This is a genomic window from Pantoea sp. Ep11b, assembly GCF_040783975.1.
GTDB lineage: Bacteria > Pseudomonadota > Gammaproteobacteria > Enterobacterales > Enterobacteriaceae > Pantoea.
Map to the genome: position 1 here is coordinate 1998123 of NZ_CP160631.1, position 115343 is coordinate 2113465.

The following is a 115343-nucleotide window of genomic DNA, read 5'->3' on the forward strand; positions in this document are numbered from 1 at the left end:
GTACAGCGATAGACCCAGGCGGGCGGCACATTCTTCAGCACCCTCTGGCGCTCCCAGGTGAAGTAGCGTGAGAGATCCGGCTGGGTCAGCGAGGTGTACTGGAACTGCACAAAGACGCCGTCCGGCCCCAGCGCGTTGAATACCGCCCGCAGAATGGCTTCACGCAGGTCAGGCGGTAAGGATAACAGCGGCAGGCCGGAGAAGATCGCGTCATATTCGCCGTTCAGATATTCAGCCGAACAGGTGCGCACGGTCATGCGGGGGTCGTCGAGGGCATTCAGCCTGTCCGCCAGGGCGGTGCTGATCTCAAAGGCATCCAGGGTGGCGTCGGGGGCCATCTGCGCCAGTATCTGTCGCGTCAGCACCCCATCGCCCGCGCCGAGTTCGGCGATGCGTAATGTTTCAGACCACTGAACCGACGCGGTCATCGTCCGGCACAGGGTCTCTGATGAGGGCGTAATGCTGCCCATCTTGCGCGGGTTACGAATAAACTGATGCACGAAACTGGCCTTGGTGCGCATCAGGGTCATAGCTGAAGCCAGCATACTCATCTCCGTAATCTGTTCATCCTCACGTTGACCCCGCCACGCCGCACAAGTTTCTCGCGGCATCCGTCTGCAGGGAAAAGTCAGAATATTCCTGAGACACCCCGGAAACGCTTAATCCTTCGGAGCGGTCACAGTTTCGGCCTGAAAGACCTGACACTCTCTTGATGTTGCATCATGTTAATAACAAGTTTCACTATTGTTGCATCAGTCACCTTTCAGGAGAATGACCATGCGTTACGCCGCCCCCGGAGAACAGGGTTCTCTGATTACGCTACAAAAGAATTATGGCAACTTCATTAATGGTGAATTTGTCGCGCCGGTGAAGGGAAACTACTTTACCAATACTTCACCGGTGAATGGATCGGTGGCCGGTGAGTTCCCGCGTTCGGATGCGGCCGATGTGGATAACGCGGTGGCCGCGGCTGCAGCGGCCGCTGATGCCTGGGGTAAAACCTCGCCGCAACAACGCTCGCTGCTGCTGCTGAAAATTGCCGATCGGCTGGAGCAGCATCTGGAAACGATGGCGGTGTATGAAACCTGGGACAACGGTAAACCGGTGCGCGAAACGCTGGCGGCCGATATGCCACTGGCGGTGGATCATTTCCGCTATTTTGCGGGCTGTCTGCGGGCACAGGAGGGCAGTGCCGCCGAGATCGATGAGTTCACGGCGGCCTACCATTTTCATGAGCCGCTGGGCGTCGTCGCGCAGATTATCCCGTGGAACTTCCCGCTGTTAATGGCCGCCTGGAAGCTGGCACCGGCGCTGGGCGCAGGTAACTGCGTGGTGCTGAAACCGGCTGAACAGACGCCGCTGTCGATTACCGTCTTTGTGGACTTGATTAAAGATCTGCTGCCTCCGGGCGTACTGAACGTGGTGCACGGCTTTGGTAAAGAGGCGGGTGAGGCGCTGGCTTCACATCCCGGCATCGCCAAGGTTGCCTTTACCGGTTCTACCGCCACCGGCGGCCATATTCTGGAACTGGCGGCCAAAAGCCTGATCCCGTCGACCGTCGAACTGGGCGGTAAATCCCCTAACATCTTCTTTGAAGATATCATGCAGGCGGAAGAGAGCTTCATCGAGAAAGCCGCAGAGGGGGTAGTGCTGGGCTTCCTGAATCAGGGCGAAGTCTGTACCTGTCCGTCACGCGCGCTGGTGCAGGAGTCTATCTACGAACCCTTTATGGCGGCCGTGATGAAACGGGTAAAAACCATCAAACGGGGCGATCCGCTGGATACCGACACCATGGTCGGCGCGCAGGCCTCGCAGCAGCAGTTTGACAAAATCCTCTCCTATCTGGAGGTGGCGCGTCAGGAGGGAGCGGAAGTGCTGGCTGGCGGCGGCATCGAGAAGCTGGATGACGCGCTCAACAGCGGCTATTACATTCAGCCGACGCTGCTGAAAGGCAACAACAGTATGCGGGTGTTCCAGGAAGAGATCTTCGGACCGGTCATCGGCATCACCACCTTTAAAGATGAAGCGGAAGCGATCGCGATTGCCAACGACTCTATTTATGGTCTGGGTGCCGGCGTCTGGACCCGCGATATTAACCGCGCCTACCGGGTGGGCAGGGCGATCAAAGCGGGGCGCGTCTGGACCAACTGCTATCACCTCTATCCGGCCCATGCTGCCTTTGGTGGCTACAAGAAATCGGGCATCGGGCGTGAAACCCATAAAATGATGCTGGATCACTATCAGCAGACCAAGAATCTGCTGATCAGCTACAGCATCGAACCGCTGGGCTTCTTCTGATTCACAGGCGGAATCTGGCGGTGCCCCTGCGCGCAGCCACAACAGAACCACGCTTCGGCGTGGTTTTTTACGTTAAGAGGTGCTGAAGAGTCAGGAAATATCTGATGACCACGCAACAAAAATGCGCCGATAAAGAACAATTAATCAGTTAGTTGAAAAATTAAACCGACAGATTTACGGTTTCTTTTAGCCTGAAAGCCCTCTCATTTCGCATCCGACATTCTTATTTGCAGTGGTACTGATATAACCCTCTGATATGTCTGGCAATATCTGAAAGCCATCCGCAGTTCTTTCCATCCCAGCCTTACGTCACCTCTGCGCCCACTGCGCCAGCAGTCCATCGAAGAGTACCAGATTTTACATGAGACTTTTTAATGGCCGCTTCGGTTCTGCGCTTTTTTTGCATAAAAACACTTCAGAATATCGGAAGTTTTTAGGAATCGTCTTAGTAGGCAGTTCAAAATCTGATAATATTTGTATTAACTCTATATATTAAATTTTTCTTATTAAAATACCGGGCGGCGTGTGCCGTTGAAATTCCGTAAATCTTCTGTAAACTTATCGATTAAATTTACAATATGAATGTGATTGCAGACTCACGGGCAGGATCTCTCTGGCTCGTGCGGTAGCTATGGATTAACGGATCTATTGTAAATGCATGTATTTAAAGCTATTTATTTAGTTATTCGAGATTTTCCATGCAGGTATATGCTCAACAATAACGCGCTTGCGATTAATGTTTTAATTAAAAGCGGTCGTTAAATAGCCAGGGATGGTATAAGGAAAACTTGGGTTTCCCCCGCCTTCCTGAATCAGACACAAAAAAAACGATCATATTTCTGATTCGATTTTTCGCGCGACTGATTTCCTTCTCGCGCCGTTTTCATCCCCGATGCTGCTTTTTTATACTTAATATTATTTGATCAGTCGGCATTTTTGCTGACCGCAGCCTCCAGGCATTTTGATTCAGGGGTGGCTTTAAGGCTGGTACTAATGGCCTTCTTCACCCGTGATATTTCCCGATTTTCATCACTGACTCCCGGCCTCTGGCCTCTCTTCAAGGTATGAATGGAACACAACATGAAAAAAATGGTGAAGCTTCGTATTGCGTTAGGGCTGATGTTTGTTTTCTCTGTCGCTGGCTGTAAAGCGCCGCCGCAAATGACGGATGACACGCTGGTCACCAGCACCGTGGATGGCGTGGTACTCAGCCATCGCTATGCGGTCAAACCGCCCGCGCAGTTCACACCGGTCAATGAAACCTATCGCGCGCTTTATCCCGCCTCGGTCATGAACCATCCTGGTTATGGCGGCAAAGTGGTGGAGACCCTGAAAAGCGGTGAAAGCTATACGGTGATTGGTCAGGTGGAGAACAACTGGCTGGCGCTGGGTGAAGCGGCCGACACCGCAGCCGACGCGCAACCCGAAACCGCCACCCCGCCAGCGAAAGAGGGCGATAAACCTGCGGCACCGCAGGCTGCCGTCAGGCTGACAGGCTATGTGCCGTTCCGCGCGGTGGTGAAAAGCGAACTCTATGACCAGACCATCAAAGCCGATCAGCCAAAACGTCGCGTTCGCACCAGCAAGAAAAAAACCTGTGTTGCGGTTAACGGCGACAGCACCGCCTGCCAGAACAGCACTAACGGAACCTGGATCATTAACTAATTGCATCGGGCAGGGAGGGCTTCATGACGAGAAATATGTCACTACGGAGTGGGCTGATCGTGTTGCTGGTGTGGCTGCTGTCAGCCTGCAGCAGTAGCAGCAGTCAGCCGCCAGCGACCTACTACAACCTGACGGTGCGGGCGGAGAACCAGCTTAACGGCGGTGCGCCACTGAAAGTCCGGGTTATGCTGCTGAGTTCAGATGCCGGGTTCATGTCAGCCGATTTCTACTCCCTGCAAAACCCGTCTGCCGACGCACAGGGCGGCGCGCAGCTCAATACCCAACAGTTCTTCCTGACCTCAGACCAGCGCAGCAAAACGCTGCGTATCAGGAGCCTGCCCGAGGCGCGCTTTATCGGCATCATGGCTGAATACCAGATGCTGGATGGCAAAATCTGGCGACTCTCGCTGCCGGTTCCCGAAGGCGAGTCACCTTCATTCTGGGCGTTCTGGAAACGTAACGATGGCGAGCTGAATGCGCATATTGTGGCGGGAACGAATGGCCTTCGCGTGGAAAAACAGTGATGCCGATGAACAGAGCGGAAAAAGTCGTCTGGACGGAGGGGATGTTTCTGCGTCCTCACCATTTCCAGCAGTCAGAAAATTATCTCCTCAGCACCCTGCGGGAGTGGGGGCAGTTGCAGCGCGCCTACACCTGGGGTTTTTACGATCTTGAGTTTGATGAGGCGCTGCTGCGTCAGGGCAAACTGGCGCTGAGTGCCGCCAGCGGCTGTCTGCCGGATGGCACCTTCTTTGCCTTCAGCCAGCCACAGCATGGCCCGGCCCCGCTCGATCTGCCTGCGTCGGTTGATCGCAGCAAAGTGGTGCTGGCGATTCCGGCCCGGCGCAACGGCCGTGAGGCCGTGGCGTTTCAGGAGTCGCACGATTCGCTGGCGCGCTACCTGGCCTGGGAAACGGAGGTGGAAGATGACAACGTGCAGGCGGTGGGCAGTGCCACGGTGCAGTTTGGCAAACTTCGCCTGCGCCTGATGCTGGAGCAGGATCTGACCGCCGAGTGGACCGCGATGGGCGTGGCGCAGGTGATCGAAAAACGCAGCGACAACCATATCCGGCTCGACAGCGACTACATTCCGCCGATGCTGACCCTGAACAGCAGCCGTCCGCTGCAGAACATGTTCAACGATCTCCACGGGCTGATCCAGCAGCGCAGCCAGCAGCTGAGTCAGCGCGCGCCAGGCACCGGCCGTTTCAACAGCGCCGATATGGTCGATTTTATGCTGCTGGCGCTGCTTAACCGGCAGCTGGGCCTGCACAGTCATCTTCAGCATCTGCCGCTGCTGCATCCCGAAACACTCTTCAGCCACTGGCTGCAGCTGGCGGCAGAACTGAGTACCTGGACGCCAGCCCGTGCGCCTGAAGGGCTGCCGCTTTACGATCATGACGATCTGAATAGCTGTTTCAGCCGTCTGTCGCTGCTGCTGCGTCAGGGGCTCTCGCAGGTGATGGAAGAGAGTGCTATCCAGCTGCCGCTGACCCAGCGTTCACACGGGCTCAACGTGGCAACCGTGCCGGAAAGCAGCATGGTGCATGAGTTTGGCTTCGTGCTGGCGGTGAAAGCCAGCGTGCCCGCTGACACCCTCATCACCCATTTCCCTGCGCAGATGAAGGTCGCGCCGGTCAGCAAAATCCGCGATCTGGTACAGCTGCAACTGCCGGGTCTGGCGCTACGGTCGATGCCAGGCGCCCCGCCGCAGATCCCCTGGCATTCAGGATATAGCTATTTCGAACTGGATAAGAACAGCGAACTCTGGAAAGAGATGGAGCGCTCGGGCGCTTTTGCGCTGCACCTTGCCGGTGAGTTTCCGGGCCTGAGCATGGAGTTCTGGGCCATCCGTAGTCAGTCAGAATAATAAACCGAGCACGCAGCATGATGCAGGAACAACCCCAGTCACACAGCGATCTTGCGCCGGATACCAGCCACCAGAATGTGCTTGTCGCGGCGGCCAACCCTCTGATTAATGCCATTCCCCAGATCCGTCACTCGCTCTCCCATGAGGATCCGGCGGCACTACGTCAGCAACTGATCGATCAGATCCGTCGCTTCGAGCTGAGCTGCCAGCAGTCCGGCGTGGGCTATGAAGTGATCATCGGCGCACGTTACTGCCTCTGTACCGCACTCGACGAGGCGGCGGCGCTGACACCCTGGGGCAGCCGTGGCGTCTGGACCAGTAACGGTCTGCTGGTAACGTTTCACAACGAAACCTGGGGTGGCGAGAAGTTTTTCCAGCTGCTGGCCAGGCTGTCACAGAACCCCAGACGCCACATCCTGATGCTGGAGCTGATCTACTTCTGCCTGCTGCTGGGATTCGAAGGGCGCTACCGCGTCCTGGACAATGGCCGCTCCCAGCTGGAGACCATTAAGCAGCGTCTGCTGCAGATGATCAAAGGCGTGCGCGGCAGTTATGCGGCGGCGCTGTCACCGCATCCTACCGATCAGCCCGTGCTGCGCAAACTGTGGCGGCCGATGATCCCGCTCTGGGCCTGTGCGGCCGTAGCGGGGCTGGCAGCCTGCCTCTTCTATATCGTCCTGAACTGGCGCCTGGGCGATTACACCTCGCCGGTGCTCGCCCGCATCTATCAGACGGTGCTGCCGGAGGTGAAGATTGGCAATCCTGCGCCGCCACCGCCTGCCACGCTGAACCTGCGGGCCTTCCTGAAACCGGAGATTGATGCCGGGCTGGTGGCCGTGCGCGACGAAGCGGATCGCAGTGTGGTGACGCTGAAAGGGGATGGCCTGTTTGCCTCCGCCGCTACCGAGGTTCGCGGCCGCTATACCGGAGTGATCCAGCGTATCGCGGCGGCGATGAACAACGTCAGCGGCCAGATTCAGGTGATTGGTTACAGCGACAACGTGCCGATCCGCAGCGCCCGCTTTGCCTCTAACTTTGAGCTTTCGCTGGCACGCGCCCGGTCGGTGCAGAGCCTGCTGCAGCAGCAGCTGGCACAGCCGTCACGGGTCAGGGCGGAAGGGCGCGGCGAAAGCAATCCGCTGGTACCGAACACCAGCGCAGAAAATCGCGCACGCAACCGTCGTGTGGAAATCACGCTGCTGGTGGCACCGGATGCAACGCAGGCTGAACTCAACGGCCCGGCAAGAGGGAACTGATCCATGCTGAATATTCTGTTTGCCGTGCTGACCAGCCGCCTGGCGTGGGGCTTTGTCGGCATTACTGCGCTCTCCTTTATTATCTGGGTGATTGGCCCGGTATTCTCGATCGTCGATTCGCGCCCGCTGGAGCCGGAGCAGAACCGCATGATCAGTATCGCGCTGCTCTATCTGGTGTGGGGGCTGGGGCAGGCGATCCCGCGACTCTATAACTTCTGGCTCAATCGCAAGCTGATGTCGAGCCTCGAAACCGGCAAGAGCGATGCGCCGGACGCCGATCGTCAGCGGCTGACCAGCGAAGAGCAGGTGCTGGCAGGGCGCTTCTCGGAGGCCACGGAGATGCTGAAAAAGGCGCACTTCCAGCGTCACAGCAGCAGAGGCCGTCCGTTCTGGGCGCAACGCTTTGGTCGGCAGTATCTCTATCAGCTGCCGTGGTACATGATCATCGGCGCGCCCGGTGCCGGTAAAACCACCGCGCTGGTTAACTCAGGGCTGCAGTTTCCGCTGGCGGATAAGTTCGGCAAATCGGCGCTGCGCGGCATCGGCGGCACCCGCAACTGCGACTGGTGGTTCACTAATGATGCCGTGCTGCTGGATACCGCCGGGCGCTACAGCACCCAGGAGAGTCAGCAGGAGCGGGATGCCAGCGAATGGCACCATTTCCTTGACCTGCTGCGCAAATATCGCGGACGTCAGCCGATCAACGGCGTGATCGTCACCCTGAGTGTCTCCGATCTGCTGAGCCAGTCACCCGAAGCGTTGCGCAACCAGGCGCTGGCGCTGCGTCAGCGCCTGATGGAGTTGCACGATCGTCTCGGTATCCGTTTCCCGGTCTATGTGCTGGTTACCAAGGCTGACCTGCTCAAAGGCTTTCGCAGCTACTTCGCCTCGCTGGATAAAGCCCAGCGCGAGCAGATCTGGGGGTTCACTTTCCCGTGGGCGCAGGCGTCAGCCGCCGATTTTGAGCTTAACAGCCAGTTCCAGCAGGAGTATTCGCTGCTGCAACAGCGGCTCGATGCCGGACTGGCCGATCGGCTGCTGATGGAGAGCGATCCCCAGGCCCGCGCCGAAAGTTACCTCTTCCCGCAGGAGTTCGCGGCGCTGCGGCCGCTGCTGGCCGAGGCGCTCGACACGCTGTTTGCCCGTTCCGATTTCGAAACGCAGTTTGCACCGCGCGGGATCTACTTTGCCAGCGGCACGCAGGAAGGTCTGCCGTTTGATCGGGTCATGGGCGAGCTGAACCGCGCGCTGAATCTGCCGGGTCAGCAGACGGGCGAATCGGGCAGCTGGGATCAGGTCAATAAAGAGTCCCCGATTCCACAAAACAAAGGGCAGAGCTTCTTCCTGAAAGGGGTGCTGGAGGATGTCATTTTCCAGGAGTCCGGGCTGGCTGGCAGTAACCGCTGGTGGGAGTTGCGCAATCGCGCGGGGCTGTGGTCAGGCTATCTTGCCCTGCTGCTGCTGTTACTGGTGGCGGGTGCGCTCTGGCTCACCAGTTACAGCAAGAACAAATCCTATCTGCAGGAGATGGCGGCCAAAACGCCGCAGGTGGAGCAACTGGGCGACCAGCTCCGGCAGCAGGTTAATGGCGATCTCTTTGCGCTGGTGCCTTATCTCAACACGCTGCTGCACCTGCCGGAGAGCGCCGATTTTTCGCTGGACTCACCGCCGCTGACGCGCCGGATGGGGCTGTATCGCGGCACGGAAGTCAGTGATGCGACCCGCGCCCTCTATGAGAAAGCCCTGAAGCAGCTCCTGCTGCCGCAGGTGGCGCAGAACATCACCCGCTGGCTGCGGGCCGATAACGGCAGCGATGCGGACTACAGCTATGAGGCGCTGAAAGCGTATCAGATGCTCTATCAGCCTAAGCACTACGATGGCAGATTCCTGCAGGCCTGGCTGATGCTCAATCTGTCGCGTGAGCTGCCGCAGAACGTGACCCAGCAGCAGGTGAAGCAGCTGGCGTGGCATCTGCAACAGCTGCTGGAGACGCAGATCCACGCCTCACCTTATGCGAAGGATGAGGCCCTGATTAAGCGCGAACAGGCGCTGATCAATCAGATGCCGCTGTCACAGCGCGTCTATGGCCGGCTGAAGCGCCTGTTGCAGCGCAGCGATACGCTGCAGACGGTCACGCTGGCGTCGCTGGGCGGGCCGCAGAGCGAGCTGGTCTTTTCGCGCAAAAGCGGTAAATCGGTGAATGACGGGGTGGCGGGTCTCTATACGCCGGAGGGGTACTGGCAGCATGTGGACAAACAGATAGCGCCGGTCACTCAGGCCCTTTACAAGGACGATCTCTGGGTGCTGGATGGTGCGGCACCTGCACAGAAAAGCGAGCAGACCGATCTGGCCGTGCGCCAGCTCTACGTACAGGACTACATCCGCCAGTGGGAGCAGTTCCTGAGCGATATTCAGCTTAACAGCAGCGCCGACCTCTCGCAGCGCATCAACACGGCACGTCTGCTCTCCGGCAATCACTCGCCGCTGCGCCAGCTGGTGATCAACCTCAGCCGCTTGCTGACGCTGAACCGGGCGCAGCCGGATGAGAAAACCGCTCAGGCTGCAAAGCCTCTGGACAACAGCGCCACCCGCACCCTTGAAGCCCTGTTTAGCTCGTCCGACGCCGCTGCCGCGCGTGGACAGGCCACCAGTCAGACCACGCCGGAGCAGGCGGTGGCCGTGCACTTTGCGCCGGTTATTGAGCTGGCCCAGCCGCTGCAGCAGGGCAGCAAGGTACTGGCGGTGGATGATTTCCTGCACCAGATCGATGATCTGTATCGCTATCTGACAGCGGTCCAGGATGCTGCAAACAGCGGGATGCCACCACCGGCCAGCGATGCCATCAGTCGTCTGCAGGCCAGCGCCGGTCGCCTGCCGGGGTCTCTGCAGAATATGGTTTCCAGCATGGCGGTGGGGGCCAGCAGCGATGCCCAGCGCCGCGACATGGATAACGTCCGCAAGCGCATCACCATGGAAGTGGGCAGTTTCTGCCGCCAGGCGATCGCGGGTCGCTATCCGCTGGTTCGCTCCGCGCGCAGCGAAGTGACACCGGACGATCTGGCCCGGATGTTTGCGCCGGGCAGCGGCATGATGGACAGTTTCTTTCGTGACAACCTGGCCAGCAAAGTGGATACCACCAATGCCGCGTGGCGCTTTACGCCGGGTATCGACGGTAAAAGCCTGCCGGGCGGCGAAGCGCTGCTGCGTCCTTTCCAGCAGGCACAGTCGATTCGGGATGCCTTCTTTGCCAACGGTGCCACCACGCCTGGCTTCCGCGTCACGCTGCGCACCGTCAGAATGGACAATGAGATCCTTAACCTGACGCTGGATGTCGACGGACAGATCCTGCGTTACAGCCACGGGCCGCAGGCGGTGCAGATGGTCAGCTGGCCCGGTCCGGGCGGCACCAGCCAGGTGCGGATGCAGCTTGGCCTCACCAACGGCACCACCTCCACGCTGGTCACCAGCGGTCCCTGGGCGCTCAATCGTTTCTTTGACCGTGCCCGCGTTACCGCCGCCGGAGGGCTGACACGCGACGCCACGTTCAGCGTGGATGGCCATCAGGTCACGCTGTCGTTTACCCCAGGCAGCATTCGTAATCCGTTCCAGCTTCCCGGCTTTAGCTGCCCCTGAAACAGGACCCGAACATGACTCATTACGCTGCACCCTGCTGGTACGGCAAACTGCCCAGCGCGGGTGACTTTGTTAAGCGCCGCTTTCCTGACGTGATCTATCGCCAGTGGTCCAGCTGGTTTCAGGTGGGTCTGCACCACTGGCAGAGCAATCAGGAGAGCGACAACGCGCCCTCGCGCCCGTTTCTCAACGCGCCGGTCTGGAATTTTGTGGTGCCCCCGATGCTGGGCAGCCAGCTGATCCAGATGGGCTGCCTGATCGCCGCACGGGACAGCGTCGGGCGCAACTATCCGCTCTGCGCGCTGCGCTACTTTACGCCTGCAGAATGGTCGCCCGCGCTGCTGGCCCGCTCCGGCGACTGGTATCAGCAGGTGGGGAATACCCTGCTGCGGGTGGTGCAGGGGGGCGGATCGCCGGAACAGCTCGACCAGGCGCTGCTCAGCATTCCTCAGCCGCAACCGCCGCAGGAGGCCAGCGAGTCGTCTGACATTCTCGACGTTATCGGACATGGCGATACCCCTTCGACCCTGAACTGGACGCTGCCGGGCGAGCATTTTGATCCGCAGTTCTACACCAGTTACTGGTGGACCAATCAGAGCGACGGTTTTCCGCTCTATACCCAGGTTCACAGCGGCAACTTCACTGCTCAGCTCTTTTCCCTGCTGTTCGATCCGGCCGGTGGGGCAAAACCCGGCCGGAACGGCCTTTATCCCCCGATGTTTGAATCATGAGGCGACGAGCGTGACGATAAATACAGAAACTTTGCTGGCGCCGATCGGCGATGAAAATCCCGGTGGCGACAACCTGGAATATGATGCCGATTTTCAGGCGATGGAGCAGGCGAGCGCCGGTAAAGCCGAACAGCAGTTTGGTGACACGATCATTCCGGCAGAACCGGCAGACTGGAATAAAGTCGAGAAGCTGGCGATAGCCCTGCTGGGCCGCAGCAAAGATTTGCGGGTAATGCTGACGCTGACCCATGCCTGGACCGAACTGAAGGGATTGCCGGGCTATGCCCAGGGCCTGAAGCTGATTGAACAGGCGCTGCTGCTCTACTGGGAACCGCTGTGGCCCCGGCTGGAAGAGGCGGGCGAAGCGGATCCTTTCTTCCGCATCAATGCGCTGGCGTTGCTGGGCGACAAATCTGCGCTGAGCGCAGCGGTGCGCCAGAGCTGGCTGCTGCGCTATCCCTCTGACGGTATCACGCTGCGCGATGCCGCCGCCCTGTGCGACGGCAGCAAAACCGAAGTCACTGAGTATCCCGGTGGCCTGCCACGTCTGACCGACGAACTGGCGCGCGCGGATCAGCCCGGTATCGGTGCGGTGCTGCAGATCCATGAGCGGCTGCAGACCATCTGCGAAACCGTGGCCGAACGGCTGGGTGAGGCGGCGGTGCCGGAACTGGCGCTGCTGCGCCGACAGATTGCCCTGATCGCCGAACGCTGCCAGGCCACCGACCTCAGCACATTACTGCCCGCAGCCGCGGCGGAACCGCCCGCAGAGACCGCTGCCGCGCCCGCACCGGCGGCGGCGCGTGCGGCCGCTGACTGGCGCAGCGTGCAGATCGGCTCCCGCGCCGATGCGCAGCTGATGCTGGAAAAAGTGAAGCTCTATTTTACCCGGCATGAGCCGAGTCATCCTGCACCGCTGATGATCGACCGCGTTCAGCGCCTGATCGAGCGCGATTTTATGGAGATCATCCGAGATCTCGCGCCGGATGGCGTACATCAGCTCGAAACGCTTTTCGGACGTCGCGACTAAGACGTCAACCTCTCACACAGCAGGACCTGCGCGCCTGCTGTGACACGTTATCCGCGCATCATTGATGGAGAAAACCATGGCAACAAGTAAATCCAGTGGGCAGAAGTTCATTGCCCGCAATCGCGCACCCCGCGTTCAGATTGAATATGACGTGGAAATTTATGGCGCGGAACGCAAAATCCAGCTGCCGTTTGTGATGGGCGTGCTGGCGGACCTGGTCGGGAAACCGCTGGAGCCGCAGCCCGGCATCGACGAGCGTAAGTTTCTGGAGATCGACATCGACAACTTCGATGAGCGCATGAAAGCGCTGAAGCCGCGCGCGGCATTCCAGGTCGACAACACCCTGAACGGCGAAGGCAAGCTGAACATCGATCTCACGTTTGACAGCATGGATGACTTTTCGCCGGATGCGGTGGCCCGCAACGTCGAGCCGCTGAACACGCTGCTGGAAGCACGCACCCAGCTGGCAAACCTGCTGACCTATATGGACGGCAAAAACGGGGCAGAGGAGCTGATTGGCAAGGTTCTGCAGGACCCGACGCTGCTGCAGGCGCTGACGCATCTGCCTAAGCAGAATAACGCCACTGACGATAAGGAGCCGCAGGCATGACGCAGAGTTCACAACAGTCGCAGTCGCAGGACGCGGTCAGCTTCAGCCAGGATGAGTTCAGCGCGCTGCTGAACAAAGAGTTCCGGCCAAAAAGCGATCAGGCGCGCGCGGCGGTCGAAAGCGCGGTGAAAACCCTGGCGCAGCAGGCGCTGGAGAACACCGTCACGGTGTCCAGCGATGCGTATCGCACCATCCAGGCGCTGATTGCCGAGATCGACGAAAAACTCTCTCAGCAGGTCAATCAGATCATTCATCATCCGGAGTTTCAGTCGCTGGAGAGCGCCTGGCGTGGCCTGAGCTACCTGGTCAACAACACCGAAACCGACGAGATGCTGAAAATCCGCTTTATGAGCATCTCCAAGCAGGAACTGGGCCGCAGCCTGAAGCGCTACAAAGGTGCGAGCTGGGATCAAAGCCCGCTGTTCAAGAAGATTTATGAGCAGGAGTATGGTCAGTTCGGTGGCGAGCCGTTTGGCTGCCTGGTCGGCGATTACTACTTCGATCACAGCCCGCAGGATGTCGAGCTGCTGGGTGAGATGGCCCGCATTGGGTCGGCTGCGCACTGTCCGTTCATCACCGGCACGGCGCCCGAAGTCATGCAGATGGAGTCCTGGCAGGAGCTGGCGAACCCGCGCGATCTGACCAAGATCTTCCAGAACACCGAGTACGCCGCCTGGCGCAGCCTGCGTGAGTCGGAAGATGCACGCTATCTGGGCCTGGTGATGCCGCGCTTCCTGGCGCGTCTGCCCTACGGGATCCGCACCAACCCGGTCGACAGCTTCGACTTTGAAGAGCAGACAGACGGCTCCGATCACAGTAACTATGCCTGGAGCAATGCGGCGTACGCGATGGCCGCCAACATTAACCGCTCATTCAAAGAGTATGGCTGGTGTACCGCTATCCGCGGCGTGGAGTCGGGCGGGGCTGTCGAAAATCTGCCGTGTCATACCTTCCCGAGCGATGACGGTGGCGTGGACATGAAGTGTCCGACCGAGATCGCCATCAGCGATCGCCGTGAAGCCGAGCTGGCGAAAAACGGCTTTATGCCGCTGGTGCATCGTAAGAACTCCGACTTCGCCGCCTTTATCGGTGCGCAGTCACTGCAGAAGCCGATGGAGTATCACGACGCCGATGCCACCGCCAATGCCCGTCTGGCCGCGCGCCTGCCTTACCTGTTCGCCTGCTGCCGCTTCGCGCACTACCTGAAGTGCATCGTGCGTGACAAGATCGGCTCCTTCCGCGAGCGCGATGAGATGGAACGCTGGCTGAACGACTGGGTGATGAATTACGTCGATGGCGACCCGGCTAACTCCTCGCAGGAGACCAAGTCACGCAAGCCGCTGGCGGCTGCCGAGGTGAATGTGGAAGAGCAGGAGGATAACCCGGGCTATTACGCCGCGAAGTTCTTCCTGCGTCCGCACTACCAGCTGGAAGGGCTGACCGTTTCGCTGCGTCTGGTCTCCAAACTGCCTTCACTGAAAAATGATAATGCTTAAGGGCTGAACAGGATGCCTGGTGTCCGGGGCGACCGGGCATCACGCAGTCTCTGAATGGATGGCGAGGTGTGAAGCTCTGCACACTGTCATTTGCTGAGCTGTCACCCTAATCTGATTTTAATATGCTAAGCGGGTTTTTCTGTATTCAGCCTGGGTTGTTTCTGTGATGAGAAAGCTTGTAAATGCCGTTCTGTCTTTTCATTCAGGAACGGCGTGGCCACAGATTTATGCGATGGCAGATAAACGTAAACAGATTAATGAATATTTTTACGTATTAGCCTGTTCAGCATAATAACAATGGCTATGCAGGCAGCAATAAAGAGCGATTTACCAGCAAGTAAGCCTGAAGAGCAGGCGTTAACGCTTCCATAACGGGCAACCAGATAGATTGAGCTTACAAGATCAACAATGGCATAAAGAGAGATCAGCGATAAAAGGATTATCAGGAAAACTGAGAAGACCTTTTTCATCTCTATTCCTTCCATGAATATTTAATGTGCCGGACGACTATATAATATTGATCATGGCGCTGTCCATAAAATGGGCACCTTACAAAGCGTAAAACAGTGCGTTATCCGGTTATTGATGTTTTCGCACTATAAATGCATATCTATTTTGTCCGGTTAATGACCGGCAATACGAATTCTGAAATATGGTTTATGACGATATTTCAGAAGCAAGGCAAAGGTAAAATATGGACTGTTTTATTCAGCCCCATGCTTTTCTTTTTGCCATATCCTTGCTTTTTTGAAAGCAATATTCGCAACCAATAAAGAGTGAAAGATAATGGCTATTGATATGTTTATGAAGGTTGACGGAGTCACCGGCGAATCGAAAGATTCAAACCACACCGGCTGGACTGATATCACTTCTTTCTCATGGGGTGCCTCTCAGCCAGGCAACATGTCTGTGGGCGGCGGCGGCGGTGCCGGTAAAGTTAACTTCAACGACCTGCACGTTAACGCGCTGATCGATAAATCCACCACGGCGCTGCTGAAGAACTGCGCCAGCGGTAAGCATCTGGCAAAAGTCGAACTCTCTATCTGTAAAGCAGGTGGTTCTCAGGTTGAGTACGCACGTATTACTCTGGAAGATGTGCTGGTGACCGCTGTGAACTATAACGGTTCCGACAACGGCGATACCCTGGGTATGACTTACTCCTTCCAGGCTTCTAAAGTGAAACAGCAGTACTGGGAGCAGAGTTCTTCCGGTGGCAAAGGCGCAGAGAGCAGCGCGGGCTGGGATATCAAAGGCAATAAAGAAGCGTAATCTGATACGCCCCTGTCAGGGGCGTATCTTGAGTTATCTGAGTAATTATTTTTCGCATACATTTAATTGCAAAAGGAGATTGTGATGACAGTAAAAAATTCTGTTGAGCCAGGTTTTTGTGTGGTCCAGCGGCCGGGAAGATTGACTGAACAAGCTATGTGGCTCTACGGCACTCGCAATATGCCTGCCGCGAATTTTTTTTTGCAATTAAATGCCGATGTTACCTGGGCTAAGCCGGGTCAGATTCTGGTTGTTGCCGATCCTAATGGAAACAATCATCCAGCAGCGATGCAAACGCTGGATGAAGCAAAAAAAAGAACTAACAATAGTGTTACTCATCTGACAGTTGATGAGGCAGATTTCTTCAATCGCCATTATGCTGCAATTGCTGCTATTACTAATTATATGGACAAGTCTTCAGGTATCATAGGTGAAGCAGGTGAGCGTTATTTTAATGAAATCGGCAAAAAACTTACTGCTATAGAAAACGCATACCGTAATCAATATCTGACGTCAGGGACATTATTTGGGCAACAATTTTTTGTTGAGCGCCGAAAATTGTTTGGTGAGCTAGAGGTTTTGTTGAACCGCTTATCTCGGTTGGTATTAAATTTGAAACCCTATGAGAAAATAAAACATGCTTTAAATTTATCTAGCTCCTCTATCATTCATGACTGGCGAACGGCGGGATCTGCGACCATAAGAGGCTATTCCACTTATGTTGATGGTGCAGCTAAAGCAGCAAAATTTATGAAAATGGGCGGCTGGGTATCGGTTGGTTTTGGGGCTTTAAACACAACTAACGAGGTTTATCAGGCCTGTACAGTAGACCGACAGAACGAATGTGCTAAAGTTGCTGTAACTGAGTATGCTAAATTTGCAACCAGCACAGCTGCTAGCATCTATGGAGGCTCTGCAGGAGTTGGTGTTGGGCAAAGTGTGTGTCTTGCGATTGGCGTAGGTACTGGTCCGGTTGGTTTTCTGACCTGCAGTGTGGTTGGAGCGGTGGTTGGTGGATATGTGTCCGGGGAAATTGCAAGCTGGTTTACTGGATTAACGATGGATAGGATTTTATGAGTTGGCCTTGCGTTTTAATTTATGTGTCAGTGATTTCTTTTCTTAGTTCAATACTTCTGCAGGTTATTGCCTATGTCATATTCAGAAAGAATGCTAATAAATTCGAGGAGATAATAGGTGAGTTTCGCAGTAGAAAGCTTGACCTGGATATCAGCACCAATGTCAGCTACTTTTTAAGTGCATCCTTTCATCCTTTAAAGATATCATATTTTGCTCGATTGTATAAAGGAGTGAAGCTGAGTCATAAAAGCAACAAAATGGTTAGTAAGGAATCATACGAGTTTATTCAGTCACTACCGGATAGCGAAATTCTTTGGCTGGTTCGTTTGCATAACCTGAATATAGTTGCTGGAGTTATGATGATTGGTGGCGGGATTGGTTTTATAATCTGGCGTCATTTTTTTAATTGATCGGCATTAAATTATTATTTTCTCAGTTTTGACTTAAAAGATAATTGGTCTTATTAGGCCTAATTTGTGCGCTCTGGATGATTAAGTCGTAATAATTTTATTATGTTGAAAGTATTCATTTTCAGAATGGTAGCTTGATTTTAGATATGATTTTGAGTGTTTCTGAGCGATCTGCTAGCAAAGTTAATTTTGTGGCGTTAAAAAACCACTCTATTTTAAATAGTTGGTTTTTGTGTGAGTGCCAGCAGATGTGAGGATTGAAGTTTTATTTTTTCTTGCATTATCCTCATCTCCTGCAGCGCTGGCAATTACGTTTCCGGCTGTAGGCGCCTTTATGCACCCGCAAATTCTCAGCCACTTGCTGCTGAGTAGTTGTGCGGGAAAATTTCTGCAGACAACGCATTCACTGATGATGCCTTTAATAGTGCTTCAGCCTGGCTGGAGGTAAATCATCTTCCCGTCGACGCATTTATCGATAGAGATAAATGGGTTAGCACTTATCTGAAGATGGACCTGAGCGGTTCGGTGAAAGGAAGTTTTAATATGATGAAATGCACTTTGCTTTCACAAAGTCAGGATGCAAAGTCGCTTTATGAAAAATATAAGAAAAGTCGCAACTAAACCTGAATTTCCAAAATACACAGCCATTTTGTTACAGATTCACCTTCACCATCACCTTGATATGGCTGACGCTGACGTCTCTGTTTGTTTATGTGATGAATTAATGACAACTTATTTTCTGCCCGATAGAACCGCGCTGCCCTGAATATGTCCCGATTAAAACTGTTTACCCATTAATATCTCTGCGCTCCCTATACCCCGCGCCTTTCCCCGAGAGGTGCGCGGTATAGATGCCGAACCGCTAACCGCAGGAATCCGTTATGCGCTTTACGATAATAACGACCAAACCCGGCCAACAGCCGCCGCAGACTCATTGTGACTTCTTTCCGCCCGGCGGTACGATTGGACGCGGCGTGGATAACAATCTGGTGCTGCCGGATGATGACCGGACACTCTCCCGCCTTCAGGCGATTGTGCACATCACCGCAAACGGTGAGTGCCGCCTGACCAACCGTGGCAATGTAACCCGCGTGCTGCTCAACGACATTCCGCTGGAGCGCGGCCGCCAGGTTGAGCTGCAGGATGGGGACATTCTGGGCATTGATGATTACCAGCTGCTGGTCAGCGACCTGAACAGTGCGTCGCAGCCGCAGGTGGAAAGGGCAATTCCGCGTCCTGAGGCGATCCGGCCCGCAACGGTGGCTGATGAGCCACCCGTGGAAAAAGCCGCCACGGCCGCGATTCCGAGTGAAATCTGGGACAGCCTGGCAAAAGAGTTTTCGATCTCAGACGATCTCTCTAAACGCAAACCGGTGCCCGAAAAGCCGGAGGGGAACCCCCTGACCGCGCCAGCCTCGCCGGATCGTAATCCCGAGGATCCGCTGGCCCAGCTGGTGAACGACGCGCCGCTGGACTATGGCCAGCAGCCGAAAAACCGCAGCCTGTTTGATGAAGGCGATGCGCTGTTTGCGCAGCAGGGCATTTTCGACGATCGGACGCCGAGCGCATTGTCGGCTCAGCAGAAAACCGCACAGCAGCCCGACAAACCCGCCGCCGAACTGGACCCGTTAAGCCTGTTCGACGGTGAAAGCAGCACCGATGCGCGTAACCAGGACGATCCCTTGGGTCTGATGATGGGCAACGCGGTGCCGCTGGCTCAGCCAGAACCACCTGCAGCGAAACCGGCGACCCTGCACGCAGCGCCTCAGCCAGCGTCACGGCCTGAAGGGCCTGCTGCACGTACAGCAGAGCAGCCGCCTGACAGCCTGAGCGACATGGAATCGCCATTATTCAGCTTCAGTGAACCTCACAATCCGCCATCTGACGCGGATAATTCTTCTCAGCCCCAGGCGCCGGAGCCGCTGCCGCCGATTGATGAAGAGCGCGCCGTACCGGCGGAGGCTATCAATCCGCAGAACGACTACGGCGGCATTACGCTGCCCACACCCCAGGCGGTGCAGCGCACGCCAGCACCGACGCCAAAAGGGCGGCTGCGTATCGATCCGGTTGCGTCCGGCCACCAGCCTGCCGCTGCGGTGCCGCCGTCGGCGCCAAGCCAGACCAGTGGCGACGCCCTGAAGGGCGAACTGCTGGACGCGCTGCTGGAAGGCATGGGCCTGCGCGATCTGCAGCCGACCCCCCAGTTCGACCGCGAACAGATGCTGCAGTTTGGTCAGATGCTCAGCATGTTCTCGCAGGGCACGGTCGCGCTGCTCTCATCGCGTTCGATCCTGAAGCGTGGGGTCAAGGCCGACATGACGGTGATCCTCGACGACGCCAACAACCCGTTCAAACTGCTGCCGTCGGGCAAAACCGTCCTGATGCAGATGTTCGGCAGCCGGATGCCAGGTTTTATGCCGCCGCGTCAGGCAGTGCGTGATGCGCTGATCGATCTGCAGGCGCACCAGCTGGGGATGATCGCCGGAATCCGCGCCATTATCGCCTCAATGCTGCAATCCTTTAACCCGGAGCAGCTGGAGGAGGAGGCGCGTCAGGCAGGGTCGGTGTCCCGCATCGGGCTGCCGGGCAGCCGTAAAGCGGCGCTGTGGGAGCATTTTGTTCAGCGTTACGGCGAGACGGCGGGTGAGATCGAAGACGATTTCCACACCCTGTTTGGCGAAGCGTTTCTGCACGCCTATGACCTGGAAGTCAATCAATACAAAGACTCACAAACCCACACGGATGACGCATGAATATCACTATTGCCTCGACGTCGAATCAGGGCGATCGCGCCAGTAATCAGGATCAGATCGGTGATGTCATCGGTAAACGTTCCGCCTGCTTTGTGGTGTGCGATGGCGTGGCTGGCTTTCCCGGCGGGGAGATCGCTGCATCGATAGCCCGCAGCAGCCTTCTGCAGGCGTTTGACGGGGATGCGCATCTGGATGCGCAGTCGATTCGCCGTTACGTCAATCACGCGAATCACGCTATCCGGCAGCAGCAAAAGGTCAGTAGCGAACATAGCCGCATGGGCACCACGCTGGTCAGCCTGTTTATCGACCGCGACTACCATCTGGCCTGCTGGGCCCATGCCGGTGACAGCCGCCTCTACCTGTTCCGCCGCGGCTATCTCTATCTCGTGACCACCGACCACAGCCTCGTGCAGCAGATGAAGGATGCCGGACATCGCACCGACGGCATCAACAGCAACCTGCTCTATTTTGCGCTGGGAATGGGCGATGAGCAGCGCGACGCCAGCTACAGCGACGTGGTCGGCATCGAAGATGGCGACGCCTTTTTACTCTGCACGGATGGTTTCTGGCACGGCGTAACACTGGAGCAGATGCAGCAGTCGCTGCACATGGTGAATACGCCCGCAGAGTGGCTGACGCTGATGCAGCAGATCATTAAAAACGACCAGCCGGATGAGGGGCAGCAGGATAATTTCAGTGCGCTGGCCGTCTGGATTGGATCGCCTCAGGACACCACTTTACTGCACTCGCTCTCTGAAGCAGCGCAGTTTTTCCCTCTGCGAGATTGAGAACGCCAACATGAAATATGGATTAGTGGCTCTGGCTGCGTTGCTGCTCAGCACGCAGGTTTATGCTGAAAATTATCGCATCGTCCAGTCCCCGGCACAGAAACTGGATGTCTGGATCGATGATGTCAAAAACAACCAGCTCTCAAGCTGGTGCAACAGCACGGTCAATCTGCGCATCGTCACCCTGGGTGAAAAAGATGCCGGGGTGCTGAAGGCGTTTCTGCCCCGGGTAGCCGGACTGATGGCCTCACAGTGTAAACCGCTGCAGACGCTGCACTGGCAGCTGACGGACGAGCAGGGCGCTGAGATTGCTACAGGCAGTGCCGCCCGCCCTCAGCAGTGGAAAACCGTCGTGACGCCGGCCGCGCCGCAACAGCCAGCTTCCGCTGTGGCTGCTGACCCCTTACTCAACGCGGCTCAGGCCGATACCTCACCCTGGCTGCAGTTCAGCCTGCTGGATGGCTGCCATTTCCGCACCTGGTGGCGACATCCGGCGCAGGGCAGCGCGCTGTTTATCCCGGCGAAGCAGGGGCTGACCTGTGGCGCCGATGGCTGGCTCAGCGGCCACAGCAGCCTGACGCAGCAGGGCAACGGTGCGTCAGCCGCAACCGGCGTCACCTTCCTGCAGGGCTTCCCGGTTTCGGGACTGAGCAATCAGTTACCTACCGCCGAACTGCATATTACGACGGTTAATAGTGAGCGCATGGTGCTGGGCAACGAGAAGTCGCCGGATAGCTGGCTGGTTCTGCCGTTCAGCAACCGCTTCAACGGCTGGCAGGCGACACGGCAGGTGGTGGTGCAGATGCCGGTCAGCGAAGCGGCCGATCAGAGTGAGCTACAGGCGCGTCTGCAGGAAGTCCGCAAGGTCTGGTCACCGTGGCTCAGCGGCGATGCCACGCTGAGCGTGCAGCTGGTGGAAAAACTGCATCCCGAACTGAAAGATCCCGCCGCCGCGGTCTATCGCACCGTTAACTGACGCAAAGGAGTCTGCATGCAATCTCTGCAACATCATCTGGCCACTGCCACGATCGGCGAGACGCTCGCTGAGGTCACGCGTCAGATTCAGGTCACGCCGGCGGATGCCGATCTGCGGGCCGCCTTTGTGCAGCTGCTCTGCCTGGCGGGTAACTGGTCGCGCGCGCAGACGCAACTGCACTCCTGGCTGGCGTTAAGCCCGCAGGCTCAGCCAACGGTTAATCTGCTGCAGCAGGCGATCGCTGGCGAGCGGCAGCGGGAAGCGGTGCTGCGCGGTGAAGCGGAGCCGGTGCTGCCGGGCAGCGCCTGGGCGTGGTGTAACACGCTGCTGGCCGCCCTGCAGGCGGACGCGGCGGGCGAGGCTGCGCGGGGTCAGGCATTGCGGGCCGGGGCGTTCGACCTGGCCGCCGCCAGTCCCGGCACGATCACGCAGCAGGATCAGCCGACCGCCTTCAGCTGGCTGATGGATGGTGACAGCCGCTTCGGGCCGGTGTGTGAAGTCATTAATCAGGGGCGCTACTACTGGCTGCCGTTTGCCGCGATCCGTGAGATGCAGTTTCAGGCACCCGCCAGCGTGACCGATTTGGTCTGGCGGCATACGCGGATAGCGCTGATTGATGGCAGCGAACAGGTCTGCCAGATCCCGGCACGCTATCCACTGCGGGCAGAAACGGAGGAGCATTTCCTGCGGGCCAGCGCCACTGAGTGGCTGCCGCTGGGCGAAGAGAGCGATCAGTTCATCGGTCAGGGACAAAAAATGTGGCTCAGCGATAGCGCGGAGTTTTCACTGCTGAACCTGCAGAAGGCGGTGTTCGATGATGCCGGATCGGCCGATGAGTCATGATTCCGGCGCGCAGAACGATCGCTATGCGCAGCTGCATGGCGGCTTTCGCGCGCGCAAAAAGCGTGATGCGTTAACTGCCCGCGACAAGCTCCAATCCTCCCTGCTGGATCGCCTGACCGACAACGCGCCGGATAAAGAGCAGGAGGCGGACAACAGCATGTTGATCACCCACAGTACGCTGCGCCGTCACGTCCTGCGCGATCTGCAGTGGCTGTTTAACACCATCAACAACGAAGCGCAGCAGGATCTCAGCGGCTTTGACCATGTGCAGCGATCCGTCTGGAACTTCGGTGTGGCACCCCTGGCCGGGCAGAACGTCTCCGACCTCGAATGGCAGGATATGCAGCGCAAAATGACCAACGCCATTCTGCACTTCGAACCACGGATCCTGCCGCAGGGGCTGCAGGTGCGCTGCATCAGCGATCTCGGCTCTCTGAGCCTGCACAACGTGCTGTCGATTGAAATTAAAGGGCAGCTCTGGTGCGTGCCTTATCCACTGGCGTTTCTGTTTCGCACCCAGGTTGATCTGGAGAGCGGCCACTTCGAACTACAGGATGCAGGATAATCATGGACAGCAATCTGCTTGACTACTACAACCGCGAACTGGCCTACCTGCGCGAGATGGGGGCAGAGTTTGCCACGCGCTACCCCAAAGTTGCGGGGCGTCTTGGTATGCACGGGATCGAGGTGGCCGACCCCTACGTCGAACGCCTGATGGAGGGCTTCGCCTTCCTGACGTCGCGCGTGCAGCTGAAGATGGACGCGGAGTTTCCGCGCTTCTCACAGCGCCTGCTGGAGATGATCGCGCCTTCATATCTCTCGCCCACGCCGTCAATGGCGATTGCGCAGCTGACGCCGGACAGCCGCAAAGGGGATATCACCCAGGGCTTTCGCGTGCCGCGCGGCACCATGATGGAGAGCCAGAACCTGAAAAAGACCGGCGTCACCTGCAGTTACACCACTGCGCACGATGTGGTCCTGCATCCGCTGCGGATCAGCGAAGCCACGCTCGGCGGTGTCCCTGGGGATCTCCCTTCTGGCGAACTGAAACTCACCGGCCTGGGCGCGGCCAGCGCGCTGCGCATCCGTATCAGCTGCGACGGGATTTCGGCGCTGAGCCAGCTTAACGTGAACGACCTGATGCTGTTCCTGAGCGGCCCGGACATCCAGGCGCTGAAGCTGCTGGAACTGCTGATGCAGCACCGGGTGGGCATCGTGCTGCAGTCGGTCGAAAAGCGCCCACAGCGTCAGGTTCTGACGGATGAGGCGCTGCAGCAGGAGGGCTTTGCGCCCGAACAGGCGCTGCTGCCTGACGATCTGCGCAACTTCGACGGCTACCGTCTGTTGCAGGAGTACTTTGCATTTCCGGCCCGCTTCCAGTTTATCAGCCTGGGCGAGCTGGCACCGTTCCTGCGCCGCTGCGACAGCGCCACGGCATTCGACATCATCATCCTGCTCGACAAAGCCGACAGCGCCCTCGAAAGCGTGGTGGACAGCTCACATCTGGCGCTGCACTGCACGCCGGTCATCAATCTGTTTCCCAAAACCGCCGAGCGCCTGAAAGTCAGCGACAGCCAGCATGAATATCATCTGGTGGTCGATAACATCCGGCCACTGGATTATGAGGTGCATTCGGTTCAGCGGCTGTTCGCTACCGTCGAGGGTCAGCGTGAAGAGCAGGTCTTTCGCCCGTTCTGGAGCACCTTCAGCGGCGACGAGGGCGACTATGGCGCTTACTTCTCGCTGCGCCGTGAGCAGCGCACCCTCTCAGAGCAGGCACAGCGCGACGGCACCCGCACCGGCTACATCGGTTCAGAAGTCTTCCTGTCGCTGGTGGATGAGCATCATGCGCCGTGGCGCGACGGAGTGCGTTATCTCTCTGCTGAGGTGATGTGTACCAGCCGCGATCTGCCGCTGATGTTACAACAGGATCAGGGTAACTTCGTGATGCCGGACTCGATTCCGGTAGGGGAGCTGAAGCTGTGCAAAGGGCCGACGCCCCCGCGTCCGGCGCTGGCCGAGGGGCTCTCCGCGTGGCGGTTGATCAGCCATCTGCAGATGAACTATCTCAGCCTGATGGACAGCCGCGAAGGTGAGGGCGCGGCGGCGCTGCGCCAGCTGCTGAGCCTCTATGCGAACCTCGCCGACGCGCCGGTCGCCCGTCAGATCGACGGCATCCGCCACTGTACGCTCAGCGCGGTTAACCGCCGCGTGCCGGAACCTGGCCCGGTGGTGTTTGCGCGCGGCGTCAGTATCAGCCTGGAAGTCGATGAGCAGGCGTTTTCCGGTGCCAGCCCGTGGCTGCTCGGCAGCGTGCTGGAGCGGGTCTGCAGCCGTTTAGTGGCGCTGAACAGCTTCACCGAATTTACGCTGAACAGCCAGCAGCGCGGCGAGGTGGGCTACTGGCCGCCGCGCATGGGCCGGAAAGCGCTGATATGAGACACGAAAAGGTCACTCCACTGCCACGGTTTACCCGCCTGCCGGAGGATTTCTGGCAGCAGCTGATGGCCGCGCCCTGGCGCTACGATCTGTTCCAGCTGCTGCGGCGGCTGGATGCGCAGGGCGGACAGCGCTATCCGCTGGGACGGGCACCGCTGCCGAAGTTTGAGGCCGTGCGTATCGGCCAGGCACCCTCGCTGGCGTTTGCGCCCGCCGCCATCGCCAGCGCCGCGCCGCGTGACGAGGCGGGGCGTCACGACCTGTCGATCTACAGTTTTGGTCTGTTTGGCCCCAATGGCCCGCTGCCGACCCATCTGACCGAGTATGTCCACGAACGCATCGTGCATCATCAGGATCACAGCCTCTCGGCGTTCGCTGACCTGTTTCATCATCGCGCCACGCTGCTCTTCTACCGCGCCTGGGCGGATGCGCAGCCGACCGTGTCGCTGGATCGCCCCGACGACCGGCGCTTCCTGAACTACCTCGCCTGCCTGGCGGGGATAGGATTACCGGCCCAGCAGCAGGCCAGCTCGCTGAGCCTTCATGCCCGTCTGATGCTGGTGGGACATCTCAGCCGTCACGGTCATGATGCGGAAGGGCTGGTGCGTATTCTGCGCCACTACTTTGGTGTGCCGGTCAGGCTGACCCAGAACCTGCCGCACTGGCTGACGCTGGATAGCCGCGATCAGGCCCGGCTGGGCGCAGGCCGCCACATGCCCCGTCTGGGCGTCTCGGCGTTTCTCGGCGTGGCGGTGCGCGATGTGCAGCATCGTTTTCGCCTGCACCTGGGGCCGCTCAGCGCCGCGCAGTATGCCCACTTTCTGCCGGATGCCCCCGGTGCGCAGGAGTTGCGCGACTGGGTGCGTCACTACCTCGGCATCGAAATGCAGTGGGATCTCAGCCTGATCCTTGCCGCTGACGACGTGCAGGGCGTGGCGCTGGGCGGCACCGCGCGACTCGGTTACACCAGCTGGCTGGGGCAGACGCCGCAGCCACAGGATCGTGAAGATTTTATGTTTGAGGTTGAGGCCGCCCTGCGCTGACTCAACCGCTTTGCCCTTACACAGCCTGCGTCTTTCATTGAAGAGAGCCCCCTATGTCAGAAATCAGCCGTGCCGTACTGTTCGGCAAACTGGATACGCTGTTATTTACCTCGCTGGAAAGCGCCACCGCCTTTTGCAAACTGCGCGGCAATCCCTATGTTGAACTGGTGCACTGGCTGCATCAGCTGATGCAGCAGCAGGATGGCGATTTACAGCAGGTCATCACACATTTTTCACTGGACGAAAAGGCGCTGACCCAGGATATCGTGGCCGCTCTTGACCGTCTGCCGCGCGGCGCCAGTGCGGTTTCCGACCTCTCCGAGCATATCGACAGCGCCGTCGAGCGGGCGTGGGTTTACGCCTCGCTGAAATATGGCGCAACCCGCATTCGCGGCGGCCATCTGCTGGTCGGCCTCCTCAAAACCTTCAACCTGGCCAGCGTACTGAAAGGCATCTCCGGCCAGTTCAGCCGCGTCAACGCCGATGCCCTGCTGGCGGACTTTGATGCGCTGCTCAGCAGCAGCAAAGAGGCGCAGCAGGCGCTGAGCGCCCCGGCAGAGAGCGCAGGCGTGCCGCCTGCCGCAGGCGGCAGCACCCTGGCGCAGTATGGACAGGATCTGACCGCCCGCGCCCGCGACGGCAAAATCGACCCGGTAGCCGGGCGTGATGACGAGATCCGCCAGATGGTGGATATCCTGATGCGCCGCCGCCAGAACAATCCGCTGCTGACGGGCGAGGCGGGCGTCGGTAAAACCGCGGTGGTCGAGGGCCTCGCGCTGCGTATCGCGGCGGGTGACGTGCCTGCGCCGCTGCGCGACGTGCAGCTCTGGCTGCTGGATATCGGCCTGCTGCAGGCCGGTGCCGGGATGAAAGGGGAGTTTGAGGCGCGGCTGCAGGCGCTGATCAATGAGGTTCAGTCCAGCCCGACGCCGATTGTGCTGTTTGTCGATGAGATCCACACCCTGGTGGGCGCGGGCGGTCAGCAGGGCACCGGCGATGCCGCCAACCTGCTGAAACCGGCCCTGGCGCGCGGCCAGCTGCGTACCATCGGCGCGACCACCAGGGCGGAATATAAGAAGTATATCGAGAAAGATCCGGCGCTGACCCGTCGCTTCCAGACCGTGCAGGTGCAGGAGCCGGATGAAGCCAGGGCGATCCTGATGCTGCGCAGCACCGTCAGCGCGCTGGAGAAGCATCACCAGGTGCTGCTGCTGGATGACGCGGTCACTGCGGCGGTAAAACTGTCGCATCGCTATATTCCGGCGCGCCAGCTGCCCGACAAAGCGGTGGCGCTGCTGGATACCGCCTGCGCCCGTGTCGCGGTCAGCCAGGGCGCACAACCTGCGGCGCTGGAGGATTGCCTGCATCGTCTGGCCGCACTGGAGATTGAAGCGGAGATCGTCGCGCGCGAAATCCGGGTCGGACTGGGCGATGTGACCCGCCAGCAGGCGATGGCAGACGAGCGCCAGACCCTGGAGGCCGAACGGGATGCGCTGGAAAGGCGCTGGCTACAGGAGCGCGAACTGGTTGAGACACTGATTGCGCTGCGCGCCCGCTGCGTCACCGAAGATGACCCGGCGCTGCGCGAACAGCGCGACGCCACGCAGCAGCAGCTCACAGCGCTGCAGGGCGAGGCCCCGTTGCTGTTTGCCGCCGTCGATGCAGGCGTGGTGGCTGCCGTGGTGTCAGACTGGACCGGCATTCCGCTGGGCCGGATGGTGAAGAATGAGATCGACGCCGTGCTGAATCTGGCGGACACCCTGAACCAGCGCGTCATCGGACAGCGCCACGGTCTGGAGCTGATTGCGAAGCGGGTGCGCACCACGCGCGCGCGTCTGGATAATCCCGACAAGCCCGCAGGCGTCTTTATGCTGTGCGGCCCGTCCGGCGTGGGTAAAACCGAGACTGCGCTGGCGCTGGCGGAGTCGCTCTACGGCGGCGAGCAGAACATCATCACCATCAACATGAGTGAATTCCAGGAAGCGCACACCGTGTCCACGCTGAAAGGCGCACCGCCGGGCTACGTCGGCTACGGGGAAGGTGGCGTCCTGACCGAAGCGGTGCGCCGTCGCCCCTACAGCGTGGTGCTGCTGGATGAGATTGAGAAAGCGCATCCCGATGTGCATGAGCTGTTCTTCCAGGTGTTCGACAAAGGCTGGATGGAGGATGGCGAGGGTCGCCACATCGATTTCCGCAACACCATTATCATTCTGACCTCGAACGTCGGCACGCAGTTGATCAGCGCCATGTGTGCCGATCCTGAACTGATGCCCGATCCCGATGCCCTGAGTGCCGCACTGCGTAAGCCGCTGCTGGAGGTCTTCCCGCCTGCGCTGCTGGGCCGTCTGCTGGTGGTGCCCTATTACCCGCTCAGCGATGCGATGCTGGCGGAGATTGTCCGGCTGCAGCTGGCGCGCATCGTGCGGCGTCTGGCCGACAACCACGGCATTGAGGCGCAGATCGACGAGTCTGTGGTCAGCCAGATCGTCCGGCGCTGCACCGAAGTCGAGTCGGGCGGTCGCATGGTTGACGCCATCCTCACCAACACGCTGTTACCGCAGATGAGCCAGATACTGCTAAGCGCCCACGCCCGCGATGAACGCTATCGCCGCGTTGATGTACGCTGTGAGCAGGGCGAATTTGTCTGCCAGTTTGCTGTTTAAAGCCGTTAGCTATCAGAGAGTTTTCGAATATGTCGGAACATGATCAACCCCTGAATGTCCCCAACGCCCTGCCGCTGGGTTACCGCTTCAATGAATTTGAAATCAAAGAGGTCATCGGCGGTGGCGGCTTTGGCATCGTCTATCGCGCCTGGGATCACCAGCTGGAACGCGATATCGCGATTAAAGAGTTTATGCCCGCCTCACTGGCGGTGCGCAGCGATGACCTTAACCTGGTGCTGCGCAGTGAGCGTTTCAGCAAAACCTTTCACGCCGGACTGAACAGCTTTATTCAGGAGGCGCGACTGCTGGCGCGCTTTAATCACCCGAACCTGCTGCATGTGCTGCGTTTCTGGGTGCAGAACGACACCGCCTATATGGGCACCGTGTTCTACAGCGGCACCACGCTCTCCAGCTTCCGAGAGCGCAATCCGCAGTCGGTCAATGAAACCTGGATCCGCCGCCTGCTGCCGCCGCTGCTGGGCGCAATCAAAACCATCCATGAGGCGGGTTATCTGCATCGCGATATCTCGCTGGATAACATCCAGATCCAGAGCAGCGGCGAGCCGATCCTGCTGGATTTCGGATCGGCCCGGAAAACCATCGGCAATCTGTCCGATGAGAGTGAAACCATGCTGCGTCCCGGCTACGCGCCGATTGAACAGTACAGTGACAACGACGAGAGCGAGCAGGGCGCATGGACCGATATCTACGCGCTGGGCGCGGTGCTGCATACCCTGATTACCGGGGCGCCGCCGCCGGTGAGCGTGGTTCGCAGCATCGAAGATAACTATCAGCCGCTGGTGCAGCGCCGTCTGGCGGGCTACTCCACGTCGCTGCTGAGCGCCGTCGATCGCGCGCTGGCGCTGAAACCGGAAGATCGTCCACAGAGCATCGATGGTTTTGCGGCGCTGATGGCGCTGCCGGAACGCGAACCGGAACCGCTGCTGAGCGCCAGAATCAGCGGGCCGGGCACCATGCTGGTGCCTGTCGAAGAGCAGGTGGTCAGCAAACCCGACTCGCCGCTGAAAACATGGCTGGGACACCGGTTTGCGCTGCCGGGCCTGGTTGCCGCGGGTGTGCTGGTGGGCCTCTGTGCAGGGCTGCTGATGTCGGGCGGCCAGCAGGCGACGCCACCGGCGGAAACGGCGCAGAACAACGCGCCTGCCGCCACGGCTACACCGGCCAGCCCTGCGGTTACCGCGCCGCCAACCCAGACGGACGAACCCACAGAGACGGTCGCCAGCACGCCGGTCCAGCGTGCCGAACCCGCCCCTACAGCTACACCGGAGCCGCAACCGGCACCGCCAGCCGCGCCGGTCGCGCAGGTCTATATCCGTCTGCAGCAGGGTGAGCGTGTTCAGGTGAACGGTCAGCCACAGGCGCTGGTGCCGGCGGTAAACGGCTTCGCCACGCTGCAACTGGCACCGGGTAGCTACACCTTCGCCATCAGCGGCCAGAACGGCACCCGCCAGCAGACGCTGACCATCAGCGAAGAAGGCGTCTGGTTGCTCGATCCACACAGTTAAAAGTCAGGGATTACTTATGTTCTCACGCATTACTGCACAGCTGCCGGCGGACGGCCTGCTGTTCCACACGCTCAGGGGCACCGAGACGCTTTCGCGTCCGTTTGTGCTCACCGCCGAGCTGCTCTCCACCGACGCGCGCATCGACCGCCACGCCCTGCTGGGCCAGCCGGTGACCTTCACGCTGCCGGCCGGCGGCCTGATGAGTGCGCTGAACCCACGCTACCTCAACGGTAAAATCACCCGTGTCGCGGTGCGCAGCCAGGAGCTGAGCGGCACCCGTTACGCGCTCTATGAGCTGACGGTGGAGCCGGACCTGTGGCCGATGCAGCGCGACCGCAACCTGCGCATCTTTCAGAGCCAGACGGTGCCGCAGATAGTGCAGACGCTGCTGAAGGAGTACGGCGTGAACGTCGAGACGCGCCTGGCGGGCAGCTACCGGGTGTGGGAGTACTGCGTGCAGTATCAGGAGAGCAGCCTGAATTTCATCAGCCGCCTGATGGAGCTGGAGGGGATGTACTACTTCTTCCGCCACGAGGCGGACAGGCATACGCTGGTGCTGTGCGACGCGCCGGACCAGCATCAGGCGTTTCCGGGCTACGGGACCATCCCCTATCACGTCACCCCGTCGGGCGGCGTAGTGACGGAAGAGGGCATCAGCCAGTGGTCGCTGGCGGAGAGCGTGACGCCGGGCATCTACAGCACCGACGACTACGACTTCCGCAAGCCGAACGCGTGGATGCTGCAGGCGCGGCAGAACCCGGCGTCGCCGGTGCCGGGCTCGGTGGACGTCTACGACTGGCCGGGCCATTTTGTCGACCACAGCCACGGCGAGTCCTACGCGCGCATCCGCCAGCAGGTATGGCAGGCGGAGCATCACCGCGTCAGCGGGTCGGGCACGGCCACCGGCATCGCGCCGGGCTTTACCTTCTCAATACTCAACGCGCCGCACTTCAGCGACAACGGCGAGTATCTGGTGACCTCGGCCACCTATGACTTCGCCGAGAACCCCTACGCCAGCGGCGACGGCGGGGCGAGCCGCCACAACATCGACTTCACGGTGCTGCCGTCATCGGTGACGTGGCGCACGCCGCCGGAGACGCCGTGGCCGAAGACGCACGGCCCGCAGACCGCGAAGGTGGTGGGGCCGAAAGGCGAGTCCATCTGGACCGACCGCTACGGGCGGGTGAAGGTGAAGTTTCACTGGGACCGGCTGGCGAAGGGCGATGACACCAGCTCGTGCTGGGTGCGCGTCTCCAGCGCCTGGGCGGGTCAGGGGTTCGGCGGGGTGCAGATCCCGCGCGTGAACGATGAAGTGGTGGTGGACTTCATCAACGGCGACCCGGATCGTCCGCTGATCATCGGCCGCGTGTACAACGAGGCGAGCATGCCGCCGTGGGCGCTGCCGGCGGCGGCGACGCAGATGGGGTTTTTAAGCCGGTCAAAGGATGGCACGGCGGACACCGCGAATGCGCTGAGGTTTGAGGATAAGGCGGGTGAGGAGCAGGTCTGGCTGCATGCTGAAAAGAACATGGACACGGAGGTGGAAAACAATGAAACCCTCAGTGTTGGCAGCAACCGGACCAAAACCATCGGTGGCAATGAAACCACCGAGGTGAAGAAAAACCGCACTGAAACGGTCGATCAGAATGAAACCATTACCGTTCATCAGAACCGTACTGAGACGGTGGATGGTAATGAAACCATCACCGTGCATAGCAATCGCACCGAAACGGTCGATCAGAATGAGAAAGTGCGGATTGGGCAGAATCAGTCGGTAACGATAAATGGCAATCAGACACTGAAAGTGGATCAGACGAAAACTGAAACGATTGCTCTGGCGTCAATGCTCAATGTTGGCCTGGCGCAGAACACGAATATCGGCGCAGCCTATGTGCTCAATGTCGGCGCTGGCTGGATGACTAATGTCGGCGCAATGCAGATGCACAATGTCGCTATGAAATATTCGCTGAATGCCGGGCGGGATATCGCACTTTCTGCCGGAACAAATGCAGAGTTCAGTGCTGAAGACAAAATCACCCTGGTATGTGGCGAATCGATGATTGTGCTCGAGCAGAACGGCACCATCACCATCAGCGCGAATAAAATCAAGCTGGTTGGTGAGAAGGTGATTGATATCGATGGCACACAGATAGACATCAACTGATTATGGAAAATTTTGCCAATTTAACTGCCTTTCCGGCATTACTCTTTGATTCCTTAGATCAACACGACCATGGCTTTTCAACAGTCGTTGCCCGTCTTAGCTATGATCTGGATATAAAAAGTGGTGAACTGGTTTTCTGTGAGGATCAGGGTGAGCTGGTTGAGCAGGATAGCTATTTCGTTGAGCAGGGCCGGAGCAGTGTTCGATTTGAAAGCGATTTGGCCCCTTATAAACCACGTATGGATGTGGTCATTAATGCGACCGCCTGGGCACCTGAAGATAAGCCGGTAAAAAGTTTTACCGCTGGCGTTCAGTTGGGGGATTTTACCCGTCTCATTAAAATTAATGGACCGCGTGAATGGCGAAAGATGATTGCCACCTGGCAGCTAAGTGAATCTCAACCGATAACATCGCTGGATCTTCGCTACGAATACGCATTGGGAGGATTGTACTCTTTAGAGGGTGAAAAAATTATTGCCTCTCCGGTAAACAGTGTTGGGATGGGATGGTATCCTCCCGAAGTACTGAAAAACCTGAAAGCCCAGCGCCTGACAGCCCCACAGATCGAGTGGCCAACACAGCCAGTACAAAAAATTGATCAACAGTCATCACCTGCGGGTTTTGGCTTTTTTGGCCGAGGCTGGCAAGGAAGGATTGAACTGGCAGGACGTTACGATGAAAAATGGCGAAAAGATCGTCATCCTTTACTGCCGCAGGATTTTAACTTTGCTTACTGGAATGGCGCGCATCCTTTAATGCAATTTCCCTTACCGGAACCCCTCAAAAGTGTACCTGTAACGCTGCGTTATTTTATTTCATCCCGTGAGATTGAGAATCAGCAGATTTATTTGCAGGTACCCGTGGAATCACTTTTTGTATTTATTACCACGGAGAAAGGGGCTGGAGTGGCAAAAGATATGGTCCTTGATACGCTGGTTATCGACCTGGATGAGCGAAAAGTACATTGTAGCTATCGTACTGTAATTTCGGAACTTATGGAGCCGGTCATGACCGAACTGCGTTTCATCAAAGCGGAACAACGCCAGCAACAGCTGGCGCTTGCCGCAAGCCATAATAGTCACTCTGCTTCACGCCAGTTTGTGCCTTTACCACCGAGTCTGTTGGCTAAATTACACCAGGTGAAAACGAATGGCTGAAAATTATGCTGCCCGTAAAGATGGTGCATACAAAGTAGTAGGTATGGCACCTGATCTTTGTTTTACGCCGGGATCGCAATCTCCCGTCCCCTATCCCGTACAGACCACGCTTGGCTCATCTTCATCCACAATCAATTCTGTCAAATTTAATGGGCATCCTGCCTTTGTATTCAATCAAAGTTTTGTGCCCAAAACGATTGGAGATGCAGCAGGAACGAACAAGGGTGTTACCAGCGGAACGGTGGAGGGCAATTGTTGGCCGATTGAACACAGTCCTGATACCAACATAGGCGGTTTCAGAATTATCAGAGTTCAGGATATGTTTTTCATGAATGGCAGTTTCTTGCCAGGCATGCTTGGCATGTCCAAAAGTGAACGATGGAAATACCGTAAACACCTGATTGAATTGGGAAAGTTCAGTAGCGATAAGGATGTTCAGGCTGCAGCAAATCGTCTTGAACTGGATAACACCGCCGTTGAAAAAGCTCGTTTAGCCTCAGTGATTTATGATGGAGGAGAACCATCTGAACCAACCCCCGGTATGCCTGAAGGATGGATTGATATAAGTAATGATCCAGAGGCACTAGGTAAAATAAATTTGAAACCTGAAAATCTTATTGCTGACGGGGCTCCGGGGTTCAGAGCCAGAGTTTATGCGCCGGATCCGGCTGTATTTGGTTATGATATGAAAACATCTGTTGTTTTTCGCGGCACAAGAAAAACGGAGATTGAAGACTGGAAGGAAAATATCAATCAGGGAGTTAACAAAGAATCTAGCTATTATAAACAAGCAGTTATAATAGGTAAGAATTTACCTACAGTTGATAATGTTGATGTGGTCGGTCATTCTCTCGGTGGTGGATTAGCGTCTTCTGCAGCAGAAGCGGGCAATGTTAAAGGATGGACATTTAATGCTGCGGGATTAAACCAGAATACTGTATCACGATATTCCGGTTCATCGGGTTCCGGAGATGCAAAGAATATCGATGCATTCAGAGTGAAAGGAGAGATATTGACTGATGTTCAGGAGATTAATACCGGAAGGTTGCTGGAGTTTGGACTGAAGTATGGGCCTGGGCTGGCTATGTTAAAGGCGTATATTGCAGGAAAGGCGCCTGACTCTGTAGGTATCAGGCACAATCTATCCGGCGGAGAGGGCAATCCTGTCACGTTGCACGGCATGGAGCAAGTGATACATTGTCTTGAGTTAGAAAAGAGCCACGATATAGCAACGATTACAGGAGGAAAAATTTGAACATTCTAAGAAAGATGATTTTTTTGCCTTTTTTATTTTCGTTTTTAACATTACAGGCTTGTGGTGATATGAAAAAGATCCATCCGGAAGAGTATTTCTCAGGCAGTCAGTTACAACTGGCGCAGGCAATTGAAGATGGCAACGTTGATGAGGTAGAAAAGTTATCAACGCAGACTGATCTTAACAAACCAGGCAAGAAGGGCTTAACGCTTTTGTATTATGCCCTCAGTGAAGCTTCAAGTAAGGACGTTAACAGACTCAATGTAATGAGTGCTTTAGTGAAGCATGGTGCTGATCCTGTTCAATACGTTTCTGATATGGGATCGGTGGCAACGAATACAGCGGGATATTCAGACCCTGTTTTCGTCAAAGCATTAATTGAAGGAGGGATGGATAAAAATGTGAAATTTAAAAGCACACCAATAATATTTTATTCAACCAATGAACGGGCTTTTCCAACTTTAAAATATCTTGTAGAGATTGGTGCTGACGTCAATGCCAAAGATGGTCTTGGACAAACCGCAATTTTTGAAGGAATGTATGGTGAGCAATATGATCAGGTTGAATATCTTCTTAATCATGGTGCCGATGCAAATGTTACTAATATCAATAAATTAACGTTTAATCAATTAGTGGATAGGACGATTAATAATACCAATAAAGAAAGCGTGAAAGCCATTGATAAGCTGAAAGAGATAAAAGCGCTGGCACAAGCAAACCGATAGGGTTTCGGAAGAGGCTAAGTGGTATAGGTTAGTTGCACGCAAATCTTCAAACGATTTGCGTGCTAGTTTGGCCTATAGCACGAGGGTCAGACCATAAAAAACAGAGTCCCTGTCACTATTTGTAATAAGTTCTTTGAATCTGCATCTAATCGTTAGAGGTACAGCTTGAGCCTTATCAGGCGCATGGTTTTTTCATTTTATTTGTTAACTCTTCAGGCTTGTAATATGAATGCAATTCATCCGGAAGAATTTTTTTCAGGAAGTCAGTTATAACTGGCTCAGGCAATTGAAGATGGCAACGTTGATAAGGTGGAAAAATTATCAACGCAAACTGATCTCAATAAGCCCGGCGAGAAAGGACTTACGCTTCTGTATTATGCCCTTAGCGAAGCTTCAAATAAAGATGTTAACAGACTTAATGTAATGAGTGCGTTAGTAAAACATGGCGCTAATCCTGTCCAATACGTTGTCGACATGGGATCTGTGGCAACTAATACAGCGGGATACGCAGACCCTGTGTTTTTTAAAGCCTTAATTAAAGGCGGGATGGATAAAAATGCGAGGTTTGAAAGTACGCCGATAATATTTTATGCAACCAATGAAAGATCCTTCCCGACTCTTAAATATCTCGTAGAGATTGGTACTGATGTCAATGCAAAAGATAGCTTAGGTCAAACGGCAATTTTTCAAGGTATGTATGGTCAACAATATGATCAGGTTGAATACCTTCTCAATCATGGCGCAGATGCAAATATTACTGATGTTAATAATGTAACTTTTAATCAGTTTTTGGATAAAACCATCAGTAATACCAATAAAGATAATAAGATGGCAATCGATAAGCTGAAAGATATAAAAGAATTAACCCACAAAAATTAACAGATATTTGGGTCAAATTTAAAAACAGCTTCAGATGGATGCCTGAGTGTGCAATGAATTCAGACTGATGAATCCGGCATGTTTATAATTAGTGACAGGTTCAGATTGCATAACAGCCTGCTTAAACCGCTCTGCTCGCGATTTAACAGGCGCTAAGAAGTGCTGGCTGACGTGTCAGATGCATTGTGATAAATCCTGAGTTATTCACTTTCTGGCATGATAGCGAGATGGTGCGGTACTGGTATCAATCCTCGCACCTGAATAATGTGGGCATTATGATGATTGTTCTGGAATTTTAATTATTGCATGCCTGTATGTTACGATCTCACTCATTGATTTTATGTAAAAAATCCTTTTGACAATATCTGGCTACTTTATCTTTTTTTCTCGCCGCAATGAATAAATCCTTAAGCGGAGCCTGGTGAAACTATTTACCTGAACTGCATCGCATGCCTTATCTGAATAAGCACGCTTAACATAAAAATCCTTCTTTAACCTGTATATTTTCGCACGGAGCTCCAATGGCAACCGGAAACACGATTGGTAAATTACAATATGCGCCTGCGCCACAAGGCCATGTGGCGGCGGGCAGTGCCAACCCGCCGAAAAAGAAAAGCTGGTGGAGCAGTTATGGCGACTGGGTCCATACCGGTCTGGACGTGTTAGGCGCAGTTCCAATTGTTGGCACGGTGGCTGACGGCGCGAACGCGGCAATTTACACCGCAGAAGGCGATTATGGTAACGCAGCACTTTCAGCTGCATCGGCGGCGGCTAACTTTGTACCCGGTGGTGGGGCAGCGTTTAAAGCCGGTAAGCTGGCAGCAAAGGCTGGTAAAGCAGTAGAAGCCGCGAAAGTGGGCAAGGGTATTGCAAAAGAAGGTGCTGAACTGGCAGAAAAAGCAGCCGTCATAGCCGAAACAACCGCCACTAAAGCTGAAGCTAAAGCCGCTAAAAAAGAAGCTGATGAAGTTATCAGCGCGAAGAAAGCGGGCAGCGGAAAAGGAGGCAGTGACAAAGGACATGCGCAGAAAAAGACTGAGCCGTGCAAAATTCCGGCAAGGCCTCTGCCGCAGGTCGAGATGGCGATTGGTAGTCCGGTTAACCCTGTACTGGGTATCAAACTGTTATTCGGTCCTGAAGATAATGATTTTTCTTTTCCAGCCTCGGTTCCCCTTAACTGGCAACGCTACTATTTTTCCGATGAAATCGGCAATGGCTGGCTGGGGCAAGGCTGGTCGTTACCGTTCTCACAGGAAGTCCGTAAGAAAGCGGGGCTGCTGATCCTGATCGATGAACAGGGCCGCGAAATAGAATTCCCTCTGCCCGAACCGGGCCGTCAGCCTCAGCTTCATCGCTATGAGCAACTCTATCTTTCTCAGCCGCAGGCTGATGAATTCCGTATTTCCTCTGCGGATGAAAGTCAGCACTGGCACTTTACACATAAAACTGAATCTGACCGCTGGCTGCTATCCGCCATCAGCGACCGTCACGGCAACCGCCTTAATATTCGTTACAACATCCTGCATCTGCCGGTGCAGATTGAAGACAGCGCCGGACGTCGATTCAATATCGCTTTTTCACGATTTGAGTCGGATGCAGGTATTCCCTTTTACCGTATCACCGGTGTCAGTGTCTGCCACCCCTCAGATCCTCTGAATGCTGAAGTGCTCTGTCAGTACGATTATTCACCACAGGGTGATTTGGTCGCTGTGCGTAACGAACTCAACGAGGTGCTGCGTGAATTCCGTTACCGTAACCACATTATGGTGGCGCATCGTCGCGCGGGCGAAATGGAGTGTTTTTATCACTATGACACCTATGCTCCTGAAGGAAAGGTACTGGCACATCGCGACAGCCTCGGCGGGGAATGGCGTTTTGAATATGGCAGTCAGACTACAACGGTCACTGATGTACTGGGACGCGTGACACGCTATGACTTTGACGACAATAAGGAACTGATTGGCTATCAGGATGCGATGGAAGGGCATATTCGTATCAGACGTAATACCCGCGGTCAGATGACACAACTCACCGACCAGAGCGGCCGGATAACGCGCTACCGATATGATGAACGCGGCAACTGTACGGCCATCATTGAGCCAGATGGTCAGACTACACGTTTTGATTATCACGAACGCTGGAACACGCCGGTTCGTGTGACCAACATGCTGGGCGGAACACGTGAATTTATCTACGACACAGCAGGAAACTTAATCCGTTTTTCGGATGAGATAGGACGCATTACAGAATACAACCATGATGACCGTGGCAATCTGGTCAGGGTACGTGATGCTGCGGCGGGCGTACAAACGTTATGCTGGAACCAGGCCAACTTTCTTATCAGTCATACCGATTGCTCAGGGCGCACATCGACCTTTGACTATGACAAATATGGCTGGATGAAGCAGCAGACGGATGCGGCAGGAAATAATACCCGGTTCTATAACCAATGGAATGGCCTGCCCCAGCGTATTGTGCATGCCGATGGTGGAACGGAAAGCTTTGAGTTTGACCGCTGGAAACGGCTGATTGCCTGGCAGGATCCTCAGGGGCAGGTAACCCGCTGGGCGCTGGCGGCTGACGGCTTGCCGTTAACGCGGACGGATGCCTCTGGTCATAGCATTGGCTATGAGTACGATCTGGCCCGTCGTCTGACCGCACTGATCAATGAAAATGGCGCGCGCTATACATTCCGCTACGATGCCCGGGATAACAGGATAGAGGAGCAGGGCTTTGATGGTTGCAGGACACGTTATGAATATGATGACAGTGGCTGGCTGCTGACACGGATTGAAGAGGGCGATGGAAGTGGGCCGCTCATCCAGTCACGTTATGAGCGGGATGCTGCAGGCAGATTGCTGGAAAAGCTGGTGTCGCGCGGTGGAGGTGCGACATGGCAACGTACCCGCTATCGTTACGATGCACTGGGACGCCTCACGGCAGGTGTCAACCACGGCGGACGCTCTGAACTCGAATGGGATGATGCCGGACAGTTGCTTACTGAACGGACGCTGGTTCGGGGGCACCGTTATGAACTGCGCCACAGCTATGACGAGCTGGGTAACCGGACGCACACCATTTTACCGGATGGCCGGGAACTGAAGCAGTTGTACTACGGCAGCGGACATCGGGTTCAGGTTAACTTGGGTAACCGGGTCATCAGCGAAAGTGAACGTGACGTTCTGCACCGGGAAGTGCGCCGCACCCAGGGCGCAATCACCAGCGAATATGTGCACGATGAGATGGGCCGGCTGATAAGCCAGCGCGCCAGCCGCGGGGCACAATCAGCGGTGGCACGCGAATATGTCTGGCGACGCGACGGCCAGCTGATGCAGATGACGGATAAATACACGGGCGATCATCGCTACGAATATGACGCCCTGGGACGTATGACGCGGGCGCGTGATGAGCGTTTTGCCTTTGATCCGGCGCATAATCTGCTGAGTGATTCTCAGGCGCAGCCCCTGCAGGACAACCGACTCAGGGTTTATGAAGACAAACGCTGGACCTACGATGGCTTTGGTAATGTGACGCGCAAGCAGAGTGGCCGTCACACAGATCAGCAGTTTGTCTGGAATGCTGAACATCAGCTGACCGAATCGGTGAGTACCCGCAACGGAACTGAACAGCGAACCACCTATGGCTATGATGCGTTTGGCCGCCGAAGCTGGAAACGCGATGCTTTTGGTATTACGCGCTTTGTCTGGGAAGGTAATCGCCTGCTGAGTGAAGAGAGAGGCTCACGTTGGCATATCTGGATTTACGAGGATGACAGCTTTGCTCCGCTGGCGCAGATCAGTCTGCAGCAGGGTGAAACGGAGTACGATGCACAGATCCACTGGTTTCATAATGATGTCTCAGGTCTGCCACGCGAGCTGACTGGTGCTGACGGCAGTGTAGTCTGGCGAGCCGTCTATCGTGCCTGGGGTAATACGCTGCGCACAGAGCAGGCAGCAGTGGAAGGTGCAGAGCCGATTTATCAGCCGCTGCGCTATCAGGGCCAGTATTTCGATGCGGAAACAGGTTTGCACTATAACCGTTTTCGCTATTATGATCCGGATGCGGGCAGGTTTGTGAGTCAGGACCCAATAGGGCTTGCTGGTGGGGTTAACCTTTATCAGTATGCGCCGAATCCGCTGAGTTGGGTGGATCCGCTTGGGTTAACTAAATGTGCACCAAATAAGAAAACAACTTATGAAGGTGTTAGTCGTAGGGATGCATTCAGGCAGGCTAAACGTGATGCAGGAATACCTAAGAATCAGCAGCCTTACGAAGTTAGTAGAACTAAATTAGGTGACGGATATGGTGATTATATGAGAGACAAAAATGGGATCCCTATTGAAACTCGACAATACCATTTCAAAGACGGGAATGGTTCGACTGTGGTAATTCAGGAGCATAGTTTAGGACATGCTAAAGCAACACCTTTACATGGTGCTGAACCACATTTTAACGTAAGGCCAGTCGAACCAGTGACTGGGAAAATTTTAGATACCGGTAGTGTTCCTGGAACTCACGGTCATTATAATTTTCCATAAGGAGTTGATATGTGGTTTGAATGTGCTTTACATAAAGAAAAAATAACTCATATGTTTGGTGATGTTTTTGAATTAAAAGACGCCCAATTAAATGGATTCTACTTTCATGAAACATCATCCATCAGATTCTTGTTCAGCATTAAAGGCATCCCTCAAAAACACCCACAGAAATGGGATGGTAATGGATATAATGCGATGAATATTGTTCTGGGTTTTGATGGAGTAAAAAAATTTAATGCTAATTGCTCCAGGGTTAACATTATATGCAATCCGGATATTCATAGCTCTCAAGGTAAATCTACAATTAGCATAAAAAGTGAGGTGGGCTCTATCTTTTGTGAATCGGAGTTTCTGACAATAGAAAATATTAGCCCGTATACTGATATAAGATGGGATTGATTTGGCTTTCAATAGGAATGATATAATTTGATTATTTTGTATAAATATAATATTTAGCGAGGTTAGAGGCTCGCGCCAGCAAGTCTGGATTTACGAGTATGATAGCTTTGCTCCGCTGGCGCAGATCAGTCTGCAGCAGGGCGAGACAGAGCATGATGCACAGATCCATTGGTATCATAATGATGTCTCAGGTCTGCCACGCGAGTTGACTGGTGCTGACGGCAGTCTAATCTGGCGAGACGTCTATCGTGCCTAAGGTAATACGCTGCGCACAGAGCAGGCAGCAGTGGAGGGGGTAGAGCCGATTTATCTGTCGCTGCACTATCAGGGCCAGTATTTCGGTGCGGAAACAAGTTTGCACTATAGCCGTTTTCGCTATTATGATCCGGATGCGGGCAGGTTTGTGAGTCAGGATCCGATAGGGCTGGCGGGGGCTTAAATCTCTACGCGTATGCGCCTAATCCGCTGAACTGGCTTGATCCGCTGGGGTTGACAAAGTGTAGTGCTGGTAAACCACCTTCGGCTTATTCCACCGCCTATAAAATGAAACTTTTTAAAACTTCCTATCCTGGTTTTTCACGTGGCCGACATTTTCAAGAGGCAAACGAATCGCTATTGAAAGCGATGGAGTCTGATAAAGACTTTGCACAAAATATGAAAGGGTTAGGAATAAATCTGGAGCGTACGCCTACTGGGCTGGCACCAAGACAACCTCCGACAGGCTGGACATGGCACCATGAACTTGAAGACGGGTTAATGCGGTTGGTTCCTCGTTCCCAGCACACACCTGGTAGTGAGTTCTGGAAAATATTACATCCTGATGGTTACGGTAGGTACGCCGTGTGGGGGAAATAAAATGATTTTGACTGACGTTATAAATCAGCTGGATAACCTCGATAGCGACGATACAATTTATGCGAAAAAACCCTGGACACCTGACACTGAGGTTGTTATCGCAACTGAACCAGATGATGGTGGCCTGCCGGATCAAGCGGCAAAAATAAATGCAGAGTATTTTATAGAAATATTCCTCGCAAAAGAGTTTTTAGAAGGCTGGCTATCGAGCTTTGATCAGAAACCTTCAATAAAAGATCAGTGCTTACGATTGATCCAGTATGCTGAAAATGATGCCTAACCAATGATAATAGCCGGAAGCGATCCCCGTGATCCTTCCGGCTTTATTTTTAGCCGCTGACCTGAGCCAGCAATGCCAGCGCCTGCTGGCGGGTCTGCTCCATCTCGCGCCGCTGTCGTGCAAGCTGCGCCTGCTCGTGTCTCAGCCGGGTCTCCTCGCGGTTGTCGGGGATCAGCAGCAGACAGCCGTCCAGCACCTTCAGGCTGACGCCGGTTCCCACCTGCCACTGACTTAGGGCAGCAATGTGTTTAACTGCTGTGTGGCGAGTTGTCTATCACAGACCAGCAGTTTGTCTGGAATACTGAACATCAGCTGACCGAATCGGTGAGTACCCGCAACGGAACTGAACAGCGGACCACCTATGGCTATGATGCGTTTGGCCGCCGAAGCTGGAAACGCGATGCTTTTGGTATCACGCGCTTTGTCTGGGAAGGTAATCGCCTGCTGAGTGAAGAGAGAGGCTCACGCCGGCATATCTGGATTTACGAGGATGACAGCTTTGCTCCGCTGGCGCAGATCAGTCTGCAGCAGGGTGAAATGGAGCACGATGCACAGATCCACTGGTTTCATAATGATGTCTCAGGTCTGCCACGCGAGCTGACTGGTGCTGACGGCAGTGTAGTCTGGCGAGCCGTCTATCGTGCCTGGGGTAATACGCTGCGCACAGAGCAGGCAGCAGTGGAGGGTGCAGAGCCGATTTATCAGCCGCTGCGCTATCAGGGCCAGTATTTCGATGCGGAAACAGGTTTGCACTATAACTGTTTTCGCTATTATGATCCGGATGCGGGCAGGTTTGTGAGTCAGGATCCGATAGGGCTTGCTGGTGGGGTTAACCTTTATCAGTATGCGCCGAATCCGCTGACATGGATCGATACGCTGGGCTTGAGTAAGTGCAAAGATAGTTTCGAACAGGCTAGAAACAAAGCGTTAAAATGGCTCGAAGAGAGGGGCTTCAGGGCTGAGAGAGTTAATACCGGAAAATTTGGTGCTACTAAAGGCAAGCCCATAGGAATGACAACTGCTGATGGTAAAACTGGATTTAGAATCGAATATGATGACCGTAGCGGTGCTCATATAAATGTATTCAGCGGGAAAGACAAGGGTGAACATTATCTTTTTGAAGCAACAGAATCATCAGTGAAAAGATTACAAAAGTTATTTAATTTGCCGTCAAAGCCGTGGAGAACAAAATGACTCTAGATGAAGAGGTTTTATTGGATGTGAGTAAGTTGAACCCTAGGCCAATCATTATTAATGAATGGGAGCCAATTGCGGACATTCTATCAAGTTCATTCAATTGGAAAGGTTCAAAAATAGATTGGAATTCATTAGGGTTACACATTGAAAAGCCAGTGGACTTTAAATCATCAAAAGTTGACAAGGAAGTTGAAGAGTTTATTGAAAAAAGTGGTTTGAGTAAACTTATAATTTATGCCAAAAATATTTATTATGTTAATGACTCTTCGCTTGATTTTGCAGTTTCACTTAACATGGAAAATTTTTCGTCTTTTGTGATCTATGCAATCAACAATATCCCTCAGCATCATTATTTTTTCGATGAGAGAGCGAGGTGGTGTTTTGCTATTACTACAGAAGGCTATCTTGATTTAGGTGTTAGAGGTTAGTGATTACACTGGTATTTAATTAATTGCGTGGGATTAGGGTTGTCAGTAATCTCGATAAGCGTATAATACCCAGAGAAAGATAAGCGTTGCATTTTTAATTTGGCACGTAATATTTTGAGTGGGTATTAGGCGCAAATGATACAGGGCAATAAGCTTAGCGTTTATTAGGAAGAAATAATACTTTCACTATCATGACCTGGATGCTGACAAGCTTGCAAGCCAGTATCCATTGGGACTGGCCGGGAGTGCTGACATTAAAAGTTCACTCTGAATCCACTTTCCTCGTTGACCCGATCGGGTTGAGTAAATATCTTTCAAATAATAAAAAAAGCATGAAGGCATTAGTGAAAATAATTTACTCAGGTTAGATGACTGTAATGCATACATACTAATGCACAGCTAGTCTCGGATTGAAATAAAGATTAGTTAACAGTTATCAAATTAAATGTTATAAAAAATATGCCCTTAAAGTTGAGGGTGTCCTGTTAAAATTAAAAGTGGCAAATCAGTGGTTTTTCGATAAGAGTTGCCAAAGGATACGAATTGGAAAGTTTTTTGCAGAATTTTTAATGGCTGATAAAGTCTACGAATAATAATAGCCAGAAGCGTTCTTAACGAACCTTCCGGCTTTTTACCTTCAGCTGCTGACTTAGGGCAGCAATGTCTCTAACTGCTGTGTGGCGAGTTGTCTATCACAGACCAGCAGTTTGTCTGGAATACTGAACATCAGCTGACCGAATCGGTGAGTACCCGCAACGGAACTGAACAGCGGACCACCTATGGCTATGATGCGTTTGGCCGCCGAAGCTGGAAACGCGATGCTTTTCGTATCACGCGCTTCATCCGGGAAGGTAATCGCCTGCTGAGTGAAGAGAGAGGCTCACGTCAGCATATCTGGATTTACGAGGATGACAGCTTTGCTCCGCTGGCGCAGATCAGTCTGCAGCAGGGTGAAATGGAGCACGATGCACAGATCCACTGGTTTCATAATGATGTCTCAGGTCTGCCACGCGAGCTGACTGGTGCTGACGGCAGTGTAGTCTGGCGAGCCGTCTATCGTGCCTGGGGTAATACGCTGCGCACAGAGCAGGCAGCAGTGGAGGGTGCAGAGCCGATTTATCAGCCGCTGCGCTATCAGGGCCAGTATTTCGATGCGGAAACAGGTTTGCACTATAACTGTTTTCGCTATTATGATCCGGATGCGGGCAGGTTTGTGAGCCAGGACCCAATAGGGCTTGCTGGTGGGGTTAACCTTTATCAGTATGCGCCGAATCCGCTGAGCTGGGTGGATCCGCTAGGGTTATCAGCAGCTCATCAAAGACGAATTCAGGCACAAGGCTCCTCTCTTGAAAGTCTGTTTCATGGAGCCAGGAACATCCCCTTACTGCAGAGGATGCTAAAAAATGATGACTGAGTTGAAAGGTAAAGTAAATAAATGTGATATAGCACTCAGAAAAGATGCATTTTAAAAGGCAGAGAAGTTTTATAAGTACTGCCAGTAAATGCGGAGGTGGTGATGCTCCTGTGAGTAAAACATTTATGGTGAAGGACGCTCAGCACGAACGTGTAGATATTGAGATTATTTCTGGGAAAGCATTTTGTGGTAAATATTTTTAATAATTATCTTGAAGGTGAGGATGTGTATTTAGCGCTTGAGTCTTTTTTAAAAGGTTTGTTATAAACTTTGAAAAACCTGTCGATTGCCCATGTTACAACACTAATTTTTCAAATGGAAAGCCGTTTATGGATGGCAATCCAATATTTTCAGCGCGAAAAAGTAATGGCGATATTATAAAGGTTGTTTAGACGAAAATGCTGATTCATTAAGCGAGTATGATAAAGAGGTGAATGGTACTCAAATTCATGTCATAGTTACTAATATTTCTTTTTTAAATTCTATTAAAGAGAAAATTGTTGGCTGGTATGGTAGTTAACTATAGAATTCAGGTTCGCATATGATCGCTGCCAGTGGGAGATGAATGCGTCTGATTAGCTATTTATAAAGATTGCCATAGTGGATGAAAAATTCTGCACCGATGGACAGGTGAGGAACACCTGTAGATTCAGGCGCAGAAGAACATGTATACGCATGTTAAAAATGATGCCAGCCACAGTGCTCTGAACAATCGGACAGTTTCGGTGGGTGCTAATAATGAGACTCGGGTAGAGGGCGATCACACTCTCGTGACTCAGGGAAACAGCAAGACGCTGACAACCGGCAACCGTACTGAACAGGCTTTTGCTTCTAACACAATTGCAGCCGGAGATACTTTACGGATTGAGTGTGGCCTAAGCGCAATAGAGTTAACTAAAGACGGCGCAATTAATTTCATTGGCAAAAATTTTAATATTACCGTAGATAATAATGGTGAGATTAACACTAAGGGTGGGCAGTTACATTCAAATCCTGAAGAAGGAAGTGCTGCAACAATTGCACCGGGTAGCGGACATAAAGATAAAATAAAAAATGAAATTGAAAGCTACTTCTCGTCATCAACAAAAGATAATGAAGGATAAAAATGGCCACCTATACTCTAGGAAGCATCAATTCAATTGCCTGATATATTCAAAGGCAGAACAATGAATCTGTTTACGCTCAGCGAAAATAATGCGAGCGAATTTACATTTGTGGTGTCTCGCGCATCTGCTGTCCATGACGATACTGTGCAAAAAGTGGTTGCGAGAATTATTGATGAGATGAGTGTCACTGTTCCCGCTTTCGTAAATGTAACATCCCAACTGGTCGAGATAGATAATCTACCCGCTGTTGAGCGTTTTTATCATTTTGATAATGACGGTGTTGAGATCTGGCAAAAAAAATCCATTGTTTTACTTGATGATGAGGCCGGGGATAAGAGAATTGTCTGCTATATAGGAACGTGTCCTGGGCGTTTTAGCGATTATTATGCTAAGCAATATCAGGAAATCGTTGGCAGTATTAAGTTTAATTCTCTCGAATCTGGCCTTGAGCCGGAACCTGTAGCCGCTGATGCACCGGGGACTTTCTTTTCTTTCGACAACGATACTAAAGTGCTTATCGCACATGAAACGGTGACATTACTCTATCAGAATGTTGATTTGAAAAGGGCACTGAATGGCAGTTATCTGTTCTTCGACTCAGCGGGTAGCCCGTTACATATCGGCGCCTTAAATAATGAAGAACCACTGCGCTATGCATTATGGACATCACCACATAGAAAAAAATCATCTTTAAGAGATATTCCTGGTGTGGCAAAAGCTTTTAAAGGACCCGCAGATCTCGCCAGCGAACAACAAATCCTTGCGTTTCTTCAGAGACACAAGGATGTATAAATTATGGCTGAATTCAATGCTGCCAGAGATTAGGACGAGATAGCCCATACGGCTTCCAAAGGCTGGATGATCGCTGGTTTAGTAGGTGGTGCAATTCTGGGTGCGGCAGCCGTTGTTGTGACTGGTGGAGCAGCTCTGGTTGCAGTCTCTGCGGCAGCGGCAGCGGCCGGTGCCTGTGCAGCCGGAGGCGTGGGCGAAGTGCTTGGAAGCATGTCATGGGCTCCGCGTCATAATACGGGCAAACTGTTATCCGGCTCGCCGAATGTTTTCACCAACAGCAGAGCAGCGATACGTGCACATTTATCCAAAGGCGACTGCGATGAGCATAGCGGCTCATCGCAACGGGTTGCTGAAGGATCAGATAAGGTTTTTATCAACAATTTTCCTGACGCTCGCATTGGAGACCGTTTAACCTGCAGTGCGGAGATATCTGGCGGTACCAATGTATTTATTGGTGGAGGTAAACTTCAGACTGACGATATCAACCCTGAAATCCCCGGCTGGGTAAACTGGGTAATGATGGGCATCGGTACTGCTGCCGTTGCGGTCCTGGTTTCACCTGCTATTGCGCTGCTAGGCTTAGCCGGCGCAATGGGCGGCGGTTACGCCGGTAATTGGGTCGGTGGCAGACTGTTCGGGGAAGGCTCTGACGGACAAAAATGGTCTATGCTGGCAGGCAGTTTCGTCGGTGGGGCGTTGGGTGGCAAGGGGGGCATGAAGTTTGATAGTTGGCGTGGAGGTCTGAAAAACAGTGAGACTAATGGTGTTCCTGTCAGCAAAGAGAAGTTTGATGAGATAATCGCTATCCCTAAGGGAGAAAAGCCGCTGCCGGAAACCTATTTGCCATCAAAATATATAGAGTCCCATACAAAAGAGTTTTCAGAAGGCGCATCAAGGATTTTTGCTAAACTTGATTATGAGAAATATGGCATCGGAAAACCGGATGAGTGGTCGGCAGAATTTGTAAGTTCTTCAAAAAAAATGAATAAAATAATTACTGAATCTGATGGTGACTTTAACGTTATTTCAGAGAGATTAGGTATTCCTGCGGAACAGTTAGAAAGTGGAAATCTCGTGTGTATTGATTTTATGCCTGGAGAAAAATACATCCAAAGATTCCAAGTGGCAATGAATGGGGCGCAAGGGATACGGATCCTTTATGGCTTGGTGGAGGAAAACTACCGAATGGTGATTGGGAAGCTGTCATATCGACTAAGGGAATGCAAAAGGGTGTCGATTAGGAAGTGTTCGATTTTAAGACTGGAGAAATATATGAGTGACGGAACTTTAATCTTTGTCAGCAAGGGAAACTATGCAGTTTTGCAAACTAATGAAGGATTTGTAGTAAGTGTTTTATTTCCTAATTTTTATAAAAACTCTCATTTTGATGTGAGTAAAGATTTTCTGCTGGATATAGACTCTTTGATAAAAGCAAGGGATTTTGAAGCACTCGATCGGTTAGCTGATGATATCAGGAGGAATTACAATGCTTATAAGCCTAAAGAAGTGGCCCAGGTCAATATGACAGGGAAGGAACTGATAAAGTGAATCGCTCTGAATAAGTGTGCATTGTGATTATTTATTTGTGGTTTTCGCTGCTAAGTACTCATCTTTTCAATAGTATTCAGTTATTGATTGATGAAAGTCAATATCGCAACAGAAAATAATCATGTTATCTTTTTATTGAAGTGGCACAGGAGCGGATAATTGATTTTTCAATAATGTAGATTAGTATCATGACCAGGAAAAAATTATTGAAAAACCCCTGGAATTTTATTCTTTATAGGGTTGATGACGAATCATATCTAATGAAGGTTATGTTCAGTGAAGGTGATTACAAAGTTGATGTCGAAAGATTCTTCATTGTAACTCCATATATTAATTTCCGTTCTATCGATATTGAAATATTAAAAAATCTTTCGAAAAAAATAAAGGAAGATACAGGGCAGTACGTAATAAATGAAGTTAGCAAGGAAGATTTTGAATTAATATAGTTTTAAGGTTTTCTATTTGGTGAATACAAGGTCTGTCTTTGGCTTACTTTATACATTCTGTTTGTAATAAGGTAGGTCCAGTGACTTTTAATCCAAGATCTGCCTTTGCTCTTAAACAAGAAAAGTGCATGTTGGGTTTATAATGAACAAATAAGAATATACTGCTTTAGACTACATTGATGATGCTATCGATATCACTAATCAAAGAGCCTTAGATAAGCCTGATTTTACAGTTTTTCAGGTTGCTCTGAAACAACTTGTTTACTTAAAAAAGACATTAACGGGTGAAGAAAATGATAAAAGTGTCCTGCATAACCGCTGATAGCAGTAACGTGCTTTTTGGCATCTTAACTCCTGCTACAGGGTCGCGAAATACATCAGTCAATGGTCAGGATTTCATTATGTTTGCTTTTAACTGCCGGACACAGCGCCTCGCCTGCGTTGTCCGGCAGCGTCGTATTAAATAACGCCTATCTTTCCATGTTCTGTCATAGCGGAACAGCCGTTTCGCCACTTCCTCCATATCATCAATTTTTCTTTCGAATCTGAAAGTAAAAAAATCCACGCAATTGCGTGGATTTAAACGATTTTCGCTGACCTGACGAGATTCAATGAAACCTTATGAATCCAGCAAGCTTAACTCAGACGTTAAACAGGAAGTTCATCACATCGCCATCTTTGACAATGTATTCTTTCCCTTCTGAACGCATCTTGCCAGCTTCTTTCGCGCCCTGTTCGCCTTTAAAGGCGATAAAGTCTTCAAACGCGATGGTCTGGGCGCGGATAAAGCCCTTCTCGAAGTCGGTATGGATTTTACCGGCAGCCTGTGGTGCCGTCGCGCCGACCGGGATGGTCCATGCACGAACTTCTTTCACGCCTGCGGTGAAGTAGGTCTGCAGGTTCAGCAGGGCGTAACCGGCGCGGATCACGCGGTTCAGGCCTGGCTCTTCCAGTCCCAGCTCAGCCATAAACTCGTCCCGATCTTCATCTTCCAGCTCAGCGATGTCCGACTCAACCGCAGCGCACACCGGCACCACAACCGAACCTTCTGCTTCGGCGATAGCGCGAACCTGATCCAGATAGGGGTTGTTCTCGAAACCATCTTCATTGACGTTGGCAATGTACATGGTCGGCTTCAGCGTCAGGAAGCTCAGGTAGCGGATGGCGGCTTTCTCATCCGCATCCAGGTCCAGCGAACGCAGCATGCCCGCTTCAGAGAGGTGCGGCAGGCACTTCTCCAGCGCAGCCAGTTCGGCCTTCGCATCTTTATCGCCACCTTTGGCTTTCTTCTGCACGCGCTGAATCGCACGTTCACAGGTGTCGAGATCGGAGAGCGCCAGTTCGGTATTGATCACGTCAATATCTTCCGCCGGGTTCACTTTACCTGCGACGTGGATAATGTTGTCGTTCTCAAAGCAGCGAACGACATGGCCAATCGCTTCGGTTTCGCGGATGTTCGTCAGGAACTGGTTGCCCAGGCCTTCGCCTTTCGACGCGCCTTTCACCAGACCGGCGATATCGACAAATTCCATGGTAGTTGGTACCACGCGCTGCGGCTTCACGATCTCAGCGAGCTGATCGAGACGCAGGTCAGGCATTGGCACTACGCCCGTGTTTGGCTCAATGGTGCAGAAGGGGAAGTTAGCCGCTTCGATACCCGCTTTGGTCAGCGCGTTAAACAGAGTGGATTTACCGACGTTCGGCAGGCCCACGATACCGCATTTGAATCCCATGGTTTAATACCCTTTATGACTGGATGGACAGTGCGCCAGAGGGCGAACTGTCGGAGACGAATGGAAAATTTCGCGCATTATACACGGAAACGCGATGATTCGGGCGTTTAAGCCGGTTTGAAGGCGTGCAGCCGGTTCATCGCCTTGATGCGATCCTCTTTCAGCCACAGTTCGGTGCAGCGCGCCGCTTCATCTATGGCATCATCGATCAGCTTCTGCTCGCTGGCTGGCGGCTTGCCCAGCACAAATCCGGTCACCTTGTTGCGGTCGCCAGGATGGCCGATGCCGATGCGCAGGCGGTGAAAATTGTTGTTGTTGCCCAGTTTGCTGATGATGTCTTTCAGGCCGTTATGACCGCCGTGGCCGCCGCCCTGCTTGAACTTTGCCACACCAGGGGGGAGATCGAGTTCGTCGTGCGCCACCAGAATCTCCTCCGGGGCAATACGATAAAAGGTCGCCATGGCCGCGACCGCCTTGCCGCTCAGGTTCATAAAGGTGGTCGGCACCAGCAGGCGCACATCTTCTCCGGCTATCGCCAGGCGGGCGGTGTAGCCATAGAATTTGCTTTCCTCTTTCAGTGACTGATTGTGACGTTCAGCCAGTAAATCCAGATACCAGGCACCCGCGTTGTGACGCGTGGCGGCATATTCAGCACCCGGATTGGCGAGGCCTACAATCAGTTTAATGCTGCTCACAATGATTATCCTGCTGTTATTGCGAAAGGGCGTTAGTTTACTGCGCCACAGCCGAGATGACAAAGCCGAAGCAGTGAAATGGTTCACTGCAGTGATTAATCATTTTCTATCTGAATCAACAGGCTGCCTTCAGGGCCACGCAATCCTTTATGGCTGATGTGTGATCCAGTACGCAACGTTCAGGTCAGCCATTGCCTAAACTTATGACACTTAACATTGTGTGCGGTTCTTAACCTGTATGGATGGAGGTTCAGCATGAAACATCAACACTGCCGTATGGCGGGTAACAGTTTGATGGTACTGGGATTAGTCACGATGGTTCTGGGCGTGGGCGTCTCCATTGCGAACCAGCTGCCTGCCCTGAACATGCCGCAGATCCTGGCGCAGGGTGCCATCCTGAGCATCTTTATTGGCGCACTGCTGTGGCTGGTGGGCGCACGCGTCAGTGGTCGTGAAAAAGTGGAAGATCGCTACTACTGGCTGCGTCATTACGATAAACGCTGCCGTCGGTCACCCAACTCCCACCATTAATTACCAGTAACTGGTAGCGGATGCTGCGCGGTGCGGTTCCGGCCGCTGGCCTTAGCGTAATAGAGCGCCGCGTCCGCCAGTGCCAGTAAATCATCAAATCCCTGCTGCGGATGCGTAACCGTTGCAAAGCCGATGCTGACCGAATAGGCGACAGCGTCGGGCCGTGATGCACAGACCGCCAGGCGAATCGCTTCACACCAGATTTCAGTTTCTCTTGCCGCCGCCGGCAGTATCGCCGCAAACTCCTCACCGCCCATACGGGCAAAGCGTCCTTCAGCCGGTAACAGCGTTCTGACAACCTCGCAGAAATGAATCAAGACTTTATCCCCCTGCTGATGGCCATACTGGTCATTGATGCTTTTAAAATGATCCAGATCGAACAGGATGGCGCTGTAGGGGCGATTCTGTCGCCGGCATCGCATCACAATCTTCTCCGCTTCATTAAACAGAGCGCGGCGGTTCCACACGCTGGTAAGTGGATCATGCAGTGAAGTCTGTTTCAGCGCTATCTGCATCCGCTCATTGACCATGGCCAGAATGGTAAATGCCAGACCAATGACAAACAGAATGGACTCCAGGATGACATAAACCGAAAAGTCTGAACCGCCGATCGCCCCCGGCTTTGAGCTGGGGATCGCGCTATCCAGAAAAAGACGCGCCAGATGAAACAGCAGATGGATCCACAGCAGTAACTGTGCGGGCCAGAAGGTGACTCTCAGGGTCTCGCGGGCCTGCCACATCAGCTGAATCAGTGCCGCGGTATAGAGGATGCAGGCGATGCAGAGTACCACCACCCGTCTGGGCAGACTGTCGTAGAACGCCGGGAAACAGCAGAGAAGCGCCCAGAGCAGGGCACCCAGCAGCCAGTGATGACCGGCTGGTTTACCGCAGAAGTGCCGGAACGCATTCAGCAATGTGCCGTAGGCGAGCATCACCAGAACGTTGCCGAGAGCCACCGGCAGGAAATGCAGACCACTGCTGCGCAGGCTGCTCAGAAACACGGAGAGCAGGGTGAAGATCAGCGACAGGCTGGTAAACCCCAGCACGCGATCGCGCTGCGAACCCAGCCATGCGAACACCATGATAATGCTCAGAAACCCCAGTACATAGAGCTCGCAGACAAACAAAGTATAAATATCGAGGCGCATGGTGATGGGTTTCTGATGAGAAATGGCGCTGCAAATTACCATTTAATGCTACAGGGCAGAAGCGGGGAACACCGGGTTTTATGAAAAGAGTGAGAGGCGTCAAAAAGCGGCGGTTTTAAGGAAATTTATCGCGCGAATATCCGAAAAGGGAGCGCGTTAATCCGGGAGCGGGCAAAAAAAACCGGGCACGGGGCCCGGTTTAACGAAGATTAATGCTCGAACATGGCCGAGATAGACTCTTCGTTGCTGATGCGGCGAATTGCTTCGGCCAGCATACCAGACAGGGTCAGCGTGCGGACGTTCGGCAGGGACCGGATCTCTTCAGAAAGCGGGATGGTATCGCAGACGATCACCTGGTCGAGTACCGACTTACGCAGGTTTTCAACGGCGTTGCCGGAGAAGATCGGGTGCGTGGCGTAGGCAAATACGCGTTTAGCACCACGCTCTTTCAGCGCTTCAGCCGCTTTGCACAGCGTGCCGCCGGTGTCGATCATGTCGTCGACCAGCACGCAGTCGCGGCCAGCAACGTCACCAATGATATGCATCACCTGAGAAACGTTCGCGCGAGGGCGACGTTTATCGATGATGGCCATATCGGTGTCGTTCAGCAGTTTAGCGATAGCACGGGCACGTACTACGCCACCAATATCGGGAGAAACAACAATCGGGTTTTCCAGACCGATCTGCATCATATCTTCCAGCAGGATCGGGCTGCCAAATACGTTATCAACCGGGACGTCGAAGAAGCCCTGGATCTGCTCGGCGTGCAGGTCAACCGTAAGAACACGGTCAACTCCGACGCTGGAAAGGAAGTCTGCCACTACCTTGGCGGTGATAGGTACACGCGCGGAACGCACGCGGCGATCCTGACGGGCATAACCAAAGTAGGGGATGACTGCGGTAATACGACCAGCAGAAGCACGACGCAGCGCGTCGACCATCACAACCAGTTCCATCAGATTATCGTTGGTGGGAGCACAGGTGGACTGGATGATGAAAATATCACCACCGCGTACATTTTCGTTAATCTGTACGCTCACTTCACCATCACTGAAACGACCGACAGCGGCGTCTCCCAGACTGGTGTAAAGGCGGTTGGCAATACGTTGTGCTAGTTCCGGGGTGGCGTTACCAGCAAATAGCTTCATATCAGGCACGAGAAGAACCTCAGGCTTTGCGTCCAGAGAATGAACGGCATGATTGTAACCGGCGCATACAATCATGAGCGTTCACACGGGTGTGTTGATGCGAAAGGTGCAGTGTCCGGAACGTGGTGACACTGTCACGCATTCGCTAATCGCCCTGCAGAGTGCGCTGTAGCGGCGAAACGTTTACGCCCCGGGCTACAAATCCGCGCACCCCCTGCGGGGCAAGCTCCAGCACCTGGCGGGCAGCAGACTCGGTGTCAAATTCAGCAAACACACAAGCGCCTGTGCCAGTCAGGCGTGACGGCGCGTATTCTAGCAGCCAGGAAACAAGCTCATCAACCTCACGAAAACGTTTTCTTACCACTGCTTCACAATCATTGGTGAAGGGTAAGGCTAAAAGCGCCGATAAACTGCGCGATGGTGTATCCCGTGTCAGTTCAGGATCGTTAAACACCTGCGGCGTGCTGATGTGAACGCCGGGGTGGGCGACCAGATACCATTTCTCTTCCGGCGCGGCGGGCTGCAGCTCTTCGCCCACGCCCTGCGCAAAGGCCGCGAAGCCCTGTACGAACACGGGCACATCTGCGCCCAGCGTCACGCCGATCGCCGCCAGCTCATCCGGGGTAAAACCGGTCTGCCACAGATGATTCAGCGCGACCAGTACGGTGGCTGCATCCGAAGAGCCGCCGCCCAGGCCGCCACCCATGGGCAGCTGCTTTTCGATGGCAACCTGCGCGCCCGCGCGTGCAGGCAGGCTGTTTTTCGCCTGCGCCGCCTGTTTCAGCCGCTGCGCGGCACGCACAATCAGGTTATCCGCATCGGCAACGCCGGGTAGCGGTGTTAACAGCGTAATGGCATCGCTGTCATCGACGGTGATCTGCAACCGGTCGCCATAATCGAGAAACTGAAACAGCGTCTGCAGGTTGTGGTAGCCGTCGGGACGACGGCCAGTGATATAGAGAAAAAGATTCAGTTTTGCCGGAGCGGGCCAGTGGGTAATCATTGAACGGTCCAGCCGTCCATACGCAGTTTGATACGCTGGTCACCCTCTTTCAGCTCCAGGCTGGAGGGCAGCGGCGGGGTGACCTTGCTGTCGTAACCGGCGATGGAAACCTGCCAGCTCTGACCGTCGCGGCTGTAGTTCAGGCTGCGCAGCTGATAGTTTTCGTTAAGCTGGTAGTCGGTGGCGTCACCCGGCAGGCCCATCATCCACTGGCGCAGGTTCGCCAGCGGAATGTTCATGCCGGTGAGCTGGGAGATCATCTTCTGCGCATCGTTACTGACGTAGCGTTTGCCCTTGTTGTCGACGATCTGCACCACCGAACCCTGCGCATCCAGCTGCAGTTCGGTGCTGCCGAGCGGGTTAGTCAGCAGAAGGCGATAACGATCGGGCGCGGTCTGCTGCCAGTTGAAGCGGGCGTAGACCTTCTGCCTGTCGGAGAGGTAGGCAAAGGCGCCGCGCGTCTGATAATGCGTGACCTTTGAGACCGCCTGCTGATGCTGTTGCCACTGTGGCGCGGTGACGCTGGGGCCGGGACCTTGCGGTTTGTTGACGCTACAGGCCGCCAGCAGAACGCTGGCAAGGGGCAAAAGGCGCAACAGATTGCGTGGTGAAGTAAGCATCAAGTGGTCATCTCCTCGGACACATTGATTATTCGTAACGGATAACGCTAACCGTCCCGGTTTTAACCGTCAATGCTGTTATGCAGCAAATTGCGGTTGATCAGGTTAATCTTATTACAGTCATAGCCTTTGTATGGCTTTTCTTGATCTGCCGCATCTTGTAGAATGCGCATCACAAAACCCTGACATTATTGGGACATCCCAACCAAAACTACCATGACGCTGCTCGCTCTCGGAATCAACCACAAGACCGCCCCCATTGCTCTGCGCGAACGTGTTTCGTTCGGGCCGGAGACGCTTGAGCAGGCATTAAACAGCCTGTTATCACAGCCAATGGTGCAGAGCGGTGTGGTGCTGTCCACCTGTAACCGGACCGAGCTCTACCTGAGTGTAGAGCAGCAGGCCGATTTACAGGCGCGTCTGGTGAGCTGGTTGTGCAATTATCATCAGCTGAATGAAGAGGATGTGCGCAACAGCCTCTACTGGCATCAGGATAACGAGGCTGTCAGCCACCTGATGCGCGTTGCCAGCGGACTCGATTCACTGGTGCTCGGCGAGCCGCAGATCCTGGGTCAGGTCAAGAAAGCTTTTGCGGACTCCTCACGCGGTCAGGCGCTGAGCAGCGAACTGGAACGCATGTTCCAGAAAACTTTCTCGGTCGCCAAGCGCGTCCGCACGGAAACCGATATCGGGGCCAATGCGGTGTCGGTGGCGTTTGCCGCCTGTACCCTGGCGCGTCAGATTTTCGAATCTCTCTCATCGGTCAACGTATTGCTGGTGGGCGCGGGCGAGACCATTGAGCTGGTGGCGCGTCATCTGCGTGAACATCAGGTCAAAAACCTGATCATCGCCAACCGGACCCGCGAACGCGCCGAAACGCTGGCGTCAGAAGTGGGCGCTGAGGTGATCACGCTGGCAGAGATCGACGCCCGCCTGGCCGAAGCGGACATTATTATCTCCTCCACCTCCAGTCCGTTACCGATTATCGGCAAGGGGATGATGGAGCGCGCCCTGAAAGCGCGACGCAACAAACCGATGCTGCTGGTCGATATTGCCGTACCGCGCGATGTGGAGCCGGAAGTGGGCGACCTGCCCAACGCCTATCTCTACAGCGTGGACGATCTGCAGGCGATCATCGAGCAGAACCTGGCGCAGCGTAAAGCGGCGGCGGTGCAGGCAGAAAACATTGTCGTGCAGGAAAGCAGTGAATTTATGGCATGGCTGCGCTCGCAGGGTGCGGTCAATACCATCCGTGAATACCGCTCTCAGGCGGATGAAATCCGCGCTGAGCTGGAAGGCCGTGCGCTGCAGGCCCTGCAACAGGGCGGCGATCCGCAGAAAATCATGCAGGAACTGGCGCACAAGCTGACCAACCGTTTAATCCATGCCCCAACCAAATCACTTCAGCAGGCCGCCCGCGACGGCGATAATGAACGCCTGCAGATTTTACGCGACAGCCTGGGTCTCGATTAGGCACAACGCTGTCGCCACCTGTTACGGGAATCCCACATTTAAATGAAAACCTCTATAGTTGCCAAACTGGAAGCACTGCAGGAGCGCCACGAAGAAGTGGAAGCGATGCTGGGCGATGCTGGCGTGATCGCCGATCAGGAGCGTTTCCGTGCGCTGTCACGCGAATATGCGCAGCTGACCGACGTGAGCCGTTGTTTCCGCGACTGGCAGCAGGTGCAGGACGATATCGACACCGCGCAGCAGATGCTGGATGACCCGGAAATGCGCGACATGGCGCAGGAAGAGTTACAGGAAGCGCGCGAGAAGAGCGACGCGCTGGCGCAACAGCTGCAGGTTCTGCTGCTGCCGAAAGATCCCGATGATGAGCGCGCCTGTTTCGTGGAAGTGCGCGCCGGAACCGGTGGTGATGAAGCCGCCATTTTTGCCGGCGATCTGTTCCGTATGTACAGCCGCTATGCGGAAGCGCGTCGCTGGCGTGTGGAAATCGTCAGCGCCAATGAAGGCGAGCATGGCGGCTACAAAGAGGTGATTGCCCGTATTACCGGCGACGGGGCCTATGGCCGCATGAAATTTGAGTCGGGCGGACACCGCGTGCAGCGCGTGCCGGAAACCGAATCTCAGGGCCGTATCCACACCTCCGCCTGTACCGTCGCTGTAATGCCAGAGATCCCGGAAGCGGAACTGCCCGAGATTAACGCCGGGGATCTGAAAATCGATACCTTCCGCTCATCCGGTGCGGGCGGTCAGCACGTTAACACCACCGATTCCGCGATCCGTATTACCCACCTGCCAACCGGCATCGTGGTGGAGTGTCAGGATGAACGTTCCCAGCATAAAAACAAAGCCAAAGCGCTGGCGGTGCTGGGTTCGCGTATTCACGCCGCAGAGATGGCCCGTCGTCAGGCTGCCGAAGCCAGCACCCGCCGCAACCTGTTAGGCAGCGGCGACCGTTCCGACCGTATCCGTACCTATAACTTCCCGCAGGGCCGCGTTACCGATCACCGCATCAACCTGACCATCTACCGTCTGGATGAAGTGATGGAAGGTAAGATTGACAGCCTGATTGAGCCGATCGTGCAGGAGTACCAGGCGGATCAGCTGGCGGCGCTGGCTGGTCAGGATTGATGGATATTCGTCACTGGCTGAAACAGGCCGTCGCCACGCTCTGCGGTGGTGACAGCCCTAAGCGTGACGCAGAGATCCTGTTAGGCTTTGTGACCGGTAAGTCCCGCAGCTGGTTAATCGCCTTTGATGAAACGGTGCTCAGCGAAGCGCAGCTCGCGCAGCTGGAGAGCCTGCTGGCGCGTCGTGCACGGGGTGAGCCGGTAGCGCATCTGGTGGGTGAGCGCGAGTTCTGGTCGCTGCCCCTGCGGGTCAATGACGCCACGCTGATCCCGCGTCCCGATACGGAGTTGCTGGTGGAAGAGGCGCTGCGCCATCTGCCCGCAACCCCGGCGACGATTCTGGATATGGGCACCGGTACCGGCGCGATTGCGCTGGCGCTGGCCAGCGAGCGGCCCGACTGTCAGGTAACCGGCGTTGACCGGATCCCGGCCGCGGTTGAGCTGGCAGAGAGCAACGCGCAGCATCTGAGCCTGAGCAATACCCGCTTCCTGCTCAGCCACTGGTTTCAGGCGCTGCCACCGCAGCGGTTTACCCTCATTGTCAGTAACCCCCCCTACATTGACGCCAGCGATGTTCATCTGGAGCAGGGCGATGTGCGATTTGAACCGCGCAGCGCGCTGGTGGCGGAGGAGGCGGGACTGGCGGATCTGCGCACGCTCATTGAACAGGCGCCCGACTGGCTGCTGCCGGGCGGCTGGCTGCTGCTGGAACATGGCTGGCAGCAGGGCGAGGCGGTGGCTGCGCTGATGCGACAGACCGGCTATCACGCCGTTGAAACCCTCCAGGATTACGGCGGCAATCCGCGCGTGACCCTGGGGCAGTTCCCTCCGTCACTGCGCTCTGAAAAGGATTGATAATGGCCGCTTTTTATCCTCTGATTAAAAATCTGCACCTGGCGACGGTGTGGATCACCGTGACGCTGTTCCTGCTGCGTTTTTACTGGCTGCGGCAGGGGTCGGCGATGCTGACCCGCCGCTGGGTGCGCATTCTGCCGCACGCCAATGACACGCTGCTGCTGGTGACCGGCGTCCTGCTGGTGCTGATAACGCACTTCTATCCCTTCACACCGCAAGGAAGCTGGCTGACGGAGAAGCTTTTAGCGGTTATCATCTACATCGCCTTAGGATTTGTGGCATTGAGTCGCCGTCCACGTACTGATCGCACCCGATGGATCGCTTTTCTGATCGCCTTAATCGCCCTGGTGACCATCATTACGCTGGCGCTGACCAAAATGCCGTTATGGGGATAGCATGACCTCGACCGACCAATTAGATTTCAGCCAGACACCGCTGTGTGAAGCGGTGATTGGCGCCACGCTTGCCATCCGGTCCGATTTTCCGGCGCTGTCGGTGGAAGCACAACTTGCGGCATTAGTGGCCGAAGCCCGTGACTACGTCAGCCATACCGAAGATGCCGACCTGCAGCTCGAAAAGCTGCTGGAGCTCTTTTATCGTCAGTGGGGATTTGGCGGTGCCAGCGGCGTCTACAATCTCTCCGATGCACTCTGGATCGACAATGTGCTGAAGACCCGTCAGGGCACGGCGGTCTCACTCGGCGTTATTCTGCTGCATATCGCCGCTGAGCTGGATTTGCCGCTGATGCCGGTGATCTTCCCGACGCAGTTGATTCTGCGCGCCGACTGGATCGATGGCGATAAGTGGATGATTAATCCGTTTAATGGTGAAACGCTCGACCGGCATACGCTGGAAGTGTGGCTCAAGGGCAACATCAGCCCGACAGCGCGCCTGTATGACGACGATCTCGACGAAGCCAAAACCGTCACCGTAATGCGCAAAATGCTCGACACGCTGAAAGCGGCGCTGATGGAAGAGAAGAAGATGGAGCTGGCGCTGAACGTCAGTCAGGTGCTGCTGCGCATCGATCCTGACGATCCCTACGAAATCCGCGATCGCGGTTTGATCTACGCGCAGCTGGAGTGCGAACATATCGCTCTGAATGATTTAAACTACTTCGTTGAGCAGTGTCCTGAAGACCCGGTCAGCGAGATGATCAAAGTTCAGATTCACGCAATCGAACAAAAACAGGTCACGCTGCACTAAGCGGACCCCCAGAAAAGGAAAGGGCATGACACAGAAAGTCGTGAGTATTGGCGAGATCAACGTAGCAAACGATCTGCCATTTGTGCTGTTTGGCGGAATGAACGTGCTGGAGTCGCGCGACCTGGCAATGCGCATCTGCGAACATTACGTCACCGTCACCAGTAAACTCGGTATTCCTTACGTTTTCAAAGCCTCTTTTGACAAGGCGAACCGCTCCTCAATTCACTCTTACCGTGGCCCGGGCCTGGAAGCGGGAATGAAGATTTTCCAGGAGCTGAAGCAGACCTTCGGCGTAAAAATTATCACCGACGTACATGAAGCTGCGCAGGCGCAGCCGGTTTCTGAGGTGGTGGATGTGATCCAGCTGCCTGCCTTCCTGGCGCGTCAGACCGATCTGGTGGAAGCGATGGCGAAGACCGGCGCGGTTATCAACGTCAAGAAGCCGCAGTTTGTCAGCCCTGGCCAGATGGGTAACATTGTGGACAAGTTCGCTGAAGGCGGCAACGAGAAAGTGATCCTGTGCGACCGCGGCAGCAACTTCGGTTACGACAATCTGGTTGTCGATATGCTCGGCTTCAACGTGATGAAGAAAGTCACCAAAAACAGCCCGGTAATTTTCGACGTGACCCACGCGCTGCAGACCCGCGATCCCTTTGGCGCGGCATCAGGCGGTCGTCGCGCGCAGGTGGCTGAGCTGGCGCGTGCCGGTATGGCCGTTGGCATCGCTGGCCTGTTTATCGAAGCGCATCCGGACCCGGACCACGCCTTGTGCGACGGCCCGTCCGCGCTGCCGCTGGATAAGCTGGAGCCGTTCCTGGTGCAGATGAAAGCGATTGACGATCTGGTCAAGAGCTTCGCAGAACTCGATACCAGCAAGTAAGCGTTGCGGTAAAAAAAAGAGCGAGAAATCGCTCTTTTTTTCGTCTGTCGCCGGCTGGCTCTAGAGCATGATGGTCATCAGATAACCGATAAACAGCGCCAGATGCGCGGCGCCGTTCAGCACATTGGTGCGGCCGGTGGAGAAAGAGATCTGACAGAGGATCAGCGACGCCATCATGATCACCATCTGCGGCGGCTCTAGCCCGAAGATAAGCTCCTGCCCGGTCAGCGTCGCGATGATGGTCACCGCCGGAACGGTCAACGAGATGGTCGCCAGCACCGAGCCGAAGAAGAGGTTCATCGCACGCTGCACCTGATTCATCAGCACGGCCTTGATTGCTCCCAGTCCCTCTGGTGAGAGGATCAGCAGCGCCACCAGGAAGCCGGTGAACTGCGCCGGGGCATTCATCTCGGTCAGCAGGTTTTCCAGCGTATTGGCATTCATTTTGGTCACGGTAATGACCGCAATCAGATGAACGATCAGCCAGACGGTGTGCCAGAGGCTGCTGTGTGCGGAAGGCTTGCCATGATGCGGATCGCCGTCATCGCTCTCATCTTCATGCTCGTAAACAAACAGGCTCTGATGGGTTTTGGTCTGGATCAGCAGGAAGACGCCATACATTGCCGCAGAAATGGCGGCAATCAGCAGCGCCTGTGTGATAGAGAAGTTGCCGCCCGGCAGCGCATTGGGAAACACCAGCACTAAGATCGCCAGCGGGAAGATCGCAATCAGATACTGTTTGACCCCCGCCAGATTCACGTACTGCGTCGCAAATTTATTACCGCCCAGCAGCAGCGCGAAGCCTACCAGCCCGCCGGTCACAATCATCACGATTGAATAAAGGGTGTCGCGCATCAGTCCGGGCGCAGCGTCACCGGTCGCCATCAGCGCCGAGATCAGACTCACTTCCAGGATCACCACGGAGAGACTCAGGATCAGGGAGCCATAGGGTTCACCGAGCCGGTGCGCCAGAACGTCTGCATGACGCACCACGCTGAATGCGCTGCTCAGAATGGCAATCAGCGCCACAATGTTGATGCCGACCACGACAGGGAATGACGTGTCAGCACCAAAGAAATAGAGTATTCCCAGCGTGATAAGGGGCAATATCAGCGAGAACTCCTTGTGACGTGTTTTTTCATGTGAAGGCATTCACCATCCTCTCTGGTTAATGATTATCCGGACACAGCGGATGCTGCTGTTAAAAATATAATCAGTTTCAGGGTAGTCCGCAGTTTAACTTTTCACCGCCCCGAACGGGAGAAATTTACTACTTTTTACTTAAGCAGCATAACAGCATAAAGGGGGATTAACCTGATGTTATCTCAATTATTGCGAGGATAATCAGCAGAGAACCACTTTGACTTTCTCAACAATCCGCCATTAAAACCCGCAGAAAACCCGTTCTGATAGTGAGTTGTCCGGGCTAAAGCGCATTTTTCTGCTTAAGTGACGATAAATCGGGGTTTGCAATCTGCCGGGCCTGCGCCAGGCTTAGCAGGAATCCATGACACAGGAGCCGATATGCCTTACTCAAACCGCAGCGAGTTACCCGACAGCGTTCAGCACGTTCTGCCCGCCCACGCTCAGGATATCTATCAGCAGGCCTTTAACAGTGCCTGGGACCAGTACAAAGAGGCGGAGGATCGTCGCGGCGACGACTCACGGGAGGAGGTGGCCCACAAGGTAGCCTGGTCCGCCGTGAAAAAAGAGTATGAAAAAGGGGACGATGATAAGTGGCACCGCAAAACCTAATTGGCCGCTAGCCTCAAAACCGTAAAGGGCCAGGCATATCTGGCCCTTTTTTACGTCTGCGCTATCAGGATTATCTGGTTTTTTTTAACCTGCGACCGGAATCACGCTTGAAACCCCGCGCGGAAATAGATTACTGTCGATTAATGAACGAAACGCAGTGCCGTTTTGGAGATCATGCTACAGGAGCTTTTCGCAGGACGCCGTTGAAGTTGAGGAGGTCGCATTGCTTACCCGGGAATTTCTATTAAAAGCGGATTGTAAAACGTCGTTCGGGGATATTGAAGAGACGCTGCTCTGGAGTTGCGAGCAGCGTGCGGCCTCACTGGCAGCCACCCTGGCCTGTCGTCCCGATCACAGCCCGGTATGGATCTTTGGTTACGGCTCGCTGATGTGGAATCCGATTTTCGAAGCGGATGAAGTAGCCTCCGGCTCACTGGAGGGCTGGCATCGGGCGTTCTGCCTGCGGCTGATTGCTGGTCGCGGCACCGCCGCGCATCCTGGCCGGATGCTGGCGCTGAAGCAGGGCGGACGCACCACGGGCCTGGCGTTCCGGCTGCCGGAAGCGCGGCTGCAGGAAGAGCTGATGCTGCTGTGGAAACGCGAAATGATCACCGGCTGCTATCTGCCAACGTGGTGTGAGCTGCAACTTGATGATGGACGCAGCGTGACGGCGCTGACCTTTATTATGGACCCGCGCCATCCACTTTATGAATCGGACTCCTGCCCGGAGGCGGTTGCGCCCCTGATTGCGGCGGCCAGCGGCCCGCTGGGCACGAATGCGCAGTATCTGTTTGCGCTGGAAGAGGAGCTGAGCCGACGCGGTGTGCAGGAGGAGAGTCTGAGCCGGCTGGCGCAGCAGGTGCGGATGCTGCAGCAGGCCTGGCCGAAGCAGGCCTGAGCAGGGGGGCGCGACAGGGTCGCGCCCTTTTTCGATCCCGCAATCAGTTACCCGGATTAATCAGCCAGGTGCCGGGCTTATCAATCGTCAGGGACTGGGTATGCGTCTGACTGCCATTGCTGACATCGATCCTGTACTGTCCCGCCGCCAGATTCAGCGCCGCGAATCCGCTGCTGCCAGGTTTCACCTCGACCGGCTGCCCGTTCAGCGCCACGCTCTCGCCGCTGGCAAGTTTAAGATAGACAGTGGCCAGCGCCGCTGGCACGGCCGCCGCCTGGGGGGCGGCTGGCGGCGTCTGCGCTGCGGCCGGGCGGCTGTTCACCTGCTCCGGTGCGGCGGCAGGGCGGTTAGCCAGCCAGACAGTGATGCCCACCGCCAGCAACGCGACGGCGGCCAGCGCCAGTAATCCCGGTGACAGCCGGCGCACCGCGCGCGGCGTCACCGGCTCCGCCGATGCAGAGGCCGGATTCATCGCCATTACAACCGGTGCCGTGACCTCAGCGGGCTCTTCAGCCGGCAGTACAGGCGGCTCGCCCGGCACCGGGAAACTGTTTACCACCGCCTCGACATCGCTGACGGGCAGGTCGGTGAGGGCGGCAAAGGCATCAATGGTCTGCGGGCGATCGCCAGGTTTCATCGCCAGCGCACAGTCGATGGCATGCAGCAGCGGCAGGGAGTAGCCCTCGGGCTGGCGCTCTGTCAGCGGCTGATAGTTATCTTCAATGCAGCGCACCACGCTCACCGGCGGAGGGTTGCCGGTAATCAGGCTATGCAGCACCGCGCCCAGGGCGTAGATGTCGGTCCAGGGCCCCTGTTCGACCTCCCCCTCTTCGCTGTACTGCTCAATCGGCGCAAAGCCGGGTTTGAGCATGATCTCCGTTTCATCGGAGAGGTTGCCAATTTCTTTGCGCGCCGAGCCGAAATCGAGCAGCACCGGCAGCTGGTTCTCCTGAATCTGGATATTGTCGAGCGAGATATCGCGATGCAGATAGCCCGCCTGATGGATAGTACTGATGGCACCCAGCAGGGGCGGCAGCAGACGACGGATCCAGGCTTCCGGGATCGACGCCGGGCTGGTGAGCTGCCACTCTTTCAGCGTCATCCCGCTGTAATAGAGCGTGCCCATATAGGCGGTGCCGTTCTGCTCCCAGAAGCGCAGCACATGCAGCAAGCCGGGATGGTTAAAGCGGGCCAGCAGCCGGGCCTCCTGTATAAAACTGTTCAGTCCGGCATTAAACAGCTTCTGGAAACGCTCACCGCGCAGCTCCAGCGTTAAGTCGGCGGCACGGACCGCCAGTGAAACCGGCATATACTCTTTGATGGCAATCGTGCGTTCGAGCTGGTGATCCCAGGCACGATAGACGATGCCAAAGCCGCCGCCGCCGATCACTTCTTTAATCTCAAATTCGTTAAAACGGTATCCGTCAGGCAGGGCATTCGGAACGGTTTTCGGATTATCATTTGCCGACATAGTGAACTCTCTGTACACGGCCTGCTCGCCAGGCTGCGCGGTAATTAATTGATGTTACGCCAGGCACCGATAGCGGGATCGGCCAGATCCGCGTGCAGGGTGTCGATAAGTAACACATTCACTTTTTGCTGTGGCATGAAATAGGGCGCCCACTGGCTGCGCAACGTATCGACTCGTGACTTCACAGCGTCAGCATCCTGCTGCGCAGCATTCTTATCCATTTTGATCAACAGGGCACCGTTGAAGCGCCACACATGTTGCCGGGTATCAAAGGGCAGGACCAGCCAGCTGTCAGCCGCGTCTGCGCGCGTGACGATCATGCGCTGGTTGTTCGCAGCAATGACCTCCAGCTTGCTGTCCGGAATGTTCAGGCTGGCGATGGGATAGCCCTGATAGAAGGTCACGGCCACCGGTGTCGTCTGTTCCGGGGTTGCCAGCATCAGCTCACTTTTACCCTCTGCCCAGCCATCCGGTGAGCACTGCTGCTTACTGACGTCCGGTATAAACAGGGTGCGGGCATTTTCATCCCAGGCAGTACGGAAATGGCAGCCGCTGGGAAGATCAAAATGTTGCAGCGGCGTGCTGTCCGCGGGCCGTGACAGATCGAGCGGCGCGGCGTTGGTGGCACTGGCGCTGGCGGTGGCATCGGCCATCACGATAGGCCGCCAGTTCTGCAGTTTGCTGGCGCTGCCGCTGGCCAGCACGCCGCCTTCTTTGTTGGTCATCTGCCAGGGCAGTTCATCCAGTAAGCCACACTGATTCGCCAGCAGGGTACCGACGCGGGGTAAAAAGGTGGTCAGCACCGATGAATCCTTGCTTTTGCCGGAGACGATGCGCAGGGGCAGCGTCTCTTTACACCAGTCATCAGGCGCTTTGCTCACCACGTTGTCGATATAAACCTCCAGCGCCAGGCTGGGGGAGTAGACGACACGATAATTTTCAGCCTGGGCGTGAAAGGCAATCAGCAGAGTCATGATGCCGGGCAACCACAGTTTCATAAGGATCCTTGGAATCAAAATCGAGGCGGCAGGAAGCGCGCCGAATCAGCCAGTGAATAGAGCAGGGTGGCCTCTTCCGGCTCACCAATCCAGACCGCCAGGGCGCTGAGATTGTCTTTTTTTATACTGCGGCTTACCGCCTGTTCCATCAGAGCCAGCCACTCTTCACAGGCATTGACCATGCGCAGCGCCTGCTCCATCTCACCGCTGGTCAGGTTCAGCCAGAAACCATCGGTGCAGACCAGAAAAGCATCACCATCCTCAAGGGCAATCTCCTGCGAGAAGCTCACTAAGCGAGGCGGCTCAGCGCCGAGCGCATTATAAAGTAAATTACTGTTAATGCCGGTATTTTCATAGCCCGCTTCTTTCAGCTGCTGCGCCAGGCTGTGGTCACGGGTGACCTCATGCAGCACGCCACGCCGAAAGTGATAAACCCGGCTATCACCGGCATGCGCCCACCATGCCCGCTGTTTTTCGCGGTCAATAAACAGGGCCGCCAGCGTGGTGCTCATACGCGAATATTTCGGATTTTTACCCTGTTCCTCATGCAGCGCGACGCGGCAATATTCAATCGCCTGACGGGTGCGTTCCGGCGTAAACGCCTCACACGCCTGCAACTGGCTCAGCAGGGTGTCACGCACCAGTTGCGCTGCTCTCTCACCGCCGGGCAGACCGGCCACGCCATCGCAGACCACGAAACAGGCTTTACGCTCATCCAGCTCGGCGCCTGTGCGATCCTGATTCTCATCACGCAGCCCCTGCTGGCAGCGGCTGGCAAAAACGATCTTCATGCTTCATCCACCCGCGTCTGAGAGTCTTTATACTGATTGACCTCCATGTCATAGGCATGAAGAAAGGCTTCGCCAAACAGCGTGTGGAAATCGTCCTCGATCTCGCCAGCGGTTCGCTGATAATTACGGATAAAATAGTCCCACATTGCCGCCTTTTTAACGGTGGAGAAGGGCAGTTTTGACACCACGCCATCGGCGCGCGCCTGCTCCTCCAGCCGCTGTGGATTAAAGGATTGCAGCATCGCCGCGATAATGGCGCGGATACCGGCAATCATGCCCAGCTGGTGGGCCTGCAAATCGACCAGCGCATCGCGCACCGCCTGTTCCGGCGGCATAAAGCCAGGCATCTGGCTCTGATACATCTGCATCAGTACCGTTTTGCCGGAGGGCAGGATCTTGAACGGGTTATTTGCCTCGTTCAGGATCATCGTCATGTCCGCTTTGACGCCGCGCTTGAGGATGGATCGCGACGAGAGCAGCGCCACGGTGCCCTGCGAGAAGAGGCTTAACATCCGGCCCGTGATGCGCATCTGCTCTTCATCCACCGGCGTGGCGTGGCCGTTGCTTAGCCCCATTCCATCCAGCAGGGCTGCGATGAGTCTGTCCTGGTCTGCAGGCTGCGTCGTCAGCGCCCTGCGCGGCTCACTGGCCTGCGGATCGATCGCCAGCCGGGCGTCGGTGTGGCGTTCATGGCGCGAAGGTGGCGTCTCGCTGACCAGCAGCGACGCCTCGACCTCATGATGTTCGTGGATGCCCAGGGGATTGGCTGGCTCGGCGCTGTCACCGGCAAACAGCGCCAGGGGATCGCTCTGTGTGTCCTGGCAGGCGGGATCACGCACCTCCAGGGCATAGTCGCCTATTCGCAGCGCATCGCCATGTTTCAGCACGACCTGCATCCCGCGCCCCAGCGTCAGGCCGTTGTGTTCCACCGGCGTGACGCTGCCCTGATTGGTCAGGCGGCACTCGCCATCATGGGAGAGGTGAACCAGCGCCTGCAGCCGCGAAATTGCGCGTGTTTCATCCGGCAGCACCAGATCGTTGTCCTGACTGCGGCCAATGGTGCCGCCAGGGGGCTGAAACGCGACGCTTCTGACCGGAACATCCGTAGTGCATTGCACAATGGTAAATTGCATGAGTTATCCCAGATTAGACGGCAAACGCATCCGGCCTCACTCGAACATCGGAGGATAGAGGCCATTACGCCCCGGCTGTGAACCTGCAGCCGGGTTAAACAGTAACGAAAACAGTTGCGCTGTGAGGTTGCCGCTATGCTTGTGGGTCGCATGGGCAAAACCATCACTGCGGTTACTCCACCAGTAGCTCATATGCTGCTGTGGATCGAAACGTTCAGCCACTTCACGCCAGCTCAGCGTACAGGGCAGATCCTGAAAACCAATCACATCCATGATCTCGGACGGCTTCCGCGCGGGCACCATCAGCGGCGGCAGGGCCTGGATCTGCTGTTCCAGTTGCTCACCATTCAGTGGCGTCTGCACCGCCTGCAACAGCGTCGCGCCCAGGTCCTGAAACCAGTCGCCGGAGATGGTCAGCTGGGCAGGATGCCACTGCGCCAGCGAAAAACTGTGCAACGCCAGCAGCGGCCAGGCGCGCCCGACGCGGTCACAGGAGGGCAGTAAGCAGCCCATCTGTATCTGCGGCCGGGTCGCGGTCACCGGCAGAACAAAGTTCCACACCGGCGCGTGAAGAAAGTCCGCGCTGAAGGACCAGGCCTGCTGATGCCAGTGGATCAATCCCTGCTGAAACCAGTGATTCCACGGGCCGATCTGCTGCTCGCTCAGCCGGCGATGCAGAAAGTCACCGGTTGACGGCAGCTTGCCATACCAGCCGGGGGCCGTGTAAACCGCCATATTCACCTCACCATGACCCGTTGTGCGGGTTTGACTGCGGCGCCGGATGCGCGGGCGACACTGCCAGCACCGCTCCGTTCTGACCCGCAATGTTCAGATTTTCAGCCAGCTTGCGCATCATCAGGGCATTATCCCGCGCATAAGGCGACGACTGTATCTGCTGATCCAGCAGCTGGCTCAGATGCCAGTCGAGCTGTTGCAGGTCGCGGGCGCTGACCGTATCGGGCAGGCTTCGCTGTAAATTCTGCAGCAGCCAGGCCCGCAAAAACTCGCCATCATAATTGCGTGGCTGATAGAGCATCTGATAGGCGCGCAGCGCATTACGGCTGTAGGCATTATCGTCACCCGGATCGTTGCGCAGGATGTTTGTAATCTGCTGAGCGACACGGGGCAGCAGCAGAGACTTAAGCGCATTTTGATAAAGCACCCATGCGGCATCGCTGACCTGGCTGCCGCGATATAAGCCGGCCCGCATAGTAAGCGGCGGATTATCGAGAGAAAAACGTTCCGACAGCGGCAGCTTCACCAGGTTATTCAGAAAGGGTAGCAGATCAAAAATATTATCAGCAGGCTGATGAATCACCTGCTGACTCTGTGTGCGGATCGCCGGTATTCGCGCGGCGACCTGCTGCAGATAGTGCTGGTTCTGATAGTAGCTGAGGCTCCAGAGACCCGTGGCAATCAACAGAGCACCCGCCAGCACGCCATAGCCTATCCAGTGGAAGAGCTGATTACGGTACTCCCAGCGGCGGTTGCTGCCCGCCAGACCGCTCTCTTTGAAAATCAGATTGCTGAGCAGGTCACGAATAAAGAAGCTCTGGCCTTTGTTGCCAGGGATCGGGCTGTTGCGGTTCACGCTGTCCCAGGCGGCGATCGAGTGTTCCCCTGCCTGACGGAGTTGCAGTTTGCGGCTCAGTTCCCCCATGACCCGATCAAATGGCAGACCTTCCTGGGTGCCACTGGTGAAGAAGAGGCCACGCGGGCTCCAGGCAACCGCATCCTGATGATCAGAGAAGACGATATCCAGGTATTCGTTCAGCAGCGGACGCAGCGAGGCGAACTCCTGCGGAAAGAGAAAGCACTCAGCACGCTCGTTAAGGTCGCGTTCCTGCGTCATTTGCTCCGCCAGCTGCTCCTGAAGCTGCTGTTCCAGCCGCTGGAACTGCTGACCAAAATGGCGATGCCAGTCATCTTTATGTGGCTTAGCCGGTTCCCGGTTAAAGGTGAATCCCCAGATTGCGTCACGTCGTGCCTTATCAATCGCGCCGAAATAGCTCATGAAGCCTTTAAGCAAATCGGTTTTGGTTACCATCACATACACCGGGAAGTGAATGCCGGTCTGCTGATGCAGTTCCGCCATGCGCTCACGCAGCGCGCTGGCCTGGGCGAAGCGGGCTTCGGCAGAGTCACTCAGCAGGTCGGCCACGCTGATGGTCATGATGACGCCGTTAATCGGCTGGCGGGTACGGTAACGTTTGAGCAGGTTGATGAAGGTGTGCCACTCCGCCGCATCGCGCACGCGCTGGCTCTCCTGCAGCGCATAGCGACCGGCGGTGTCGATCAGGACCGCACTGTCCGTAAACCACCAGTCACAGTTACGGGTGCCGCCGACGCCGCGGATGGCCGTTTTGCCCAGCGTGTCGGTCAGCGGGAAGTCGAGCCCGGCGTTAAACAGCGCGGTCGTCTTGCCGGCACCCGGCGCACCCATGACCAGATACCAGGGCAGCTGATAGAGATAACTGGCGTTGATGCGCGACAGCAGGCTGCCGCTGTGACGACGGCCAAACTGGGTGCGCTTAAGCTGTAACACCGCTTCGCTGAAGCGCTGATTGAGTCGTTCTTCTGTGATCTGACGTTCTGCCGGATCGTCGTTGCCGCTTACTTCGAGCTGCGTCAGCAGGCGGCTGTTGAACCAGGCACGGTAAAGTGACGGAATCAGCTGGAACAGGATCCAGAGAAAGTAGAGAACGCTTACGGTAAGCTGGCGCGGCAGCACCGATTCCAGCGGGCGTGATTCGCCCCATGACCAGAAGGGTCCGAGCATCCAGACCAGGCAGCTCAGCGCCGTGACGCCAATAAAGCTCCACAGCAGACGATGCGTGAGCAGCAAACGAAGAGAAGCGCGCATTTATTGTGCTCCTTGATGATTACTGAGCGTTTCAGGCGCGGCAAACAGGGTGATTTCAACGCGGCGGTTACGTGTACGGTTTTCACTGCTGTCGTTAGGCAGGAGCGGATCGCTGTCGCCACGGCCCTCAGATCGCACCGTATGGCCGTCAGCCAGCTGAAGCTGCAGTAACTGGGTGATAGCGCGGGCCCGGGCAAAAGAAAATTCATAGCTGGAGGCAAAGCGGCTGTTATCCACCGGATGATCGTCGGTAAAGACCGAGACCAGAATGGTGCCTTTCACATCTTTCATGGCCGCGGAGACGCGGGCAATCAGCGCGCGGCCAACCGGGTTGATCACGGTGCCCTGTTCGGCAAAGAGTTTGTCGGCCGGGATGATCACTTTGCTGCCAAAGGCGCCGTCGCTGACTTCGAGCTGTCCGGCGGCAATGACATCGTTCAGGCGCTGGCGCAGATCGAGCAGTGCCTGCGGAGAAGAGGGACGGCGACCTGCAGTGATCTGCGGAAGCGGCATCTGATAGAGCGTGCGCAGCAGCGGTTCGGCAGCGTTGCCGAGTCGCCAGTTGAGGCCGCTGTAGATCAGGCAGCCGATTAGCGCGACCAGCATAGCGCAGGCCCAGAGCGGCACCATCGGGCGGGCGAGGGTGCTGACCAGCGGATGCACCTCCACCAGCGGTGGTTGCGGCGTCTGGCGCTGTGCACGCGTCTCATCAATCAGGATTTTCAGGCGTTTGCGGATGCCTTCGCACTGGATGCGGCCATTTTCACTGCCGCGATAACGGCCTTCATAGCCCAGCAGCAGGCAGTACTGCACTACCTCCAGCAGCCAGAGGTGCTGTTGCGGGCTTTGTGAAATGCGTGAGAGCAGCTGGAAGAATTTTTCGCCGCCCCAGCTTTCGTTGTGAAAGGTGACCAGCATGCCGTTGCCTGACCAGACGCCACGCGTGCCCCAGGGGGTTTGTGCCGCCGCTTCATCCAGCGCGCTACAGATGCAGTAACGTGCGCCGATAATCATTTCAAACGGCAGCCCGGCCTGTTTGCAGCGTTGTTCAAACTGGCGGATTTCATCGATCAGCGACTGGCGCAGCCCTGCAGGGTCGTCATGCGTGGCTGCCTGACGAATCTGCACCACCGCGTTCAGCAGTGGCGCGGCAGCCTGCAGTAAGAGATTCTCATTGCCTGAGGGAGGCGCTTCACGCGCCGGAGATTCCACAGTCATTAATTCGTGATCTTCCAGCCAATGGCAAATCCCTGTACCCGCAGACCGGGACAGTGCTGCGGGCAATATGCGCCGGATTTCATAATCAGTCTAAGATCCAGGTCGCGGTATCGTTCGTCCGACAGGCTTTGCTGGCGCCGCCCACGGCGACACAGACTTGTTTCGCTTTGCGCGGACGGGGGCGATCGCTCTGCAGGGTGGCATCGTAGCGGCTACTTTCCACGCCCGCTTTTAACGGAACATAACCAATTAACGGGCCATCGGCCTGGTCAGCAATCGCCAGCCAGTTGTGTTCGACGTTACCTAATACTTCAAAAGGTTTACCCGTTTCGAGATAGCGGACGACTTTGCCGCCGTAGTCAGGCGAGGTCATGACGGAGGCGCCATAGAGTGCGCGCCAGGTCTGGTTGACCGGTTCGAATTCCGTCGGTGCCGCGACAACGTGTCGATGGACCAGTTTGACGCCGTTAATTTCGCTGGTGACCAGCGTATCATCTGTAACGGGCGGCGGCGGGGCCTTACAGCCTGCCAGGGTAAGCACCGCCAGCAGCGTTAACGCAAGACTCTTTTTCACCATGTTCCTCGTGATCTCATCAAAGTATCTGCATATTGCCAGGCCCGATGCAGGAGACGCTGTTTATCGCGCCGCATCGTGCCGAAATTCTGTAAAAGAAAAAGGTCAGATTACATCAGGATAGTAACGCGATTAGTCTACCTAAGACTTTTGAGAATTCAAACCATTGCACCTGTTGTGAATGCGTGATAGCGGGCACTTTGGCGGCGGGTTTCGGGGTAAGAAAAGCGCCAGCGAATGCGATAGTTAAAGCGAACTGAATGATCGCAGGGACAAACTTGTTCTTAACAGTGTTATGCATTCTGACATGCAATGGATTCAATTGGAAACTATTAAGATTTTCTAATAACTTTCTGGTGAAAAATTTTATCGATTTGAGTTATGAATCTCATAAAAATCAGAATTTACGCGCCTGTTCTGGCCCCCTGTTTTCCAGATAACGGCACGTCTTTTGCTTTAACGGCGTTTTAATGGCGGGGTGAGGTGGATGGGTGAGGCGCGGGCGGGAAGCGCGGTTAAGTGCGCGGAAAGCGCGGCGCATCGTGCAGAAAAGACCCGCCTGATCGCAAAGGAGTCCCGCCTCCCTGCGGATCGGGCTCGCCATCCCTGGCTCGCACGCTGTGCTCTTCAGGCGGGCCTTTCCTGCCCGCTCGGCGACGGTGCGGAGTTTTGCCGGTTGCGAGTTTGGGGGCGTGCGGTTAAGTGAGCGGTGAGCGCGGGAAGCGCGGTGCGTCGTGCCGGAAAGACCCGCCTGATCGCAAAGGAGTCCCGCTTCCCTGCGGATCGGGCTCGCCATCCCTGGCTCGCACGCTGTGCTTTCAGGCGGGCCTTTCCTGCCCGCGTGGCGGCGGTGAGGAGTTTTGCCGGTTGCGGCTTTGGGGGTGTACAGTTTTCGCTTCCGCCCCGATCGCCGGTTACTACATTGCCCGCTTCAGCGGCAGAGGTGCCACCAGCACCTTCACGCCCAGTGCTTCAAACGCTTTTACCTGTGCGGCACTGATGCCGCTGTCGGTGATCAGGTAGTGGATGTTGCTCCAGTCACACGGCATCGCAAACATGGAAACCTTGTCGATTTTGCTGGAGTCCGCGACCACATAAACCGTACTGGCGGAGTTGATCATCGCCATTTTAACCTTGATGTCGGTTTCACTCGGAAAGCTCAGCCCCAGGCGCGGTGAGATGCAGGCCGTGGCCAGAAAGAGTTTTTCGGCCAGCACATTTTCGAAGAAGCTGGCGGCTTTTTCACCGGAGGTGGAAAGCGTCGGGAATTTAAAGGTGCCGCCGGTCAGCAGGATATTGATCCCCGGCTCGCCGCCCAGTTTCAGGGCGATATTGACCGCCGTCGTGACCACAGAGAGGCGGCGGATATGGCTGATGGCATCCGTGATCGCCGTGGTGGTGGTGCCGGAATCAAAAATCACCGTATCACCATTTTCGATATGCTGCGCCGCCAGCCGGCCAATCGCCTCTTTCTCTTCCAGATGCGTCTGCCGCTCCAGCAGCATCGCGCCGGTGTTCTGCTTACCCGTCATCAGCGTTGCACCACCGTGGTAGCGCTGCACAAAGCCCTGTTTTTGCAGCATACGCAGGTCGCTGCGTAACGTCGCTTCGGTCAGCCCGAAGGTTTCCGTCAGCGCCTTGACCGTCACCGTGCCATCTTCACGGATCATCTCCAGGATTTTCTCGCGGCGTTGCTGCATATCAGCGAACTGCTCACTTTTGCTTTTCAATCGAAATGCTCCCTTTTCCAATCATCTGTCGGGTCGGGCAAATAACCTCTACGGAGCTGAGTTTAACGCGCCGTTTTTGCGAATGCGAGATGGCCGGAGAGGGCTTTCATTTTCGAACGAAAATAAAAAACAGTCAGGCTATTGAATCTCTCACGCTTTTCTGATTGCAGGCGGCAGACTTTATTTGCTTACTGGAAGCCAGATCACGTCTTTTCAACCAGATAAGCCGGGCAGGAAAGCAGATGGTTGAAATTTGATCTGCCCCACACAACGTTTCTTTTCGATAGCATATATTTTTGTTCGAAAATGATTGAATCACTGGCGGCAGCAAAAATCTGAGGGAGAGAGTGGGATGAGTGGTGAATATGACGTAAACCTGCGCTACGGCGTGGATACCGCAATGAATCTGGCCGACAAAGTGGCGGTCGTGACCGGCGGGCTGGGCGGCATCGCCATGGCGACGAATGGGATGTTGCTGGAGAAGGGCGCGCGTCTCGCACTGCTCTATCCGCCGTTTGAGGCGGAGAAGGTCGCCAGCCTGCAGGCGGAATTCGACGCCGGGCAGGTGCAGTTTATTTGCTGCGACGTCACCGATCCCGCGTCAGTGGAGGCGGCATTCGAGGCGGTGATTTCCCACTACGGCCGGATCGACATACTGGTGAACTGTGCGGGCTACGTGATGCTGCAGCCGGTCGTAGAGACCGACTTCGCCGAATGGCAGAAGCAGATTGCGGTGAATCTTACCGGCCCGTTTCTCTGTTCGCAGGCGGCGGCGCGGCTGATGATCCGGGCGGGCGCGGGCGGCAAAATCATTAATATCGCCTCGCAGGCGGCCTCTATCGCGATTGATAACCACGTCGCTTACACCTCTGCCAAGGCGGGCCTGCTGGGCATGACCAAAGTGATGGCCAAAGAGTTTGCGCCGCACCGGATCAACGTGAATACCCTGTCGCCTACCGTCGTGCTGACACCGATGGGCGAGAAAGCCTGGCGCGGCGAGAAGGGGGAGCAGATGAAAAAACTGATCCCGCTGGGTCGCTTTGCCTACACCGATGAGATCGCCGCCGCCGTACTGTTTTTCGCCAGCAACGGCAGCGACATGATCACCGGCGCGGATTTAATGATCGATGGTGGCTTTACCATCTGGTAAGGCCGACTCAACACCCGGGAACCCATACCCTGCCATAACGATAAGAGAGAACATCATGAAAAACCGTACCCTGCTGTGTAGTGCCGTGACTGCCTGTCTGCTGTCTCAGGCGGCGTTTGCCGCTGAAAAGGGCACCATTATGATTCTGGTTAACTCCCTCGATAACCCTTATTACGCCTCTGAAGCCAAAGGCGCCAACCTCAAAGCGCAGGAGCTGGGCTACAAAACTACGGTGCTGTCGCACGGCGAAGATGTAAAAAAACAGAGTGAACTGATCGACGCGGCCATCGGTAAGAAAGTGCAGGGTATCGTGCTGGACAACGCCGACTCCACCGCCAGCGTCGCGGCGATTAAAAAGGCGAAAGATGCCGGTATTCCGGTGGTGCTGATCAACCGTGAAATCCCGGTAGATGATGTGGCGCTGGCGCAGATCACCCACAACAACTTCCAGGCAGGCTCTGATGTGGCTAACGTCTTTGTGGAGAAGATGGGTGAAAAGGGTAAGTACGCCGAACTCGCCTGTAACCTGGCAGACAATAACTGTGTAACCCGCTCGAAGTCATTCCACCAGGTGCTGGATCAGTACCCGGACATGCAGAGCGTGGCGCGTCAGGATGCCAAAGGCACCCTGATCGACGGCAAGCGCATCATGGACAGCATCCTGCAGGCGCACCCGGACGTCAAAGGGGTGATCTGCGGCAATGGCCCGGTTGCGCTGGGCGCGATTGCGGCGCTGAAAGCCGCTGGCCGGAATGACGTTATCGTAGTGGGCATCGATGGCAGCAATGATGAGCGCGATGCGGTTAAAGCGGGCACGCTGAAAGCTACGGTTATGCTGCAGGCGCAGGCCATCGCCGCCGAAGGGGTGACCGATCTCGATAATTTCATCCAGAAGGGCGTGAAGCCGGAAAAACAGCGGGTGATGTTCCGCGGCATTCTGATTACCCCGGAAAACGCCAAAGGCGTACAGGACTTCAACTATAAGTCGTAATTAACCGCTGTCGCGCCTGCGCAAGCGGGCGCCAGGGAGAAGAAGATGTCCCGAAGAGTCTGGCTGTCGCTGGTGGTCATGCTGTTAAGCGGCTGCAAAATTGTGTCGCAGCAGGAGCTGGCTGACCTGAAAAACCCCCCCAATCCGAAAATGGCTGACATCGACCAGCTCTGGCAACAGAAGCTGGTGCCGCAGATTCAGGCGGAGGCCCGGCCATTGGCGACGCTGATGACGTCGCTGAAGTCTGCCAAAGATTTTGACACCGCCTGTCAGCAGTATGGCTATCGCAGTCAGGCGGAGAATCCCTGTGTGTTCAGCGTCTCGGTGCAGGGTGACGTGACGGCAATCAACACCACGTCACGCAGCGGAAAGATGACCGTGAAGGATGAATCAGGTGACAGTGTCACTATTCAGACCGGCCCGATCATTCGCGGTACGGCGTTGCGGGATGCTTATCGGGGCGCAAGCTATCAGGATTTCAACGATCAGGTGCTGTTTGGCGACTATGGCAAGGCCATTAATCAGCATGCCTCCGGCCTGATGCAGCAGTTCGCGCCCAAAGTGGGCGACAAGGTAAAGGTCACGGGTGTGTTCAGCAGCTGGGACATTCCGCAGCAGCTGCCGGATATCACGCCGGCCGCGATTACCCGGCAATAAGGAGCGGCAGATGCAGAGTTCTCAACCGCAGCACGCTGATGATGTGATTATCGAAACGCGCAATGTGTCGCGTCTCTATCCCGGCGTCACGGCGCTCGATCAGGTCAATTACCGGGTCTACCGCAACAAAGTGAATGTCCTGATCGGGGAGAACGGCGCGGGTAAATCCACCATGATGAAGATGCTGGCCGGGGTGGAGACGCCCTCGTCCGGCGAGATCCTGCTGGATGGCAGGGTGGTGTCGCTGAACTCCACCCATCAGGCGGAAAAGCACGGGATCAGCATTATTTTTCAGGAGCTGAACCTGTTTCCCAACATGAACGTGATGGACAACATTTTTATCGCCAACGAATTCTTTCAGCGCGGCGTGATCAATGAAAAGTATCAGTACGCGCTGGCGAAGTCGCTGCTGGAGCGGCTGCAGCTGGATGTCGATCCCTATGCACAGCTGGGCGAGCTGGGTATTGGTCATCAGCAGCTGGTAGAGATCGCCCGGGCGCTGTCGAAGGATACCCGGGTGCTGATCATGGATGAGCCTACCAGCGCCCTGAGTCAGTCAGAAGTCAAAGTGCTGTTCAGCGTCATCGACCATCTGAAACGGCGCGGCGTCACCATCATCTACATCTCTCACCGGCTGGAAGAGCTGATGGAGATTGGCGATCACATCACCATTTTTCGCGACGGCCGCTTTATCAGCGAGCGCGAAGTACGCGACGCCAGCGTGCCGTGGATCATCGCCCGGATGGTGGGCGACAAGAAAAAGCAGTTCGACTATCAGCCTGCACCCCAGGGCGAAACGGTGCTGGAGGTCGAGGGCCTGACCGCGCTGCACCAGAACGGGGGCTACAAACTCAACGATGTCACCTTCACGCTGCGCAAGGGGGAGGTGATTGGCATCTATGGCCTGCTGGGGGCCGGACGCACCGAGCTGTTCAAGGGACTGATTGGGCTGATGCCCTGTCAGTCGGGGCAGGTCCGGCTGGCGGGCAGCGATCTGGCAAAGCGCAACTTTCAGCAGCGCCTGAAAAGCGGGCTTGCGCTGGTGCCCGAAGATCGCAAGGGCGAAGGGGTGATTGAGCTGATGTCGATCACCGCCAACATGACGCTTTCCGACTTCAGCCTGCGCGGGTTTCGCCGGGCGCTGGGGCGGCTGCATCCGGGCCGGGAGCAGCAGCGGGTCAGCGAAATGATTGGTCATCTGGCGATCAAGGTCAGCGATCCCGAACTGCCCGTGACGTCGCTGAGCGGCGGTAACCAGCAGAAGGTGGTGCTGGGTAAGGCGCTGATGACCGGGCCACAGGTGGTTCTGCTGGATGAACCGACGCGCGGGATCGACGTCGGCGCGAAAACCGATGTCTATCACCTGATCGGGAATCTGGCGCAGCAGGGACTGGCAGTGATGTTCTCCTCCTCCGAGCTGGATGAGGTGATGGCGCTGGCGGACCGTATTCTGGTCATGGCGGATGGCCGGATTACGGCCGATCTGCCACGAGCAGCAGCGACACGGGAACAGCTGATCGCCGCCTCTACCCCACAGGATTAAGAGCCTGTCTCATGAGGCTATTTTATTTGTCAGTCTGCGCCAGGGCCGTGTTCACCCTCCTCACGTACTGCCTGTACGTCGGGTTGCGGTGCGCGGTGCCTGCCCGGACTGTCTGCAACCACTATGCCTGGTGGGCCAGGCACTACGCTGGCCGGAGAATGTCATGAATCAACAATATCTGCTCTATATGTATCTGCTCAAGGCACGCACCTTTATTGCGTTGCTGATTGTGGTCGCCTTTTTCAGCGTGATGGTGCCGAACTTTCTGACCCCTTCGAACCTGCTGATTATGACGCAGCATGTGGCGATCACCGGCCTGCTGGCGATTGGGATGACGCTGGTGATCCTGACCGGTGGCATCGATCTTTCGGTCGGCGCGGTCGCCGGGATCTGCGGCATGGTCGCGGGTGCGCTGCTGACCAACGGCATTCCGCTGTGGGGCGGCAACACGCTGTTCCTCAACGTGCCCGAGGTGATTCTGGTGGTGGCGATCTTTGGCGTGCTGGTGGGGCTGGTTAACGGCACCGTGATCACCCGACTGGGCGTGGCCCCCTTTATCTGTACGCTGGGCATGATGTATGTGGCGCGTGGCGCGGCCCTGCTGTTCAACGATGGCGGCACCTACGCTAACCTGGTCGGACTGCCGGCGCTGGGCAACACCGGTTTTGCCGTACTGGGCTCCGGTACTCTCCTGGGCGTCTATCTGCCGATCTGGCTGATGCTCGGCTTTCTGCTGCTCGGTCTCTATCTGACGCGCAAAACCCCGCTGGGACGCTATATCTATGCCATCGGCGGCAACGAGTCCGCCGCGCGGCTGGCAGGCGTGCCGATTATCAAGGTGAAGATCTTTGTCTACGCCTTCTCCGGCCTCTGTGCAGGCCTGGTCGGGCTGGTGGTCGCCTCTCAGCTTCAGACCGCGCACCCGATGACCGGCAACATGTTTGAGATGGACGCCATTGGTGCCACCGTTCTGGGCGGCACGGCGCTGGCGGGCGGCCGCGGGCGGGTTTCAGGCTCGATCATTGGTGCGTTCGTTATCGTCTTCCTGGCGGATGGCATGGTGATGATGGGGGTCAGCGACTTCTGGCAGATGGTGATTAAAGGTCTGGTGATCGTGACAGCGGTGGTGATCGACCAGTTCCAGCAGCGTCTGCAAAGCAAAGTGGTGCTGTTGCGTCGCCATGAAAAAAAGCAGCAGGCGGTTTCCCTCACTGATGTCCGTCACAGTTAACAGGAGCGATTATGAGCCACGAACAACCTGAAAAAATCGTCGTGATCACCGGCGCCTGCCGGGGCATCGGAGCCGGCATTGCGGCGCGCTTCGCCCGCGACGGGGCGAAGCTGGTGATGGTCTCGAATGATGACCGGGTCTTCAGCACCGCCGACCAGCTTCAGCAGCACTATGGCAGTGAGATACTGGCCCTGCAGGTCGATGTCACCGATGAAACCGCCGTGCAGCAGCTCTATCAGCAGGCGTTTGCGCGCTTTGGCCGGATCGACGTGTCGATACAGAATGCCGGGGTGATCACTATCGATCGCTTTGACACGATGCCGAAAAGCGATTTCGAGCGCATCCTGGCAGTGAATACCACGGGGGTCTGGCTCTGCTGCCGTGAGGCGGCGAAGTATATGGTGCAGCAGCGCAGCGGCAGCCTGATCAACACCTCCTCCGGCCAGGGGCGGCAGGGCTTTATCTACACGCCGCACTACGCCGCCAGCAAGATGGGTGTGATCGGGATTACCCAGAGTCTGGCGCTGGAGCTGGCACCGTGGAACATCACGGTCAACGCCTTCTGTCCGGGCATCATTGAGAGTGAGATGTGGGACTATAACGATCGCGTCTGGGGCGAGATCCTCAGCAGCGGGGAGAAAACCTATGGCAAAGGGGAGCTGATGGCTGAGTGGGTTAATAACATCCCGCTGAAACGGGCCGGTCAGCCGGAGGATGTCGCCGGGCTGGTCGCATTTCTGGCCTCCGATGACGCACGCTACATCACCGGCCAGACAATCAACGTCGATGGCGGGTTAATCTTCTCCTGATCCGCTGTATCCCCAGCAGGCCTGCCCGTGGGCAGGCTTTTTTTTTGCCAGACTTTTCTGGTATATGCACAAAATGGCGCGGCTGTCCTGCATCACCATCACAATATGTTAAGGTAATAGTCAATGTTTTTGACTTTTTATCGCAGCTACAGACAGATCAATGTGCCGGGTGACATGATACGGAAAACAGGGGTTTACGCTTTTATTGCGCTGTCGCTGACTGCCACGCAGAGCGTCCGCGCGATACAGACTGAAACGCGGGTGTCAGAGACACCCTTCGATGATCCTGCGCGCTACAGTGCGTCGCTGCCGACGCTGGGCAGCGTGAGCGATCAGGATGAAGAGTGGAGTAAAAAGCTGGCCGCCGTTGCCAAAAGTATCGGCGAGGCGAGCAACAACAGCGACAGCGATGTCACGTTTGGCCAGCAGGCGGGCGTCTGGGCGTTCAATCATCTGCGCGATGAAGTGGCCGGGCGGATCGAGAGCGAAGGGCAGTCGCTGCTTTCCCCTTACGGAATGGCGCAGCTGGATCTTAACGTGGACATGGACGGCAACTTCACCGGCACCGGCGGCGATCTCTTCAGCGCCCTGGCCGATGAGAACAGCCTGCTGACCTTCAGCCAGCTGGGTCTGCACGATACCGAGAACGGGCTGGTGGGCAGTGCGGGTCTGGGGCAGCGCTGGGAAGCCGGCAACTGGCTGCTGGGCTACAACGGGTTTGTCGATCGGATCTTCAGCAGTGGTCTGCAGCGGGCCTCGGTGGGAACGGAGGCCTGGAGCGACGCGATGCGGCTTTCGGCTAACTACTATCAGCCGCTTTCCGGCTGGAAAAACCTCAGCAGTTCACAGCAGCAGCGCATGGCGCGCGGCTATGACATTACCAGCCAGAGTTACCTGCCTTTCTATCGCCAGCTGGGCATGTCGGTCAGCTATCAGCAATATCTGGGGGATAATGTCGATCTGTTTAACAGCGGCAACCGCTATCACAATCCTTCCGCCATGTCGTTCGGCCTCTCTTACACGCCGGTGCCGCTGGTGACGCTCTCCGCGACCCACAAAACCAGCAGCGCCGGTGAAAGCCAGGACCAGCTGGGGCTGAAACTTAACTACCGGTTCGGCGTGGCGCTGAGCCGTCAGCTCGACGCCGCGAACGTCGCCGAAGCGCACTCGCTGCGTGGCAGCCGCTACGATACCGTCACCCGCAACACGACGCCGGTGCTCGCCTTCCGCCAGCGTAAAACCCTGTCAGTCTTCCTGGCGACGCCGCCCTGGCAGTTAAGCAGCGGCGAGAGCCTGCCGCTGAAGTTACAGGTGCGCGCCAGCAACGCCATCAAAGCCGTCAGCTGGCAGGGCGACACCCAGGCGCTGAGCCTGACGCCACCGGCGAATAACGCCGATCCGCACGGCTGGAGTGTGATCCTGCCGCAGTGGGATCCGTCGCCGGACGCCAGCAACGAATATCGCCTGTCGGTGACGCTGGAGGACAGTAAGCAGCAGCGGGTCACCTCAAACTGGATCACGCTGAAGGTCGAGCCACCGATGCCGATGGATGCGTCGCCGCAGAGCGATCGCTTTGATTTGATGGCCCCCGCCGGAGCCGCTCTGTAGAGGGTGACGCAGTGCGGAGAGGCGCAAACGTGAGTGAACAGAGAAGGGGCAGCAATGGCGGAAGCGTGCGACCAGCCCGGAGGCACATCCCGCCGGGCAGCTCAGCGGGCGCGGAAAAGCTGCCCGTCTGCGAGGGTCAGTTCACCAGGCTTTTCACAATATGAATGGCTCTGGCGTAAAGCTCCCTCTGACCATTGACGGCGTGGGCTTCCTTATTTTTCAGAAAGGCGATGATATCCCGGATGCCTGCCGTCTGACCTGACTGCAGCAGGCTGGCGACCGCGTGCCCGACGACGGCATGAACATCATCCATATCTACCGGTTTATTGCTGCTCAAAAGAGACTCCAGGGCAACGGTTTTGCTGAACAGCCGCTGAACCGATCCGCCTCGGGCGATTCCGCCCGGTCAGCTCATCAGCCACACTCATGGCAGTGCCCTGAGCAGTTTTTCGCGCAGCATAGCGACCCGGGCCGTCAGTTCACTCAATTCGCTGCAGGCAGTATCCATCACAGAGACCATGTCTGCCGGGACGCCCGCTGCCGTGACTTTGAGCTGATGGCCCTGTTCCGTCAGCGAGACGATCACCCGGCGCTCATCCTTTGCGGTGTCACGCTGGCGGCAGAGAATACCGGCGCTTTCAAGCCGTCTCAGAAGCTGACTGAGTGTGCCGGAATCAAGCCGGACGCGGGCGCCAATTTCTGACACGGTCAGGCCATCTTTTTCCCATAGCACCAGCAGCACCAGATATTGCGGATAGGTCAGTCCCAGCGGCTTCAGCCGTGACTGATAGAGCTTCGTCATCGCGTGTGAGGCGGAATAGAGGGCAAAGCAGAGAAACTGGTCGATGGTTTCTGGTGCCGCACTGGCGGAAGACGTCTCAGCGATCCCCGCGGTTTCATTATTCATATTATTTCTCAGATGAGTCAGGGGCAGAACGGCCAGACTACGGACATTTTCGGTCGTGAAGTCGTGTGCATTTTCCGGATCGGGTCGAAGGTAACAGTCTCTCTTTGCAGAGATGAAACATCAGGCTTTCAGGCGCTGGCGCGGCGGAAAGGAAAGCCCTTAGCGGTAAGCCCGGCTGAAACTGCAGACAGTATTGAGTCAAACTAAATTGATGTCAATCTGACTGGCGGCGATCCCGCGAGGGCCATCTGCAGGGCCGCCTTGCCGCTTCGGTTTGCCTGCCAGATTTCAGCTTTTTACCCAGCCGCTGACGCGGTGCTGCCCTTGTCAAATTACGCGTGCCCGACGGCAGGCGTCGCCGTTCCCGGCGCCGAAAAGTCGTCGCAGTGCACAAATTTAATAAGATGGGCCTGTTAATCCGGCCGCCGCTGCCGATAGAACATTCATCGTTATGAATGCGGTGACCTGCAAGCGGCTGGCTGGCGCATGATGCTCGCCTGCGCATCGGGACGGGTAAGAACCATGATTTCTGACAGCAGAGTGCGTGGAGGGGTAATCATCGTCGGCCACTGAGCAGACAATCTATAAAAAAAACGCCCCGGTTTTTACTGATAACCAAAAGAGAATTCTGACACTTTTCAACACCGGGAATGAACGCATGCGCCTGAAACTTTTCTGGCTCGCAGTGCTGAATATTGCGACCATCATTTTACTCTCCACGCTGTGGGAGTTCGGGCTTGAGGGTTGGCTTTTCAGGCTGCTGGGTCTGAGCTATGACTCGAATTTTGAAACCAGCGAGCGACTGCGGTTTATCCTGACCTCTTCCTCGTTTGCCCTGCTGGCGATGATCATTCCGGCGTTGCTGATCGCCAGTCTGATCCGCAAAACGCTGAATGCGAAAAAAAACGCGCTCAGGCTGGCCGGCACCGATGCCCTGACGGGGGTAATGAACCGCCGATCGTTCAGTGCCCATCTCGCGGCGCTCGACGCCAGCGGCACGCCCTATACCCTGACGCTGCTCGATATCAATGAATTCAAGATTATCAACGATCTTAACGGTCATCTTCAGGGCGATACCACGCTGATCGCGCTGGCTAACCTGTTGACCGCCTTCGCCAGTACGGAGAGCGAGGTGTTTCGCATTGGCGGCGATGAGTTTGCCCTGGTCACGGCTCACTTTACGCCTGAACAGGCGTCGGCGGCTGCCGAAAAGCTGTGCCAGCGCGCGAACGCAATTCGGACCGGTCCGCACACCAGCCTCAGTCTCTCTGTGGGCATTGCCAGCTCAGCCTGCACAGCTCAGGCCGATGTGGTCCGGGCGGCCGATCTGGCGCTCCAGGAGGCCAAGTGCAATAAGCGGTCGCATCTGGCGCAATTCTCACCGGACATGGAGCGACGCTTTCGCCAGCGGGAGAAGATGGAGCAGGAGGTGGTGGCCGCCGTCAGCGGTCACGCCATCGTTCCCTTTCTGCAGCCGCTGGTGTCGCTGCGCACCGGCAACATCACCGGTTTTGAGATCCTGGCGCGCTGGATCACCGCATCGGGTCAGTCGGTTTCTCCCGCTGAGTTTCTGCCTGTGGTCGAGCGGCTGGGGCTGATGGACAGCCTGACCGTGGCGCTGCTGCAGGATGCAGTCAGTGCCACCCGTTCATGGCCCGCCGGACTCTGCCTGTCGCTGAATATTACGCCGGAACAGCTGCTGAGACCGGCGCTGACTGGCTGTCTCTCCCGCATCATGCAGCACGCCGGACCGGTAATGCTGGAACTGGAGATCACGGAACAGAATGTCATGGATATCTCCGACGATGCCCGCCAGGCGATTCGCCTGCTGAAAGAGGACGGCATCGGGGTGGTGCTGGATGATTTCGGCACGGGCTATTCGAATCTTTCCGCACTGCTGGGGCTGGGCATCACCAAGATCAAGATTGACCAGTCGTTCGTCGCGGGCATCGTGAATGGGGTAGAGCAGCGAAAAGTGGTTGAGATGCTGCTGATGCTCTGTCAGGGGCTGAATGTGGTGATCACGGCGGAGGGAATTGAGGATGTGGCCACGCTGCGGTGGCTGAGAAAGCGCGGCTGCGATTACGGACAGGGCTACCTCTTCAGTCGCCCGGTGCCTGCCGGGCAGGCCACCACGCTGCTGGCCTCCGCGAATATGGAGGAGCTGATGCAGGAGTCGGTGGCCGTGAGCTTAGTCAGGTCGCCAGGCGAAAGGCCGCCTGCGGCCTGAACCTGCATCAGGCCGGCCCGGTAATCCGAACCGGCTCTCCGTTTCATATCAGAACTGGTAAATCAGGCCCAGCGCGGTGATGTCGTCGGTTGCCAGACCGAGCGGGTTTTTCTCTTTCAGCAGGTTGATACGGTATTCACCATACACCGACATGTTCTTGTTAAAGTAGTAGGTTGCGCCGACCGCAGTGTATTTAACGATGTCAGCATCGCCGATATTCTCGATCTCTTTGCCTTTCGACGAGACGTAGCCCACCGAAGGACGGAAACCGTTCAGGAACTGATACTGCGCTACCGCTTCAACGTTCTGCGCTTTATTCGCGAAGCCGCCGGTGATCGGCGTGGCGTTCAGGGTTTCCCCGTACATCGCCGCCAGATAAACCTGGTTCGCATCATATTTCACCGAGGTCGCCCAGTGCTGCGCTTTTTCGCCTTCACCGCGTGCGGCCGTGTTCTGCGTGGTGGTGCGATCCAGGCTGGCGAACGCGCCGGCAAAACTCAGGCCGAAATCGAAGTCGTAAGAGGCGGAGAGGGCGAAGCCATCGCCGTTGGAGCGACGGACACCGTCCGTATTGCTGCTGCGATCGTTTTTGCCCTGATACTGCGCGGCCAGATTTAAGCCCTGAACCAGACCAAAGAAGTCGCTGTTACGCCAGGTCAGTACACCGGTCGAGCGGCCAGAGAGGAAGGCATCGGTATAGCCGGAGTCGCCGCCGAAGAATGGCAGCATATCGGTGTAACTCAGCACGTCATAGACCAGGCCGTAGTTGCGACCGTAGTCCAGTGAACCCGCTTCGCCAAACTTCAGGCCCGCATAGCCCAGACGGGTACGGTTGCCGGTCTGCGCGTCACTGCCTTCGGAGTTGCGGAGGCTGTACTGATACTGCCAGAAGCCATAGCCGGTCAGCTGATCGTTGATTTTAGTTTCACCCTTGAAACCCAGGCGGGAATAGGAAGAGGTATCACCGTCATTTTTCACATCGTCAGAAAAGAGATGGGAGACGTTGATCTTGCCAACCAGATCCAGCTTATTGCCATCCTTGTTATAAATCTCTGCCGCCTGGGCGGAGGCGAGACCGAGCAGTAACGGCATCACAGCCGCCAGTAAAGTACGCTTCATCATTTTATTATTACCCTGTCCTGATTCATTATTATTATCCCCTGATAGGGGCGCAACGAAAGTGCCATAAAACCGGAAAATTACAAAGCGCAATATACGTAACAAAATGTGATGTCTATATTCACTGTACAGATAATAGCAAGATAAAGCCGATAGCCTGCAAAGGTAATAATATTTTCTTCTGACTGGTTTTTTTAGTTTACTAATAAAAAGTGATTTAAATTCAATTTCTTGAATTATTTTACGGAATGGATTTTAATCTGGGTTGTCTGTTTTTAAACCACTGAATTCACCAGCCTGATTAAATTTAATTTATGGCAGGGGAATGAAAATTTATGGCTTAAGCTCTAACCATTAGCCTGCGTATTAATTTCTTTTCATCAATTTTTAAATAACGCTTCCTGTCAGAATAATCACGCTGGAAATAGTCCGCATCCATCCGGGTGGAATAATCTGCCGTTGTTTAAAAAAACGCCGTAAAGTGTCTCTTAATTAAACAGCGCGTGCCGCAATAAGCGAAAATGCTTTGTTAAATCTCACCGGATCACGGAGATCGGTCTGCTCAGCGGGTGCGATCGCCGCTGCACCGTTACGAGGCAACGCGCGCCAGAACAGGGCGAAAAATGGGTTTTTTCGGAGGGATAGTTTATCAGCGATCACAAAAGCGATATTTCATCCCGTATTTGCATAATTCCGCTATTTAAAAACCGGCCGTGGCGCTGCGCTAAGATAATTATTCACTATATATGCAAATTAAGTGAATAGTGGTGCTATGTAACTCATTGATATTTCGTTATCACTCCCGTTTTATGCACAAATTCTCTGGCTGGCACGCTAAGTGCAAATTACAGTAGGACAGCATTACAACATCCCTTAACAATTTTAAAACAAAAGCTTTACCAGACCGGTAAGGCCAGGCAGGAGAATGGGTTATGGCACTGCACGTTTCACGTCACGATTTCGACCAATGGATGATGCCGGTTTATGCGCCTGCGACTTTTATACCGGTTCGCGCAGAGGGCTCTACCGTCTGGGATCAGAACGGCAAAGACTACATCGATTTTGCTGGCGGCATTGCGGTCAATGCGTTGGGACATGCGCATCCGGCGTTACAGCAGGCGTTGCAGGAGCAGGCGGCCCGTCTGTGGCATACCGGTAATGGTTACACCAACGAACCCATTCTCCGGCTGGCGAAGCAGTTAATCGATGCCACCTTTGCGGACCGGGTCTTCTTCTGCAACTCCGGCGCAGAAGCGAACGAAGCGGCACTGAAGCTGGCGCGTAAAGTGGCGCACGACCGTGTCGGCCCGCATAAAAGCGGCATCGTGGCGTTTAAAAACGCGTTTCATGGCCGCACCCTGTTCACCGTCTCAGCCGGCGGTCAGCCTGCCTATTCAAAAGATTTTGCCCCGCTGCCGCCCGAGATCCAGCATGCGCCGTTCAACGATCTGGCTGCGGCAGCCGATCTGATCAATGACCATACCTGCGCCGTGATCGTGGAGCCGATTCAGGGTGAGGGTGGCGTACTGCCTGCCGATCCGGCGTTTCTGCGCGGTCTGCGCGAACTCTGCGACAGACATCAGGCTGTACTGATTTTTGATGAGGTGCAGAGCGGGGTCGGCCGCACCGGGTCGCTCTATGCCTATATGCACTATGGTGTCACGCCGGATGTGCTTACCAGCGCCAAAGCGCTGGGCGGGGGCTTCCCGATTGGTGCGATGCTGACACGCCAAGATCTGGCGAACGTCATGGGCGTCGGCACACACGGCACGACCTACGGCGGCAACCCGCTGGCCGGTGCGGTGGCCGGAAAAGTGATGGAGCTGATCAATCAGCCCGAGGTGATGGCGGGCGTCACGCAGCGTCACCAGTGGATTGTCTCGGCGCTGAACGAGATCAATCAGCGCCTGAACCTGTTTAAAGAGGTGCGCGGCCTTGGCCTGCTGATTGGCGCCGTTTTGAGCGATGAGTTCGCCGGTAAAGCGAAAGCGATCAACCTTGCCGCCGCAGAAATGGGCGTGATGGTCCTGATCGCGGGTGCCAACGTCGTACGCTTTGCCCCGGCGCTGAACATCAGCGAGCAGGAAGTGAAGCTGGGCATGGCACGCTTTGCGGAAACCTGTGAGCGTCTGGTGCGGGGATCGGCATCATGATGGTAATCCGTCCGGTTGAACGCGATGACCTGAGCCAGCTGATGGCGCTGGCCGGTAAAACGGGGGGCGGGCTGACCTCGCTGCCCGCCGACAGTGCAACGTTACAGGCGCGTATCGAGCGGTCGCTGCAGACCTGGGAGGGCACGCTGCCGCGTGCAGAGCAGGGCTACGTTTTTGTGCTGGCCGACAGCGAAGATAACCGCGCCATCGGCATCTGCGCCATTGAGGTGGCGGTCGGACTGCAGGATCCCTGGTATAACTTCCGGGTCGGCACTCAGGTTCACGCCTCGAAAGAGCTGAATGTTTACGCGGCGCTGCCCACGCTGTCGCTGAGTAACGATCATACCGGCAGCAGTGAGCTTTGCACACTGTTCCTTGATCCCGACTACCGTGACGGTAAAAACGGTCATCTGCTGTCGAAGTCCCGCTTCCTGTTTATGGCCAGTTTCCGCGAGCGTTTCACCGATCGGGTCGTGGCCGAAATGCGTGGCGTCAGCGATGAGCAGGGTCATTCGCCGTTCTGGGAGAGCGTCGGCAGCCGCTTCTTTTCAATGGAGTTCAGCAAGGCCGATTTCCTGAGCGGCACCGGCCAGAAAGCCTTTATCGCGGAGCTGATGCCGAAGCATCCGCTCTATATCGACTACCTGACACCGGACGCCCAGGCGGTTATCGGACAGGTGCATCCGCAGACCGCGCCTGCCCGGGCAGTACTGGAAGCGGAAGGTTTCCGCTACCTCAACTATGTCGATATCTTCGATGGTGGCCCGACGCTGGAGTGCGATATCGATCATATCCGCGCCGTGCGCAAGAGCCGCCTGCGCCGCGCCGAACGCGGTGAAAACCCGGTGGATGCGCCGCTCTGCCTGGTGGCTAATCAACATTATCATCAGTTCCGCGTGGCGCTGATCGCGGCAAAAGCCGACAGCGACAGCGTATCACTGACGGATGAACAGATGCGGGCGCTGCACTGCCAGCCGGGCGACAGCCTGCGCGTGGTCACGCTCTGCAAAGAGGAGAAAACAGCATGACGCACCTGATTAAGGGAGAGTGGCTGAGCGGCGACGCTGAGCGGATGACGAAAACGGATCCGGTCAGCGGTGAAATGCTGTGGCAGGGCCATGCGGCGTCGGCCGCCCAGGTCAGCGCCGCCTGTGATGCGGCACGCGCCGCTTTTCCGGCCTGGGCCAGACGGCCCCTGGCAGAGCGGCAGGCCATCATCGAACAGTTTGCGGCCCGGCTGGAAGCGAATAAAACTGAAATGGCAGAAATCATCGCCCGCGAAACCGGCAAGCCGCGCTGGGAAGCTCTGACCGAAGTGGGTGCGATGATCAACAAAATCGGCTTTTCAGTAAAGGCGTACCATAGCCGCACCGGTGAGCAGCATGAGGGTGAAAGCTCGCTGCGGCATCGTCCCCACGGCGTGCTGGCAGTGTTCGGTCCCTATAACTTCCCCGGACATCTGCCCAACGGCCATATCGTACCGGCGCTGCTGGCGGGTAACTGCGTGGTGTTTAAACCCAGCGAACTTACGCCGCTGACGGCCGAAAAAACCGCTGAACTCTGGCTGGCCGCGGGCCTGCCTGCGGGCGTGCTGGCGCTGTTACAGGGGGGGCGTGAAACCGGTCAGGCGCTCGCGACCTGCGATCAAATCGACGGCCTCCTGTTTACCGGCAGCGCGCATACCGGCTATCAGCTGCATCGTCAGTTTGCCGGTCAGCCTGAGAAGATGCTGGCGCTGGAGATGGGCGGCAACAACGCCCTGATTGTGGAGGATCCGGCCGATCGGGATGCGGCGGTCAACATTACGCTGCAGTCCGCCTTTATTACCGCCGGGCAGCGCTGCACCTGCGCGCGCCGTCTGCTGGTGAAACGGGGTGCGGCAGGCGACGCCTTCCTGCAACGTCTGGTCGAGGTCGCAGGAAGGCTGCAACCGGCCGCCTGGAACGCCGAGCCGCAGCCGTTTATGGGCAGCGTCATCTCCACCGGCGCGGCAGAGAAGATTATGGCGGAGTGGCAGCGGCGGGTAGCGGCGGGCGGCAAGGTGCTGCTGGCGATGCGCTGGCCGGATCGCCAGCGCGCCATTCTGACGCCGGGCATCATCGACTTAACCGGTGTGCAGGAGATTCCGGATGAAGAGGTCTTTGGGCCACTGCTTGGCGTGATGCGCTATGACACCTTCGACGAGGCGATCGCGCTGGCAAACCAGACCCGTTACGGGCTGTCGTGCGGATTGATCTCCCCTGAGCGTGCGCAGTTTGAACGGCTGCTGCTGGAGGCGCGCGCCGGGATCGTTAACTGGAACAAACCGCTGACCGGAGCCGCCAGTACCGCGCCGTTTGGCGGGGTGGGTGCGTCGGGCAACCATCGTGCCAGCGCCTGGTACGCGGCGGACTACTGCGCCTGGCCGATGGCCTCGCTGGAGACCCCGGATCTGACGCTGCCCGCCACGCTGTCGCCGGGACTGGATTTCTCTTTGCAGGAGACGCCGCATGAAGGCCACTGAAGCCAATTTCGATGGACTGGTGGGCCTGACCCATCACTATGCCGGGCTGTCGTTTGGTAATGAAGCCTCGACCCGCAATCAGCTGCAGCCGTCGAATCCCCGTCTGGCCGCAAAGCAGGGGCTGCTGAAGATGAAGGCGCTGGCCGATATGGGCTTTGTGCAGGGGGTGATCCCGCCGCACGAGCGGCCCAATATCGCGGTGCTGCGTCAGCTTGGGTTTGGCGGCAGCGATGAGCAGGTGCTGGCCGCCGCCGGAAAAAGCGCGCCGGGCCTGCTCTCTGTGGCCAGTTCCGCCTCCGCAATGTGGGTCGCCAATGCGGCGACTGTCTCCCCCTCAGCAGACAGTCTCGATGGCCGGGTTCACCTGACGGTAGCGAACCTCAACAACAAGTTTCACCGTGCGATAGAAGCGCCGGAAACGGCTGCTCTGCTGCGGTCCATTTTCCGCGACGACCGCCATTTCAGCGTGCATGATGCGTTGCCGCAGGTGGCGCTGTTTGGCGATGAAGGGGCGGCGAATCACAACCGGCTGGGCAGCGACTACGGTGAGCGCGGCGTTCAGCTGTTCATCTACGGACGCGACGGCAGCCATGAGGGCAAGGCACCGCAGCGTTATCCGGCCCGGCAGACCCGTGAAGCCAGCGAAGCGGTCGCCCGGCTGCATCAGCTTTCACCCGACAGCGTGCTGTTTGCGCAGCAGAATCCGGCGGTGATCGATCAGGGCGTCTTCCATAACGACGTGATTGCGGTCAGTAACCAGCAGATGCTCTTCTGTCACCAGCACGCCTTTGTGGATCAGCCCGCGCTGCTGGCCCGGCTTCGGGCGTGTGTTCCGGGTTTTGTGGCGCTGGAGGTGCCGGAGAACCGGGTGTCGGTGAAAGAGGCGGTGGAAACCTATCTGTTTAACAGTCAGCTCCTGACCCATCCCGACGGCAGCATGATGCTGGTGCTGCCGGAAGAGTCACGCCAGCATGAGGGCGTCTGGCGCTACCTGTGTGAACAGGTCGAAGGAGATACGCCACTCAGCGCCCTGAAGGTCTTTGACCTGCGGGAAAGCATGTACAACGGCGGTGGCCCGGCCTGCCTGCGACTGCGCGTCGTGCTGACGCCCGAGGAGCGGCAGGCGGTGAATCCGGCGGTGCTGATGAACGATCGGCTTTTCACCACGCTGAATGAGTGGGTGGATCGCCACTATCGCGATCGTCTGACGCAGGCCGACCTGATTGACCCGCAGCTGCTGCGCGAGGGACGCGACGCGCTGGATGAGCTGACGAAGCTGCTAGACTTAGGAAATGTGTATGCATTTCAGCAGTGAAGGCGGTGGCGGCAGCGGCCGCCACCTGCTCATCGCGAACAGGAGGAACGATGCAGGACTTTTTACAGCAGACGCTCTCCGGCGAAGCGCCGCATCAGCGCAGGGGTGAAACGGCGCATCTTCGCTGGCAGTGGTTGTATCACGGCATCCTGATTCTGGAGCCGATCGAACCGGTGAATCAGGCAATGGTGCTCTCCGCCGGTATTCATGGTAACGAGACCGCACCGGTTGAAATCGTCAGCAGGCTGGTTAATGCGCTGCTGCGGGGCGAAAAGCCACTGCGGCAACGCCTGCTGGTGATTCTGGGAAATCCCTCTGCGCTGCGCACCGGTAAACGCTATGTGCGTTATGACATTAACCGGCTCTTTGGCGGGCGCTGGCAGCAGATCGATGACTGCGATGAGGCGCGGCGCGTGCTGCGGCTGGAGCAGACGCTGGAGACGTTCTGGCAGCAGGGCGCGTGTGATGAGACGCGCTGGCATCTTGATATGCACACGGCGATTCGCGGCTCCTGGCACACGCAGTTTGGCGTGATGCCGCACAGCGAACGGCCCTGGCCGCCCGAATTTCTTAGCTGGCTGGCGGCGGCCGGTCTGGAAGCCCTGGTGTTTCACCGCGCGCCAGGCGGCACCTTTACCCATTTCAGCTGCGAGCATTTTGGTGCCGCCAGCTGCACGCTGGAGCTGGGTAAAGCACTGCCGTTCGGTGAAAACGATCTCAGTCAGTTCCGCGCGGCAGAGCAGGCGCTGGCGGCACTGCTTTATGGCGAGCCGATGCCTGCCGTGTCGGCCAGCCCGCGCCACTACCGGGTGGTGCAGCAGATTACCCGCTTAAGCGAACATTTCAGGCTGCACATGTCGCCGGAAACGCTGAACTTCACCGCCTTCCCGCAGGGAACCCTGCTGGCAGAGGATGGCGATAAACGGTACTACGTGCAGCAGGCGCGGGAGTATGTGCTGTTCCCGAATCCCAGCGTGGCTGCCGGACTGCGCGCCGGGCTTATGCTGATAGAGGAGGGCGAACAGACTCAGGCACTGCCGCTCTGAGGCCGGATCGCCCCGGTCGGGTGGATCAGCCTGAAAAAACCGGCAGGAAAGCGGCAGAACCGCTTCCGCTTTCCTGTCAGAACCCTTACACTCCTCCACGATTTCTGCGAAATTCACTGGAAATTCATACTCTTTTTCAATTCCTCACGCCTTTCTTCTTATTCTCTTCATGATTGCCCGATTTTTGTCTTCTATGCTTTCACGGCTTTACTCAGGCTCTGAGTAGTTGACGTTCAGCGTCGTATGCTTGTTTCCGAAGACGCGACAGAGTGCTGTCGTCATTATCATGAAATATAAGGACACTATTATGCGCAAACTGACTTCCCTTTTACTGGCTTCTTCGCTGGCGTTTGGTGCAGCCAGCGCCGTCCATGCTGCTGCTGACAACCTGACTCCACCACCAGCAGGCAGCGAAAAAGCGATGCATAAACCGCCAATGCACCACGGCATGGATCGGATGTTCAGAGGGCTGAAACTGACCGAAGCGCAGCAGACTCAGATGCGCGACATCCTGAAAGAGAGCCGTAAAGAGATGAAACGTCCGTCACTGGACGAGCGTCGTGCGGCCCACAGCATTATCGCGTCTGACAGCTTCGATAAGAGCAAAGCAGAGGCGCAGGCAGAGAAGATGTCTGCTGATGCGAAAGAGCATGCGCTGAAGATGCTGGAAATCCAGAACAAGTTCTATAACGTGCTGACACCGGAGCAGAAGAAACAGTACAACGCTGACTTTGAAAAGCGTCTGACGGAGAAAGGCCCGCGTGAAGGCCAGATGGCACCGTCAGCCGAACCGGCTGAATAAGCCCTGCTAAGCTAACGGTCTGAGACCGCCGGCGCTGTCCACTGAAGGTGAGTGGGCAGCGTCGGCGGTTTTTTTATAGCGGCAGAATAGGGTAGGCACCTGAGAGAATCGGGCGGCAGAGGATTTTATAGCCGTCGTGATCAAAACCGCCTTTGGGCCGCTGCAGTTTTCGCGCTTCCTCCATGCTGTCAACGGAGCCGAGATAGAACCAGTGATCGATAACATGGATCTGGGTCATCTCTTTTCCCTCTTCGACCAGACCCACCGCGCCCTGCCACGGCCAGCAGAAGACCCGCACGTTTTCCAGCGATTCAAGCAGCCGATCCTGATGATCGCTGACCGTCTCTTTGCCGCAGCAGGCTCCGGCGCAGCGGCGCAGTGCTGAACGGAAGCAGCCCCGGCCCGCACTCAGTGTTTCCAGCCCCAGCAGGCCATGACAGAGCTGATACTCATCCGCGAGCTGCTTGAGCCGTTCAATGGCAGCAAAGCGGCTGCGGTAAAGCCCGAACAGATTAGGCGACTGACTGAAATCGAGATCCTTTGCGTAAACCACCTGCGGCTTCGTGTCAGTGATCTGCAACGAGCAGAGCTGCCGGTTCTTGCGTAATCGCTTATTGAACAGCGGCTGCTGGGTCTTGATCATCTGCGCTTCCAGCAGCAGCGCGCCCAGATCGCCGGCGGTCGGGATCCAGCTGACACGCCGCGACTGGCGCAGCATCTTCGCCTCATCAGGGGTGCGGAAATGGGACATGACCCGTGAACGCAGATTCACGCTTTTGCCGATATAGAGCGGCAGCGACTCGCTTTCTCCGTGGAAGGTGTAGACGCCGGGACGATTCGGCAGACCTTCCAGCCATTCACGCAGGTGTTCGGGATATTGATAAATTGCATTCGCATCGGGTTCGGGGCGAAGCATAGCAGCACGTCTGACCAAAATGGACTCCATTTACTGGTTGTCCATACAGCATAACAGCCTGGTGAAATGATCGCCAGTGGTCTGATTACCGTCCGCGGGTCGCCAGCCAGCAGATCAGCGACCCCAGCGTGATCATCGCTACACCCTGCCAGAAGGCCAGCGGCGGAATCAGGCCAAGCCACAGCGATCCCAGCAGCGCCGACAGCACGGGCGTAAAGTAGGAGGCGGTAGCCAGCAGCGTCAGGTTGCCCTGCTGGATGCCGTGATTCCAGGCGGAATAGGCGACGGCGGTAGAGAGCCCGACAAACCCCACCTCCAGCAGCGGGATTGGGGCAAAGGTCATCGGCTGTGGGGGGCTGAGGGCAAACTTCAGCCACAGCGCCAGTGCGGTCAGGACAAAAAAGAGGGTGACGCCGTTCGACCCGCGGGCAAAGCGCCGGGTCAGATTGTTGTAGACCGCCCATGTCAGGGCGGCGACAAAGGCAAGGCTATAGGCGGCGGGATTGCGCAACATATTCTGCCACAGCAGAGAGGGTGAACCGCTGCTGTTGCCCTTCATCACCCAGACGATCCCGAGCAGCGACAGCAGCAGCCCCGGCCAGAGCCAGGGGCGGAATCGCTGCTGATTAAAGGGGATCGCCAGCACGATAGTCAGGCAGGGCCAGAGATAGTTAATCATCCCCAGCTCCAGCGACTGGCTGCGATCGCTGGCCAGACCGATCGCCAGCGCCAGACAGATTTCATAGCCGACAAACAGGGCACCGCCCAGCCATAGATAGATCGGAGGCAGCGCGCCGGGTCGCGGCATGCCCCGGGTCAGACAGAGCAGCAGCGCCGTCGTGGTATAGATCAGTGCCGCGCCGCCGGTAGCACCAAAGGCTTCGCTGACGCTGCGCAGCAGGCCCACAGTGGTGCTCCAGAGCAGAATGGCGACAAGGCCGATAAGAGTGGCGCGCGAAACAGTGGCAGACATGCAGCAATCAACAGGGTCAGTGGGAAAAACCTCCTTTGCCGGAGCAAAGGAGGCGGCGTATTACTTCCAGAAGTCGTCGAATACCGTGATCGGCGGGCGACGTTTGTGCTCGGTTTTCAGATACCAGCCTTCGATGATCCGGGCATTCTCCGGGTCGATGCTTTTACCTTCCAGGTAGTCATCGATCATCTCGTAGGTCACGCCCAGCGCCACCTCGTCCTGCAGGCCGGGACGATCATCTTCCAGGTCAGCAGTGGGTTTCTTCAGGTAGAGATGTTCCGGGCAGCCCAGATGTTTCAGCAGCAGCTTGCCCTGACGCTTGTTCAGGCGGAACAGGGGATTGATGTCGGTGCCGCCATCGCCATACTTGGTGAAGAAGCCGGTGACCGCCTCGGCGGCGTGGTCGGTGCCGACCACCACACCCCGGGTCATGCCCGCGATGCTGTATTGCGCTTTCATCCGCTCACGCGCTTTTTCATTGCCGCGAACGAAATCGGACAGGGTGATGCCCGCCTCTTTCAGGGCGCGCTCGCTGGCCAGCACGGACTCTTTAATGTTGACCACCAGCGAACGGTCGGGCTGGATAAAGGCCAGAGCATCCTGGCAATCCTGCTCATCGGCCTGGACGCCATAGGGCAGACGCACCGCAATAAAGGTGTAGTCGTTGTCGCCGCTCTCCTGGCGCAGTTCCGCGATCGCCGTCTGCGCCAGCTTGCCCGCCAGGGTGGAATCCTGACCGCCGCTGATCCCCAGCACCAGCGTCTTCAGCCCGCTGTGACGTTTCAGATAGGCTTTAAGGAAATCGACGCTGACACGCACTTCCTGGCTGGCGTCGATCGTGGGCTTCACACCCAGTGCTTCAATAATTTCCTGCTGCAGTGACATGAACTTCTCCTCAGGTCAGTGGCCTGTCGGCTCGATGCGAACGTGTTATTAAAGCTAACGTGCCTTGGCGAAAACAACAAGCCAAAGCGGCAACGGATTTTGGCTAATCGTTGCGAAATCAGTGAGTTTTCAGCGGCTGTGACGGTTTTTTTGCCAGCACGCTGAACATCAGGATCGCCATCATAAAGCAGCCAAAAATGGTGGCGCACATGCTCATGACCGAGGTACCGCCGATGCCGGTGATCGGCACGGTGATCGCCCCCAGCGTGAACATCGTTACGCCGATCACGGCGGACGCGCTGCCCGCCCGATGCCCCTGACTCTGCATCGCCAGGGAGGAAGCGGTGGTGGCGATCACCCCGTTGCTGGCGATGGAAAAGAAGAGCGCCACCAGCAGCAGGGGCAGCGGCGCCTGATACAGCGCGGCCAGCAGCAGCAGGCCGGAGGCCACAAAGGCCAGCGTGAGTCCGCCTTTCAGCACCCGATATTCGCCCCAGAGCGGGCAGAGGCGGGCACTGGTCTGGGAGGCAATGATCAGGCCCAGGCCGTTTGCCGCAAAGCAGAAGCTGAATGCCTGCGGCGAGAGGCCATAGAGCTGTTGCAGCACAAAGGGCGAGGCGCCGATATAGGCGAACATGCCGGACATCATAAAGCCCTGGGTCAGGCAGAAGCCCATAAAGGGGCGGTGGGTCACCACCTGACCGAGTGCCGCGTAGGCGGACAGGATCGACCCCTGACTGCGTCGCGCCTCAGGCAGCGTTTCATGCAGTTTCCAGCGCGCCAGCAGGATCAACAGGATGGCAATGCCGCCCAGCACCATAAAGATGCCTCGCCAGTCCAGGATCGTCATCAGCGCGCCGCCGAGCACCGGCGCACCGATCGGGGCCAGGCCATTGACCAGCATCAGCAACGCGAAGAAGCGCGTCAGTTCGTGGCCGCTGTACATATCGCGGGCAATCGCCCTTGAGAGCACCGCGCCGCCTGCGCCCGCTAATCCCTGAAACAGGCGCGCCAGCAGCAGCTGGTGGATATCCTGCGCCAGCGCACAGCCCAGCGAGGCGATAAACAGCAGGCTCAGTGACAGTGTCAGCGGACGCAGACGGCCCGCCTTATCGCTCATCGGGCCAAACAGTAACTGGCCGAATCCCAGCCCCAGCAGACCGGCGGTCAGGCTCAGCTGCGCGGTCGCGGTTTCGGTGTGGAGATCCTGCGCCAGCTGCGGCAGTGCTGGCAGATAGAGGTCGATACAGAGCGGGCCCAGTGCGGCCAGCAGACCAAGTGTGATGGCATAGGTCAGACGGTTTGCGTGTACAGGAGTCATTTATCCTCAGCGTTGTCAGCGATGGCGTGAACAGAAATCGGGCAGGCCAGCAAAGCGGAGGCAGGTTGCAGCCTGCTAAAAGAGAGGCGTGCAGCCGCGCATAAAGGGTCGCTGGCGGCTGCCCCGATGGCCGGGAAGTATACGTGCGCGCTGACAGTAACACAGCCTTCTTTACGGAATCCTGACAGTCAGTGTGCCACGAATTGTTCTTCATAAACTTGATATATCAGCATTTCTGTTCCAGGCTTGTTTCCACATGGACAATCAATGAGGAACAACAAGATGAATAAAGTGATGGGATGTATCGCTGCGGCGCTGACACTGGCTGCACTGTCTGGTTGTACGACTTACGATCGTGCGGAAAGCTACGTGACTAAGCCAGTGGTAAAGGATGTTAAAAAGGGCATGACCCGCGATCAGGTTCGTCAGATCGCCGGTGCGCCATCGACTGAAATCACCATGGTTCACGCGCGTGGCACCTGCCAGACCTACGTTCTGGGCCAGCGTGACGGTAAAGCGCAGACTTACTTCGTCAGCTACAACGATACCGGCCGTGTGATGAACTACGGTTTCCAGAGCTGTGCGGAGTATGACACTGACCCGCAGGCTCAGCAGTAAGCGTCTCACTGAATAGCAAACGGCCCGTCATGATGACGGGCCGTTTTTCGTTGGGGACGCGTTACAATCCGGCCGGACGCGGCACCTCAACATAGTCACCATCGATCTGCCGCTGATAGTAGTGGCCTGCCTGCACGTAAAAGCGTTTGCCATTAAAATCGAGTACCCGCATCTCATTGCTGACCCGCGACTCCTCCGGCGGCTCGACCACCACATATTCATCGCCGTGACGCTGATAATAGCTGCCATTCAGCAGGTAGTAGGTGAGCCCGCCGATCAGCACCGCCGTGGCGGCGTCGGGTAAGAAGCGCAGCGGTCCACCCCAGTGGGGGCCGGGACCGCCCCAGTGCGGGCCGGGTCCGCCATGCCGTCCCCAGCCGCCGGGCGGGCCCCAGTCACCAGGGTGAGCCAGCGCCAGCGCAGGCGTAAGCAGCGTCAGCGTCAGAAACGAGGCGATAACTTTTTTCATCGGGCGTTCTCCTCATAAAACTGGAGGCAGAATTCGCTTTTTCACGGGCAAAGACAAGCAATAAAGCGGCAAATTTTCGCCTCTTTACCACGCTTAACGCTTTCTTAACGGCGTCGCCATTAACGGGGAAGATTATGGAGAAGAGAAGAGAACCTGGCGCGGGCGCGCCAGGTGTAAAGCCATCAGCGGTGCGCCAGTTCCGCGTTGTCGTCGCTTTCCAGTACGCGCTTGTCGGTCAGACCCAGCCAGCGGCTGGTCAGGGAGCCGGCGGTCATGGAGCCATTGACGTTCAGCGCCGTGCGGCCCATATCGATCAGCGGCTCGATGGAGATCAGCAGTGCCACCAGCGTCACCGGCAGGCCCATTGCAGGCAGTACAATCAGGGCCGCAAAGGTGGCGCCGCCGCCGACACCCGCTACGCCCGCTGAACTCAGCGTGACCATGCCGACCAGGGTGGCAATCCACAGCGGGTCAAACGGGTTGATGCCCACCGTCGGCGCGACCATCACCGCCAGCATGGTCGGATAGAGACCGGCACAGCCGTTCTGACCGATAGTGGCACCGAATGAGGCCGAGAAGCTGGCAATCGATTCAGGCACGCCGAGACGACGGGTCTGGGTTTCAACACTCAGCGGAATCGTGGCCGCACTGGAGCGACTGGTAAAGGCGAAGGTGATCACCGGCCATACTTTGCGGAAGAAGCGCAGCGGGTTGATACCGTTGACCGACAGCAGCAGCGCATGGACACCAAACATGATGGCCAGGCCAAGGTAAGAGGCAAGCACAAAGCTGCCCAGCTTGATAATGTCCTGGAGGTTAGAACCGGCGACCACTTTGGTCATCAGCGCCAGCACGCCGTAAGGGGTCAGCTTCATCACTAAACGGACCAGCTTCATAACCCACGACTGCAGGGTGTCGATAGCCACCAGCACACGCTGGCCTTTAACCTCATCATCTTTGAGCAACTGCAGAGCAGCCACACCCAGGAAGGCAGCAAAAATAACGACGCTGATGATCGAGGTTGGATTCGCGCCGGTCAGATCCGCGAACGGATTTTTCGGGATAAAGGAGAGCACCAGCTGTGGCACCGTCAGATCGGCGACTTTACCCACGTAGTTACTCTGGATCGCACTGAGACGCGCCGTTTCCTGCGCACCCTGAACCAGACCTTCCGCGCTCAGCCCAAACAGGCCGGTGACGAAGACGCCCACCAGCGCCGAGATGGCAGTGGTAAACAGCAGAACGCCGATCGTCAGTACGCTGATTTTTCCCAGCGACGAAGCGTTATGCAGACGGGCGACCGCACTGAGGATAGAGACGAACACCAGTGGCATCACGACCATCTGCAGTAGCTGAACATAGCCATTTCCGACGATGTTGAACCAGCTGATTGACGCTTTTACCACTGCGCTGTTTTCGCCGTAGATCAGCTGTAACACCAGGCCGAACAGCACGCCGATCACCAGACCGGTCAGCACCTTTTTCGACAGGCTCCAGTTCTGACGGCTGAAGCGGGAGAGCAATACCAGCAGCACCACGAAGGCCACGATATTAAGCGTAAGAGGAAGGTCCATACTGAAACTCCAGAGTAATGCGGCCTTCCGGGTCAGGAAGGCCGCATAATGTTAATCACGAATTAAGACAGCAGGAATGGTAACAGCAGGCGAAGAGGGTGCCTTATATCCAAATGGTATGGTTTATAACTGAATGGTGTTTTACGCTGATTTATTGCGCATGATGCGCGGAGATTAACCGACCGACGCCATTCTGCAGCGTATCAAACAGCTGGGTCGGCCAGCCGTTTGCACCAAAAGATGGCATCCCCACCGGAAACCAGAGTGCATAGCCCACCAGTCCCAGGCACAGCGCCCGCTCCAGCTGATTTCCTTTCTGACTGCGCAGAATCGGCAGGCGGAAGCGCCAGCGGCAGGGCCACAGCAGCGGCACCCCGGCGGGCGTCAGCATGTCGGCCACGATATGGCTGAGATAGCCCAGCGTCAGCCCCTGCAGCACGTCCGGCGGTATCGGCGACGACTGGGGCAGGTTTATCTGAAAAAGCCACAATCCGGCGGCTACCGCCAGCAGACTATGGGTAAAGCCCCGGTGCCCGAACGCCCGCGCAATCGGATGCGAGAGCCAGCGCAGTCGCTGTCCCAGCAGAGATTTAGGGTGGTCGATGTCAGGCAGCAGACAGGTCAGCAGCGCTGAGGGAACAAGATGCCACCAGTCGGCCTGCGCCAGAACGGGTGTCAGCTCAGCACGCTTTGCGAAAATAGCGCTGGCAATGGCAAAAATGATGTGGCCTTCGCCCGTCATGATAGAACCTGGTTGCAAAGAAAACTGTCGATGCATCCAGTATAGGGATTTGTCCAGTAAATGAGAACATGTGACGCTGTAACGAAGCATGAATATTTTTAACATCGCGGACAGTGATGAAACACTGCCCGCGCAAATGATTAACGCGCCAGCCAGCCGCCATCGACCGCCAGGGTATAGCCGTTAACGTAATCCGAGGCGGAGGAGGCCAGAAACACCACCGGGCCCATCATATCTTCAGGCACGCCCCAGCGGCCCGCCGGAATGCGCCCCAGAATCTCTTCACTGCGCGCCGCATCGTTACGCAGCTGTTCAGTGTTGTCGGTCGCCATGTAACCCGGTGCGATGGCGTTGACATTGATGCCATGCTTCGCCCATTCGTTTGCCATCAGGCGGGTCAGCCCCATCACCGCGCTTTTCGAGGCGGTATAGGAGGGCACGCGGATGCCGCCCTGAAACGACAGCATTGATGCGATATTGATAATCTTGCCGCCGCCCCCCTGCGCGATAAAGCGGCGTGCGGCCTGCTGTGCCAGAAAAAACACGGACTTGCTGTTGATGTTCATCACATCATCCCAGTCCTGTACGCTGAAATTAAGCGCATCTTCGCGGCGGATAATGCCAGCATTGTTCACCAGAATGTCGATCCGGCCTGCGGCGGCGACAGCCTGTTCCACGACCTGCGTGGCCACCTCGCTGCGCACCAGGTCGGCCGTCACCGGCCAGAAACGGCGGCCCAGCGCTTCAACCTGACGCTGCGTTTCATCCGCCGCCGCGCGGTTGACGCCCACAATGTCGCAGCCAGCCTGCGCCAGCCCCCGCGCCATGCCCTGGCCCAGGCCGGTGTTACAGCCGGTCACGATGGCCACTTTACCTGCTAAATCAAAGCTGTTTAGTACCATAGATGATTCTCCTCTGCTCAGCGCAGTGCGCTGATGTTGACGGGGTCCATGTCCTCAAAGACCTGATTCTCGCCCACCATGCCCCAGATGAAGGCGTAACACTGCGTGCCAACTCCGGCATGGATGGACCAGCTGGGTGAGATCACCGCCTGTTCGTTATGCACCAGCAGATGACGGGTCTGCTGCGGCTCTCCCATCATGTGGAAAACCGCGCTCTCCTCAGGCAGATCGAAATAGAAATAGACTTCCATACGGCGTTCATGGGTGTGACAGGGCATGGTGTTCCACAGGCTGCCCTCCTCCAGTCTGGTAAGACCCATAGTGAGCTGGCAGGTGGGCAGGACATCCGGCACGATAAACCTGTGGATGGTACGACGATTAGCGGTCGCGGCAGCGCCCAGTGTGGTGCTGGCCGCCTCAGACAACGTGATCTTTCTGTCCGGGTAAGTGCAGTGCGCGGGCGCGCTGTTGTAATAAAAGCGGGCGGGTCGGGCCGGATCCAGGCTGCGGAACTGCAGAGTGCGCGCGCCTTTGCCGATATAGAGTGCCTCTTCGTGCCCGATCTCCCATATTTTACCGTCAACCTCTGCCTGACCCGGCCCGCCGATATTAATCACGCCCAGCTCGCGGCGTTCGAGGAAATAGCTGACGCCCAGCTGTTTTCCCATCTCATCCCCTATCGTGACCGGCCTGTTCACCGGCATTACGCCACCAATGATGATGCGGTCGATATGGCTGTAGGTCAGGGTGTAATCATCCGCGCTAAATATTTTCTCAATCAGGAACGCACGCCGCAGCGCCCCGGTGTCGAGCTGTCTGGCGTGATCGCTGTGAATGCTTTGTCGAATCTCCATCTCAGGCCTCTCTGCAGGTCAGGGTGTCGATGCCCCGAAGGGGGAACAGGTGCATCTTAGGAAGAGTGAGAAGGTAATTCAATAAAAATGAAACGATGTTTTATTTTTTGAGGCGTGGATCATGAAGCGAGGAGAGCAGGCAAAAAAAAGCCCGCACAGGCGGGCAGATGATTATCCCTGCAGATGGTGCAGGGTCAGTTCGCTGAGGCTCGCCAGCCGCACATCGGCCAGCGCCCAGCGGGGATCGTCGCGATGTTCCGCGGCGGGCACCACGATTGACCGCATACGCGCGGCTTTAGTCGCGATCATGCCGTTAAACGAATCTTCCAGCGTCACGCAGTTGAGCGGATCGATTGCCAGCCGGTCAGCGGCGTTGAGATAAACCTGCGGATGCGGCTTGCTGTATGGCAGGGCTTCAGCTGAAGAGAGCACGTCAAAATAGTGCCGCAGATTAAACATCTCCAGCACCTGCTCCAGCATCCTGAGCGGTGAGGCGGAGGCCAGGCCGATCTTCAGCCCCTGGTCGCGACAGAGCTGCAGGGCCGTCTCCACGCCCGGCAGCAGCGGCCGGGTCTGCGCCACCAGCGTCATGGCGCGCGCAATAATTCGTTCCGTTACTTCCTGCTGCGAAGGCCCCTGCCACGGCAGCGTTTCGTACCACATCCGCACAGTCTGATCGATGCGCAGACCCAGCGTATCGGGCAGTTCTCTGCGACGTGACAGGTCGACATCCAGCGTTGAAAAGATATCCAGTTCGGCCTGATCCCACAGCGGTTCAGAGTCGATCAGTAAGCCATCCATATCAAACAGGGCGGCGAGCACAGGGCGGTGATAGGGCATCGGCATCTCCTTATAAAGTCGGCGTTACCTTAGCATCTTTCGCCGGTGACGCACGCGCTACCCGGTCAGCCACGCTTTTTTTGGGAAATTTCGCCATTGGCAGGTAGACTTACGCCAAACCGGATTCCGGCTAAAGGAGAGAATATGACCTATCAACAGGCTGGCCGCATCGCCATCCTCAAGCGTGTGGCGGGCTGGGTGCTGTTTTTAGTGGCGCTGCTGTCGACCATTATTTCTGTTTTAAGCTTTATGTTTAAGCACAGTGAGAAGCAACCGGGCATCGATGCGGTGATGCTCGATTTTGTGCATGTCATCGTCGATATGCTGCGCTTCAATACGCCGTTCCTGAACGTCTTCTGGCATAACTCGCCGGTGCCGGAATTTAACGGACAGATGAACCTGGGCTTCTGGCTGATCTACATCCTGATTTTTGTCGGGCTGGCGCTGGAGTCCTCCGGTGCGCGGATGGGGCGCCAGGCGCGTCATGTGAAAGAGGGCATTGAGGACCAGATGATTCTGGAGCAGGCCAAAGGCAGCGAAGGGCGCAGCCGCCAGCAGCTGGAAGAGAAGGTGCGCGTTCCCCGTCACACCATCTTCCTGCAGATTTTCCCGCTTTACGTTCTGCCTGTGGTGATTGCGATAGCCGGATATTTTGTGCTGTCGCTGCTGGGCTTTATCTGACTGCGGTTGCCGTCAGGCCGGTTTGGCCTGACGGAGGCTGTACGCCTCTTCTTCCAGCAACTGGTCAATGGCGAACTGCGCGTCGTCAGGCCAGTGCCCGCCAAACACGTTGGCCCGGTTCAGCAGATAGTAGAGCTGGTAGACCGGCAGACGCTGCGAAAAACCGTCCGGCAGCGGCCACACCGCCTGATAGCCCTCGTAAATCTGGCGGGGCAGGTCGGGAAACCAGCTCAGCATGGCCAGGTCACACTCACGGTCGCCCCAGTAGCAGGCGGGATCAAACAGCCAGGGCCCGCTGGCGCTGTTCGCGCAGTTGGCCGGCCAGAGATCGCCATGCAGCAGCGACGGCTGCGGATGATGTGACGCCAGCACCCGCTGAACCGAGGCGATGATCCGTTCGGTGTCACCGTAGTGAAGCCCTTTTTCCGCCGCCAGCTGCAGCTGCCAGCCGATACGCTGCTCGGCAAAGAACACTGACCAGCGCCGCAGCCAGCTGTTGGGCTGCGGCGTCGTCGTAATGTTATTGTCGAAATCGAGGCCAAACTGGGTCTGTTCGCTCCACTGATGAAGATGCGCCAGCTGCTGACCCAGCTGCCAGGCACTCTGCTCATCCAGCGGCTGCGGCCGGATATACTCCATCAGCAGAAAGCTCTCTTCGCGGTGATGTCCCACGCCATAGACCTGCGGCACCCGGACCGTGCCGGTGCGCGCCAGCAACGCCAGCTGATCGGCCTCCCACGTAAAGAGTGAGAGCATCTCGCGGCTGTTACTTTTGACAAAGACGTCGTGATCACCGTAGCGGATATGCCAGGTGGGATGGATATCGCCGCCCGCAAGGGCGTGACGTTGCGTGATTTCGGCGTTGCCTAACTGCTCGCTTAACAGACGACTAATGGCTGACCACATAGGGTTGTCCTCTTTATTCGCTGCGTAAGTACGATGGTATGCCTGAATATTCACCAAAACCGGCGCGATTGCACCCCTTATTCTGCGCCCGGGTCACAAAACATTACTGCGGGGTGTCGTGCAGATAGGCCTCAAGGGTCATCAGGGTCACGTCAGGCTTCTGACCCAGCACACTTTCACCGGCTGCCGTAACCTGCTGTCGCAGATCCTCTTCCGCCAGGGTCGTGACAATGCCATAACTGTTGGTGCCCAGTTCATGAGGATGGCCCTCTTCATCCATCAGCGTGGTGCTGAACCCGGCGGCGGTCATTGCGCTGGTCAGCTCCAGGATGTCACTCAATCCCGACTCCTGATAATGAAAGGTTACGATATAGCGGGTCAGATCACTGTTGCTCATAAGGCACCTCCGGGAAAAGGAAACTGAACTGAGCGTAGACCATGGTGAAAAAACAGGCGAACGGCAGCGGCGAGGGCGCGCATCTGAGATGACGCTCAGCGTAAAGGTCTGTCAGCGGTGCGCCAGGCAGGCTGAAAAATCTTCTGCCGTAACGGCTATCTTTTCGGTCGGGCGGCACTATAATGCGCGACGTTAATCAGATGAGTCCCAATTAACACGGGTTGCCAGGGGCATTATCGGCGTTTTTTGTAAGTTAATAATTTTTTACAAAACTTACCGTAAATTGCATTGAATGGCTGGCAAAACGCTTCAGACTCTCCGTTTTTTAAACAGTCGCTCGGATCATATTTAATGAAAGCCTATAACAAGCTGTCTGCTGTTCTTTTGCTCTCCGCTGGAGCTTTTTGTCATCAGGCACTGGCCGATAACGCCGTCTTCACCTCAATGGATGACCCTTCCACGGCGAAAAAGCCGTTTGAAGGTTCTGCTTCAGCGGGCTATCTGGCGCAAACCGGTAATACCACCAGCTCTTCCCTGACTGCCCAGACCAACATGACCTGGTATCAATCATCGATGGCGTACAGCTTGTGGGGTAACGCAGCCAACACCTCGTCCAACGATGAGCGCTCTTCTGAGACCTACAACATCGGCGGTCGTTCACGTTACAACGTCAGCGCCTATGACTACCTGTTTGGTCAGGCGAGCTGGCTGAGCGACCGTTTCAACGGTTATGACTCACGCGATGTCCTGACCGCCGGTTACGGTCGTCAGATCCTGAACGGCCCGGTGCACTCGCTGCGTGCGGAATTCGGTCCGGGTGTGCGTTATGACGATTACCATGCGGGTGGCCATCAGACCAAAGCGCTGGGCTACGGCGCAGTCAGCTACCAGTGGCAGCTGACCGACACCACCAAATTTATTCAGGGTGTCTCGGTGCTGAGCAGCTTCGGCGAAGATACGACGGTCAACTCCGAAACCGGTCTGCAGGTCGCTATCAACAGCCACTTCGCGCTGAAGCTGGCGTACAACGTGACCTGGAACAACAATCCGGCGGAGTCTGCGCCAGATCGTACCGATACCAAAACCTCAATCATGCTCTCTTACGCGATGTAAGCGCATTTTTGCGGCAGGATCCCCGGCGGCCTGACATTGTGTCAGGCCGCTTTTTTTTGTTCGCTCCACGGCTTAGCAAAAAGGGGATGGTTTTTCTCGCCGGGGAAAACTGCTATTATCTGCCTGCACTGTGAGCCTGGCGATATTCCGACAATGTGGGTCTGATATTACGCCAGGTCAAACCTCTCATGACATTGCATGTAGGCTTTCGTGTGGCTTACCACTGCAAATAAGGATATGAAATGCCTGTAATTACGCTTCCTGATGGCAGCCAGCGCGTGTTTGACCGCCCTGTCAGTGTGATGGATATTGCACTGGATATCGGTCCCGGTCTGGCAAAGGCCTGTATCGCGGGTCGGGTCAACGGAGAACTGGTTGATGCTGTCGATCCCATTACCGAAGACGCCGCCGTTGCGATCATTACCGCTAAAGACGAAGCGGGTCTGGAAATCATCCGCCACTCCTGTGCGCACCTGTTAGGGCATGCGATCAAGCAGCTGTGGCCCGATACCAAAATGGCGATTGGCCCGGTTATCGATAACGGCTTCTATTATGATGTCGACATCGACCGCACGCTGACTCAGGAAGATATCGACCTGCTGGAAAAACGCATGCATCAGCTGGCTGAGACCAACTACGATGTGGTGAAGAAAAAAGTCAGCTGGCAGGAAGCGCGTGATGTCTTTGCGGCGCGTGGCGAAATCTATAAAACCACCATTCTTGATGAAAACATCAGCCACGACGACAAGCCTGGCCTCTATCATCACGAAGAATATATCGACATGTGCCGCGGTCCGCATGTGCCGAACATGCGGTTCTGTCACCATTTTAAACTGCAGAAAATCTCCGGTGCCTACTGGCGCGGCGACAGCAGCAATAAAATGCTGCAGCGTATTTATGGCACCGCATGGGCAGACAAAAAGCAGCTGGCGGCCTATCTGCAGCGTCTGGAAGAGGCGGCGAAGCGTGACCATCGCAAGATTGGTAAGCAGCTGGATCTCTACCATATGCAGGAAGAAGCCCCGGGCATGGTCTTCTGGCACAACGACGGCTGGACCATCTTCCGCGAGCTGGAAGTGTTTGTCCGCAGTAAGCTGAAAGAGTACCAGTATCAGGAAGTAAAAGGTCCGTTCATGATGGACCGCGTCCTGTGGGAAAAAACCGGCCACTGGGAAAACTACAAAGAGGCGATGTTCACCACCTCTTCAGAGAACCGTGAATATTGCATTAAACCGATGAACTGTCCGGGTCACGTTCAGATCTTTAATCAGGGTCTGAAATCGTACCGCGATCTGCCGCTGCGTATGGCGGAGTTCGGTAGCTGTCACCGTAACGAGCCATCGGGTGCGCTGCACGGTCTGATGCGCGTTCGTGGCTTCACTCAGGATGATGCACACGTCTTCTGTACAGAAGAACAGGTGCGTGACGAAGTGAACAGCTGTATCCGCATGGTTTATGACATGTACAGCACCTTCGGCTTTGAAAAGATTGTGGTGAAACTCTCCACCCGTCCTGAGAAGCGTATCGGCACCGATGAGATGTGGGATCGCGCCGAGGAAGACCTGGCGGCGGCCCTGAACGAAAACAACATTGAGTTTGAGTATCAGCCGGGTGAGGGCGCGTTCTACGGCCCTAAAATTGAGTTCACGTTGTACGATTGTCTCGATCGCGCCTGGCAGTGCGGCACAGTTCAGCTAGACTTCTCCCTGCCAAAACGCCTTGAAGCAACCTATGTGGGTGAAAACAACGATCGTCAGACGCCAGTGATGATTCACCGTGCGATTCTGGGTTCGATGGAGCGCTTCATCGGGATTCTGACTGAAGAGTTCGCCGGTTTCTTCCCAACCTGGCTGGCACCGCTGCAGGTCGTGGTGATGAATATTACCGACGGGCAGGCAGAATATGTTGAGTCTTTGACACGTAAGTTGCAGAATGCTGGCATTCGTGTGAAGGCAGACTTGAGAAATGAGAAGATAGGCTTTAAAATCCGCGAGCACACATTACGTCGCGTCCCTTATATGCTGGTCTGCGGTGATAAAGAGGTGGAAGCTGGCAAAGTTGCCGTTCGCACCCGCCGTGGTAAAGACCTGGGGTCGCTGGATGTTGATCTGTTTGTTGAGAAGCTGCAACAAGAGATTCGCAGCCGCAATCTTCACCAATTGGAGGAATAAAGTATTAAAGGCGGAAAACGAGTACTACCGACGCGTCCGAACAAAATTAACAGTGAAATCCGCGCAACAGAAGTGCGCTTAACGGGCATGGATGGCGAGCCGATTGGCATTGTCACATTACGCGAAGCATTGGAAAAAGCCGAGGAATCGGGTGCCGATCTCGTCGAGATCAGTCCGAATGCCGAACCGCCGGTTTGCCGCATCATGGATTACGGCAAGTTCCTCTATGAAAAAAGCAAATCTTCTAAGGAACAGAAGAAGAAGCAAAAAGTTATTCAGGTTAAGGAAATTAAATTCCGTCCTGGAACCGATGATGGCGACTATCAGGTCAAACTACGCAACCTGATTCGCTTTCTGGAAGATGGCGATAAAGCCAAAATCACGCTCCGCTTCCGCGGTCGTGAGATGGCGCACCAGCAGATCGGTATGGAAGTGCTTAACCGCGTCCGTAAAGACCTGTGTGAAGATCTGGATTTGGCCATTGTCGAATCCTTCCCTTCGAAGATCGAAGGCCGCCAGATGATCATGGTGCTCGCTCCTAAGAAGAAACAGTAGGCTTTCAAGTAGCCATTGCCGTGCAGCGTTCGCGCTGTGCGGTGATGTGTTCGCCTGTCTGGGTCATGTTATCAACAATGCGAAGTGGATATTTTTAAAATGCCAAAGATTAAAACTGTACGTGGCGCGGCTAAGCGCTTCAAGAAGACCGCTTCTGGCGGCTTCAAGCGTAAACACGCAAACCTGCGTCATATTCTGACGAAGAAATCTACTAAGCGTAAACGTCACCTGCGCCCTAAAGGCATGGTGTCAAAAGGCGATCTGGGTCTGGTTATTGCCTGCCTGCCGTACGCATAAGTAAATTTTTTTCATTAATTCAGAATATTAAACAGGAGAGCTAAATGGCTCGTGTAAAACGTGGTGTAGTTGCTCGCGCACGTCACAAAAAAATCTTAAAACAAGCTAAAGGCTATTACGGTGCACGTTCACGTGTTTACCGTGTTGCTTTCCAGGCTGTTATCAAAGCTGGTCAGTATGCTTACCGTGACCGTCGTCAGCGTAAGCGTCAGTTCCGTCAGCTGTGGATCGCGCGTATCAACGCAGCGGCACGTCAGAACGGTATGTCTTACAGCCGTTTCATCAATGGTCTGAAAAAAGCAGCCATTGAGATCGACCGTAAGATCCTGGCCGACATCGCTGTATTCGACAAAGTGGCATTCACTGCACTGGTCGAAAAAGCGAAATCAGCTCTGGCGTAAGTCAGATAGAAAAGGGAGCTTGCTCCCTTTTTTATTGCCTGTAACCTACGCAAAAGATTGACATTTTCGCCGCTGCGCATTTCAATAGTGTCCCGGTATGAGCATGACAAGGTAACTGCAAGCATGAATGCTGCTATTTTCCGTTTCTTTTTTTACTTTAGCGCCTGATATCCGGGGGCTTTTGCGCATAAGAGAAGAAACGAAAAATCGCGCTGAAAGCCTCCCTCGTGGAGGCTTTTTTGTTTCTGGCGCTAGCATATTGGACCGGCAGGTCCCAACGAGAACTGACCAGCCTGACTGGAAAAAGAGGAAATTATGTCTCAACTCGCAGAACTGGTGGCCAGCGCCACGGCGGCCATCGACGGGGCGACAGATATCGCCGCCCTTGACGCGGTGCGCGTCGAATATCTGGGTAAGAAAGGCCATCTGACACTGCAGATGACCACATTACGCGAGCTGCCAGCAGAGGAGCGTCCTGCAGCGGGTGCGGTCATCAACGAAGCCAAACAGCAGGTGACCGATCGCCTGAATGCCCGCAAAGAGGCACTCGAAGCCGACGTACTGAATGCCCGTCTGGCGCAGGAGACCATTGATGTTTCCCTGCCAGGGCGTCGTATTGAGAACGGTGGCCTGCATCCGGTGACCCGCACCATGGATCGCATTGAGACCTTCTTTGGCGAGCTGGGTTTTGCTGTTATGACCGGGCCAGAGATCGAAGATGACTACCATAACTTTGATGCGCTGAACATTCCTGCTCACCATCCGGCGCGCGCCGATCATGACACCTTCTGGTTCGATGCTACCCGACTGCTGCGCACGCAGACCTCTGGCGTGCAGATCCGTACTATGCAGGCTCAGCAGCCACCCATTCGCATCATTGCGCCGGGCCGCGTCTACCGTAACGACTACGATCAGACCCACACGCCGATGTTCCATCAGATGGAAGGGCTGATTGTTGATAAAAATATCAGCTTCACCAACCTCAAAGGCACGCTGCACGATTTCCTGAATAACTTCTTTGAAGAAGATTTGCAGATTCGTTTCCGTCCTTCCTATTTCCCGTTTACCGAACCCTCCGCTGAGGTGGACGTGATGGGTAAAAACGGCAAGTGGCTGGAAGTGCTGGGTTGCGGCATGGTCCATCCTAATGTACTGCGCAATGTTGGTATCGACCCGGAAGTTTATTCCGGCTTCGCCTTCGGAATGGGCATGGAGCGTCTGACCATGTTGCGCTATGGCGTGACCGATCTGCGCGCCTTCTTCGAAAATGATTTACGTTTCCTCAAACAATTTAAGTAAGGGCAGGTTATCCAATGAAATTCAGTGAACTCTGGTTACGCGAATGGGTAAATCCAGCCCTGGACAGCGCCGCGCTGTCTGAACAAATCACCATGGCCGGTCTGGAAGTGGACGGTGTAGAGGGTGTTGCCGGTGCGTTCCACGGCGTCGTGGTCGGTGAAGTGGTGGAGTGCGGTCAGCACCCGAATGCCGACAAACTGCGTGTCACCAAAATCAACGTGGGCGGCGATCGCCTGCTGGACATCGTCTGTGGTGCGCCGAACTGCCGCCAGGGACTGAAAGTCGCCGTGGCGACCGTGGGTGCGGTGCTGCCGGGTGATTTTAAAATCAAAGCGGCCAAACTGCGTGGCGAACCCTCTGAGGGGATGCTCTGCTCCTTCTCCGAGCTGGGTATTTCCGACGACCATAATGGCATCATCGAACTGCCAGCTGATGCGCCGATTGGCACCGACATCCGTGAATACCTGCAGCTGGATGACAACACCATCGAGATCAGCGTCACGCCTAACCGCGCGGACTGCCTGGGTCTGATCGGGATCGCCCGTGACGTTGCGGTACTTAATGGCTTACCGCTGAACGTGCCTGAAATGCAGCCGGTTGCGGCCACCCTGAACGATACCTTCCCGATTCAGGTCGAGGCGACAGACGCCTGTCCGCGCTACCTGGGCCGTGTTGTCAAAGGAATTAACGTCGCGGCGGCCACGCCACTCTGGATGAAAGAGAAGCTGCGCCGCTGTGGCATTCGCTCGATCGATCCGGTCGTCGATATCACCAACTATGTTCTGCTGGAACTGGGTCAGCCGATGCACGCTTTCGACCTCGACCGCATCAACGGCGGCATCGTGGTGCGGATGGCGAAAGAGGGTGAGAAGCTGACGCTGCTGGATGGCACCGAAGCCAGCCTGCAGGCAGATACGCTGGTGATCGCCGATCATCAGCAGGCGCTGGCGATGGCCGGTATCTTCGGCGGTGAACATTCCGGTGTGAACGGCGAAACCCGTAATATCCTGTTTGAGTGCGCTTACTTCGATCCGCTCTCCATTACCGGCCGCGCCCGCCGTCACGGTCTGCATACCGATGCGTCACACCGCTATGAGCGTGGCGTTGATCCGGCGCTGCAGCATAGGGCAATTGAGCGTGCCACCGCGCTGCTGCTGTCGATCTGCGGCGGTGAAGCGGGTCCGATCATCGATCAGACTCACCAGGCCGCACTCCCGGTTCCGGCGACTATTACGCTGCGCCGCGAAAAACTGGATCGTCTGATTGGTCATGTCATCGCCGATGAGCAGGTCACCGACATCCTGACGCGTCTCGGCTGCGACGTCACCGTGGGCCAGGGCGAGTGGCAGGCTGTGGCACCGAGCTGGCGTTTCGACATGGCGATCGAGGAAGATCTGGTTGAAGAGGTGGCCCGTGTCTACGGCTACAACAACATTCCGGATGTGCCGGTGCAGGCGGGCCTGGTAATGACCCGTCATCGCGAAGCGAACCTGTCACTGAAACGCGCTAAAAACCTGCTGGTGGATAAAGGCTATCAGGAAGCGATTACCTATAGCTTCGTGGATCCAAAAATTCAGCAGCTGCTGCATCCGGGCGAAGAGGCGCTGCTGCTGCCCAGCCCGATCTCCAGCGATATGTCGACCATGCGCCTCTCGCTCTGGACCGGCCTGCTCAACGCGGTGGTCTATAACCAGAATCGCCAGCAGAGCCGCGTGCGTCTGTTTGAGAGCGGTCTGCGCTTTGTGCCGGATACACAGGCTGATTTAGGCATCCGTCAGGATCTTATGCTGGCTGGTGTCATCAGCGGTAACCGTGTGGAAGAGCACTGGGATCTGGCGCGTCAGACAGTTGACTTCTATGATTTAAAAGGCGATTTAGAGTCGCTGCTCGATTTAACCGGCAAACTGGATGAAATCAGCTTCCGCGCTGAAGTGAATCCGGCCCTGCATCCAGGCCAGA

At 56.1% G+C, this 115343-nt stretch carries 103 protein-coding genes, 5 pseudogenes and 1 other annotated feature (2 of these 109 cut by a window edge); of the genes and pseudogenes, 74 read left to right on the forward strand and 34 right to left on the reverse strand.

What is annotated here, in order from left to right; all coding sequences use genetic code 11:
• On the reverse strand, positions 1-545 hold the 5' portion of the coding sequence (locus AB1748_RS09505) for a class I SAM-dependent methyltransferase (protein WP_293769644.1). Its footprint begins 19 nt before the window's first position; the window shows 545 of its 564 coding nt (coding positions 1-545); the start codon lies at positions 543-545; its stop codon lies beyond the left edge, outside the window.
• Between the two features lie 232 nt (positions 546-777).
• On the opposite strand from AB1748_RS09505, the gene AB1748_RS09510 reads away from it, so the two are divergent.
• The 10 genes from AB1748_RS09510 to tssC all read left to right on the forward strand — a co-directional run bounded on the left by AB1748_RS09510 (position 778) and on the right by tssC (position 14589).
• Positions 778-2298: an aldehyde dehydrogenase family protein gene (locus AB1748_RS09510; RefSeq protein ID WP_293769647.1), complete on the forward strand. Its 1521-nt coding sequence runs from the start codon at positions 778-780 to the stop codon at positions 2296-2298.
• Positions 2299-3366: 1068 nt separating this feature from the next.
• Positions 3367-3963 carry an SH3 domain-containing protein gene (locus tag AB1748_RS09515; RefSeq protein WP_111140784.1) on the forward strand — a complete coding sequence of 199 codons (597 nt, stop codon included), beginning with the start codon at positions 3367-3369 and terminating at the stop codon, positions 3961-3963.
• A gap of 23 nt (positions 3964-3986) precedes the next feature.
• Entirely contained in the window at positions 3987-4487 is a 501-nt protein-coding gene (tssJ, locus tag AB1748_RS09520; RefSeq protein WP_111140783.1) for a type VI secretion system lipoprotein TssJ, read from the forward strand.
• A 5-nt stretch (positions 4488-4492) separates the two neighbouring features.
• Positions 4493-5833: a type VI secretion system baseplate subunit TssK gene (tssK, locus tag AB1748_RS09525; protein ID WP_293770250.1), complete on the forward strand. Its 1341-nt coding sequence runs from the start codon at positions 4493-4495 to the stop codon at positions 5831-5833.
• Positions 5834-5853: 20 nt separating this feature from the next.
• Positions 5854-7089: a DotU family type VI secretion system protein gene (locus AB1748_RS09530; RefSeq protein ID WP_199560020.1), complete on the forward strand. Its 1236-nt coding sequence runs from the start codon at positions 5854-5856 to the stop codon at positions 7087-7089.
• A 3-nt stretch (positions 7090-7092) separates the two neighbouring features.
• Positions 7093-10722 carry a type VI secretion system membrane subunit TssM gene (gene tssM / locus AB1748_RS09535; protein WP_367395403.1) on the forward strand — a complete coding sequence of 1210 codons (3630 nt, stop codon included), beginning with the start codon at positions 7093-7095 and terminating at the stop codon, positions 10720-10722.
• Between the two features lie 14 nt (positions 10723-10736).
• Positions 10737-11453 carry a type VI secretion system-associated protein TagF gene (tagF, locus tag AB1748_RS09540; protein WP_111140780.1) on the forward strand — a complete coding sequence of 239 codons (717 nt, stop codon included), beginning with the start codon at positions 10737-10739 and terminating at the stop codon, positions 11451-11453.
• 16 nt (positions 11454-11469) lie between these two features.
• A complete protein-coding gene (gene tssA / locus AB1748_RS09545) occupies positions 11470-12483 on the forward strand; it encodes a type VI secretion system protein TssA (RefSeq protein WP_367396333.1) in 1014 nt (337 codons plus the stop codon).
• A gap of 76 nt (positions 12484-12559) precedes the next feature.
• On the forward strand, positions 12560-13093 hold the full coding sequence (gene tssB / locus AB1748_RS09550; protein ID WP_111140779.1) for a type VI secretion system contractile sheath small subunit: 534 nt from the start codon (positions 12560-12562) through the stop codon (positions 13091-13093).
• Positions 13090-14589 (forward strand): type VI secretion system contractile sheath large subunit, encoded by a 1500-nt coding sequence (gene tssC, locus AB1748_RS09555; RefSeq protein WP_111140778.1) that lies wholly within the window; start codon positions 13090-13092, stop codon positions 14587-14589. Before tssB ends, tssC begins: the two co-directional genes overlap by 4 nt.
• Positions 14590-14843: 254 nt before the next feature.
• Here tssC and AB1748_RS09560 read toward each other — a convergent pair whose 3' ends face one another.
• Positions 14844-15059 (reverse strand): hypothetical protein, encoded by a 216-nt coding sequence (locus AB1748_RS09560; RefSeq protein ID WP_367395404.1) that lies wholly within the window; start codon positions 15057-15059, stop codon positions 14844-14846.
• 316 nt (positions 15060-15375) lie between these two features.
• On the opposite strand from AB1748_RS09560, the gene AB1748_RS09565 reads away from it, so the two are divergent.
• The 22 genes and pseudogenes from AB1748_RS09565 to AB1748_RS09670 all read left to right on the forward strand — a co-directional run bounded on the left by AB1748_RS09565 (position 15376) and on the right by AB1748_RS09670 (position 42628).
• Positions 15376-15858, forward strand: coding sequence for a type VI secretion system tube protein Hcp (locus AB1748_RS09565; RefSeq protein WP_010246100.1), 483 nt, complete (start codon positions 15376-15378; stop codon positions 15856-15858).
• A gap of 84 nt (positions 15859-15942) precedes the next feature.
• Entirely contained in the window at positions 15943-16935 is a 993-nt protein-coding gene (locus AB1748_RS09570) for a hypothetical protein (RefSeq protein WP_293769666.1), read from the forward strand.
• 782 nt (positions 16936-17717) lie between these two features.
• Positions 17718-17966 carry a T6SS amidase immunity protein Tai4 family protein gene (locus tag AB1748_RS09575; protein WP_288478279.1) on the forward strand — a complete coding sequence of 83 codons (249 nt, stop codon included), beginning with the start codon at positions 17718-17720 and terminating at the stop codon, positions 17964-17966.
• Positions 17967-18226: 260 nt separating this feature from the next.
• The gene (gene tagH, locus AB1748_RS09580; RefSeq protein ID WP_367395405.1) at positions 18227-20098 is read left to right on the forward strand and encodes a type VI secretion system-associated FHA domain protein TagH; all 1872 of its coding nucleotides are present in this window, start codon (positions 18227-18229) and stop codon (positions 20096-20098) included.
• Entirely contained in the window at positions 20095-20886 is a 792-nt protein-coding gene (locus AB1748_RS09585; RefSeq protein WP_293769681.1) for a PP2C family serine/threonine-protein phosphatase, read from the forward strand. The genes tagH (AB1748_RS09580) and AB1748_RS09585 overlap by 4 nt, the downstream gene beginning before the upstream one ends.
• A gap of 10 nt (positions 20887-20896) precedes the next feature.
• Positions 20897-21862: a hypothetical protein gene (locus AB1748_RS09590; protein ID WP_367395406.1), complete on the forward strand. Its 966-nt coding sequence runs from the start codon at positions 20897-20899 to the stop codon at positions 21860-21862.
• A gap of 15 nt (positions 21863-21877) precedes the next feature.
• Positions 21878-22705: a type VI secretion system accessory protein TagJ gene (locus AB1748_RS09595; protein WP_367395407.1), complete on the forward strand. Its 828-nt coding sequence runs from the start codon at positions 21878-21880 to the stop codon at positions 22703-22705.
• Positions 22695-23270 (forward strand): type VI secretion system baseplate subunit TssE, encoded by a 576-nt coding sequence (gene tssE / locus AB1748_RS09600; protein ID WP_111140770.1) that lies wholly within the window; start codon positions 22695-22697, stop codon positions 23268-23270. The genes AB1748_RS09595 and tssE overlap by 11 nt, the downstream gene beginning before the upstream one ends.
• A gap of 2 nt (positions 23271-23272) precedes the next feature.
• Positions 23273-25144 (forward strand): type VI secretion system baseplate subunit TssF, encoded by a 1872-nt coding sequence (gene tssF, locus AB1748_RS09605; protein WP_367395408.1) that lies wholly within the window; start codon positions 23273-23275, stop codon positions 25142-25144.
• Complete coding sequence (gene tssG / locus AB1748_RS09610) at positions 25141-26187, forward strand: type VI secretion system baseplate subunit TssG (protein WP_111140768.1); 1047 nt, start codon at positions 25141-25143, stop codon at positions 26185-26187. The genes tssF and tssG overlap by 4 nt, the downstream gene beginning before the upstream one ends.
• 53 nt (positions 26188-26240) lie before the next feature.
• Positions 26241-28850: a type VI secretion system ATPase TssH gene (gene tssH, locus AB1748_RS09615; protein ID WP_367395409.1), complete on the forward strand. Its 2610-nt coding sequence runs from the start codon at positions 26241-26243 to the stop codon at positions 28848-28850.
• Positions 28851-28879: 29 nt separating this feature from the next.
• Positions 28880-30376: a serine/threonine protein kinase gene (locus AB1748_RS09620; protein WP_367395410.1), complete on the forward strand. Its 1497-nt coding sequence runs from the start codon at positions 28880-28882 to the stop codon at positions 30374-30376.
• A 16-nt stretch (positions 30377-30392) separates the two neighbouring features.
• A complete protein-coding gene (locus AB1748_RS09625; protein WP_367395411.1) occupies positions 30393-32540 on the forward strand; it encodes a type VI secretion system Vgr family protein in 2148 nt (715 codons plus the stop codon).
• 2 nt (positions 32541-32542) lie between these two features.
• Positions 32543-33697 (forward strand): DUF2169 domain-containing protein, encoded by a 1155-nt coding sequence (locus AB1748_RS09630; RefSeq protein ID WP_367395412.1) that lies wholly within the window; start codon positions 32543-32545, stop codon positions 33695-33697.
• The gene (locus AB1748_RS09635; RefSeq protein ID WP_367395413.1) at positions 33690-34952 is read left to right on the forward strand and encodes a PAAR-like domain-containing protein; all 1263 of its coding nucleotides are present in this window, start codon (positions 33690-33692) and stop codon (positions 34950-34952) included. Before AB1748_RS09630 ends, AB1748_RS09635 begins: the two co-directional genes overlap by 8 nt.
• Positions 34949-35677 (forward strand): ankyrin repeat domain-containing protein, encoded by a 729-nt coding sequence (locus tag AB1748_RS09640; protein WP_367395414.1) that lies wholly within the window; start codon positions 34949-34951, stop codon positions 35675-35677. The genes AB1748_RS09635 and AB1748_RS09640 overlap by 4 nt, the downstream gene beginning before the upstream one ends.
• 309 nt (positions 35678-35986) lie before the next feature.
• Positions 35987-36556 carry an ankyrin repeat domain-containing protein gene (locus AB1748_RS09645; RefSeq protein WP_367395415.1) on the forward strand — a complete coding sequence of 190 codons (570 nt, stop codon included), beginning with the start codon at positions 35987-35989 and terminating at the stop codon, positions 36554-36556.
• A 521-nt stretch (positions 36557-37077) separates the two neighbouring features.
• Positions 37078-41094, forward strand: coding sequence for an RHS repeat-associated core domain-containing protein (locus AB1748_RS09650; RefSeq protein WP_367395416.1), 4017 nt, complete (start codon positions 37078-37080; stop codon positions 41092-41094).
• A 9-nt stretch (positions 41095-41103) separates the two neighbouring features.
• On the forward strand, positions 41104-41493 hold the full coding sequence (locus tag AB1748_RS09655) for an Imm50 family immunity protein (RefSeq protein ID WP_367395417.1): 390 nt from the start codon (positions 41104-41106) through the stop codon (positions 41491-41493).
• A gap of 55 nt (positions 41494-41548) precedes the next feature.
• A pseudogene (locus AB1748_RS09660) lies at positions 41549-41994 on the forward strand (RHS repeat-associated core domain-containing protein); the annotation flags it as partial.
• A gap of 42 nt (positions 41995-42036) precedes the next feature.
• Entirely contained in the window at positions 42037-42348 is a 312-nt protein-coding gene (locus AB1748_RS09665; protein WP_367396334.1) for an HNH endonuclease, read from the forward strand.
• A gap of 1 nt (position 42349) precedes the next feature.
• Positions 42350-42628, forward strand: coding sequence for a hypothetical protein (locus AB1748_RS09670; RefSeq protein ID WP_367395418.1), 279 nt, complete (start codon positions 42350-42352; stop codon positions 42626-42628).
• 49 nt (positions 42629-42677) lie between these two features.
• On the opposite strand, the gene AB1748_RS09675 is transcribed toward AB1748_RS09670, so the two are convergent.
• Positions 42678-42848 (reverse strand): hypothetical protein, encoded by a 171-nt coding sequence (locus AB1748_RS09675; protein WP_367395419.1) that lies wholly within the window; start codon positions 42846-42848, stop codon positions 42678-42680.
• Positions 42849-42904: 56 nt separating this feature from the next.
• On the opposite strand from AB1748_RS09675, the pseudogene AB1748_RS09680 reads away from it, so the two are divergent.
• From AB1748_RS09680 to AB1748_RS09720, 9 genes and pseudogenes are all read left to right on the forward strand, one after another.
• Positions 42905-43822 (forward strand): annotated as a pseudogene (locus tag AB1748_RS09680) (RHS repeat-associated core domain-containing protein); the annotation flags it as partial.
• Positions 43819-44253 carry a type IV secretion protein Rhs gene (locus tag AB1748_RS09685; protein WP_367395420.1) on the forward strand — a complete coding sequence of 145 codons (435 nt, stop codon included), beginning with the start codon at positions 43819-43821 and terminating at the stop codon, positions 44251-44253. The pseudogene AB1748_RS09680 and the gene AB1748_RS09685, both read left to right, overlap by 4 nt.
• A 694-nt stretch (positions 44254-44947) precedes the next feature.
• Positions 44948-45559 (forward strand): annotated as a pseudogene (locus tag AB1748_RS09690) (RHS repeat-associated core domain-containing protein); the annotation flags it as partial.
• A 773-nt stretch (positions 45560-46332) separates the two neighbouring features.
• Positions 46333-46770 carry a hypothetical protein gene (locus tag AB1748_RS09695; RefSeq protein WP_367395421.1) on the forward strand — a complete coding sequence of 146 codons (438 nt, stop codon included), beginning with the start codon at positions 46333-46335 and terminating at the stop codon, positions 46768-46770.
• Between the two features lie 30 nt (positions 46771-46800).
• On the forward strand, positions 46801-47565 hold the full coding sequence (locus AB1748_RS09700) for a DcrB-related protein (protein WP_367396335.1): 765 nt from the start codon (positions 46801-46803) through the stop codon (positions 47563-47565).
• A gap of 66 nt (positions 47566-47631) precedes the next feature.
• A pseudogene (locus AB1748_RS09705) lies at positions 47632-48806 on the forward strand (PAAR domain-containing protein).
• Between the two features lie 31 nt (positions 48807-48837).
• Complete coding sequence (locus AB1748_RS09710) at positions 48838-49113, forward strand: hypothetical protein (protein WP_367395422.1); 276 nt, start codon at positions 48838-48840, stop codon at positions 49111-49113.
• Positions 49114-49319: 206 nt separating this feature from the next.
• Positions 49320-49559: a hypothetical protein gene (locus AB1748_RS09715; protein ID WP_367395423.1), complete on the forward strand. Its 240-nt coding sequence runs from the start codon at positions 49320-49322 to the stop codon at positions 49557-49559.
• A gap of 172 nt (positions 49560-49731) precedes the next feature.
• Positions 49732-49881, forward strand: a pseudogene (locus AB1748_RS09720) (immunity protein Tsi6 family protein); the annotation flags it as partial.
• A 319-nt stretch (positions 49882-50200) separates the two neighbouring features.
• Here AB1748_RS09720 and ychF read toward each other — a convergent pair.
• Together ychF and pth are read right to left on the reverse strand one after the other, a co-directional pair.
• A complete protein-coding gene (gene ychF, locus AB1748_RS09725; protein WP_111140260.1) occupies positions 50201-51292 on the reverse strand; it encodes a redox-regulated ATPase YchF in 1092 nt (363 codons plus the stop codon).
• Between the two features lie 107 nt (positions 51293-51399).
• A complete protein-coding gene (gene pth / locus AB1748_RS09730; RefSeq protein ID WP_111140259.1) occupies positions 51400-51987 on the reverse strand; it encodes an aminoacyl-tRNA hydrolase in 588 nt (195 codons plus the stop codon).
• A gap of 255 nt (positions 51988-52242) precedes the next feature.
• On the opposite strand from pth, the gene ychH reads away from it, so the two are divergent.
• Positions 52243-52518 (forward strand): stress-induced protein YchH, encoded by a 276-nt coding sequence (ychH, locus tag AB1748_RS09735; protein ID WP_111140258.1) that lies wholly within the window; start codon positions 52243-52245, stop codon positions 52516-52518.
• Here ychH and AB1748_RS09740 read toward each other — a convergent pair.
• From AB1748_RS09740 to lolB, 4 genes are all read right to left on the reverse strand, one after another.
• The gene (locus AB1748_RS09740) at positions 52515-53666 is read right to left on the reverse strand and encodes a GGDEF domain-containing protein (RefSeq protein WP_367395424.1); all 1152 of its coding nucleotides are present in this window, start codon (positions 53664-53666) and stop codon (positions 52515-52517) included. The genes ychH and AB1748_RS09740 overlap by 4 nt on opposite strands.
• 209 nt (positions 53667-53875) lie before the next feature.
• Positions 53876-54823, reverse strand: a complete 948-nt coding sequence (prs, locus tag AB1748_RS09745; protein WP_111140256.1) for a ribose-phosphate diphosphokinase — start codon at positions 54821-54823, stop codon at positions 53876-53878.
• A gap of 136 nt (positions 54824-54959) precedes the next feature.
• Complete coding sequence (gene ispE / locus AB1748_RS09750) at positions 54960-55817, reverse strand: 4-(cytidine 5'-diphospho)-2-C-methyl-D-erythritol kinase (RefSeq protein ID WP_111140255.1); 858 nt, start codon at positions 55815-55817, stop codon at positions 54960-54962.
• Positions 55814-56437: a lipoprotein insertase outer membrane protein LolB gene (gene lolB, locus AB1748_RS09755; protein ID WP_111140254.1), complete on the reverse strand. Its 624-nt coding sequence runs from the start codon at positions 56435-56437 to the stop codon at positions 55814-55816. Before lolB ends, ispE begins: the two co-directional genes overlap by 4 nt.
• Positions 56438-56653: 216 nt before the next feature.
• Between lolB and hemA the strand changes: the two genes are divergently transcribed.
• The 6 genes from hemA to kdsA are packed head-to-tail and all read left to right on the forward strand — an operon-like array spanning position 56654 to position 61975.
• Positions 56654-57910 (forward strand): glutamyl-tRNA reductase, encoded by a 1257-nt coding sequence (gene hemA, locus AB1748_RS09760; RefSeq protein ID WP_128084708.1) that lies wholly within the window; start codon positions 56654-56656, stop codon positions 57908-57910.
• A 42-nt stretch (positions 57911-57952) separates the two neighbouring features.
• Entirely contained in the window at positions 57953-59035 is a 1083-nt protein-coding gene (gene prfA, locus AB1748_RS09765) for a peptide chain release factor 1 (protein ID WP_367395425.1), read from the forward strand.
• Entirely contained in the window at positions 59035-59889 is an 855-nt protein-coding gene (gene prmC / locus AB1748_RS09770) for a peptide chain release factor N(5)-glutamine methyltransferase (protein ID WP_367395426.1), read from the forward strand. The genes prfA and prmC overlap by 1 nt, the downstream gene beginning before the upstream one ends.
• A 2-nt stretch (positions 59890-59891) precedes the next feature.
• Entirely contained in the window at positions 59892-60284 is a 393-nt protein-coding gene (locus AB1748_RS09775) for a SirB2 family protein (RefSeq protein ID WP_111140250.1), read from the forward strand.
• A 1-nt stretch (position 60285) separates the two neighbouring features.
• Positions 60286-61095, forward strand: a complete 810-nt coding sequence (gene sirB1, locus AB1748_RS09780; protein WP_111140249.1) for an invasion regulator SirB1 — start codon at positions 60286-60288, stop codon at positions 61093-61095.
• Positions 61096-61120: 25 nt separating this feature from the next.
• Positions 61121-61975, forward strand: coding sequence for a 3-deoxy-8-phosphooctulonate synthase (gene kdsA / locus AB1748_RS09785; RefSeq protein WP_111140248.1), 855 nt, complete (start codon positions 61121-61123; stop codon positions 61973-61975).
• A gap of 60 nt (positions 61976-62035) precedes the next feature.
• Here the strand turns inward: kdsA and chaA are convergent, their stop codons facing one another.
• Positions 62036-63127, reverse strand: a complete 1092-nt coding sequence (gene chaA, locus AB1748_RS09790; protein ID WP_111140247.1) for a sodium-potassium/proton antiporter ChaA — start codon at positions 63125-63127, stop codon at positions 62036-62038.
• Between the two features lie 372 nt (positions 63128-63499).
• On the opposite strand from chaA, the gene chaB reads away from it, so the two are divergent.
• Both chaB and AB1748_RS09800 read left to right on the forward strand, forming a co-directional pair.
• A complete protein-coding gene (chaB, locus tag AB1748_RS09795) occupies positions 63500-63730 on the forward strand; it encodes a putative cation transport regulator ChaB (protein ID WP_111140246.1) in 231 nt (76 codons plus the stop codon).
• Positions 63731-63953: 223 nt separating this feature from the next.
• A complete protein-coding gene (locus AB1748_RS09800; RefSeq protein ID WP_199560012.1) occupies positions 63954-64628 on the forward strand; it encodes a gamma-glutamylcyclotransferase in 675 nt (224 codons plus the stop codon).
• A gap of 43 nt (positions 64629-64671) precedes the next feature.
• On the opposite strand, the gene AB1748_RS09805 is transcribed toward AB1748_RS09800, so the two are convergent.
• The 9 genes from AB1748_RS09805 to AB1748_RS09845 form a co-directional block, all read right to left on the reverse strand.
• Positions 64672-66099: a serine/threonine-protein kinase gene (locus AB1748_RS09805; protein ID WP_111140244.1), complete on the reverse strand. Its 1428-nt coding sequence runs from the start codon at positions 66097-66099 to the stop codon at positions 64672-64674.
• 44 nt (positions 66100-66143) lie between these two features.
• Positions 66144-67097: a hypothetical protein gene (locus AB1748_RS09810; protein WP_293769755.1), complete on the reverse strand. Its 954-nt coding sequence runs from the start codon at positions 67095-67097 to the stop codon at positions 66144-66146.
• A 14-nt stretch (positions 67098-67111) separates the two neighbouring features.
• Positions 67112-67888, reverse strand: a complete 777-nt coding sequence (locus AB1748_RS09815) for a PP2C family serine/threonine-protein phosphatase (protein WP_367395427.1) — start codon at positions 67886-67888, stop codon at positions 67112-67114.
• A complete protein-coding gene (gene tagH / locus AB1748_RS09820; protein ID WP_111140241.1) occupies positions 67885-69021 on the reverse strand; it encodes a type VI secretion system-associated FHA domain protein TagH in 1137 nt (378 codons plus the stop codon). The genes AB1748_RS09815 and tagH (AB1748_RS09820) overlap by 4 nt, the downstream gene beginning before the upstream one ends.
• Positions 69022-69057: 36 nt before the next feature.
• Positions 69058-69756, reverse strand: coding sequence for a type VI secretion system-associated protein TagF (tagF, locus tag AB1748_RS09825; RefSeq protein WP_111140240.1), 699 nt, complete (start codon positions 69754-69756; stop codon positions 69058-69060).
• Positions 69757-69763: 7 nt separating this feature from the next.
• Positions 69764-71884, reverse strand: coding sequence for a type VI secretion system membrane subunit TssM (gene tssM, locus AB1748_RS09830; RefSeq protein ID WP_111140239.1), 2121 nt, complete (start codon positions 71882-71884; stop codon positions 69764-69766).
• The gene (gene icmH, locus AB1748_RS09835; RefSeq protein ID WP_111140238.1) at positions 71885-73102 is read right to left on the reverse strand and encodes a type IVB secretion system protein IcmH/DotU; all 1218 of its coding nucleotides are present in this window, start codon (positions 73100-73102) and stop codon (positions 71885-71887) included.
• 85 nt (positions 73103-73187) lie between these two features.
• Positions 73188-73679 carry an SH3 domain-containing protein gene (locus AB1748_RS09840; protein ID WP_367395428.1) on the reverse strand — a complete coding sequence of 164 codons (492 nt, stop codon included), beginning with the start codon at positions 73677-73679 and terminating at the stop codon, positions 73188-73190.
• A gap of 914 nt (positions 73680-74593) precedes the next feature.
• Positions 74594-75406 carry a DeoR/GlpR family DNA-binding transcription regulator gene (locus AB1748_RS09845; RefSeq protein ID WP_367395429.1) on the reverse strand — a complete coding sequence of 271 codons (813 nt, stop codon included), beginning with the start codon at positions 75404-75406 and terminating at the stop codon, positions 74594-74596.
• A 352-nt stretch (positions 75407-75758) separates the two neighbouring features.
• On the opposite strand from AB1748_RS09845, the gene AB1748_RS09850 reads away from it, so the two are divergent.
• From AB1748_RS09850 to AB1748_RS09880, 7 genes are all read left to right on the forward strand, one after another.
• Positions 75759-76556, forward strand: coding sequence for a GolD/DthD family dehydrogenase (locus tag AB1748_RS09850; protein ID WP_288478464.1), 798 nt, complete (start codon positions 75759-75761; stop codon positions 76554-76556).
• A 55-nt stretch (positions 76557-76611) separates the two neighbouring features.
• Positions 76612-77547: a D-ribose ABC transporter substrate-binding protein gene (locus tag AB1748_RS09855; protein ID WP_111140234.1), complete on the forward strand. Its 936-nt coding sequence runs from the start codon at positions 76612-76614 to the stop codon at positions 77545-77547.
• 45 nt (positions 77548-77592) lie between these two features.
• Complete coding sequence (locus tag AB1748_RS09860) at positions 77593-78204, forward strand: DUF2291 family protein (RefSeq protein ID WP_367395430.1); 612 nt, start codon at positions 77593-77595, stop codon at positions 78202-78204.
• A 10-nt stretch (positions 78205-78214) separates the two neighbouring features.
• Entirely contained in the window at positions 78215-79747 is a 1533-nt protein-coding gene (locus tag AB1748_RS09865) for a sugar ABC transporter ATP-binding protein (protein ID WP_367395431.1), read from the forward strand.
• Between the two features lie 163 nt (positions 79748-79910).
• Positions 79911-80978, forward strand: a complete 1068-nt coding sequence (locus AB1748_RS09870; protein WP_293769780.1) for an ABC transporter permease — start codon at positions 79911-79913, stop codon at positions 80976-80978.
• A gap of 11 nt (positions 80979-80989) precedes the next feature.
• The gene (locus AB1748_RS09875; RefSeq protein WP_111140230.1) at positions 80990-81787 is read left to right on the forward strand and encodes an SDR family oxidoreductase; all 798 of its coding nucleotides are present in this window, start codon (positions 80990-80992) and stop codon (positions 81785-81787) included.
• Between the two features lie 174 nt (positions 81788-81961).
• The gene (locus tag AB1748_RS09880; RefSeq protein WP_367396336.1) at positions 81962-83395 is read left to right on the forward strand and encodes a YchO/YchP family invasin; all 1434 of its coding nucleotides are present in this window, start codon (positions 81962-81964) and stop codon (positions 83393-83395) included.
• Positions 83396-83531: 136 nt separating this feature from the next.
• Here AB1748_RS09880 and AB1748_RS09885 read toward each other — a convergent pair whose 3' ends face one another.
• On the reverse strand, positions 83532-83732 hold the full coding sequence (locus AB1748_RS09885) for a hypothetical protein (protein ID WP_199560010.1): 201 nt from the start codon (positions 83730-83732) through the stop codon (positions 83532-83534).
• A gap of 87 nt (positions 83733-83819) precedes the next feature.
• The gene (locus AB1748_RS09890) at positions 83820-84302 is read right to left on the reverse strand and encodes a MarR family winged helix-turn-helix transcriptional regulator (RefSeq protein ID WP_111140228.1); all 483 of its coding nucleotides are present in this window, start codon (positions 84300-84302) and stop codon (positions 83820-83822) included.
• A 658-nt stretch (positions 84303-84960) separates the two neighbouring features.
• Here AB1748_RS09890 and AB1748_RS09895 point away from each other — a divergent pair.
• Complete coding sequence (locus AB1748_RS09895; RefSeq protein ID WP_367395432.1) at positions 84961-86532, forward strand: putative bifunctional diguanylate cyclase/phosphodiesterase; 1572 nt, start codon at positions 84961-84963, stop codon at positions 86530-86532.
• 48 nt (positions 86533-86580) lie between these two features.
• On the opposite strand, the gene AB1748_RS09900 is transcribed toward AB1748_RS09895, so the two are convergent.
• A complete protein-coding gene (locus AB1748_RS09900; RefSeq protein ID WP_111142053.1) occupies positions 86581-87654 on the reverse strand; it encodes a porin in 1074 nt (357 codons plus the stop codon).
• Between the two features lie 929 nt (positions 87655-88583).
• Here AB1748_RS09900 and AB1748_RS09905 point away from each other — a divergent pair.
• From AB1748_RS09905 to spy, 6 genes are all read left to right on the forward strand, one after another.
• Complete coding sequence (locus AB1748_RS09905) at positions 88584-89804, forward strand: aspartate aminotransferase family protein (RefSeq protein WP_367395433.1); 1221 nt, start codon at positions 88584-88586, stop codon at positions 89802-89804.
• On the forward strand, positions 89801-90832 hold the full coding sequence (gene astA, locus AB1748_RS09910) for an arginine N-succinyltransferase (protein WP_111142055.1): 1032 nt from the start codon (positions 89801-89803) through the stop codon (positions 90830-90832). The genes AB1748_RS09905 and astA overlap by 4 nt, the downstream gene beginning before the upstream one ends.
• Entirely contained in the window at positions 90829-92307 is a 1479-nt protein-coding gene (gene astD, locus AB1748_RS09915) for a succinylglutamate-semialdehyde dehydrogenase (protein ID WP_293769796.1), read from the forward strand. Before astA ends, astD begins: the two co-directional genes overlap by 4 nt.
• The gene (gene astB / locus AB1748_RS09920) at positions 92294-93622 is read left to right on the forward strand and encodes an N-succinylarginine dihydrolase (protein WP_111142057.1); all 1329 of its coding nucleotides are present in this window, start codon (positions 92294-92296) and stop codon (positions 93620-93622) included. Before astD ends, astB begins: the two co-directional genes overlap by 14 nt.
• A 50-nt stretch (positions 93623-93672) precedes the next feature.
• Positions 93673-94668 carry a succinylglutamate desuccinylase gene (astE, locus tag AB1748_RS09925; protein ID WP_367395434.1) on the forward strand — a complete coding sequence of 332 codons (996 nt, stop codon included), beginning with the start codon at positions 93673-93675 and terminating at the stop codon, positions 94666-94668.
• Between the two features lie 307 nt (positions 94669-94975).
• Positions 94976-95470 carry an ATP-independent periplasmic protein-refolding chaperone Spy gene (gene spy, locus AB1748_RS09930; protein ID WP_367395435.1) on the forward strand — a complete coding sequence of 165 codons (495 nt, stop codon included), beginning with the start codon at positions 94976-94978 and terminating at the stop codon, positions 95468-95470.
• A 73-nt stretch (positions 95471-95543) separates the two neighbouring features.
• On the opposite strand, the gene cho is transcribed toward spy, so the two are convergent.
• The 4 genes from cho to AB1748_RS09950 all read right to left on the reverse strand — a co-directional run bounded on the left by cho (position 95544) and on the right by AB1748_RS09950 (position 99565).
• Positions 95544-96404, reverse strand: a complete 861-nt coding sequence (cho, locus tag AB1748_RS09935) for an excinuclease Cho (RefSeq protein ID WP_367396337.1) — start codon at positions 96402-96404, stop codon at positions 95544-95546.
• 67 nt (positions 96405-96471) lie between these two features.
• On the reverse strand, positions 96472-97359 hold the full coding sequence (gene yddG / locus AB1748_RS09940) for an aromatic amino acid DMT transporter YddG (protein ID WP_367395436.1): 888 nt from the start codon (positions 97357-97359) through the stop codon (positions 96472-96474).
• 60 nt (positions 97360-97419) lie between these two features.
• Positions 97420-98244, reverse strand: a complete 825-nt coding sequence (nadE, locus tag AB1748_RS09945; RefSeq protein WP_111139104.1) for an ammonia-dependent NAD(+) synthetase — start codon at positions 98242-98244, stop codon at positions 97420-97422.
• 118 nt (positions 98245-98362) lie between these two features.
• Positions 98363-99565 (reverse strand): multidrug effflux MFS transporter, encoded by a 1203-nt coding sequence (locus AB1748_RS09950; protein WP_367395437.1) that lies wholly within the window; start codon positions 99563-99565, stop codon positions 98363-98365.
• Between the two features lie 282 nt (positions 99566-99847).
• Between AB1748_RS09950 and osmE the strand changes: the two genes are divergently transcribed.
• Positions 99848-100183, forward strand: a complete 336-nt coding sequence (osmE, locus tag AB1748_RS09955) for an osmotically-inducible lipoprotein OsmE (RefSeq protein WP_111139102.1) — start codon at positions 99848-99850, stop codon at positions 100181-100183.
• A gap of 61 nt (positions 100184-100244) precedes the next feature.
• Here osmE and AB1748_RS09960 read toward each other — a convergent pair whose 3' ends face one another.
• The 6 genes from AB1748_RS09960 to hxpB form a co-directional block, all read right to left on the reverse strand.
• Complete coding sequence (locus tag AB1748_RS09960; protein WP_367395438.1) at positions 100245-100652, reverse strand: DUF6515 family protein; 408 nt, start codon at positions 100650-100652, stop codon at positions 100245-100247.
• 182 nt (positions 100653-100834) lie between these two features.
• Positions 100835-102226 carry an L-cystine transporter gene (locus tag AB1748_RS09965; protein ID WP_111139100.1) on the reverse strand — a complete coding sequence of 464 codons (1392 nt, stop codon included), beginning with the start codon at positions 102224-102226 and terminating at the stop codon, positions 100835-100837.
• 151 nt (positions 102227-102377) lie between these two features.
• Positions 102378-102968, reverse strand: coding sequence for a metal-dependent hydrolase (locus AB1748_RS09970; protein WP_111139099.1), 591 nt, complete (start codon positions 102966-102968; stop codon positions 102378-102380).
• A 140-nt stretch (positions 102969-103108) separates the two neighbouring features.
• A complete protein-coding gene (gene kduD / locus AB1748_RS09975; RefSeq protein WP_111139098.1) occupies positions 103109-103870 on the reverse strand; it encodes a 2-dehydro-3-deoxy-D-gluconate 5-dehydrogenase KduD in 762 nt (253 codons plus the stop codon).
• A 17-nt stretch (positions 103871-103887) separates the two neighbouring features.
• Positions 103888-104724: a 5-dehydro-4-deoxy-D-glucuronate isomerase gene (gene kduI, locus AB1748_RS09980; RefSeq protein ID WP_111139097.1), complete on the reverse strand. Its 837-nt coding sequence runs from the start codon at positions 104722-104724 to the stop codon at positions 103888-103890.
• Between the two features lie 171 nt (positions 104725-104895).
• Positions 104896-105564, reverse strand: coding sequence for a hexitol phosphatase HxpB (gene hxpB, locus AB1748_RS09985; protein ID WP_367395439.1), 669 nt, complete (start codon positions 105562-105564; stop codon positions 104896-104898).
• Positions 105565-105708: 144 nt separating this feature from the next.
• On the opposite strand from hxpB, the gene AB1748_RS09990 reads away from it, so the two are divergent.
• A complete protein-coding gene (locus AB1748_RS09990; protein WP_039391793.1) occupies positions 105709-106245 on the forward strand; it encodes a YniB family protein in 537 nt (178 codons plus the stop codon).
• 12 nt (positions 106246-106257) lie between these two features.
• Here AB1748_RS09990 and AB1748_RS09995 read toward each other — a convergent pair whose 3' ends face one another.
• Entirely contained in the window at positions 106258-107151 is an 894-nt protein-coding gene (locus tag AB1748_RS09995) for a fructosamine kinase family protein (RefSeq protein ID WP_111139095.1), read from the reverse strand.
• 103 nt (positions 107152-107254) lie between these two features.
• Positions 107255-107548 carry a type V toxin-antitoxin system endoribonuclease antitoxin GhoS gene (gene ghoS, locus AB1748_RS10000; protein WP_367395440.1) on the reverse strand — a complete coding sequence of 98 codons (294 nt, stop codon included), beginning with the start codon at positions 107546-107548 and terminating at the stop codon, positions 107255-107257.
• 351 nt (positions 107549-107899) lie between these two features.
• On the opposite strand from ghoS, the gene AB1748_RS10005 reads away from it, so the two are divergent.
• The 8 genes from AB1748_RS10005 to pheT all read left to right on the forward strand — a co-directional run.
• Positions 107900-108661 carry a YdiY family protein gene (locus AB1748_RS10005; RefSeq protein WP_111139093.1) on the forward strand — a complete coding sequence of 254 codons (762 nt, stop codon included), beginning with the start codon at positions 107900-107902 and terminating at the stop codon, positions 108659-108661.
• A gap of 242 nt (positions 108662-108903) precedes the next feature.
• Positions 108904-110832, forward strand: a complete 1929-nt coding sequence (gene thrS, locus AB1748_RS10010) for a threonine--tRNA ligase (RefSeq protein WP_111139092.1) — start codon at positions 108904-108906, stop codon at positions 110830-110832.
• A gap of 3 nt (positions 110833-110835) precedes the next feature.
• Complete coding sequence (gene infC, locus AB1748_RS10015; RefSeq protein ID WP_111139091.1) at positions 110836-111387, forward strand: translation initiation factor IF-3; 552 nt, start codon at positions 110836-110838, stop codon at positions 111385-111387.
• A gap of 99 nt (positions 111388-111486) precedes the next feature.
• Positions 111487-111684, forward strand: coding sequence for a 50S ribosomal protein L35 (gene rpmI / locus AB1748_RS10020; protein WP_004157374.1), 198 nt, complete (start codon positions 111487-111489; stop codon positions 111682-111684).
• Positions 111685-111728: 44 nt separating this feature from the next.
• Positions 111729-112085: a 50S ribosomal protein L20 gene (gene rplT / locus AB1748_RS10025; RefSeq protein ID WP_006118956.1), complete on the forward strand. Its 357-nt coding sequence runs from the start codon at positions 111729-111731 to the stop codon at positions 112083-112085.
• Between the two features lie 118 nt (positions 112086-112203).
• Positions 112204-112329 (forward strand) — a sequence feature (Phe leader region).
• The gene (gene pheM / locus AB1748_RS10030; RefSeq protein WP_106120997.1) at positions 112209-112253 is read left to right on the forward strand and encodes a pheST operon leader peptide PheM; all 45 of its coding nucleotides are present in this window, start codon (positions 112209-112211) and stop codon (positions 112251-112253) included. Its footprint overlaps the feature before it by 45 nt.
• 71 nt (positions 112330-112400) lie before the next feature.
• Positions 112401-113384 (forward strand): phenylalanine--tRNA ligase subunit alpha, encoded by a 984-nt coding sequence (gene pheS, locus AB1748_RS10035; protein WP_111139090.1) that lies wholly within the window; start codon positions 112401-112403, stop codon positions 113382-113384.
• A gap of 14 nt (positions 113385-113398) precedes the next feature.
• Positions 113399-115343: the 5' portion of a phenylalanine--tRNA ligase subunit beta gene (gene pheT / locus AB1748_RS10040; protein ID WP_367395441.1), read on the forward strand. The gene runs 443 nt beyond the window's last position; 1945 of the gene's 2388 nt are visible here — the first part of the coding sequence; it begins with the start codon at positions 113399-113401; its stop codon lies beyond the right edge, outside the window.

Excerpts from the sequence above, each read along its gene's own strand:
- AB1748_RS09510 (WP_293769647.1), top strand. The coding sequence starts at position 778 with ATGCGTTACGCCGCCCCCGGAGAACAGGGTTCTCTGATTACGCTACAA.
- AB1748_RS09515 (WP_111140784.1), top strand. The coding sequence starts at position 3,367 with ATGGAACACAACATGAAAAAAATGGTGAAGCTTCGTATTGCGTTAGGG.
- tssJ (WP_111140783.1), top strand. The coding sequence starts at position 3,987 with ATGACGAGAAATATGTCACTACGGAGTGGGCTGATCGTGTTGCTGGTG.
- tssK (WP_293770250.1), top strand. The coding sequence starts at position 4,493 with ATGAACAGAGCGGAAAAAGTCGTCTGGACGGAGGGGATGTTTCTGCGT.
- AB1748_RS09530 (WP_199560020.1), top strand. The coding sequence starts at position 5,854 with ATGCAGGAACAACCCCAGTCACACAGCGATCTTGCGCCGGATACCAGC.
- tssM (WP_367395403.1), top strand. The coding sequence starts at position 7,093 with ATGCTGAATATTCTGTTTGCCGTGCTGACCAGCCGCCTGGCGTGGGGC.
- tagF (WP_111140780.1), top strand. The coding sequence starts at position 10,737 with ATGACTCATTACGCTGCACCCTGCTGGTACGGCAAACTGCCCAGCGCG.
- tssB (WP_111140779.1), top strand. The coding sequence starts at position 12,560 with ATGGCAACAAGTAAATCCAGTGGGCAGAAGTTCATTGCCCGCAATCGC.
- tssC (WP_111140778.1), top strand. The coding sequence starts at position 13,090 with ATGACGCAGAGTTCACAACAGTCGCAGTCGCAGGACGCGGTCAGCTTC.
- AB1748_RS09560 (WP_367395404.1), bottom strand. The coding sequence starts at position 15,059 with ATGAAAAAGGTCTTCTCAGTTTTCCTGATAATCCTTTTATCGCTGATC.
- AB1748_RS09565 (WP_010246100.1), top strand. The coding sequence starts at position 15,376 with ATGGCTATTGATATGTTTATGAAGGTTGACGGAGTCACCGGCGAATCG.
- AB1748_RS09570 (WP_293769666.1), top strand. The coding sequence starts at position 15,943 with ATGACAGTAAAAAATTCTGTTGAGCCAGGTTTTTGTGTGGTCCAGCGG.
- tagH (WP_367395405.1), top strand. The coding sequence starts at position 18,227 with ATGCGCTTTACGATAATAACGACCAAACCCGGCCAACAGCCGCCGCAG.
- AB1748_RS09585 (WP_293769681.1), top strand. The coding sequence starts at position 20,095 with ATGAATATCACTATTGCCTCGACGTCGAATCAGGGCGATCGCGCCAGT.
- AB1748_RS09590 (WP_367395406.1), top strand. The coding sequence starts at position 20,897 with ATGAAATATGGATTAGTGGCTCTGGCTGCGTTGCTGCTCAGCACGCAG.
- AB1748_RS09595 (WP_367395407.1), top strand. The coding sequence starts at position 21,878 with ATGCAATCTCTGCAACATCATCTGGCCACTGCCACGATCGGCGAGACG.
- tssE (WP_111140770.1), top strand. The coding sequence starts at position 22,695 with ATGAGTCATGATTCCGGCGCGCAGAACGATCGCTATGCGCAGCTGCAT.
- tssF (WP_367395408.1), top strand. The coding sequence starts at position 23,273 with ATGGACAGCAATCTGCTTGACTACTACAACCGCGAACTGGCCTACCTG.
- tssG (WP_111140768.1), top strand. The coding sequence starts at position 25,141 with ATGAGACACGAAAAGGTCACTCCACTGCCACGGTTTACCCGCCTGCCG.
- tssH (WP_367395409.1), top strand. The coding sequence starts at position 26,241 with ATGTCAGAAATCAGCCGTGCCGTACTGTTCGGCAAACTGGATACGCTG.
- AB1748_RS09620 (WP_367395410.1), top strand. The coding sequence starts at position 28,880 with ATGTCGGAACATGATCAACCCCTGAATGTCCCCAACGCCCTGCCGCTG.
- AB1748_RS09625 (WP_367395411.1), top strand. The coding sequence starts at position 30,393 with ATGTTCTCACGCATTACTGCACAGCTGCCGGCGGACGGCCTGCTGTTC.
- AB1748_RS09630 (WP_367395412.1), top strand. The coding sequence starts at position 32,543 with ATGGAAAATTTTGCCAATTTAACTGCCTTTCCGGCATTACTCTTTGAT.
- AB1748_RS09635 (WP_367395413.1), top strand. The coding sequence starts at position 33,690 with ATGGCTGAAAATTATGCTGCCCGTAAAGATGGTGCATACAAAGTAGTA.
- AB1748_RS09650 (WP_367395416.1), top strand. The coding sequence starts at position 37,078 with ATGGCAACCGGAAACACGATTGGTAAATTACAATATGCGCCTGCGCCA.
- AB1748_RS09655 (WP_367395417.1), top strand. The coding sequence starts at position 41,104 with ATGTGGTTTGAATGTGCTTTACATAAAGAAAAAATAACTCATATGTTT.
- AB1748_RS09665 (WP_367396334.1), top strand. The coding sequence starts at position 42,037 with ATGAAACTTTTTAAAACTTCCTATCCTGGTTTTTCACGTGGCCGACAT.
- AB1748_RS09670 (WP_367395418.1), top strand. The coding sequence starts at position 42,350 with ATGATTTTGACTGACGTTATAAATCAGCTGGATAACCTCGATAGCGAC.
- AB1748_RS09685 (WP_367395420.1), top strand. The coding sequence starts at position 43,819 with ATGACTCTAGATGAAGAGGTTTTATTGGATGTGAGTAAGTTGAACCCT.
- AB1748_RS09695 (WP_367395421.1), top strand. The coding sequence starts at position 46,333 with ATGTATACGCATGTTAAAAATGATGCCAGCCACAGTGCTCTGAACAAT.
- AB1748_RS09710 (WP_367395422.1), top strand. The coding sequence starts at position 48,838 with ATGAGTGACGGAACTTTAATCTTTGTCAGCAAGGGAAACTATGCAGTT.
- ychF (WP_111140260.1), bottom strand. The coding sequence starts at position 51,292 with ATGGGATTCAAATGCGGTATCGTGGGCCTGCCGAACGTCGGTAAATCC.
- ychH (WP_111140258.1), top strand. The coding sequence starts at position 52,243 with ATGAAACATCAACACTGCCGTATGGCGGGTAACAGTTTGATGGTACTG.
- AB1748_RS09740 (WP_367395424.1), bottom strand. The coding sequence starts at position 53,666 with ATGCGCCTCGATATTTATACTTTGTTTGTCTGCGAGCTCTATGTACTG.
- ispE (WP_111140255.1), bottom strand. The coding sequence starts at position 55,817 with ATGATTACCCACTGGCCCGCTCCGGCAAAACTGAATCTTTTTCTCTAT.
- lolB (WP_111140254.1), bottom strand. The coding sequence starts at position 56,437 with ATGCTTACTTCACCACGCAATCTGTTGCGCCTTTTGCCCCTTGCCAGC.
- hemA (WP_128084708.1), top strand. The coding sequence starts at position 56,654 with ATGACGCTGCTCGCTCTCGGAATCAACCACAAGACCGCCCCCATTGCT.
- prfA (WP_367395425.1), top strand. The coding sequence starts at position 57,953 with ATGAAAACCTCTATAGTTGCCAAACTGGAAGCACTGCAGGAGCGCCAC.
- prmC (WP_367395426.1), top strand. The coding sequence starts at position 59,035 with ATGGATATTCGTCACTGGCTGAAACAGGCCGTCGCCACGCTCTGCGGT.
- AB1748_RS09775 (WP_111140250.1), top strand. The coding sequence starts at position 59,892 with ATGGCCGCTTTTTATCCTCTGATTAAAAATCTGCACCTGGCGACGGTG.
- sirB1 (WP_111140249.1), top strand. The coding sequence starts at position 60,286 with ATGACCTCGACCGACCAATTAGATTTCAGCCAGACACCGCTGTGTGAA.
- kdsA (WP_111140248.1), top strand. The coding sequence starts at position 61,121 with ATGACACAGAAAGTCGTGAGTATTGGCGAGATCAACGTAGCAAACGAT.
- chaA (WP_111140247.1), bottom strand. The coding sequence starts at position 63,127 with ATGCCTTCACATGAAAAAACACGTCACAAGGAGTTCTCGCTGATATTG.
- chaB (WP_111140246.1), top strand. The coding sequence starts at position 63,500 with ATGCCTTACTCAAACCGCAGCGAGTTACCCGACAGCGTTCAGCACGTT.
- AB1748_RS09805 (WP_111140244.1), bottom strand. The coding sequence starts at position 66,099 with ATGTCGGCAAATGATAATCCGAAAACCGTTCCGAATGCCCTGCCTGAC.
- AB1748_RS09810 (WP_293769755.1), bottom strand. The coding sequence starts at position 67,097 with ATGAAACTGTGGTTGCCCGGCATCATGACTCTGCTGATTGCCTTTCAC.
- AB1748_RS09815 (WP_367395427.1), bottom strand. The coding sequence starts at position 67,888 with ATGAAGATCGTTTTTGCCAGCCGCTGCCAGCAGGGGCTGCGTGATGAG.
- tagH (WP_111140241.1), bottom strand. The coding sequence starts at position 69,021 with ATGCAATTTACCATTGTGCAATGCACTACGGATGTTCCGGTCAGAAGC.
- tagF (WP_111140240.1), bottom strand. The coding sequence starts at position 69,756 with ATGGCGGTTTACACGGCCCCCGGCTGGTATGGCAAGCTGCCGTCAACC.
- tssM (WP_111140239.1), bottom strand. The coding sequence starts at position 71,884 with ATGCGCGCTTCTCTTCGTTTGCTGCTCACGCATCGTCTGCTGTGGAGC.
- icmH (WP_111140238.1), bottom strand. The coding sequence starts at position 73,102 with ATGACTGTGGAATCTCCGGCGCGTGAAGCGCCTCCCTCAGGCAATGAG.
- AB1748_RS09840 (WP_367395428.1), bottom strand. The coding sequence starts at position 73,679 with ATGGTGAAAAAGAGTCTTGCGTTAACGCTGCTGGCGGTGCTTACCCTG.
- AB1748_RS09850 (WP_288478464.1), top strand. The coding sequence starts at position 75,759 with ATGAGTGGTGAATATGACGTAAACCTGCGCTACGGCGTGGATACCGCA.
- AB1748_RS09855 (WP_111140234.1), top strand. The coding sequence starts at position 76,612 with ATGAAAAACCGTACCCTGCTGTGTAGTGCCGTGACTGCCTGTCTGCTG.
- AB1748_RS09860 (WP_367395430.1), top strand. The coding sequence starts at position 77,593 with ATGTCCCGAAGAGTCTGGCTGTCGCTGGTGGTCATGCTGTTAAGCGGC.
- AB1748_RS09865 (WP_367395431.1), top strand. The coding sequence starts at position 78,215 with ATGCAGAGTTCTCAACCGCAGCACGCTGATGATGTGATTATCGAAACG.
- AB1748_RS09870 (WP_293769780.1), top strand. The coding sequence starts at position 79,911 with ATGAATCAACAATATCTGCTCTATATGTATCTGCTCAAGGCACGCACC.
- AB1748_RS09875 (WP_111140230.1), top strand. The coding sequence starts at position 80,990 with ATGAGCCACGAACAACCTGAAAAAATCGTCGTGATCACCGGCGCCTGC.
- AB1748_RS09880 (WP_367396336.1), top strand. The coding sequence starts at position 81,962 with ATGATACGGAAAACAGGGGTTTACGCTTTTATTGCGCTGTCGCTGACT.
- AB1748_RS09890 (WP_111140228.1), bottom strand. The coding sequence starts at position 84,302 with ATGAATAATGAAACCGCGGGGATCGCTGAGACGTCTTCCGCCAGTGCG.
- AB1748_RS09895 (WP_367395432.1), top strand. The coding sequence starts at position 84,961 with ATGCGCCTGAAACTTTTCTGGCTCGCAGTGCTGAATATTGCGACCATC.
- AB1748_RS09900 (WP_111142053.1), bottom strand. The coding sequence starts at position 87,654 with ATGATGAAGCGTACTTTACTGGCGGCTGTGATGCCGTTACTGCTCGGT.
- AB1748_RS09905 (WP_367395433.1), top strand. The coding sequence starts at position 88,584 with ATGGCACTGCACGTTTCACGTCACGATTTCGACCAATGGATGATGCCG.
- astA (WP_111142055.1), top strand. The coding sequence starts at position 89,801 with ATGATGGTAATCCGTCCGGTTGAACGCGATGACCTGAGCCAGCTGATG.
- astD (WP_293769796.1), top strand. The coding sequence starts at position 90,829 with ATGACGCACCTGATTAAGGGAGAGTGGCTGAGCGGCGACGCTGAGCGG.
- astB (WP_111142057.1), top strand. The coding sequence starts at position 92,294 with ATGAAGGCCACTGAAGCCAATTTCGATGGACTGGTGGGCCTGACCCAT.
- astE (WP_367395434.1), top strand. The coding sequence starts at position 93,673 with ATGCAGGACTTTTTACAGCAGACGCTCTCCGGCGAAGCGCCGCATCAG.
- spy (WP_367395435.1), top strand. The coding sequence starts at position 94,976 with ATGCGCAAACTGACTTCCCTTTTACTGGCTTCTTCGCTGGCGTTTGGT.
- yddG (WP_367395436.1), bottom strand. The coding sequence starts at position 97,359 with ATGTCTGCCACTGTTTCGCGCGCCACTCTTATCGGCCTTGTCGCCATT.
- nadE (WP_111139104.1), bottom strand. The coding sequence starts at position 98,244 with ATGTCACTGCAGCAGGAAATTATTGAAGCACTGGGTGTGAAGCCCACG.
- AB1748_RS09950 (WP_367395437.1), bottom strand. The coding sequence starts at position 99,565 with ATGACTCCTGTACACGCAAACCGTCTGACCTATGCCATCACACTTGGT.
- osmE (WP_111139102.1), top strand. The coding sequence starts at position 99,848 with ATGAATAAAGTGATGGGATGTATCGCTGCGGCGCTGACACTGGCTGCA.
- AB1748_RS09960 (WP_367395438.1), bottom strand. The coding sequence starts at position 100,652 with ATGAAAAAAGTTATCGCCTCGTTTCTGACGCTGACGCTGCTTACGCCT.
- AB1748_RS09965 (WP_111139100.1), bottom strand. The coding sequence starts at position 102,226 with ATGGACCTTCCTCTTACGCTTAATATCGTGGCCTTCGTGGTGCTGCTG.
- AB1748_RS09970 (WP_111139099.1), bottom strand. The coding sequence starts at position 102,968 with ATGACGGGCGAAGGCCACATCATTTTTGCCATTGCCAGCGCTATTTTC.
- kduD (WP_111139098.1), bottom strand. The coding sequence starts at position 103,870 with ATGGTACTAAACAGCTTTGATTTAGCAGGTAAAGTGGCCATCGTGACC.
- kduI (WP_111139097.1), bottom strand. The coding sequence starts at position 104,724 with ATGGAGATTCGACAAAGCATTCACAGCGATCACGCCAGACAGCTCGAC.
- hxpB (WP_367395439.1), bottom strand. The coding sequence starts at position 105,564 with ATGCCCTATCACCGCCCTGTGCTCGCCGCCCTGTTTGATATGGATGGC.
- AB1748_RS09990 (WP_039391793.1), top strand. The coding sequence starts at position 105,709 with ATGACCTATCAACAGGCTGGCCGCATCGCCATCCTCAAGCGTGTGGCG.
- AB1748_RS09995 (WP_111139095.1), bottom strand. The coding sequence starts at position 107,151 with ATGTGGTCAGCCATTAGTCGTCTGTTAAGCGAGCAGTTAGGCAACGCC.
- ghoS (WP_367395440.1), bottom strand. The coding sequence starts at position 107,548 with ATGAGCAACAGTGATCTGACCCGCTATATCGTAACCTTTCATTATCAG.
- AB1748_RS10005 (WP_111139093.1), top strand. The coding sequence starts at position 107,900 with ATGAAAGCCTATAACAAGCTGTCTGCTGTTCTTTTGCTCTCCGCTGGA.
- thrS (WP_111139092.1), top strand. The coding sequence starts at position 108,904 with ATGCCTGTAATTACGCTTCCTGATGGCAGCCAGCGCGTGTTTGACCGC.
- rpmI (WP_004157374.1), top strand. The coding sequence starts at position 111,487 with ATGCCAAAGATTAAAACTGTACGTGGCGCGGCTAAGCGCTTCAAGAAG.
- rplT (WP_006118956.1), top strand. The coding sequence starts at position 111,729 with ATGGCTCGTGTAAAACGTGGTGTAGTTGCTCGCGCACGTCACAAAAAA.
- pheS (WP_111139090.1), top strand. The coding sequence starts at position 112,401 with ATGTCTCAACTCGCAGAACTGGTGGCCAGCGCCACGGCGGCCATCGAC.